Genomic DNA, 115,343 nt, shown 5'->3' on the forward strand with positions numbered 1-115,343 from the left:
CGTAAAAAAAGATAATATTCCAGATAACCCGAACTCACTAATGCTCTATGTCCTCGATCAATCAGATGAAAAAATGGAAATCGCTAAAAAGGTGAAAAACCATCTTGGTCTCGCTGACAACATAGTCATGCCTGAGAAGTTTAACAAAGAAACCAGCTCAAATATCAAAAGATGCATCTACCCCCCTGTATCAGAGTGGATAAAAGGATTTATGGATGCAAAATATGTGGTGACTGATTCTTTCCATGGTACTGTCTTTTCCATCATATTCAATAAACCATTTTTGGCGATAGGCAATAAAGGGAGAGGACTTACCAGATTTACTTCCGTCCTAAAGTTGTTCGGGCTTGAGAATAGGCTGATAAATACAGTTGATGAACTTACTGACAACCTAATTGATGAGAAAATAAACTTCGAAAAAGTTAATACCATCCTGGAAAAAGAAAGAGAAAAGGCTCTAAAATTTCTCAGCAACAACTTATCGTAACGATAAAAAGAATTGAAATGACAACAGTTAGTATAATAGTCCCAATTTACAATTCGTCACAATACGTCCCCAAGTGTATCAAAAGTATCATTAATCAAACCTATACAGACTTTGAATTAATACTAATTAATGATGGAAGCACTGATCAAAGCGGTGAAATTTGCGACGAAATTGCAAAAAGGGATAATCGAATCCGCGTTATCCACACGTTGAATGGAGGTGTATCAACTGCAAGAAACAAAGGAATAGAAAATGCGACAGGCGAATATCTATGCTTTATAGATTCTGATGATTGGATCGAACCCGACTTTTTAGAGTCCTTTTTTTATAAGGGAGACACAGACTACTGCGATATATTTGTGATTCAAGATTTTCTGAAAGAAGTAAATGGGCAAGTCAATCCGAATTGCAATTTCCCCAATAATACTTTCCCAAAATCCTTATATTCATCTCTGTTCACGGGAACAAGATTGTTTCGTTTTGGACATCCTTTTGCTAAACTTTACAATAATAATATTATTCAAGAACACAAACTGAGATTCGACGAGAACATTCATTTCAGTGAAGACCTTGTATTCATGCTAGAGTACATTTTGCACATAAATACAATTCGCACGACCTCAACTGCAAAATACCACTACGTTATTAATAATACAACATCTTTAGCCAACTCATACAATTCATTTGAGTCTGAATTTCAATGCTTTAACAAAACAAAAAACTTACTCTCTAAAATCGAAAATACTGTTACTGTAAACGCTGAGACAAAACAATATTTTGAGTATACACTAGGCCATTTCTTGTTAAGATCTGTACAATCGATTTACCGCAGGAAAACCAAAAAAAAATATGCAGAAAGAATTGAAATATTGAGCACAATTATGACAGAAGACAACGCTAAATTTCTATCAACATATGCGCACAAAAACAGTCAATGGATATACATTATTCCAACCTATTTATTTAAGAAAAAGAAAATTTTATCATTTGATATTTTCTCGAATCTAACCTTTCGTGCGAGATACAGTTTAGCCACCATTTGGAACATGCTCAAGTGAAGATGGATACATAATTATTGAATCAAATAATAAGCAAAACCATCCTTGTGCAATAAAGGAGTATGCTAAACAATCTAAAAGCCTAATTAGCGCTTAAGAGCTTAAAATGCCTTAACAAAAATGTTAGACTTCTATTTGAATCGAGATATAGAGTATCGGTCAGCGGGTGAGACTTTTAGAATTTAGCAAAGTCTGATCCATTCCCTTAATAGCATTGCCACAGAACTGCAAAGTTGCAGAACTAATTATCGTTATACGAAACAGAGATGTGAAGTTTTAGAACTAACGGCATTCCTTGCGGAAGATAAGAATCCAAAATCTAGTTTATTGTGAGACACTATTTACTGAAAATCAACCCTCTAATCTCAGGTATTTTCCTGATGACCTGGTCCATGAATGCTGCATTTATGTTTGGCACATTTGCCAGACACGTATTCTTAGCCTTAGGATTTGTGTTAATTGTAATAGCTGGAATTATTTCTCCAAACAAAGGTAATCTATTACCCTTTTTTCTAAAATCTATAGCAGTATATTCTACCTACATTCTCATAGAACTTTTAGGTGACCATGAGATTTTCGGGCTTGAAAGTATTGTTTTTGGATGGATATGTATCATAACACTAAATGTAGGCTACGTAATAAGTAAGAATTTCTACTTATTCGAAGACACACCAAAACAAATCATAATAGCATTTTGCATATTGACAATATTTGGAGGGATCCTATCCTTGAAATACCAGATTACTCATGGAATTACTGGGAGAAAATTTGATACAGCAGAGGGTATAGAAGTTCATGCAATTGGGATCGCTTACGTTAACTCTATACTATTGCTGTTACAAATCTATTTTTTCACTAAAATAAAAACTGTTAACGTAACAAAGATTGTAACCTTAATTTCAATTGTTGCAACTATTACAGTAATCTTATCAGCCCAATCAAAAGGAGCAATATTATCAATTGGTGCAACTCTTGGCTATATTGTATTTTTGAGGTTTAAAAAAACAAGACACAAATTAGCTCATTTAGCCAACATACTAATTCCGACAATCATACTCCTTATTTTTCTTGGGTATCTGCAATCAAAGATCCCTTTTATTTCAGAGAAAATAGAGGGGTTAGAGTCAAGATTCGAAAACCTATGGAGTTACACGAGCCAAGATCAAGTTGATCCATCGGCAAAGGAAAGAGGTAAAATATATTACCAATTTTACGAAAATTTTGATCAAATTATTCCGATGGGACAACGAGGATACAAACCATATCCGCACAATATCTTTCTCGAAATACTTATGAGATGGGGTGTATGGGGAATCCCTCTGTTATTTTTTTTCGTTTTCAGCTTCTACAAAGCTATAAAACTGAGTACCAAACCTTCTTTTTACATCAGTCCACTAACAAATCTAATGATCACTATTTTTCTATTTTGTTTTATTCAGTCTTGGACTAGTTTATCATTAGAATTTAATCGAATGTTATGGCTTGGATTAGGATATCTATACGGAATTAGCAACTTTGCTATTGTAAAAAACTTTACAAAAAAAATCCTAGTAACTAGAAATCTCGGTTATCTAAATCATCTAATGTAGTCGACAATAAAACTAGTACGATGGAAAAAATTGCATACCTCATACTCGCGCACAATGATGCGCCCCACTTAGCTAGACTGATAAAAAAACTTAATCTTCAAGCAGACTTCTATATACATATTGACAAAAAGACGGATACAAAACCATTTGAACAATTGGTAAAATCCTCTTCAAATATTTACTATGTGTCTGAAACAAAAAGAGTAGATGTACAGTGGGGAGGAATTTCGCAAATTGATGCCACACTATCCTTGATTGAGGAGTTTTTAAACCAACAAAAAAAAGTTGTATACACATACAAAAAAATTGTCTTGCTCTCAGGCGCATGTTACCCTATCAAATCTAATGAATATATCCACTCATTCTTTGAGAATAACAGGAGTACAAACTTCATAAGAGCTACAAACACAACGACAGCAAATAGTAATAAGTATAATAGGGCAGTATGTAAGTATTGGTTTTTTAATATATACATAAACAACAGACAACTAAAAAAGATATCTAGGGCAATTTTAGAATTCCTATACTCGCCCTTTCAAAAGAAAAATTACTTTTATAACAAAGCCAAGAAATTCGACATCTATCATGGTTCACAGTGGTGGGCGCTAAACTACGACGTAATAAAATATTTTTATTCATCTAGTTTTCAGAATAAGATGGCAAGAAAATACTTTAAATATTCGTTGGCGCCAGACGAAAAATACTTTCACACAATCTTCTTTAACTCACCACATAAAACAACGAACCAACAAAAAGGCCCGGAGAAATTTGTTCCTCATACCTCTGCCTACGCAAACATTCACGTGATTGATAAAAGCCTAAGCAAGTATTTTACCGATAAAGACTTCGAAGTCCTCTCAAATTCGGACAAGCTTTTCGTCCGCAAAGTAAACTCGGAGCTATCTTCGAGTCTTTTAGACCAATTAGATTTAATATAAAATTACCCATATGGAAACAGTTGGAATTCTACAGCCTTTTATTCCTCATTATCGAGAAGAGTTCATTAATGGAATAAACAAAACAAAACAAGCAGACACCTACTGTTATTACTTAAACGGCAAGCAAACCTCGACAGTTAAAAATGCAAGCACTAAAAGCCGCTCGATAAAAAACATTGAAGTACACGAAATCCTATTATACAACCCTTTTCCTCTACTGAGAAATGAATACCAAACTTTGATATTGATGTTGCATTTTGGACATTTAACAACTTGGTTGTTACTTCTTACAAAATCTATACACAGAAAGAAGATTATACTCTGGGGACAAGGCATATCTGTAAAAAGATATCTTAAAGAAGAAAAGTCTCCCAGTATTCTTCTAAAGTGGATGATAAGTCTAGCAGATAGTGTCTGGATATACACTGAGAAAGAGAAGAACATGTGGAAACAAATCTACCCTGATAAGCAAATAATATCACTGAACAACACGATTACTGGTGTTGAACGCATTGTTAACTTTTCTAACAATCAGTCAAAGCTCGAGCTCAAAGAAAGATATAAAATTAAACAACCTATTTGCTTTATTTTTTGCGCAAGGTTTAATAACAATTTTCGAAGAGTTGATCTATTAGATCAATTAATAAAAAATCTAGATCCCCAAAAATATGGGTTCTTAATCATTGGAGACGGACCTGTAAAACCAGACTTTTCAAACCATAACAATGTTTACGACTATGGTGCGGTATACGATTCCGACCTAAAAGATGATCTATTTACAATGGCAGACCTATATATCCAACCTGGCTGGGTTGGTCTTTCTGTAGTAGAAGCATTGGCCTATGGAAAACCCGTATTGACCTTCAAACGTTCTGAATTGGTTCTACAATGTGTTGAATATCATTATCTCAAAAATAAATACAATGCATTACTCTTTGAGAATTTTGATGAGGCAATTCACCAAATCAACGTACTAACCAATGAAGAAATTATACAACTCGGAATCAATGCTAGAAAGTACGTGAAGGAAAATCTAATGATGACCAATATGGTTAATCAAGCAATAAAAACCCTTACATAATGAAAATAACCCATTTTGTAATCTCAGTTGATCGCAGTCATGGAGGCACAACTGCATATTTAAAACTCTTAGCTCCGGAACTTAATAAGCAATGTGATATATCCGTTCTCTCAGGGAAATCACTTAATCCAGTCGATCTCTCTGTAGACACAACTTATCTTAACTTGGGATTAAAAAATATTACTAATTGGGGAAGTGATTTTCATCGTTTTCTGAGCAAAACAAAACCGGATTTGGTTCACATTAATGGAATTTGGACGCCGCAAAACTGGATTTTCCAGAAAATTGCTCAAAACTTGAATATAACAGTTGTTTTGTCTCCTCACGGAATGTTAGAACCCTATATATTAGAAAGAAACCCGGTTAAAAAGAAAATAGCATTAGCACTGTACCAAAATCGAGCGATAAAAAAAGCTGATTTTTTACACGTAACGGCTGAGTCAGAACTACAACAAATCCGAATTTTAGGATATGATCAAACTGCAAAAATAATACCTAATGGGATAGACATATCTGAAGTTCATAAAAAGCCATTTGGCATTCGAAAAAAAGAACCGTTTCAAATTCTATTTCTCTCTCGAATACACCCTAAAAAGGGCATTGAGCATCTCATTAAAGCTGCTTCACATCTTAAACAATCGAACATAGAAATAAAAATTGTGGGAGAAGGGGATCTCGGGTATACTACTTCACTAAAAAATTTAGTTACTCAACTAAAATTAGAAAATATAGTTGCATTTCCAGGCGGAGTATATGGCGATAAGAAATGGAAGTTTTACCAAGAAGCTGATTTATTCGTCTTACCAACTTACAGCGAAAATTTTGGTATCGTAATAGCAGAAGCATTAGCAACCGGAATTCCCGTTATAACTACGAAGGGAGCACCTTGGGAAGACTTAGAACGATACAAATGCGGATGGTGGATTGATTTAAGTGAAAACAATTTGGTTAATGCCTTGGAAGACGCGTTGTCAAAAAGCCCAAAAGAAATGAATCAAATGGGTATAAACGGGCAAAAATTAGTTTATGAAAAATATGATATCAAAGCCGTTGGAAAAGCAATGATAAAATATTATGAATCAATTAAAAAAATTACCAATGAAGACTAATCTTCAAGCCTTCGATCCAAGCACATTCAATAAAGAAGCTGGAACTTTAAAAAAAGGATCATGGTTTCTATTCCATGCAATCTTCTTTCAATCGTCATGGATACCGGCGATGGGCATTAAACGGTTTCTTCTTACATTGTTTGGTGCGAAAATTGGGTCCGGGTTTATAATTAAACCCACCGTCAGGATCAAGTTCCCATGGAAGCTTGAAATTGGAGACCACGTCTGGCTCGGTGAAGGTTGTTGGATTGACAATCTGGATCATGTCAAAATTGGGAGCAATGTATGTATTTCACAAGGTGCTCTACTCCTGACAGGTAACCATGATTATACAATCCCTTCATTTGAATACCGGAACGCACCTATTTTATTGGAAGATGGTGTATGGATAGGTGCACGTTCTGTCGTTTGCCCGGGAACTGTTTGTCGAAGTCATTCCATCTTAACCGTTGGCTCTATAGCAACAAAGGAAATGGAAGCTTTTACCATTTACCAGGGGAACCCTGCAGTTGCAGTGAGGAGGCGGACGATTAAAGATATTTTACAATAGGTCAATATTTATGTTATCATATATGACTCATTGTTCACTTTAACTTATTGCAAATACCTTGAGCCAACATTGAGACTCAATTCTCGCATACTCCCGGCAAATACTTTATGCTAAATAGGATTTTAAACATATTACTTTACATCACAATAGTAACAATAAGTCTAGAGTTGCTCTTGCGTTTTAAATACGGATTCTGTGATGCACCGTTAGTGGAGGCTAGCTCAAATTACGAATACATCTTTCAGGCCAATCAAGATCTACTCCGCTTTGGTAATCATATCTACTATAATTCGGATAATATGCGCTCTGATGAAATTGACCCTGCATCCTTAAAGATTTTAGGATTAGGCGATTCTGTTTTGAATGGAGGAGTACAAACCGACCAAGACTCTTTGTCAACCTCCATTTTGAGCAGAATTCTTTCAGAAGAATTTAGTAAAAAGGTTCAGATTCTAAATATTTCTGCCGGCTCTTGGGGACCAGACAACTGCGGAGCGTATTTACAAGAGAGGGGACTATTTGATGCTCAAATTATGCTTCTAATCGTCAGTTCACACGACGCTCATGACAATATGGATTTTTTACCTGTAGTCGGAACAAATCCTTCCTACCCAGATAACCAGTATTTTTCAGCTATCTATGAAGCATGGGACCGATACATTTGGCCTCAATATATCAAACCCAAACTATTTAAAGACAGTCTCCCTAGAAGCCAGGCCGAATTAGAAATCCGAAAATCCGGGAAAACGTTTAATCCTGGATTCAACAAACTCAATCAATTGGCAACACAACACCACATACCTATACTAATCTATCTCCATCCCGAACAGTCTGAAGTTAAACAGGGAGCCTACAACGATCAAGGAAAGGAAATTATCGAATATGCGAGAATTCATGATATTCCATTAATTCAGGAACTACATTGCGGAATTGACAGTAGTTGGTACCGCGATAATATTCATCTCAATAATAAAGGTCAAAGAAAAATGTCCGAGATTCTTCATTCTATTCTGACAAACTACATATCAGACTAACACTACAGGCTCCATCTCCTATCTTAAATATGCAGCACCGCTATTTTTCCAGAAAGGTTCAAAAGAAAGCCTAATCTTACATGAGAACACAATCGATACAAGCTAATTAAAACAGATTGTATCAAATTACCCAGACTTTTTAACAGGCTTACTATCTATTTATAATTCCTGCCGGAATTCGCTCTCATTAGCCAAGTTGCACCTAGCTCTATTTCAGATTTCACAACAGACAGAAGCAGTTGCAACCAACCTTCCTTTCCTTCAAATAAAAAACATAACGAATAACTAAAATGAAAGTAACAATTATTACAGTTGTTTATAACAACCGAGAAAACATTTCAGAATGTATTGAATCAGTATTGAATCAAAGCTACCCCAATATCGAACACATCGTTATCGATGGAAATTCAAAGGACGGTACTCAAGAAGTTATCAGTCGTTATCACCAACACCTTGGAAAATACATCTCCGAAAAAGACAAGGGCTTATATGATGCACTCAACAAGGGACTAAAAATGGCAACTGGTGACATTGTTGGCATTTTGCATTCAGATGACCTATTCTACGAAAAGGAAACAGTTCAAAAGGTTGTAAATGAATTCAAAAAGACGGAAACTGACTTACTTTATGCAAACGGAGTTTACGTTCCGAAAACCAGCCTCACCAGCGTTAAGCGAGTTTACAGATCGTCACCTTTAAGAAAATACTATATTAAATTTGGATGGATTCCTTTGCATACAACAATCTATATCAAACGAGACCTCATTGAAAAATATGGGCTTTATGATGCAAAATACTCCATTGCAAGCGACTACGACATAAGTCTTCGTTGGTTTAAATCCCCAGAGATAAAAAAACACTTTTTCAACGAATGGGTCGTTAAAATGCGTCTTGGAGGTAAGAGTACTTCGGCCAATATGCAAAAAAGAAAATCGCTCGAAGATTTGGAAATCATTAAACGCCATGGACTATTTGGTCTTTTCACATTAGGATGCAAAATCGCTCGAAAAATCCCTCAATATCTAATGCCAAGAATTACAGGCATGCAGCTGTAGAAACGTTAAAGCCCAAATCTCCATGACGTCTTGTACAACTCCCGGCTAACAGGTGCTCTTAGACTTTTAGCACAAATCAGAAAGCCGTAGTTTTAAGAAATCCTGCCTTTCCCAATTGCAGAAAGCAAAAACCACTGCACGTCCAAAAGGAAAAACCTAAGTAGTAAGCGAACTCGCCTGTAGGGCGAAACTAACCAAGACCCTTTTTATTATCAATATTTAACTACAACACCCCGACAAAATGAGCCTGGAATTAACATCCAACACTAGTGACATGGCAAAAAGCAATAAATTGTTCATGAAATATGCTATGAAGGAAACTATGCACCAAGTTCTTGGTGATAAGCTTTTCTATCAACTTTCGTTCCTTATCCACCACCGGAGGATTGCGAATTTAAAACATCCACGATCATTCAGTGATAAAACAGTTTGGCTATCATTGTATGACAGGAACCCGGAATACAACAAATATGTTGACAAATACGATGTTCGCGAACATATCACGGAAACAATTGGTGAAAAATACCTGAATGATTGCTACGGCATATACAATAGCGTAGATGAAATCAACTTTGATGAACTCCCCGACTCATTTGTATTGAAACCAACGCACGCATCCGGATGGGTTATCGCATGTCCAAACAAAGCCAAGCTTGACATTGAAGATGCAAAAATGAAGCTTTCAAGATGGATGAAACTAAATTACTATAACATAACAGGAGAATGGGTTTACAAAAACCTACAGCCACGGATTATTTGTGAACGGTTTTTGAAAAATGAGGAGGAATCGGGACTAACAGATTACAAGTTCTATTGTTTTCACGGAGAGCCTCGTTTCATCCAAGTTGATAGAGACCGGTTTGCGAACCACAACCGAACCTACTTCACCCCCAACTGGGAAAAGATCAATTTTGAACTGGGTGGTTGTCCGACAAGCACAAATGAGATTAATGCACCAGAAAATTTTAAGGACATGATGAAAATAGCCCGTACTTTATCGGAAGGCTTCAAATTCATCCGTGTTGACCTATATGAGGTTGAAAAAAAGATTGTATTTGGAGAGCTAACACTATACAATGGAAATGGATTGTTAAAATTCAACCCGGAAAAATTTGACCTGCTAATTGGAGACTTCATAAAGATCTGAATGCAACAATCTTTAACCAGAGACCTTGCCTTTTTGCAAACTTTATCGTTTTGTACTCTTGATAAATCTTACAACATACTAAAAAATTAAGTTTAATTTAACAGTAAATCGATTCATAAACTAATATAGTCGACGTAAATTGTAAAGAACAATCGATCATAAACATTCTAAAGCAACCTTTAAACATAAATGAAGCTCCAGGATATTTTAAAAAAGGCTAAATGAGAGTACTACATATCATCGCAACATTAGACCAATCAGGAGGTGGTCCTTCACTAAGTGTACCAAGTACATGCATTCAACTAGCAAAATTGGGCGTTAGTGTCGAAATCATCTGCAGACCGAGTAAAAGTCCGGTTACAGTTCCTGAGGTCGAAAATTTAAAGGTGCGTTTTCTAAATATTACAAGACTAATCCATCTAGCCAAGAAGCTCAAAAAAGAGGATGTTGATCTTATTCACCTTCAGCAAATATGGGATCCCTACATCCATATAATGGCCTATGCTGCCAGAATAAAACAAATACCTTATTTGATCACTCCCCGAGGCATGCTAGAGCCATGGATACTTAATCGTCACCCCTTAAAGAAAAAGCTTGCTATGCTGTTGTACCAAGATGAGGATATCAAGCAGTCTATTGCGATCCATACGACTTGCCAAAAAGAAAAAGAAAATATCCAGGCAATCGGTTATCAGAACAGGACGATTGTAATACCGAATGGGCTGGACATGGAAAAAGTAACACAAACAAAAGAATTCTACGGGACCAAAAAGCTTATTTTCTTATCCCGGATACATGAAAAGAAAGGCATCGAAATTCTATTGTCTGCCTGGGATGAATTGGATCATCAAGGCTGGACACTTGAAATTGCAGGTGAGGGGGATCCAAACTATGTTGAATATCTGAAACGAAAAATTGAGCAAAAGCCTACTAAAAATGCATTTTTAGTAGGCCCTAAATACGGAAAAGAGAAGTGGAAATTCTTAACCAGTGGAGACGTCTTTGTACTTCCAACTCACAGCGAAAACTTCGGAAATGTTGTTATTGAATCGCTTTCTGTAGGGGTTCCCGTTATTACAACAACTGGTACTCCTTGGGAGGAATTACGAACTCACGACTGCGGGTGGTGGATCGAACTTGAGACCGCAAAGCTAAAATCAGCTATTGAAGAGGCTATTAATACCGATAATGACAAACTGAAGCAGATGGGACGCAACGGTCTCGAATTAGTCCATCAAAAATACAATATCGAATCTATTGGTAAAAGAATCCAAATCATGTACACCGAATTGCTGTCTCCCAAAAATTAAATTGGTTGAATACGCGCCAAAAATCAGTGGGGATAGCTAAGAACTATACTGCTGTTCTTTGATTATTGCTCAGTTGCTAAAATTCATTGATTGTTTTGTATCCCTGTGCTGAGTGTCTTCTCGTCTTGTTGTACCACATTTCGATCCAACCGAACAAGTTCAATTTTGCGTGTTCTTGGTCGAAGAAACTTTGGAACTGCTACATTTGACTGGACGATAGGTTAAGTATAATTTATTTACCTACATTATGAGTCCTATGAGAAAGAAGTTTGACAAAGAATTTAAGAGAAAGGCAGTCGAATTATCCTATGCAAGAGGGAACGCCAGTGAGATTGCAGATGAACTTGGGATCGACCGAGCATTACTTTATCGATGGCGCAAGGAATTTAGTCAGTATAAAGACAATAGTTTCCCCGGTTACGGGAACCCGAAGATGTCGGATTTGGAGCGGGAAAATGCTCGTTTGCAAAAAGAGCTTCGAGAAGCCAGGATGGAACGGGATATCCTAAAAAAGGCAATCAGCATCTTCTGACGTGAACGATGGGAAATCTACCAATTTATAAGTGATCACCGCAGTCGGTTTTCTATTGAGATGATGTGTAAAGTATTCAAAATAAGCAAAAGCGGTTATTACCGCTGGCTTCAGAACGGAGAGTCAAACCGTTGGAATGAAAACCAAAAGTTATTGGTGGAAATTAAACGGATCTTTCAGGATAGTGGTCAAAGCTATGGAAGCCCTCGGATGGCCGAGGAACTCCGTTCTTTAGGGTACACAGTTTCACGTCCGCGCACGGCTCGAATTATGAACGCAGCAGGGCTGCAAGCCAAGCGGAAACGAAAGTTCAAAGCGACAACCGACTCCAGACACAAATATCCGATTGCGCCCAATCGATTAAACCAGGATTTTTCGGTTTCGGCTCCGGCAAAGGTTTGGGTTTCCGATATCACCTATATCAGAACAAATAAAGGTTGGATGTACTTGACTGTCATTATTTATTTATTTATTTATTTGATCGTAAAGTGATTGGCTGGGCCATGAGCAAGGGCTTGAGCGCAGAAGAAACATGTATTCCAGCATGGAGAATGGCCGTAAAGAATCGTCCGATTACGGATGAACTTATCTTTCACTCAGACCGTGGTGTCCAATATGCCTGCAATGCTTTTACCAATCTACTGGAACGTGAGAAGTTGGTTAGCCGAAGTATGAGCAGAAAAGGCAATTGCTGGGACAATGCTGTGGCCGAAAGCTTCTTTAAAACGATAAAAGTTGAGTTGGTTGGTCTATCAACGGAGCTTCCTCGATCAGGAACAAGCCAAATTAACCTTGTTTCGGTGGATCGAAACCTGGTACAACAAACGAAGAAGGCATTCGGCTTTGGGATACAAAACAATAAACGAATTTGAACAACTAAATAGTAATCAAAGAATAGCAGCGTAGCGCTTAACTAGCCGTACAGTTTTTTGTTGCATATCCACTTTGCTGATAAACCAATTAACTTCTATCGTTTTAAAGAATCTTTTTCAGCTTTAATATGTGCAATATTTAAATCTGGTCTCAAAACCAATTGATAAGATCCCTTTAAAATATATTAGACTCAGCCTTAGTTAGTGTCATTATTTCAAACTGTCAGGTGAAAATCTAAAATTGTTACCTCCATTTTTCCTGTAGTTACTTTACTTTTTAAACAATACCGTTCCTGCGAATGGGTTTAAATTCATACTCGTAATATTAACCCCTTTATAATCCATCCAGCTTCCCGAACTAAGGTCGATGCTAATCATTTCTTGTGTCTCATTGTAAAACAACTGTGGTTCGCCTTCTATTTGCAAGAACACCGAATTCTGATCTTGATTAGTCGTTGATTTCCAAGTTATAAAATCCTTCGATCCTTTGTAATATAGCCCATTCAAATGATAACTGTCAATATAGATACTACTACTGATGTTTGGAGTCTCTGTTCCTGCAACACAAGTAAAAAGATATTGATGAGTTTTAGTTAACCACAATAAGGCTTGATCACTCTTATCATAGGTAACCACCATGTTTTTATAAAAAGTAGACGGTGACTTTTGATGATATAAAATTAAACCTGCAACACAATTTACTACTAGATTATTATTAACAGCAATATTATCAGCAATATGTAAATAGATTCCCATCGTTGCATTATAAATAATGTTATTCTCGATTGTGACATTATTTGTTAGATCATCCATATAAATCGCTGCTGAAGCTTGATTATCAGACCTCCACCCATCAGTACTGCCTCGGATATTTACAATAATATTGCCAGAAATGACAGACCCACTTGACCCTTTCTCGTTAGCTTTTGCTTCACCTTGATAAGTATAAATTCCACCTCCATCATCTAGAATACACATTGCATTATTTATATAATTATTCCTGATTGTAGTATTAGTACAATAAAAAGAAATTCCTAAATAACCAACATCCTCAACTTTATTAAACTCTATAGTTGAACCAGTGCTCGCCGAATTCATTGTGACGATTCCATTACCAAAACTGCCTTCTGTATCCGCACTCCATGATGATGGTAACCCGATTTTAGTAACATCACAAAATCGGACATTACAATCTGTGGAGCTAGATACAATCCCCACTCCCCAACTTCCTGAAACTGAAACCTCCTCTATTAATGAGTTTGGCGAATCCTGCCCCCTATCTTTAATCCCATATCGACCTCCATATTTTATATCACATCTTCGAACAATTGACCCAACTCCCTTATATATATATAAACCAGCATATTTTGCACCTAAAACATCAATATCTTCTACAGTATTATAATCATGTCTAATAACCAATGCACTCTCCCTAGTTACAACCTCGATTACGTGAGTTGAAGGTTTTTCTCCACTATCCATCGACAAATAAACATATCCCCCACTAGCATCATAGCACCATTCATTTGCCTGTGTTATAAAGTCAACTTTATTCATTAACACAAATCCACATCTATCTGAAAGAGTGAGATTTTCATCAATTTTGATCGTTTGTCCTGAACTACTCAATACTTTTGAATTTGCAATGGAATATGTTTTATTCCTGATAAAGGCAATCGCCCCTGAATAATCGATAGTCTGGTCTAGACTATTACTTGTAAATTGCGACACATCTAAAGCTGAGCTAATGGGGAAATATCCCTCCTTCGGCAGTCTTGACACAGAGACTAAAACGCCATCAACTATTAGTTGATTTGGTACATTTGCCACCTTTATCCGATATATATTACTTTTATAATAACTCCATCCTGATAGTACTTCTGTTCCGGTGACTATTGGTCTACGTCCAACACCATATGCTCCGTAAACCACTCTTTTAGTATTGGTACCTGACTTCGCAGTTCTAAGCGTCTCCCTAAAAATATCTCCTGCCTTTAAAGCAACCTTTACACCCGGTATCATTATTAACCTGGATACTGCAGCTAAAGTTTTCTTCGGTGTCTCCGGAGTCAAACCGTTGTTAGCATCGTCTCCTTCAGATGAGCTGACGAAGTAGTCAGCATCAGTTCCGTAGTCAACTCCTTCAGCTGCACTCGCACTCCCCGCAGGTTGATTTATGACTTTCAAATTGTTGCCGGCACGTTGATTCAGCACCGTCAATTCGCTCACCTCACCTGCCGTATCATTCGTTTTCGAATAGGATGCTGATAACATTGTTGTAGTCCCGTCACTCTGAATCGCGTAATTTGTTCCAATCTGGGAGACAGAAAGCGAGTCCCTCGTCTGGCCGGGAATAATTGAGAAACTATAGTCCGTTCTCGAATCTGTCGTCTGTGCTAGCCCCACACTATTCGAATCAAAATCGATCGAAGAAGCTGTAAAAGAGGAGCTCAATTCGGCCGGCAAAAGGACAACACCATCGGCAACAGCACTAACTGTTAAGGCGTCAAAACGCTGACCATTGCCAACCAAAAACTGCATAGCCGAAACATCCGTACCGAATATGATACCCGATTCGGTCGCTAGGTAAGCTTTACCGGCAACAGGGCTGGGCGTTGAATCTCCCGGTTTACAGTAACCACCAAAGACAAGCGTACTCTTGACCGCTGAAAGCGAGGATTGGATAAAGGCATTTTGATCCGCCAAATTACTAAACGACGAAGTCACGACCTTAATTTCGCGGGAAGTCGCCGTGTCGGCTTCTAAAAGCCCCAAGACTGTTCCTTCGGTGAACTCCCTCGTTAGTAAACCACGACTTGCGGCCGAAACACTTCCGGCCAACAAAAAACCTAACACAACATTAGTCAGCACAAAGGCAAATAGTGCCCCGTTCATCCTTGTCAAAAAATTCCTAAGTCCAGACATAGCTCTTCTTTTTTTAATTTATTATCCATCACTTCAACCGAAGGACTCAACTCAATGAATCTCCGACTCCCCCAATCACGAACGAAGAAATACAGCCTTAACTCAAACACTGCCTAAAAAAAATAAAAAATCTGATTTTGCAAATCTCAACCGTATACAAAACTATGAATAAATCTCTTTTATTGCCAACACTGGATTTAATTTCTGAAAATTAATTTCATGTAATTACTTATTTTAAAATTTGTTACCGAGTCAAATGACATATTGTTCAAAATCCGACTTCACTCTGCCAAAATCAATGATAAATTATAACTCTAAATAAAATCCCTTTAATCGCTTCAACGAACTCTGTTAAGCCAAATAAATTGACAGTAAATGATTTGAACTGTTTAAAGTTGCTTTGAACAGATCATAAAACATCCCGATTTATTTAATACTTTTCTCGCTTAAACAATTATGGGATATTTAACGATTATTTCGCCTAGAAACTTCTAGTTCTTCATTACAAAATAATATTCTTCATATAACAAATACTCATATAAAAGATCGTTATGGTAAAGCCTAAATCGTTATTTTTAAACTCTAAAACTGGATGGAATGATTATAGCGGTTGACTTTGACGGCACGATCGTCACACATGAATACCCAAAGATCGGGAAAGATATCCCATTTGCGATTGACAGCTTGCTGATGCTGCAGGAAGAGGGAATCCGTATTATCCTGTGGACCGTGAGACACGGTAAGCTGTTGGATGAAGCGGTGGACTATTGCCGGAAACGCGGTTTGGAATTTTACGCAGTGAACAAGAACTACCCGGAAGAAGATGTCAATGAGGATGCCGGCCGGAAGATTGTTGCCGACTGCTATATTGACGACCGAAACCTGGGAGGACTGCCCTCGTGGGGGGAGATCTACCAAAGCCTGTCGACCGAAAACAAGCCCAAACCGAAAAGCCTGAAATCCATGTTTAGCTGGAGAAGAGACTAGCTTCGCCGGAATCGGCCTACTTGTTCTGCCTGAAATCGGAATTGTTGATTCTATTTCATATATGCACCCCTTTGCCCGTCATCGACCACTCGATGGATGAGCAGAGGGGTTTTTTGTTGGTTACAAGAGTGAGCTTGTTTATCTTCGTTAGATGACTGCAAAGCGATTGGATTATTCTTTTTTTAAAAGTGACAGCCCGTCGGTTGCCTGCGAATTATTGGGGAAAGTGCTGGTTCGTCGCTTTCCCGACGGATCGGAGAAGCGCTACCGGATTACTGAAGCGGAGGCGTATTGGGGCACCGACGATCTGGCTTGCCATGCCAGCAAAGGACGAACCGAACGGACGGAAGTGATCTTTGGGCCGGGTGGCACTGTCTATGTGTACCTGATCTATGGCCAATACTGGTTGTTGAATTTTGTAACCGGTGAGCCAGGCGATGCTTCAGCTGTTTTAATCCGTGGGATTGAAGGTTTCAGCGGTCCCGGGCGTGTCGGTCGGGAACTCCAACTAGACCGTTCGTTTTACGGTGAAAAGCTGAACGTGTCGGAGCGCCTTTGGGTGGAGGATGCCCCTGCGGTGACCCATTATACCGCTGGTCCGCGGATTGGTATTCATTATGCCGGAGAACCCTGGATGAGCAAAGCCTGGCGGTTTTGTTGGGAGTCGGGTGATGACCGGTGAAAGAGGGGTTGAAGGGGTTGCGGGTTACGGGTTGCGGGTTTCACGACTTTATCGCGTTGAGCAGCCTGGGAGGGAATAAGGGGGCTTCTGATCCCCGGGTTCCGCTGCGCTCCACCCGGGGCTACAAAGCTGTCACCCCTCCGGGGTTATAGGGTCCGGTGTTTTCTATGGGCTTAGCGGTTTGAACCGCTTAGCCCGTTGATGCAGCAGATGTATTGGTATCATCGTGCGTTCGTGTCCTTGTGTCCGTGTCTTCTCCGCTTCGAGCGGCTTGGGAGAAAATAAGGGGGCTCCGTTATCCCGGGGTGTCGTTCACCGGCCAGCCGGTTCTCTTTGCCCCGGGCTGGTGCTCTCAGCCCTTCAGGCTGTTTCGTGTCGTCGTCTGGTCGTAACCTCGTGCCCTCGCGAGTCCAATCCTTCAATCCAATAGCTGGGGACTGTGACTGCGACTGCCCCGATAGCTATCGGGGACTGACCACTGACGACTGCTCTTCCCCTAATCCCCGGCTGTTTAAGAATAATTAACGAATTCTAAGACCTGTAAACCTGTATTTCCGTCAAGCTTTATTACATTTGCTTTTCCCGTCAGAAGGATGTTCTCAGAAATCAGAAACTGATTCGTTAAACTTCGTGATCATCTGCTTGTTTTGTTTTCAACAGACATTCTGTCAAGGGCTATTAAGTAAACGTTTGAAAACCGACTTTAGAATTAAATTTTTAAACACGTGAAGCGAGCCAATCAGATTTAATCATTCAACATTCCACACAGGCGGGTTGTTTAAATTATCCGGTAAGTTCCGTGTACCCATTGATCGTAAATTTATAAACGCATGAAAACATTCAATAAAAAGAAAATTGGGATCCTGCTTGGGCTTGTTTTAGCTCTGGCTGTCGTGTTCACGGCATTCACCCGGGATGAGAAATTATTCCAGATCGACAAGAACCTCGATATTTACTATACGCTTGTCCGCGAGCTGAACCTGTTTTATGTCGATGAAATTAATCCCAATGATTTGGTTAAAACCAGTATTGATGATATGCTGGAATCGCTCGATCCTTATACCACTTATATACCGGAGTCGAAAATGGAGGATTTCCGTTTTATGACCACCGGGGAATATGCCGGAATTGGAGCGATGATTGGCAAACAAAAAGACCACGTGATTATTTCGGAGCCTTATGAAGGTTTCCCGGCGCAAAAGGCGGGGCTGAAGGCAGGAGATATTTTACTGGAAGTTGCCGGAAAGTCAACCGAAAATATGACAACAGAGGATGTGAGTAACCTGCTGAAAGGACCAGCCAAACAGGTTGTCAAGGTAAAGATTGAACGCCCGGGAGAGAAAAAGCCACTTGATGTGGAGATTATCCGGGAGCAGATTCAGATTGATGCGGTGCCGTATTACGGGATGCTGGACGAAAAAACCGGCTACATCCGTTTATCGAACTTCACGGCCAATTGTGGCGATGAAGTCAAACGACTTGTCAAAGAGCTGAAAGAAAAGCACCACGCCGAATCGCTGATCTTAGACTTGCGTTCGAACCCGGGAGGTTTGTTGAATGAAGCGGTTAAGATTGTCAATATTTTCGTCCCTAAAGGTGTTGAAGTTGTGAGCACCAGGGGAAAAGTGAAACAATGGGATAAAACGTATAACGCGACAGAGACTCCGATAGATACCATCATGCCGTTGGCTGTTTTGGTTAACCGGGGATCGGCTTCCGCTTCCGAAATTGTTTCAGGTGCCCTTCAGGATCTGGATCGTGCAGTTATTATCGGTACACGGACTTTTGGAAAGGGCTTGGTACAAACCACCCGCGACTTGAGTTACAATACCAAACTAAAGGTAACAACTGCTAAATATTATATCCCCAGCGGCCGTTGCATCCAGGCATTGGATTACTCGCACCGCAATGAAGATGGCAGCGTAGGTGTGGTTCCGGATTCGTTAATCTCGGAGTTCACAACCAGCAAAGGACGGAAGGTTTATGATGGTGGCGGGATTACGCCCGACGTCAAACTGGATTTGGATCAGATCAGCAGTCTGACGATCAACCTGGTTCAGGATTATATGATCTTCGATTTTGCAACGCAATACGCTTACCAGCATGAATCGATTCCCCAGCCGGAAGATTTTAAGGTAACGCCAGAGATCTACAATGAATTTAAAAGCTTCCTGAAAGAACGGGAGTTCAGCTACGAATCTCAAACAGAAACAGCGCTCGACGAGCTGGAAGAAACAGCCAAGAAGGAAAAATACTACGAGTTAGCTAAAAGCCAGTTTGAGGAACTGAGAGCCAAAGTCGGTCACGAACTGGACAAGGACCTGGAGCAATTCCAGACTGAAATAAAAGAGATGATGACTGATGAGATTGTTTCCCGTTACTATTATCAGAAAGGAGCCATCAGGGCGTCTATTCAAACAGATCGGGGCATTGACAAGGCAGAGGAGGTACTGAATTCTCCGGACATGTTCTCGGCAGTGTTTGAGCCCGGCGTTGTTATCTCGAAAACGAATTAATCGGCATTTGGAATTCTAATTGACAAATATAAATCGTTATAACACAAAAAACCCGGCTCGAGAGCCGGGTTTTTCTATATCATTGGAACACGAAAAATAACGATTTAAACACCACCCATTTTCAATCCAAAGTATTGTGGATACATCAGCGCAATGGCGATTAAGACAATAATAAACAAGGCCAGAAATACGAAAAATAAGATGACCCCCATTTTATATCTCTTTTTCGACACTTCGAGCTGGTTATACGACTGAATTTTATGAATTTTATTCACCAACTTCTTTAAAGCCATTTGGTCCTTTACAATGTAATCGTAAGCTCCGTATTTCATCGAGTTGATGGCTACGTCAATGTTATCCTGCCCGGAGAGGAAGATAAATTCGACATTGGGTGCAATCTTTTTGGATCTCTTTAACACTTCAATACCATTCATCCCTTCCAGCAGATAATCCTGAATGACCACAGCAGGTTGCTTTTCCATCGCTTTGATCGCTTCCTCTCCTGTGGAATAGGATTCTACATTTGTCAGCTTATTTGTTTTCAGAAAACTAACAATCAGACGATTATAGACATGATTGTCCTCAACTACAAAAATCAGGGGGTTCTTATTTGTAACCATAAGTCCGAGAATAAAGGTTAAAATCCAGTTATAAATTAGAGTCTCTTAATGTACACTTGAGTAAAAATAAGTAAAAAATAAAACAAAATTATTTTTTGCTCCACTATTTATCCAAATACACTTCACATAAGGTAACGAACAAAATCGCAATAAATTTTATCCTTCCTCATAAATCTGCTAAATTGCTTCGATAAAAACAAACAAATATGCTGTTAGCAATCGACATTGGGAACACAAATATTGTTTTTGGCATTTACGATGCCGGAGAATGGATCAAGATTTGGCGTATCCAAACCGACCCGCTCAAAACGGCTGATGAATATGAAGTGATCTTCCGAACCTTGTTTACCAGCGGTAAGGTTTGCAAAAATCAGATCACCAAGGTTGTATTAAGCAGTGTCGTTCCTTCGCTGAACCGGGAGTTTGACGATATGCTGTTCAACCTGATTAATCAACGACCGCATCTGGTATGTCCCGAGATTTTCGATCGCCTGCCAATAACCGTTCTCAACCCGTATGAAATTGGGAGTGATTTGGTTGCCAATTCGCTGGCGGCCTATACGCGTTATAAGCGCACCTGTATGGTCATCGATTTTGGTACAGCCCTAACCTTTACGACTATTTCCGGCGATGGAGCTATTCTGGGTGTTGCCATTGCCCCCGGCTTGCGTACCGCCATTCATGCGCTTTCGGGCAACACAGCCCAGTTACCGGATGTGCAACCGGTTCTTCCTCCATCGGTACTTGGAACGAACACGGTTCATGCCATACAAGCGGGTGTTGTGATGGGCTACACGGGACTGGTTGACCGGATTATTTCGAAAACGGAGGAGGAATTACAGCAAGCGCTCGTTGTAGTAGCGACCGGTGGGTTAACGAATTTATTCGCCCATGAATTGACCCGCATTCAATCGATCGAAGCCAACCTGACACTGGAAGGACTGCAGTTGATTGGCGAGCTTCTATAAGCCAATTTCGGTCTCATTTCCACGACAAAAACACTTCACCGATAAATTTCGTTTGTTCAGCGATTTGGAACTGAAAAGTCAAAATTGTTTCCGGAATTTTGTAACGTCTGAGACATTTAAACGTCACTTACTTAAATTCCGGTTGTATGAAACGCACTGTTCAACTCACAAGCTTCGTCCTTTTCCTTCTTCTTTTTCAAGCCTGTTTCCTTTTAGGGCCATCGGTCAAAGGCGACGGACATGTTACCCGACAAACCCGGCAACTGTCAGGCTTCGCCGAATTGGATGTCTCCAATGGATTGAAGGTCGTTTTGATCCCCGATTCGAATGAATATGTTGTTGTTGAAGCAGACGAAAACTTACATCATCATATCGAAACTGAAGTTCGCGGTGAAACCCTTAAGGTATATAGTGAAAGCCGCATTATTTGGGCGAAAGAGAAAACGGTTCTGGTACACTTCCGGAAACTGACTGCGATCAATTCATCTTCCGGTTCAAAAATTAGCAGCGAATCGCCTGTTCACACCAAACAAATGAAACTGAGGGCCTCTTCCGGAAGCCAGCAACACCTGCAAGTTGATACCAATCAGCTGGATGGAAAGTGTTCGTCGGGCGCCCACATCTACCTTTCCGGAGCGTCTGACGAAGCAACGATCAAAGCCTCTTCCGGCGCCCATTTTAAAGCCAACGAATTTTCGACCAACAGTTGCGACGCCGATGTTTCGAGCGGTGCGCATATTTGGGTTGATGTCCGTCATAAATTGCACGCTGAAGCATCAAGCGGTGGTCATGTTTACTATTCGGGAGAGCCGTCCGAAACAACAATCAACAGTTCTTCGGGAGGTTCAGTTTCCAGGAACTAAAATCAGTTAAAAGCATAAACATTAAATACCAATCCATGAAAACAATTATTCTCAGAAAACTATCCTTTATCGTCCTACTGGCAGTTGTTAGCCTGAGCGCGTCGGCAGCCACCAAAGACAGTCAAACCAGGTCAGTGGGTGCATTCAGCAAAATCAGTGTGTCAAGCGGTATCGACCTGTACCTGACACAAGGTGAAACTGAAAGTGTTCTTGTGGAGGCCGACGAAGATTTGATTGACAAAATCATCACTAAAGTTGAAGGCGAAACGCTACACATCTACATTAAAAACAAAGGCAACTGGAACTGGGGCTGGAACCAAAGCCGCAAAGTCAATGTAACTTTTGACGAGCTGACCGCTTTGGACGCCTCGGCGGGAACGGATGTCGAAGCGGAAGAAGAGGTTAATGTTGAACAGATCAGCATTTCTGTCAGCAGCGGGTCCGACGTTGATTTTAGTCGACTCAATGCGCAGAGCGTCCGCGTATCGGCAAGCAGCGGCGCCGATGTGGTTTTAGCGGGAAAAACATTCAGCCTTTCAGCCGACTCATCCAGTGGCAGCGACATTGATTGTGAGGATCTCATGTCTGAAGAATGCAAAGCCAGCGCTTCCAGTGGTTCCGACATCGTATTATGGGCAAATAAATCGTTGACAGCCAATGCCAGCAGCGGTGGAGACATTCGCTATAAAGGCGAGCCTGGTCAAAAGAATTTTGATGAATCGAGTGGCGGCGACGTTAGTTCTCTTTAATTCAATAAGAAGAAACCCCGAAATCAAGCACTGAGCTGCTTTTTCGGGCTTTCTTTTTTTACCCACCCGCCTACAAAGATAAAGAGAACAGGCTAATACTTTAATTATCTGTTGATTTGAGACGCCGCTAAAAGAATACCTCCAAATCCGCTATTGCAGACACTCCTTTGGAAAAAATAACAAAAAAACTTCCATCGACCCCAATTTCTTACGTTCAATTAATTGCCTTTCACCCTAAATTCAACTAAATTAGTATAAGAAAGTCTACAATTACAATTAACAATTTGTTTAACCTTAAAAATTTATGCTATGAGTTCAGGAAAAGTTGCACTAGGCCTATTGGCAGGACTTGCTGCCGGAGCGATGCTCGGGATTTTGTTTGCTCCAGATAAAGGAACTGAAACCAGACGGAAAATTGCAGAAAAAGGCGAAGACTATCTGGATGATATGAAAGACAAAATGGATGAATTGATGGATGATTTACACGAACAGGTTGACTCAGCAAAAGCGAAAGTAAAAGACCTGGAAACCAAGCTTCACAAAAAAGCGAAGGAAGAACCATCTGCAAATTAATTCAAACGATCCATTAAATTTCTTGTTATACAAGGAAAAACAACTCTATGGAAGAACAATCAGAATTAGTTGACGAACTTATCGAAAAAGGCCATAAATATGGTCAAACGACGCTACATTTAATAAAACTTAAGACATTGGACAAGACATCAGATGTTTTGTCCAATCTTGTTTCGTGGCTACCCGTGATCATCGCTGCCATAATATTCTTTTTAATCCTGAATATCGGAGTAGCCCTTTGGTTGGGTAATATGATGGGGCAAACCTATTACGGATTTTTTGCTGTTGCCGGATTTTACGCCATCGTTTCACTCATCTGCTGGCTATTTAGAAAGCCCTTCCTGAAACATCCTTTAAATGACTCGATCATCAATCAGATTTTAAAGGAGGACGAGCTATGAAGCATACCCGACAATCACTAAAAGAAACAATCAGGCTTCTTGAGATCCGCCAATCTGAAGAGAAAGAGGAGTTCAACAAACAGTTTAAAAAGACCTTTGACAGTCTGAGACCGATTAACCTGATCAAAAACTCTCTCCGCGATTTTTCACATATTATTGAAATTAAAAGCAATGTATTGGAGGCCTTTCTTCCCCTTATTACCAACTTTATTTCGGGGAAAATAATGAGAGGAAAGCGTAAAAACAGCATCCGACACGTTATTGCAACCATGGTACAGATCGCGATTACCAATTTCACGGCCAAGAACAGCCACGCAATTCTGGAAATATTGACCGAGTTTATCGACCGGATCAAAGAGTTCTTTCATCGACCGGAAGGCGCCGAGGAGGTTCCTGAAGAGGAGACAGAAGAACCAGATGAAGCTGCGGACACACAACAAAAGTCTGAAAAGCAGCAAGCCCCTCTTCCACCCGAGCCGGACAATGAAAAATAACTCTCCAATGAAGCCATCTTAAACGTTGGCTTTTTCTTTTTTGGTAAATCAGAAGCCCCAATTCTCGCAGAACCGGGAGCCCAGCGGGCTGTAATTTCACAGCAATAGTCGACTCACGAACAACATGTTGTACGAACGAAACAATAAGTTCTATCAAAATTTCTATTAAATTAGAATACCAAAAACCTAAAATCAATGCCGTATGACTAAAAAGATTTTACTTTCCGGAATCGCGGGCGGTGTTATTTTCTTCTTGCTCGGCTGGCTGTTTTACGGTATGCTGTTCGCTGATTTTTTTGAGAACAACGCAGGTACCGCAATCGGCGTTTATAAAAACGACACCGAGATAAGCCTACTCTTACTATTCATCGGAAACCTCGCCTGGGGATTCCTGCTCGCGACTATTTTTGGTTGTTGGGGGACAATCAAATCAGCCATGGACGGAACTTCAAAAGGCTTCATCTTGGGTATTCTCATGGGGCTGGGAATTGATTTAAGCATGTACGCGACATCGAACCTGATGAACTTTACCGCAGTGGTTGTTGACATTTGTATTTTTGGTATTGTGACAGCCATTGCCGGTGCAGTTGTCGGTGCCATTTTGAGTTCGGGCAATAAAGCGAACTAATTACACATTCTTATTTTCACAAGAATTCAAAGTACACAATAGAAAAGGGAAATTTCTGAGTATGAAAAAAGGCCTCAACTAAAACAGTTGAGGCCTTTCGTATATCTGGAATTACAGACTATTCAGACAAACGAGATGCCAGGTATTGACGGTTCAAACGGGCGATGTTGGTAATTGAAATGCTCTTCGGACATTCCACTTCACAAGCACCGGTATTTGTACAACCACCGAATCCAAGTTCATCCATTTTAGAAACCATCGCTTTTGCACGACGTTTTGCTTCAACACGACCTTGTGGCAGTAAAGCCAACTGGCTAACTTTTGCAGAAACAAACAACATTGCTGATGAGTTCTTACAAGCTGCCACGCAAGCACCACAACCGATACATGAAGCTGAATCCATTGCTTCATCGGCATCAACCTTTGAAATTGGAATCGCGTTAGCATCGGGTACACCACCGGTTGATACCGAAACATACCCTCCGGCTGCAATAATCTTATCAAAAGCACCACGATCAACGATCAGGTCTTTGATAATCGGGAAAGCAGCAGCGCGCCAAGGTTCAACAGTGACCGTTTCACCATCTTTGAATTTACGCATGTGCAGCTGGCAAGTTGTTACATCGTCATCCGGTCCGTGAGGACGGCCGTTGATATACAATGAACACATACCGCAAATACCTTCACGACAGTCGTGGTCAAAAGCCACGGGTTCTTTATTTTCACCAACCAATTGCTCGTTCAAAATATCCATCATTTCGAGGAATGAGCTGTCGGTAGAGATATTTTCTAATTTATAGGTTTCAAAACGGCCTTTTTCTTTGGGACCGTTCTGACGCCAAACCTTTAAGGTGAGATTTAATGTATTTTCCATGATTGATCTCTTATTAAAAAGCCATTACTTGTAATTACGTTGAACCATTTTCACACTCTCGTAAACCAACTCCTCTTTATTCAAAGCAGGATCTTGATTTTCGCCTTTATACTCCCAGCAGCCAACATAGGCGAATTTATCATCCTGACGCAAAGCTTCACCTTCACCAGTTTGATATTCTTCGCGGAAGTGTCCACCGCAGCTTTCATCACGGTTCAGCGCATCACGAGCCATCAAGTCACCAATTTCAAGGAAATCGGCTAAACGGCTGGCTTTCTCCAGTTCAATGTTCATTCCTTCTTTTGATCCCGGAATGCGTAAGTTTGACCAGAATTCTTTTTTAATTTCAGCAATACGTTCGATCGCGTGTTCCAGACCTTTTTTGTTACGGGCCATTCCCACGAAATCCCACATTACCAATCCAAGTTCTTTATGAAGGCTATCAACAGAACGCTCACCTTTAATGCTCAACAACTTTTCAAAACGAGCTTTAACAGACTTTTCAGCTTCAACAAACTCAGGTTCCTCAGTTGTCATTCGTGGTGTACGAATATCGTCAGCCAGGTAATTTTGAATGGTGTATGGTAATACGAAATACCCATCAGCTAAACCTTGCATCAAGGCTGATGCTCCCAAACGGTTTGCACCGTGATCGGAGAAGTTTGCTTCACCAGCCGCGAACAAACCAGGAATAGTTGTTTGCAGTTCGTAATCAACCCAGATACCACCCATTGTATAGTGGATTGCCGGATAGATCATCATCGGTGTTTCATATGGATTTTCGTCAACGATTTTCTCGTACATCTGGAACAAGTTACCGTAGCGAGCTTCAATCACGTTTTTACCTAAACGGTCGATTGATGATTTGAAGTCGAGGTAAACCGCCAAACCAGTACCAACGCCGAATCCGGCATCGCAACGTTCTTTGGCAGCACGTGAAGCAACGTCACGGGGAACCAGGTTACCGAATGCAGGATAACGACGCTCCAGGTAATAGTCGCGTTCGTCTTCCGACAAGTCAGTTGGTTTCTTTTTACCGGCGCGAATAGCTTCGGCATCTTCTTTTTTCTTCGGTACCCAAATCCGACCATCGTTACGCAATGATTCTGACATCAACGTCAGTTTCGATTGGAATTCACCATGAACAGGAATACATGTTGGGTGAATTTGCGCGTAACATGGGTTAGCGAACATGGCACCTTTATGGAATGCTTTAATTGCAGCAGAACCATTCGATCCCATTGCGTTTGTTGACAGGAAGAACGTGTTTCCGTAACCACCGGTAGCCAATACAACAGCATGACCGAAGTGACGTTCCAGTTTTCCTGTAACCAGGTCGCGGGCAATAATACCACGCGCTTTTCCGTCAACAATAACAATTTCAACCAATTCGGTACGGGTGTGCATCGTTACTGTTCCGGCATTCACCTGGCGCATTAATGCCTGGTAAGCACCTAACAACAATTGCTGTCCTGTTTGACCTTTTGCATAGAAAGTACGGCTAACCTGAGCACCACCAAAAGAACGGTTGTCCAACAAGCCACCATATTCGCGGGCAAAAGGAACACCTTGAGCCACACACTGGTCGATGATACTGTTACTCACTTCAGCCAAACGGTGAACGTTTGCTTCGCGGGCACGGTAGTCACCACCTTTAATTGTATCGTAAAACAAACGGTAAACCGAGTCGCCGTCGTTTGGATAGTTTTTAGCAGCATTGATACCCCCTTGTGCAGCGATAGAGTGCGCACGACGAGGAGAATCCTGGATTGTAAAGTTTTTTACATTGAAACCCATTTCACCAAGAGAGGCAGCAGCAGCACCACCAGCCAGACCGGTTCCAACAACAATCACATCTAGTTTACGTTTGTTGGCAGGGTTCACCAATTTTTGGTGATTTTTATAATTTGTCCACTTCTGGGCTAATGGCCCTTCGGGAATTCTTGCATCTAATTTGCTCATAATTTCAACTTCTTTTCAATTAAAATTTAATCAGGAAATACAATGGAATAATTGAAAAACCAACGGCTACAACGATTGCATAAACTTTGCCAACACATTGTAGACGCTTGAGCCAACTCTTATTACTCAAACCCAGCGTTTGGAATGAAGACCAAAATCCATGTCCCAGGTGAAATCCGAGTAAAATACCGCCAACGATGTAAAGTAAGCAATAGATTACACTAGCCTTAAATAAGCCGGCTACCAACGAATAGGTATCATGCATTTCAGCTCCGCCTACTTCGGCTGTACCCATTGAATGAGTGTCAAACTTAATCACATAATAGAAGTTCATGATGTGAATCACCAAGAAAACTAGTACCAAACCACCAAGGACTAACATATTCCGGGATGCCCAAGCGCTTGAATAACCGGCATTCGATTTGTCATAGCTAACCGGACGTGCCTTATAGTTTTGGAAACTGATAAGAAATGACCAGATGATATGTACAACGAATCCCAGACCAAGAACAGGCTCCATGATTTTAATCAATGGGTTTGTAGCCATAAAGTTTGCACCCAGGTTGAATAGCTCTCCGCTGTCGTCAAAAATCAACAGCAAGTTGATGCCCAAGTGGACGCAAATGAACATCATCAGGAACAAACCTGATATGCTCATAATAAATTTTCTTCCGATAGAGGCAGTCAGAAAATTGCTCATAGGATAACTGATTTATATTTAAACATTAATATTATTTCTGCAAAAGCTCAACAAAAGTAGGCCTCTCAAGTGTTCCCTACAATTAAAATGAACCCTAAAATAGCTAATTTAAACTGTTTCTAAGCACTGAAATGAGCCATACTCGTCAATTCACTATATAACAGCCAATTAATTAAAACCAAGATGTAAATTTTCTGTTAACACCTATGACCGGAATTGTTATCACAAGCCTTAGATCGAAGACACTAGATATCTAGATATTTTACTTGAATTGAGTATTTTAGATTCAAACTCAAGACATTAATACGCAAGTACAATCCGAAAAACCGGGCGGGATATTGAAAAACCAAGCTTTTTCCTATTTTTGCAAAGCATTTTCAGAAAATGATGGTTCCATAGTTCAACGGATAGAACAATAGTTTCCTAAACTGTAGATCCGGGTTCGATTCCCGGTGGGACTACTACTCTCAGAAACACACTCCTGACTTTCAGCAACCTACACAGATATTCATTTTTTAGGGGAAGAATCGGGAGAAGGACAAAGTAAGAAATTAGGTACATCGACACCTCTTCGACGATCAAGCTCATGAACACTTCCGGACAACTTCAATTACCAAAAACACTGTTATCGCTACTATCCTTATAGTCAAAAGATTCGACGACACTATTCTCTTCGAATCTCAAAGTCAATATTTTGCTATTAGAACGATTTGAAGCATCCATTATAAAGATACATGAGGTCGCAGATGATTTTGTTTCAGCGTGCAAAATATGTCCATATCTCCCTGCCTGTTGTCAAAGACTTTGATTGAGGTTGACAAAAAAGGGCTATAAACTCATCTTCAGCTGTAACACCGTCCTCAATTCCGTCAATGTCATCACTATTATGAATTACGCCAATACACATAGCTTGCCGTTGCACAACCACAAATAACGATTCATTACACCTCTTTCTTATACTTCAGCTACAGACTATCTTTCACGAATAGAGCTGCTTATTCTAAAACAACAAAGTCATTAAAGACAAAACCGTTTCCTCTCAAATGCGTATAAATTATCACGTTTAAAAATGAGATAACGTCCATAATTAACCAACCTAAATACGCACATGAAACCGACTCTGTTCAACAACAAACTCTTCCAATTCTTCTGGATCTTCATAATTTTTATTGCAATTAGCAATAGTTGTTATAATGTAAGGCAAATAACAAACAGCGATATCATAAACGAAGCAAATGAACGCACCATAATTATTCACAGTGATCACAGTGAATTGACTCCATTTGAATTAAAGAATCCCTCTATCGCAGATCTTAAACTAACCGGATATTACGAACCTGACTTTTCTACTTCCCCAAAAGCCAACAAGGGGACTTCCAAATCAAATAAACGCAAGGTAATAAATGTCTATGCTGACTTTGTAGAGGGAAGTCCAATCAATAATCAAATCACCATACCGTTGGATAATATTATTAAAGCGGAAGTAAAAGACTTAAAAGTCGGATCAACCTTGTTGCTCACAGGAGCGGCCATTACCGCTACAATATTACTAGTTTCAGCTTTAAAGGATGACGATCCGGCGCCACCGCCACCTCCTTCAAATGAATCCCCTCAATCGTGCCCATTTATATATGTAAACAATGGCACGACATATGATTTTATTGGGGAGATTTATGCTGGCGCAACTGCTCCTGAACTAGAAAGACATGATTATCTGTATTTACCAAGTTTTGCTCCAATAGATGGCAAATACAACATTAAAATGACCAATGAGCTAATGGAGGTCCAATATACAAATTTGGTGGAACTGTATGTTATTGATCATCAAAAGACTGACAACATTATCGTTGACAAATATGGCAAGGCCTATAACTGTAAAAATTTACAAGCCCCGATAAGCGCTACAAGTGAAAATGGAAGATCCATACTCAATGAAATCCTCTACAACGACGACTATAACTATGTCAATGATATCTTTAGTGACACACTTCCCAAAAATGCAATTTATCTGACATTTGACCGTCCGGCAAACTCTAACAATGCCAAACTGGTTGTTATCGGAAAGAACACAATTTGGCTAGATTACATATTTAAAGATTTTATTGCGCATTTCGGGAAAAAGTATGCCAAATGGGAAAAGAAGAGGAGACCAAACTCCACTGCAGCCCTACTTGAATGGATGCATGACCAGGGAGTTCTGCTATCTGCTTCCATTAAAACAAATACCGGATGGCAAGCTATCGACTATTTTAATGTTACAGGTTCGACTGCTGAAAAAAAAGATGTGTTATCGATCGATCTGACAAATATTAATTCAACAAAAATTGAAATTAAACTTGAAACAGGATTCCTGTTTTGGGAACTGAATTACATTAGCATGGATTTCTCAGACGATGTTGAACTACAAAAGATAGTTGTCAAACCAGAGTCTGTAACAGATCTCAACAATTCAGATTTATCAAGTAGTTTATTGTGGGATGATGATAAATACCTAATCCAACCAGAGCTTAATAGTGAAGCTTACATTTCATTTCAAGCACCTGAAATTCAGGAAGGATATGAAAGATCAATCTTTCTTCATGGCAAAGGTCATTATCGGATAATCAGTAATTCTGACGGCAAACCTGACATTTCATTTCTTAAAAGATTTAAAGAACCCGGTGCACTCATGGAACATTCGAGGAACACCTTTAATGAGTTCTACCAACACCTTAATAACTAATAAACAGACTTTTTGAATCTCTGACATCCCCGTTCCTTTAATAATCTCAACTGAGTTTCGAATGGAGTGTTAACGACATTCATCTTTTCACTATTCCTACAAAAAGGACAGGAATGCAAATCCCCTTCCTGGTCGATAAATAAATATCCTTCACCAGCACCAAAACAGCCGATGCGTCTTTGGTAGTATCCCGGATAAGATACGATAGGAAAATCGATGTATTCAGCTGAATAATTCATTTGAAGGTAAAAATCTTCAAGTATCTTAATCTGAAATTTATTTAATTCTACTTTTTTGTTTTCATAGTGCCCGATCGCGACAGGCTCAATAATCCGAATAAATGACGCCTTTAGCTTTTTGGCAAGCAAAGCATAATTCATCAGGTTTTGAGTAGAAATGAATAATTCGGTTGGACAAATTGCCAGACAAATCACTAATCCCTCCCGATGTGCATTGAGCGCAGCTTCTTCCACCCATTTATATGCATCTAAAGATCCTCTGTATTTGTTATGAGAATCGGGATCAAAATGATCCAAACTGATTGATATCCCTGTTAAACCTGCATTTTTTAATAATTTGGCATTTTCAGAGGTAAAATTACACCCTGAGGTCAACAACCAGAAATCGGTACTTGGCCTGGCGGAACTCAATAATTCCATTATATCGCCGATCCTGTTTAATGGCTCCCCCCCACTAAATTGAATTTGTGACACACCTAATTTTTGCACTTCATTAAGGATCTTTTTTAAATCATTTAAAGAAAGAGCATCATTTGAATCTTTTGTATTCCATTCAGAACAATGAATGCAGTTATAATGGCATTTGTTTGTCAAAGCCCAGATTACTGTGCTTAATTTATTTTTATCAATTAAATCAGGTTGTATTCTTGAAATTGATGCTTCCAAATAACTCTTAGTTGCAATCGATGGGTATCCGGGAATATTAATATCCCAATAATAACGGTTATCTACTTTAGCAAGTTTTATTAATTTATAATTGCCTTTATATTTTCTTCGCGCAATCTCCATCTTCGTTAAGATCTGAAATACTTTAAAAGGATCTTTAACAACTCGAATAGTAAGTTTCGCGATGTATAACCATATACATCTTAGCATGATATATCTATGGATACCTTTTATTATTTTCATCTCTTACAATAATCTACAACTTCCAAAGGGAACAATTCCTTTTCCCTCTGTTAAACAACCAGAGGGCCAAAAAGAACTAAGTTTTATCGTCATCAAATTCTACAATCTCCCCAAACCTTTTAATTTCTTCCAAACAGCATGAAGGATAAAGATTCCCCTTATACAACAGGGCATCCGGACATGCATCGCACAAATCCCGCTTTCCTTCGACGTTCCCCGGAGGATTAACAATATTAAGTGTCTGAACATTTAGCCTAGACGTAAACTCCCATGGAGCCGTAAAGAAACCAGTGATATATTTTCTGACAATTTTTCTTGCAGACTTATTGATTACACCCGACAGAATCAAGTATAACAGGGTATTAGTAAGTTGTTTCTTTTTTAAAATGAAAAAATATTTCCCTTTTCGAAAATGATGAAATACGTGTAGTAATTCGACTAGTTTTTTATCAAAAAAATCTATTCTCTTATTGTTATGGCTGATCCAAAATGAGTATAGCCATTTTATATCCTGACCAACTGCCTGACTACCTAAATACCCACTAAACACGATGACCTTATCGGGTTTAGAAATCACATCAATCAACTCTGGTAGATAAACCCAATCATTCGTATCTAATCTTCTACCATTCTCAAAAATTACTTCCCGCTTTAATATCAGTAAAAGGAAGTCCACTTTTTTAGGATTAGCCTGTATCCAATCGATTACATCAGGAATCTGATTCAGGTTCTTTTGGGATATCACACATGAAAAGCCGAGAAAAATATCACCTACCTTATAAACGAGGTCAGCATATTTTTTCCTCAATTTATTTAACATAATCTCTGACTCTTCACTATTTGCTTTTAATGAATCGATCCTGATTAATAATCCGGTTAATCCGGCACTTTTCATCTCCAACAGAATCTCTTCTGTAAGCAAGGTCCCATTTGTAAGCAATAACGTATTTAAACCAAGTTCATCAATAAAGAAAAGTATCTCAATAATACCGGGATGCATCAATGGTTCTCCACCGCTAATGGAAATTGTCTGGCAATTTCGCATTGCAATAAGATCCAGTATCTCCTTTTTAATATCATCAATCGACTTATGCCTTGGAGTATTATCAGTTCTATCACAACCCCTGTAACAACCAGGGCAACTAATATTGCAGTAAGTAGTTATCTCGATCCAACCATTCGGATTATCATTTTTTGACCATGGCAGCCTATATAAATCTCGTATATCAATTTTGTTACTCATCCAATTGTATCCAATACACTTTATTGTAGAAATTAATCTATATTTAGATAGCAACGATATCTATTATTAATAGGTTAGAAATCTCTTACGATAAGTTAGCTCAATAAGCAACAAAAAGCAATTTGAAAACTTAAAAAATTAAGAATGGGGGTCGTTATTCAAAAAATGGGAAGTTATTATGAATATGGTTCAGATATAACCTTCGAGGAATATCCGAATCAAGTTCTAAACACTGCAGAAAAATCATTGAATCAAATACTGGAAACGCCTCTGCCTGATAATATCACTCATCTAATTGTTGCAACAACATGTCCGGATAGTATTGCGCCATCGCTGGGACAATCAATAAATGAAAAGTATCAACCGGTATTTTCAAATTGTCATGTCATTGACCTGGTCCAAGGGTGTGCCGGAGGAGCTTCTGCTATGATTTTAGGTAGCCAACTAGCAGAATTACATCAAAGCTCGGTGGTAGTCGTGCTATCTGACGCTGCAAGAAAGGCAACATCAAAAAAAAATAAACATCATCATATTTTTGGGAATGGATCATTCTCATGTATAATCAGTTATTCAGACTCATCGAAGAAGCTATTACATTATAAATCCGAACAATATAAGGAGTTATTAGAGGTCGTTACAGTTAAACTGGGGCATGATGCCGGGTATGAAATCCAAAACAATAAGAATTTTCTTGATGAACCAATCAGATACTTAGGCCTAAACATGAATAATACACTCGCAATTAAACTACTAAAAAAAGCAGAAGATTTTTATGACAAATTTGTTCAGATTTCAGGCACACCAGATATAATGATTCTTCATCAGGTAAATCCAACAATCATCCGGTTATTAAAGACAGTGTTCTCTAAAAACAAAATCTATTTTGCAGATACTTCTAATATAACCGGGAATTGTGGCACTGCTTCTATCGGGATTGCTCTTGATATTCATAAAACGAAAGTACAAGATAAAAAAGTGCTAATTTGCAGCTTTGGAACAGGTGGTGTTATTACAGCCGGCATGTGGCAAATGTAGTTTATATCTAATTCGCCCTATCTTTTGTTCGAGAGAAATAACATGACCTCAAAATGGCTTTATTTAACAAAGTCTCCCATCAATATGAGTCTGATCAGTCTTCGTCCTGATTGTTGAGATGATGTTCAAAGCGATCCTTTAGAGCGACTTATCGCTAAAGATTTTCTGGTACACCATAACCCCTACTCCTTTCAGTCCCGAATTCTCGCCCATCTCTGAGACTTCGATTCTCACGCTGTCGAGAATGCTCTCCAGGCAGTATTTATGCAAGGCTTGTTGAATAGGGATTAACACATACTGGCTGGCTTTGATTATTGGACCACTCAACACAATTAATTCAGGATTAAACAACTGAATCATGACCGACAAGCCCCAAGCCATCCGGGTACTTATTTTCGCCAATAGAGAAATAGAAAGCTCATCTCCCTTTTTCGCGCAATCAATAATGTCGACGGCCTTCAAGGCGGCCGGATTTTTGGCAAACCTGCTGGCAAGTTGTGAAACTGCTCCTTTATTTAGTTCTTCTTTAGCCATACTGATTAGCTTACGGGTACCGGCCATACTCTCCAAACATCCTTTCTTACCACATTCGCATAAATCGCCGTCCTCTTCTACACGAATATGACTTAATTCACCCGCACTTCCATTGGTACCACTGAATATTTCACCATTTAGAATCATGCCAAGTCCCAGCCCCCAATCCCAGTTGATGACAATTGTATTTCGCGAGTTCTTTGCTTTCCCAAAAATAAACTCACCCAATGCCTGCATCCTGGCGTCATTTTCGATGTAAGTGCGAATGTTGAACCGTGAATTAAACCGACTGACAACATCCCGAGCGGCCTCATTTTTAATTGTTTTATTGATGCCTTCTTCAGCATCTATAAGCCCCGGCATACTCAAGCCGATTGCAACAATCTGTTCGCGTGACAGGTCTGTCTGTTTCAACAATAAATCCAGGATCTCATCGACTTTTGACTCCAAAGACGGATCATCAATATTGGTTTCAAACTCCATGATTGAAGAAACCTCAACATTCTGGCTATTATAAATAACTGCTCTTGCTGAATAATGTCCCAACTCGACGGCGAGAATATAAAAGGCATCAGAGGTCAAGCTGTAGATTGTCGGCTTTCGTCCTCCTTTTGAATCACCTATACCTTCAATTTTAACAATTTTATCCGCGATCAATTCCTCCAGGACAGATCGAATAGTGGGTAAACTCACATTCGCCTTTTTCCCCAAAGCTGACGCTGAACGAGATTTCTTGGTGTACAAAATTCGCAATATATGCATCTTAAGCCGATAGCGCTTCAATTCGCTTATAGGCATCTTGCTGATATCCACTGCATTTAGCAAAACCATGGAAAAGCTGTTTAGTAATTAAGTATACATGAAGCGGATTAAAACCAACCTTCTGATAAGTCCGGAACAAGCCCTTGCTGATTTACAAACCGCACATTAATTGGCCCAAATTTAATTAAACATATTGAACAATTCTCTCACAGACAGCTATTCTTTCGACAAAGACTACACGACGAACTAGTAAAAGTGAAATTGGAGTAAAGGAAGAAATGAGATTTCTTCCTTTACTTCCTAAATTATTTGAAGTTTACTTAGCCCACCACAGTTTGGTTGCCTGAACATCAACCCCCTGCCTTGAGATGGCTTCCTGTAAATTTTCATTATTTGTGCTGTACGGACTTGAACCATAACGCATACGTTGCGGATATTCTCCATTCAGCGTTCCTAAACCATAGATATCGACATCGGAAACACCTTGTGCCAAAGACACTGGATAGCCCGTTTTACGTACAATTGCCCATGCCTCAAAACCTTCAGTGTAGTTGGCCAACCATCGCTGTACAACAACTTTTTCCATATCATTGGTTCCATCCAGGGTTGCCATTGAAGAGGTAGCCAGGAAATCATCAACATCGGCCTGATCAACTCCCCACACCAACATTGCATATTTTAAGCCTTCGCGATACAAGCTGTTAGCATCGCCGCTTCCATAGCCCATTAAAATAGCCTGAGCCTGCATGAAATAAGACTCTCCCGTTGTTTGTACAATCTCCGGTGCAATAGCCTCTCCTTCATTTTTCTTCTGAATAATGTATTGCGCAGGTTTGCTAAACAGTGGATAACGGGCATAATTCATCATGTCTGAATTTAAGCGAACAGGCTGCCCAACATAGTAAGTCGCTGCTGCCATAGAAATCACAGAGGCCCCATCTTCATTGGTCGTTTCGGTATAAACTGCACCGGCATCATCGAGTGCTGCCAAAATGAAGTTTTTCCGTTTTAGATACATCGCATCAGTATCAGAACTCGGCTTCGGAATGACAATGGCATCGCCACCAACAGCGGGCTGCGCATATTTTGACAAACGAGGATCGCCGTTTTTCTGCAAGTAATCAATCACTTCCTGACTAACTGTCCAGTCCGACCCCTCGCCAAAATTATACCACACATCGCCGTAACATGAACTATTCCATTGGTCTATAACATTATCTTTCGGCAACAAACAGTCATCCGAAGCATCCATTAACAAATCAGCAGCCATTGCTTCATTAATGGCCTGATCGGCAAAGGAAGCACCATCGGCCCCTTGGGCACGCAAGCCAATTTTCAACTTTAAGGTGTTCGCCAGCCTTTTCCATTTTTGCAAATCACCCCCGTAAAATAAATCGTTCGTTCCCAGATCTTCGGTCCCAATACCGGTCGCCGATTCTGACCCGATAAGACTCATCGCTTCATCCAAATCGGCAATAATTCCTTCGTAAATATCGAGCTGAGTATCAAATTTCGGCTGAAGAATTTCGAGGTTACCACTTTCAAAATAAGGAACTTCACCAAAAGTATCGGTAAACTTTTGGTAAAACAGACTCTTCATGATCAGTGCTGTGGCATAGGTCAGCGGGTTTTCGAGGTCGCCCCCAGGCTGAGTTAACTGCAGGTATGTATTAATTGTGCTGTTATAGCCTTCAAAATAATCCCAGGCAGCATCGGTATAACCGGCGCTGTATGTATAGCCGAGTTCATCAGACCACCACGAACTGTTAAATCCAAAACAAAACATACCAGCATAACGGTCTACATGAATCAATTGCGCACGCCAATATGGATATCGGTCCGGTGCAAAAAGCTTCACTTGTGTTCCGGTGATAAAATATCGTGCGGATATTTGATCTCCTAAAATTGCATTCGGGTCTTTATTAATATCCACGAAGTCGGATGTGCAACTACCCAACCCTAATGCGACGACAATGGCTATCAGCAATTTATTTAATTTCATAATTTTCAAGAATTAAGGATTAAAAGTTCACATTCAAATTGAAACCAATACTGCGACTTGTAGGCAACGGATAATATACAATTCCCTGAGCGTAAGAAGATACACTGTAACTGGACTCAGGATCGAAGTTGTCTGTATCCTTGTAAATGAAGAACAAATTACGACCAACAATACCAAGTGAAGCATTCTTCACAATGGTGCCATCCAGCCATTTCGATGGAACATTCCAAATCAATGAAACTTCGCGCAAACGTACATTGGTTTGATCGTATATATATTCCGAAGCAATTGAACTTACTGCCCCCCAGTAATCCTGAGCAGAAATAGAAGTCGTATTGGCTGACCCGTCACTCAAAACGCCATCTACCACAACACCACCTTCCCGGTATTGAAGTGTACGTTTGCTCGTGCCATCATCATCCATACCGGAGTCGGTTCCAGAATATACTTCACCACCAAAGCGGGCATCAATCAAGAAACTCAACTTCCAGTCTTTATACTTCATCGTATTACTCAATCCTCCGGTCCAGTCGGGCTGGTAGTTTCCTAAGTGAACTTTCTCACTTCCGGCCTGTGGTCTCCCATCATCCCGAACCAGGATTTTCCCATTATTATCTCTTGCCCAATCGGTTCCGTAGATATCACCAAAACCGCCACCAACGGTTGCTTTAACGATCACATTTCCGCTGTTTATTGTTGAGAACGTGAAATCATCGGTTCCCTCGATCAGCTCGTTCATCTTGTTCTTGTTGGTTGCAAAGTTTAACGAAACATCCCAACTGAAATCAGAAGTCTTAACCGGAAGACCACCGATCATCATTTCAAAACCTTTATTTTCAATTTCACCGACATTTTCCTTCATATAACTATAGCCAGTTGATTTCGAAATCGGAACATCCATGATCAGATCCTTAGACACAATATCATAGTAAGCCAAATCAGTGTACAAACGATCTCCGAAGAAACGGAATTCACCACCGATTTCAAATGAACGAACATCTTCGGGTTTCAGATTCGGATTGTACTTGGTCTCATTTCTGGACATCATTGTTTCGCCGAGATAAGAACTTGAAATTGACGCCAACGAATAGGTGTCGTACAGTTGATAAGGACTGGTGTCGTTACCTACCTGAGCCCAACTGGCACGAACTTTTGAATATGAAAGAACAGAACTATCAAGATCCAGCAGATCGTTAAACAAAATCGATGTACTAACCGATGGATAGAAATATGACCAGTTCGAGTCAGGTAAAGTTGAAGACCAGTCGTTACGGGCTGAAAAATCCAGATAGAACCAACGATCATATGCAAAACTTAAGGTACCATATAACGAATTGGTTTCCTTTTCCTGTAACGGTGTAAACCCGGGCGTGACCACTGAAGCGCTGCTTAACGGAGGACCGTCCGGAATTCGAAACTTCGAACCGCTAACACTGTGCCCCCTGTTTGTCCGGTACATGTGGTTACCTCCCAATGAGGCGTTCAGGTTAACTTTTTCTGTCAGGTCTCTTTTAAACAGGAACAAAAAATCGGCATTTGTTTCCTGAGATTGTAACTCCCGGTAATTGAATGAACCTGTTGAGCTGTACCAATGTCCGTATTGATTGACGGATTCAATATTCACCGTCGACATGTCGGTACCAATGCGAACGTAGGCCGATAACCAATCGGTGAATTCGTATTGAATTTTAGCAAATCCCTGGAAGCGATCTTTCCAGTCTTCATTTTTATCATTGTAAAGTGTCCAATATGGGTTTGCATTCAGCGATGTCGCGGAAACAGAGCTTAAGGTTTCCGGATCCTGGTAGTTTTTGTAGTCATTAATAGCAACATTCCTTGGAATATTATACAAGTTCGACATCAAACCTTCAGTCCCGAGCGTCGGGCGATTTTTCCCGTACTGATTGAAATAAGTCGCTTTTGCATCAACCGACAATTTATCTGTTAGATTCGCAAAACCCCGCAAGTTGAAGTTATGACGTTTGATTTTTGAATTCGGAATAACTGACTTGGATTCCGTGTTGGTATACGAAAAACGAACATTCATTTTATCGTTACCAGCCGTCAATGCCAACGTATTAATCGACGTTGTTCCGGTGTCAAAAAAGTCTTTTACATTGTCGGGCTGAGGACTATACGGTTTATTTTCACCGGTGTAATACAACTGGCTTGAACCATCCATCAGGCCCCCCCACGACCCTCCTGCACCTTTCAAATCCTCAACGTTCGACGGAACATACCCTTCAGTACCCTGACCGTACTTATTTTGATATTCGGGAAGAAGCATTGGTGTTTCGAAAGTTGTATTCGATGTGAACGAAACTCCAACACCTTTACCTGCAGAACCTTTTTTAGTCGTAATCATGATAACACCGTTGGCGGCCCGGGAACCATAAAGTGCCGCAGCATTTGGCCCTTTCAACACCGAAATACTGGCAATATCGTCCGGGTTAATATCAGCAATTCCAGAACCATAGTCGGATTTTGAATATTCACCCGCCTCGTTTTCATTGGCACTACCAAAGCCAGCGTTGCTCATTGGAATACCATCTACAACATAAAGAGGCTCATTATTTCCGGTTAACGAGTTGTTACCACGAATGACAACTCTTGAACTACTCCCCGGACCGAACGATCCCTGGGTAATTGTAACACCGGCAACACGACCGGAAAGTGAATTCATTGGGTTTACATCCTTAACGGTAGAAACCTCTTCACTCCCAACTTCGGCAACCGAATATCCCAGCGATTTTTTCTCACGCGTTATACCCAATGCGGTAACCACAACTTCCTCTAGTCCCTCAGTCTCGGGAACTAAAACAATATCCAGCGTTTGGGAGCTGGTAGCCACCACTTCTTGAACTGTCATTCCGATAAAGGAGAAAACAACAGTTGCCCCTTGGGGGAGACTGATCGAATATTGACCATCAAAGTTAGTCACTGTGCCATGATTCGTTCCTTTTTCCAGCACTGAAACACCTGGTAAAGGACTTCCATCTTCAGAACTGGTAACAGTTCCCGAAAGATTGACTTCCTGAGCAAGTAATGCTCCGATTCCTAAAAAAAATACAGCTAAGATTGCAATACACTTTCTTAACCAATTAAACTTTAGATTCATAAGCAAGGTTTTTGGTTCTAATTGATAGGAAAAAAATTATTAATTCATAAAGTCAGGACATCAAATCACTTTGAGATTCGTTAATCTTTATTTGCACAATTTAACTTTTCTTGTGATTTCGAGAATAACTTTAGAAGATTTTTTCTTAAGCAATTGCTACAAAACATCTTTTTTTCACTTTGGAGATCACAAAACATGATTTTGATCATTATCCATGCTCTCATGGCAAACAACAGACCTATAAACCAACACATTCAGATCACTCGATCACCTCACTTATGATAAAACCAAGACAGAACAATGCCGCACACAACGAACAAAAGGTGATATGTCGTGAATACACAAACAAGTTCAGCTGAAAGACCAAACGTATCCTATTTAATTAAACGCATATGATTCAACGGGGAGAAAATTGAGAATTATTGTTCAAGAAGCTTTTTCAACTCGTCTATGCCATGAATAGCATTTTGGGGCAAAGACTCGCCGTTTCTTCCAAACACGAGCATTTTTTCTAGTGGTTGAACAGTAACCAATTCTTCGGTCACTTTTCCTTCGGCATCAAGGACGCTATTCAAATCCAGTGTAAACACGTCGGCAAAGAATCCATAGACAGCCTTGCGTTTAGATGGTCCGTAGTCATGCTTTTCATCAGGGAAATGGACATTTTGGACAAGCGCCGGCTTACCGTACAAACTATATCTATCTTGAATGAAAGGGAACTCGATTTCCGGTACATGGGCAGTCCAGTCTCCGCCGTCCGAGACAACCAACATTGGCCGGGGAGCTGCCATTGCCGCAATCTCAGCATTATTTGTTCCCCACCGACCGCATGCATGAATAGGCATACCGCTTTCGCAGGGGCAACCGCCAAAAAACCAGGAAGACACCATCACGACCGGTGCACTGGCAGCCACTCGATCGTCCAAAGCAGTCAACAAAAAAGTCTGCGTTCCACCGCCCGAAGCTCCGGTCATACCAACTCTCTGAGAATCGACATCCGGTAATGAGCAAAGAAAATCAAGCACCCGGATGCTATTCCAGGTCTGCATGCTCTGTGCTAATCCGGTCCGGTGAGCGCCATAAGGGAACTGCAAGCCGGATTCCCCTTTCGCAAACATATCGTAGCTAAATACAACAGCCCCCATCCGCGCCAGTGATGCTGCCAGTTTCTGCGAACTCTCATGATAATGTTGCATATCTCCGTGCCCTTGCGCCAATAATATCGCGGGAGACTTCCCTTTCAATTGTGCGGGCTTGTATAGACTTCCTGATATATAGACGCCCGGCAGCGTTTCCAAAGCGACATCTTCAACCGAATATCCATCCATCATCTCAGCCGTTGTGTAAATTGGATTTAATTCGTTTTTTTGAGGTAGTGGATCAAGGCTCAGCGCTTCAAACAGACAGGTTCTCAGGTTTTCCTTTCGGGCATTCCAACTTTCCAAATCCGGAGACAAACCAGCCAGCCTTTCCAGATGCTTTTTCCCTTCTTCCACCGATCGGACATAGTAACGGAAAGGCAAAACCACATAAACCGAATCACTTTTCTTACTGAATACTAAATCAAGGGGGCCAAGAACATTGTACAATGTAGTCTCCAACTCACTTTGAAATCGCCAGCGTGCAAAACGAACCTCCAGCGTGTCAACCCATTCCGAGTCATATTCCAAATGAACCTGAAACCGACGTTCAACCTCTGTTAGAACCTGATCTAATGGCAATTCAAAACTATTATCAATTGATTGTGCCCAAAGTCCTGAGATAATTACCAGAAATAAGCAAAGGATGGTTAATCGTTTCATGTATTGACTTTTTTTGACAAAGGTTAATCTTCTTTTACGACAATTGCGCTATCTCGTTCCGGGTGAGCAGCGCTGCCAGTAATACCCTCTAGATTGAGAGAAGTAACATCGTGCGCTTCGAGTAGATGTGTGAAATATTCAGGCACATTCGTGCCCCAGTCAACAGAGCAATTTTTCAACGTTAGCTGATCGGCAAAACGAATATAATAGCCCGGAGTATTTCGATATTCAATCTCATCATATGCCTTTGTAGGCCGATTATCCATCAGTTTCCCAGGATACCTGGTCCATCGATCCATCTTTAAATGAACCCCCTCGAACCAAATATTTCGAATCCGACTTTCTTTAGTTCCATTAATCCGAACGCTATTTTCTGCCCTTCCGGTAACATTTCTTACAACAACATTACGAATAGTACCGATTCTTCCCCCCGGTAATCGAGGAATAGCGGTGAACGAAATAGCTTCTCCTCTTCCCCACCACGGATCAGAATGGTAACGCGAAACAAAATTGATGTCTTTAAACAAAACATTGAATACATTCCCTTCGTCACGCAACTGAATCGTTAAGCCGCGGCAGCTGGTCTTAATTTCACAACGCTCAAAAGTTATATTGAAAATATCCTGCGTCGTCTCCGTTCCGATTTTGACACCGGAGTCCTGTGTTTCAATGATACAATCGTGAACCCAGATATTCGCAGATGGCCCGTAATCCTGATCCTGACGTGCTGCTTTCACTACTATAGCATCATCGCCACAGCTTATGCGGCAATTTCGAATCTCAACATTCCTACAATGATCCGGATCAATTCCGTCGCAATTCGGCACATCCAAATTATTATCAATCCGAATTCCGTCAACCAGCACGTTTTCACATCCCAATAGATGCAATGTCCAAAGCGGAGCCTTTTCAATCGTAATATCGCAAATATGAAGATCGTTGCACGAGGTAAAGGCAAATAATTTAGGACGCCAATCCTTTGGAATCCACCATTCATTTTCCTCTTCGTAATGCGACATAAAATCCAAGGCCCGACCATTGATTCGGCCTGTTCCACTGACAGAAAGATTGACGGCACCATCAGCTATTAGCGCAGCGTCGCCAGAGAAATCTTCTTTTCTGACGCTAACAACCAATTGAGCTCCATTATCGATATGAAAATCAATATTACTCTTTAGTTCGAGCGTTCCAATTACATATTGATGATCCCCCGGAATTAAAACCTGAGCACCATTGCCAACCACATTTGCTGCATCAATCGCTTTTTGAATCGCTTTTGTATCCAATGTCACTCCATCGCCAACGGCACCATAACTCATCACGTTGAAAACCTCCTGAGGATCTGCCGCTAAGTCAAAATTTGCAATTACAACCATCGTCACAACCCAAAAGAAACGAGCTCTAATTTTCGGTTTCATGCACACTGATTTTATATGATGGCAACACTATTTACTTCAAAGCCTGATGCTATATATGTGTATATCTTCAATTTCCTGTCGGGATTTCACGGTCCGAAAGCCAAAATAACCTTCGGTTAAAGGATCCGGGTCGTCGTAGGTGAAGTATTCTTCGCCATTAACAAATACCTTCGTTGTTCCATTACAAATCACAACTTGCACAAAATAGCTTTGGTTGGGCTGAAGCAAATGCTTCTCGTCGTTTTTCTCCTGAAGCAAGAAACGCTCGCCGGTCCCCATGTATTTGCGGAAGCGCGTTGTCGAATTGTAGTTACCACCGATACCCACATAATATAAACTCAGCGAATCGTATTGTGCAAAAGTACCATCGCGGTTAAACAGACTCTCATTACGCGGATCGGTTGCCATCCAAAAGAAATTGAAATCAGACAGGCGATCATTGGCGCCATCACCCATCACAACTTTGCGGTTAAATTCAATGAGCAGGTTTCCGAAGAGCTTTTGCTTGCACCAAATAGTGGCACCGCTATTCACGTCAATCAACAATTGACCATCCCGGATCTCAACCTTGCTCTCATCCGACAATTTGTTTTCGACCACCCAATCCGAAAGATCTGTGTCAAAATTATCCTGAAAAATCAAGGAGTCCTTCTGATAGTCCCCTTGCCCTGCTAAATCTCCAGATATTACAATCGCCACCACACTCAACAGGATGGTCAACAGCCAAACTCCATTACTCATTCCGTACACTTTCATAATAATTAAATCCATTTTAAATCTTACTCCTCAATCTCCGAATCCGTTTCTTCCGTCTGAGGAATCTCGTCCGGCATCTGTTCACCAGCCAGCTGCAACAACTCTATCGCATTCAAACACCATTGAGCTGTATGATTGGTCGAAACGCCCCGAACCTCCTCAACCGGCGCTAAGCTTTGAATACCATTGAAGGTTTGGGTGTCGAAGCTTGTGCGCCAGCGACCGCGTTGAGATTCGAGGAACATATCCCACGCCCGTTGCGCATACTTGGTGTCGTCCGAGTGACTATACCAATACGCTGACAAGCGACCGTACCACGGACCCGGTTTCCCTAGCTCAGCTTTCACACCCAGTTCTTTTTCTATTTCCTGTTCAGGCGCGGCATAGAGCCGACAAAACTGAAACCACAGCTTGTTCCACTTTTTATCATTGAGCAAATTCGTCAGTTCGTAGGCAACCTCGGGACCGCCCATCAAAACAGACAAATGAGCTGAGCCTACATCTTTGGGATTCAGTTGATATAGCTGGTAAGTTGAAGGATCGTAACCGAAAGCTGCATTCACTCCCGAAAAGAAACCATGAGGCATCTTCGACAAGCTGTTTACTCCTTTCATGATCCGTTCGCGATATTGATTGTCGCCTGTTCGTTCCCAGGCTGTCATCCAGTTGCCAACCAAAGCCAGCCAATCGGGTCCAACACGAACATGTGTCGGATCAGGCCCTTTCTCCAGAATCTGCCGTAACGGATCAAACTCGCCAATGGCCCTGTTCGATGCTTCGACCGATGCCTGCATCAAATCGCCGGTCCGTTCGTCGGTAGTCAGGTAATAATAAAACCGACCCAAAGCCGCCTGCGAAATCCGCACTTCCTTAGCTCCGCATCCCCAGTGACGAACATTATGCCGCGAGCCCAGCCCTTCAAACCGGCCCAAATGGTATACATCTACTTCGCCGGTGTGACGGGTTAACGCCTCTGCCATCCGAAAAATATCTTCCCTACCCGACCGCAGATAACTATACCAAAGCCACATATTGGGCATTAACTCCGTATTGTCCCAGGCAAAGCCACCCACATCGTACATCCACACATGCCGATCCGGATCATAGGCGTGCATGATGTCGCCGTAATCCCAGAAACCATACCAGTGCCGCTGTTCAACTTCCAGCTTGTAGTATGCCAAAGCCTTATCCAGTTGATCTTCCAGCCACGACTTCGCAGCGGTGCTGTGATCCGGTATACTCCAGATACCCAACACCGGAATCTGATGAATATATTCAGGCTGAACGGTCAGCAAAGGCGGATTACTCCCCCGATCGGCAATCTCTTTTAGCAATTCATAAGACGGAACATCCGCTGACGGATGGATAACAAATTCGGTAGTCCTCCCAACACCTGTAGCGAGACTAAACCCGGGCTGAACATCCTCATAGCTGGCAATCAGGTTATGTGGAATTGTATCGTAATGACGCATATCCATGGACTCCGCTTCGGGAGACCACAACCAAAGCCTCATCTCGGCAGTATCGCTTTTAGCATTTCTGATTTCCAATGCAGAGGGGAACGACTGCCAAAAATCGCGCATGCAAACTGCCAGACCTCCGCTCACATCACCAACAAATGCCATTCCCAGGGAACGGTTACCGGCGCCAGCATCAATCCATGCACTTTGGTCGTTCGTGCGCTTTTTTACCCGAAAGCCATCCGCATCCAATTGTGTTAGTTTGAAATCGTTCCACGATGCCAAATGATCAATCAGGAATTGCTGTTTGTCCGAATACTCCTCTTTCGCCAAAAGCCGTTTTCCTTCCAACTGCAGCGCATACCAATCTTTTTCGTCCCCTCTTCCTGAAAACGGATACCTTCCTTTCAGCGGTTGAACAGGCTCGTCCCACAACCGGCCATCATCACCCGCCAAACGAATATGCCGATTATACATCGCCTCGCGTAATGGAACTTCAAAAGTCATCGCTAACCCTCGTATAAAATCAAATTTCTGGTCCCCATCGTAGATGATGGTATGCACAATCCGAACGTCCTGCACTCCTTTATAAAAGTATAGACGCAAGACAAAAGGCAACAAAACCCGGGCTCCTTGCACTGCACAATGCCTCCCTTCAACCTTCAGTACTGCCCGAACCGGCCCGCTCTGCTCTAAAGTAACCTTGTCGATGCGACTTACATATTTTTTACGATCGGGTTGATCGCCAAATTCATTGCCTACGCCATTTTGATTCACACAAAGCAGTTGACCATCGACGGCAACCTTACGTCCATCAACCGTTATCGATTGGATGAACGAACTTCCCGATTTTGGAACCACACACTCTAACTTTCCTGTGTTTATTGAGAAGCCCTGAGCATCCTCAAGCACAAACAACTTGACCGAATCATCCAAATTTTTAGCTATCGGATTCAGTGAGAATATGGAGTCCGAACTGGCAGGAACAACAGCACCAAAGCCCAACCACTTCAAGCTCCCGTCCGGCCAATATGCCAGAGGCCACGACTGCAGTTCGATGGATTGATCATCCCCGGTCATCAAAACGAAGTCATCACCTATATGAACGGTTCCTTCCGGGAAAGGAACTCCCCAACTTACACCAACTAGTGCGGATGGTGGCTTTCTGCCTAACCAACGCAGCTCTACGCCATCTTGTCCCTTTAAACTAATTGGATTGAGGAGATTAATTGACACCGTTGCCAACAGCAACAACAGAACTTTTCGTACAAGCAACCATTCATTCAGTTTGATTAGCATGATTTATTGAATTTCGTAGTAAAATCAAAAATACGGCTTTACATCCGATCAACCCCGTGTCAACTTTATTTCCCCGGGAATAACGGCAATAACAAAACATCGCTGTCTGTGAAACGACTGGAGTTAATTAAAACCCATTTCCCATCGGGACTAACAGACGGGTGCAAATGAGCTTCGCTGGTAAAAGGGCTGACACTTATCCCGCGATGTCCCTGAGTAAGCAACACAACATCATTATTATCTTCTGCATTAATTCGGTACAGTCTTCCATCAAAAGTATCTGACACAATCCATTTCCGATCGGGAGTTGCATTGCAATGCCAGTATCCTCCCTTATTCGTTTGCCCGTGAAAAGTAGGCTCATTAGTGCGAATGTTTAGAGAATACAATCCGGTTTGGTTTGTCTGTAAACGATCCAGATGCCCCATCAAGTGAAAAAGAATATGATCAGGCCCCATAAACACTTCATGCGTTACCCAATCGTTTTCATGTTCATTATAAATCGGCTTATTCGTAACATTCCCGTCTGCATCAACTGTCATGTACCACATCCGTTGTGGTGAATCACCTCCGGTCTCCCAGCAATACATGACTTCGCCGGTTATGAAAGGATTCGACTGCAAATGACCGATCCGAAAAGGAACCTCCAACACCTTGGTGGTTTTACCTGATTCAAAATCGACACAGTAAATTTCAGATTTCTCTTTACCCAAACCCCGCGAAAAGAATACCCGGTTCTCTTTGGCATCAAGCCCCAGGCCGGATGGCCGAATGGAATCGGGAACAACTGCCAGCTCCACTTCGTAATCTTCCGGCTGACCAACCGTCCCTTTATTGCTGTCCGCCAGTAGCTCGTCCAGTTTTAGCTGCACCAAACGATTACCACGGAACAAATAAGCTGAGTTTGTGTGCCACCCCAAGTGCAAATCACTACCTCTATTGCCTGTCGTAATCTGCGTAATTTCAAAACTATCCATCGAGATAGCGTAGGCCTGCCGATCCCGCTTGTCCTTAGTTGACGTCCGGTCGGAGGTAATTACCACATATTTCCCGTCAGCGGTCCATTGCGGATGGGTTTGGTACATTTTTGAGTTATTATGACGAGAAGTTGTCAGTGCGTTAACTTTGGTCCCCGTAACATCGTCGATATAAGTAAAATTCTCGGATGGAAACTGCTGACCAAAAACATCATCCCCAGCCATATCGAAGGTGTGATAAACTCCCGACAAGCTTGAATAATCCTTACCATTAACAACTTGTGCGCGGATATACTGGGAAGAGAACAAGGCTAATACTCCCAATAAAACGGAAACCAAGCCTTGCAAGTTTCTGCTGCCATGATCATCCATATCAGTTTTGTTTAGTGTTTAAGAGTCGTTCATAAAAAAGCCAAGGATCGACTGATTCAATTCCTTACAAAAAAAGAAACAGCCCGAACATAGTTATTCGGGCTGCTATAATTAGTTATTAATATCCAGGATTCTGTTGAAGGTTGGAATTTGCATTGATTGCAGCCTGCGGTATCGGAAATAAGTTCCAATGATCGTCAGATGCTGCATCTTTAAATTCCCAGGCGTCATTGAATTTTCCAAAGCGAATCAAGTCATTCCTGCGTTTCATCTCAAAAACTAACTCCCTGCCTCGTTCTTCGAAAATATCATTCAACGTAACCGAAGCAAGTGTTGAAGCATGACTTCTAGCTCTCACTTGGTTAACCAGCGGCAAAGCCAGATCAAATGATCCTTTACGAGCCAAAGCTTCTGCTTTCATCAGAATTACATCTGCCAAACGGAACCATGCAATATCATTTCCGGCATTACCTCCATTGGTGTTGGGATCAAGCCCCCACTTTATCCATTTAATACCGGCGTTCATCGGTTGGTTGCGTATTCCTGTGGCATTAATAATTACATAAGGAACCGGTCCTTTTGTTGATTCTCCTTCAACATACAGGAAAGAGTTACCATCAGGAACAATTTCTTCCACCATGACCGTCTCTCCGTTACGAGGATCTTTCAATTCACCAGGCATCAGAAATATTCCCATACGATCATCTCCAGCTTCATATAATGCAGGAACGGAAGGACGCGTACCAAAACCATCTTGTGGCGTGTAAGGCAATCCAAACAATCCACCACCAATACCGGGGAGTACTTTTTGCACAATCGGGTGACCGGGACCTCCTGTGACGTCAGGCGTGTAAACACCTGCCCAGATCATTTCGGCATTCTCATCGTTGTTATAAACGAAGTTATCAAAATAGTTATCGAGCAACTGAAATGCTCCCGAGTTGATCACTAAATCAGCATTCGTTATCACATCATCCCATTGTGCGGTTCCTGTATAAACCTCAGCATTTAGATAAATCATTGCTCTCAAACTATAAACAGCTTCTTTTGTCAAACGACCATAATACTCGCTGCCGACATCATTCTGAGAAGGAAGGTCTTCAACAGATTCATCCAATTCGCTAATCACAAAATTGAAAACCTCAGTTCTGGTATTCTGTGTCGGTAAGTTATTCGGATCAACTTTGGGCTCCGTAAAAATGGGTACATTCCCATAGAGATCCATCAGGTAGAAGTAGGCGTAAGCACGCAAAACCCGTAGTTCGGCTTTCGCTCCAACAACATTATCCAAGCCTGATGCATCCAACGAAGAAATCAACGCGTTGGCCTGTCCAACGGTACGGAACAAAGTATTCCAAAAGGTATTAATATACCCATGGCTCGCATCCCATTTATGTTCCGATAACTGTTCTAAATCACTGTTAGCCCACCATCCTTGAATTTTTCCGTGGCAAGCAACCTGATCGGCACAAAGTTCCAGTGCCCGATATTCCTGCCCGAAGGTAGGAATCCCTGCAAAATTCCGATATGCTCCCGACAACGATGAAAGCACCTGAGCATCGTTCGCATAGAAACTATCCGGCGTGTAAATTGAATAGACGTCTTCTTCCAATAAGTCGTCACATGCTGAGAAGACCAGAAGAAAGAACGAGAGTCCGATAATTAATTTCTTATTTATAGATTTTAAAAATTTCATGATCTTAAGTTTTAATAGTTACTCTTCCTTCAATTTAAAATGACAAGCTTGCACCGATCATAAAAATGCGCGGTCTGGGGTAGGACAGATAATCAATACCGAGAGGAGCTGTACCGCCACGATTCGTGTTGGTTCGTACCTCGGGGTCATAACCAGAGTAATCAGTAATTATAAACAGGTTTTGTCCGGTAACATAAACACGTGCTTTAGACATGAATGTTAATCGATCGGTATCAAACGTATAGCCAACGCTCATGTTATCCAATCTTAAGAAACCTGCTTTCTGGATCCAACGAGAAGAGAACTGAGATATTTGATCACGACTGGTTCCTGAATCAAGTGCAGAGCGCAACACATTCACACCGGGAGCAGCATTCACATAGCTAAACTCAGCTTCTGTGTTGTTATAAACATCGTTTCCTACAACACCTCGGAATGAAATTGACATATCAAATTTCTTCCAAAAGAATGAATTGCTGAAACCGTAAGTAAAATCGGGATTTGCCGAGCCGATAACCATTAAGTCGGCAGTACCGTCTCCATCTTCATCCACATAGGTTTCCATTCCATTGGCATCAAGGCCTGTATACTTCCGACCATAGAATGAACCCAATTCGTATCCGGGTTTAATAATCTGGGTAGAACTACCGTTACTCACAACACCCGAAGTTGCGTTCAACAAAATCTGATCTCTTGAGAAGTTCTCATTTGACAAGGTGACCACTTCGTTATTGTTAGTTGAAAAGTTCACACTTGCGTTCCACTGAAAATCAGCCTTTCGAATGATTTTACCCTCCAAGCTCAGCTCAAAACCAGTATTGTCAACTTCGCCAACATTTGCCCACTGGGTGGCAACTACAGAAGGCGACGCTGTGGAGAATTCCAATAACAAATCGGTCGTGTGTTTTTTGTAATAATCGAGTGAACCGGTTACACGCTGATCCCAAAATCCAAAATCAACACCTACGTTTGCCTGACTGGTTGTTTCCCATTTCAAATCAGGATTGGGATAATTACTCGGGAGCACACTAGGAATAGCAGTGCCTCCAAGAACATACACATTAGACCCGGAGATCGATAACTGCTCGCGGAACAAATCATTCGGAATCTCCTGATTACCGGTAACACCATACCCCACACGAACTTTCATGTTACTGATTTTTGAACTATTGAAAAATGGTTCGTCTGATAGTTTCCAGGCAAAGGCACCGGAAGGGAAAATACCGTATTGATTGTTTCCTCCAAAACGGCTGGAACCGTCACGCCTTATGGTCGCAGTAATCAAATAACGATCTGAAAGTTTCAGGTTCACCCTTGCATACTGAGATGCCAACCGGTTAGCTGATTTATATGACGTATTGGAAACCAAACTCCCCGACTGCATCAGATTCCATTGAACTGAAGTCGAAACAAATTGGTTAGCCGATGTAAATGTATTTTCGGTGACAAAACGCTGGAATGAAGAACCTACCAACGCAGTAATACTGCTGTTATCGCCAAATTCTTTATTATAAGTCAGGTTCGCTTCAATTAACGAGCTGTTATTTTGCATCTTACTGATTGAAGCACGGCCTCCTTCAGCTTCTCCGATCGGGTGGTCAGAAGGGACCGAGGTATAACGGTTAACTGCCTCGTCATTGTGCCCGAGGTTCACCGACACTTTTAAGTCCTTGTAAATATTATACGAAATATTCACGTTGCCCAAAAACATGTTGGTTTTACGTTCATCCGTAATGTCAGTAGCCCATGATAGCGGATTGACACGCAATTCACCAATTTGGTAGTAACTGCCATCTTCATTATAAACCGGCAAGGTTGGTGCCCAGCGGATGGCGTCTTTCAGAATGTTCCCGCCTTCATTACCAATATTTGATGAAATAGGTACAATATCATCCAAAATCTTTCCATAGGTCATGTTCAGCGCAATCTTCAACTTCCCGTCTATAGCACTATGGTTAGCATTTAAACGAGCTGTGTACTTCTGAATTTTGGAGGCCTCAATAATACCTTCCTGCGAATTATAGCCAAAAGACGCCCGATAGCTGGTGTTAGTAGTACCTCCGCCAAATGAAACATTGTGATTTTGGCTCAACGCAGCACGGAAAATAACATCCTGCCAATCTGTACTTGCGCCCAAATCGGGGTAAGACAGACTATTGGATTCAGCATAGTTCCGGTATTCATCAGCAGTCAAAACATCTAACTTCTTACGCACGGTAGAAATACCTACATAAGTATCGTAAGTTACCGACTCACCAAATGATTTACTTTTTGTTGTAATAATGATAACCCCATTGGCTCCCCGAGAACCATAAATAGCTGTTGCAGAAGCGTCCTTCAAAATCTCAATGGATTCAATATCGGAAGGGTTAATGGCATTTAACGGGTTCGTACCTTCGGAAGAGAATGGAGAAGTAGAGCTTTCCCCTGATACATTAACATATTTGTTGGCTGAGCTAAACTGAAGCGGTACACCGTCGACAACATAAAGCGGATCGTTACCGGCTGATACAGAACTGGAACCACGAATGCGAACCGTAGAAGCAGCTCCCGGTTGACCACTGTTTTGAATGATGTTAACACCTGCCACTTTACCTTGCATCAATTGTTCCGGAGCCATGGAAATACCGAGGTTAAAATCGTCGGCTCCAATTGATGAAATGGAACCAGTTACATCGGCCCGCCGAACAGTACCGTAACCAATAGCAACAACTTCCTCCAATCCAATCGTTTCTTCTTCTAAAACAACATCTACTGTTTTTCTCCCATTCAGTGGAATTTCCTGCACTTTCATTCCCACAAACGAGAATACTAATATCGACTCTGACGGCACTTCCGCTAAATTATAGTTTCCATCAGCATCAGTAATTGTACCGTTAGAGGTCCCCTTTATAACCACAGTCACTCCGGGAAGCAATTCTCCCTGCGCACTTTTCACCTGTCCCTTTACCGTTAGAGATTGCTGAGCACTCCGCTGCAATTCTCCGTCATTTTCGATAAATAAAGCAACCTGACGGCCCGCGATTCTATAATTAATAGCTGTTCCTTCCAAAACTTGAGCAAGAACCGTTTCAATATCCTCATTCTGACTATTAACTGTCACTTTTTGATGGGTATCCACAGTACCGGAATAGAAAAAGCGATACTGACTTTGATCCTCGATTTTTCGTAACACCTGATCAATCGATTCATTTTGTGCTAAGACAGAGAGCTTAGTGGTTTGAGAATAAGTCTCTGAAGCAACTGCCGTAAAAACAGACAGGCATATCAACAAGACACTTAACTTCATAGTAATTAGAAATTTGATGAAGAAAACACCCAAAGGAGTAACCTTCAATTCGTTTTTTTTCATAAGTTTGAATTGTTAGATTAATAATTTGCCGAAATTATTGACTATTAGGTGGGGAAGTTGGAAGCTTTCCCACTTTTCAGTTTAGTTTAGGTTTGCGTTCTATCTCATAGGCAAAATATATTTTTTTGAATTAGTGCTTTCGTAGGACTAGTTTGCGCGTCTCTTTGTTAAAAGAGTATTCAATCGGCATGGTAACTTGCATGAGATCCAGCACTTCCGTCAGCGACTCGTACTCAATATTCGCAGTCATCCTCCTGCCTAACAACGAACTATCAGCTATTTCAATGTCAACATTATACCACCGCTCCAACTTGACGGCGACCTTGTCTAACTCTTCGTCTTGAAACACTAACTGGTGTTTCCGCCAAAGAGAATATGTTGGTGCATCTACTTTCTTTAGGCTTACAAATTGAGAACTCGTATCAACAACTGCCTGAAAACCCGGAGTCAAAATTTTTTCGTCCTTACCGGTAACTATTGATACTTTCCCACGGTCCAGGGTGACGACTGGAAGCTCATTGTCGTAATTAAAAACATTGAAGGCCGTGCCTAAAACTTTAATATTGCAACTACCTGCATCAACAATAAAAGGTGTTTTACTTTTCGTCACATCAAAATAGGCTTCCCCATGGAGCTCAACCCGCCTTGTATTGCCACTAAATTCATCAGGGTAAGCAAGCGAGGATCCTGAATTTAGCCACACTTGTGTTCCGTCGGGCAATTTAAAAGTGGTTTGAGCTGCCAGCGGTGTTGAAATTGTTTTTGTAGTAATTGAATCAGTCGATAACAGCTGTAGTAAAAAAGCAATCATAAGCGGAACAAACAAAACTGCTGCCCCCCGCGTCAGAATATGAATAATCCTTCTTTTTCCAAATCCCTTCGACTCAATCTTATTTATGTGGTAGTGAATACGGTATAAAGCGGACCTCAAATCGGGACTCTCTTCATTCAGCTCCAAACCAACCCAGTCCTCCAACATATCCTGCTCCAGTTCTTCTTTTTTATCAGGATCCTGAAACTGATCAACCAACTGGTCAAGTTCCTTCTCATCGCAGGTATTATTCAGGTAATTTTTTAAAAATAAATTCATTCGGTGTTCCTTTCACTTCAGGTAAACGCACAACACCCTAACTACCCCTGCTCAATCCTAAAAAAAATAGGAACAAGCTAAAAAATAAGAAACAGCCAGAGATCTTATCTTCAACCAAAACTATTTTATAATTTTAAGGCTCACTACTACTTAATTCTCCATGACTGAAACAAACCTGGCAAACCGTTTAAAGTCCAATGACAAAGAGGCAATTAATTTGCTTTACAATCAGTACAGCAAACGGCTCTATCAGTTTATTTACCGCTACTTAAAAACTGAAGCTGATACGCTGGATCTCATACAGGAGGTTTTCATCAAATTATGGAGTAACCGTAGCCGACTGCAAAATGACTCAAACCTTGAGTCCTATCTATTTACAATCGCCAAAAACTCCATCATCTCAACTTTTCGTAAAAAAATTAGCGAGAAAGACTACTTCGATTACATCAAGCACAAGGCGGTCAACACAAACTCTTTAGCGACTGAAAAGCAAGTAGACTTTGACCTACTGTCGGATGAGATTGATAAACTAATCGATCAGTTGCCCAAACAACGGCAGCTGATTTTCAAACTAAGTAAAGAAAAAGGCTATTCGAATAAAATGATTGCAGAACAACTGAAGATTTCAATCAAAACAGTCGAAGACCACATCACTAAAGCCCGGAAATTTATCCGCGAAAATTTACAGGAATATGGCTTACTAGCCCTACTGTTTTTAGAACTTTTCGCCTACTAAAAACCAACGATTACAATTCCTGATCAAAACCGGTGCTGGCTTTCCGGTGATTGGCAATGTACTCCGATGGTAGCTCGTTATAATACTCTTTAAAATAGCGGGTGAAATACCGCGGACTATTGAAACCAACCTGATAAGCAACTTCTGAAACTGACAGCTGGCTGTTGGCCAATAAATCGGACGCCCGCTTCAACCGAATAATCCGAATGAATTCCACCGGTGATTTTTTGGTTAACGCCAAAAGTTTCTTGTACAAACTGACCCGGCTCATACCAACTTCACGGCTTAAATCCTCAACCGAAAAGTCGGAATTCGAGATATTCTGTTCAACCACTTGCAACGCTTTTTTGATAAACTTCTCATCCAAGGATTTAACTTCAATCTTCTCCGGATTAATGCCAATCATTGTTTGGTAGGTTTGTCGCAATTGTTCCCGGTTATTAATCAGGTTTTCAATCCGTGATTCAAGGATTCTGAAATCGAACGGCTTGGAAATATAATCATCGGCTCCTGATTCCAACCCTTCCAGGGTATCTTCAGTTTCGACCTTAGCAGTGAGCAAGATCATCGGTAAATGGGAAGTCCGACCGTCGCCTTTAATTTTTTTACAAAGCTCGGTTCCGCTTAAAACCGGCATCATCACGTCACTTACAACCAGATCCGGTAAATGCTTCAAACACATTTCCCAGCCCAGCTGCCCGTTTTGAGCCTCAAAAACATTGTAATGTTCGCGCAAATTGTCCTTCAGATAGAAACGGAAATCGTCATTATCCTCTACCAACAAAATGGTTTTTTTCGAAGAATCGTAAACCGGATCTTTGATTTCATTCTGAACAGTCTCCTCAAAGAACTTCATTCCCTCGCGTTCATCCTGTTCTTTATTGATAAGTTCCACTTCTTCATCAGTAAAAAACTGCACCGGAACACGGACGATAAACTGGCTCCCTTTTCCTACAACACTGACAACTTTGATCGTTCCCTCCAAAATACTGACATATTCGCTCACCATCGATAAGCCGATACCACTTCCCTGATTAACGATCGAGTTCGGCATATCATCTTGGTAAAACCGATCGAAAATCTTCGTCTGTTTTTCTTCAGGAATCCCAATTCCGCTGTCTTCAACGGCCAGTTGAAACCATACGTGCGGTTGCGAATTCTTCACAAACTGCTCATCTCCCAAATCCACAACTAAGCGAATGCGACCTCTTTCCGGGGTAAATTTGAACGCATTCGAAATCAGGTTAGATATAATTTTATAGGTTTTATCCTGATCGAAAAAGGTGAAAAATGACTTTCGATTCACCTCCACGTCAAACGCAACCTTCTTATTATCAGCCATATCCTGAAACGAAATTCCCAAATCGGAAACAAACGCGGCCAAATCGCCCCAGGAGTGCTTTGCTTCGAGTTTCTGAAATTCCATTTTCCGGAAATCCAGCAACTGGTTAACCATTGCCAGTAGCCTTCTCGACTGACGATGAATGAAAATCAACTGGTTCCGGTTTTTAGGATCTTCGACTTTAAAGATCAGTCTCTCCAACGGAGACATAATCAAGGTTAACGGAGTACGAAACTCATGGCTAATATTGGTAAAAAATTTTGTTTTCAGATTGTCTAATTGCTGAATGCGTTCAGCTTCCCTGTGTTCCTGCTCTGCTTCAAATTTCAGGCGTTGCCGTTCAAGCATAAACCGCCGGGTGAAAAACAGGATGGTAATGACGATGACCAAGTAGCAGATCATGGCCCAGCTACTTTTCCAAAAAGGCGGCAGAATAGTTATCCGAAGCGGCTGCTGCAATTCGTTCCAATGAGCGCCATCTGTGCTCACGCGAACATGAAAATAATAGTCGTCGGCATTCAGGTTTGTAAAGGTGGCCTCCGCATTTTTCGAATCGGCATTCAGCCAGTTGTTGTTAAATCCTTCCAACCGGTACTGAAACATATTCTTCTCCGGATGAAAGAAATTCAGCGCTGCAAAGCCAACAGAAAAAACATTCTCGTTGTACTTCAGGGTGATTGCTTTCTGGCGATTGAGTGTTTCGTCTAAAATTACACGATTTCGAAGTGGCACACCTACTTTGACTTCCTGGTTAAAAATCTTCAGATTCGTCAGGATGACCTTATTATCGGGATTTACTTTCTGAATTTGTTCGGGAATAAATAAATTGAAGCCGTTACCCCCCCCAAAGATCAGCTCGCCGCGTTTTGTCCGGTAGGTCGCTTTCTCGTTAAATTCCTTGCCTTGCAGTCCATCCATCACATCGTAGTTGACCACCTCGATGCTGATCTCGTCAATGTCATGAGCTTCGCCACTTTCGATCACGGTCACTTTTGAAATGCCGTGCGTAGTCGACACCCAAAGATTCCCTTCCTGATCTTCCTGCAAGGTCTTAATGTTGCTGTCTTCCAGCCCGTCTTTCTCGGTAAATACCCGAAATTCTTCCGTACGCTTGTCAAATACATTGAGCCCTTCGGTTGTAGCAATCCACAAAAATCCCCGGGAATCTTCATGTAAATCAACCGCATTTTTGTCACTCAAACGTCCCGGAACACCGGGCTCCGGCGCAAAATGATAAAATCGCCGGGTATCCAGGCTGAAGCGGTCAATTCCGTCGGATGTACCAATCCACAGGTTATTGTCGGAGTCTTCAATGATCGACATGATAAAATCGGCGCCCACCGAGTTCACATCCCCGTAGCGGTAATGATAAAACATATCCTGATCCCGATCATACAAATTCAGCCCACCGGTCAACGTACCAATCCAAAGGTTACGCCGCGAATCTTCATAAATCTCCCAGATCCGGTTATCCGAAATGGTTTTTGCATCGTTTGGATTGTGTTTATGATGGTGAAAAACTTTTCCGTCGAATCGATCCAGACCGCCAAAATAAGTACCAATCCAAAGCTGATTGTTCCGATCGTAGTGGAGGGTAACAATAACATTCGCACTCAAACTGTTCCGATCATCCGGATCGTTCCGGTAAGTTTTAAATGTCTTTGCTTTCCGGTTGAAATAAATCAAGCCTCCGCCATTCGTTCCAATCCAAAGGTTGCCCTTGTCATCTTCAACAAAACAGTTCACATCGTCGTAGGGCAGGCTATTCGGAACTGAAGGCAAATAATTGTAGTGTTCGAATTGCACCAGGTTGGGATGAAAATAGCTGACCCCTTTCTTATACGTTCCGGCCCAGATAATACCTTCATCATCGCGGTAGATGATGTTCACACTATTTTGACAAAGACTGAAACGATCGTCGCGGTTAGACACCAGCGAGACGATCTCCCCATTCTTTTTATCAAGCACATTGATACCCCCGTGATCCGAGGCAATCCAGATTAAACCATTCTTTTCCTCAACAATCGACGAAACCATATTCATGTTCAGACGCAAGTCCCCTGATGAGTCGGTGTAATGCCTGATGCTTCCATCGGCCGCTTTAATTTGAAAAGCACCAAAAGGTTGCCCGGCCGCCCAGACCCACAGGTCATCATCACTGTCGACATAGATGTTGCAGCCCGAATTTTCGGTCGGCGGCTCTTCGAACAACGAAAATGATGTTAGAACCTGCTTGCTTTCCGGGTCTATTTTGAATACATCAAAATGACGCGAAACGACCAACAGCTGGTTTTTCGAATCGAAAGCGACGGCGTCGAGGAAATCATCATCAGCAATTGCGAACCCACCGGTTCCCAACATAATCGAATCTGCTTTTCCCGTTTGGTGATCGTAAAAATAAAGCCCTTTCGAAGGGTTGACAAACCACGTTCGCTTTTCCCGGTCGGCGGCAATTGTTTGCACGTTGACCAGGGGGATATTGCTATCGCTGTAACGGGCTGGTAAGGGTGAAAAAGAATCTTCACCCGGGTCGAAGATCACAAAATCATTGATCGACTTTAGCCAAATGCGCTGATCATAGTCTTCAAATAAAAAATCGATTGAGTTGAAAGGGATCGTTGCTTTATCGAACGAATCGTGGGTATAGATCTTAAAGTTGGTGCCGTCGAACCGGTTCAGGCCCCGTGCGGTGCCAAACCAAACAAAGCCCTGACTATCCTTCAATATAACCTTTACCTGGTTATTCGAGAGGCCTTCGTTAATCGACAGGTGCATAAACTTGTACCGACTTTGCTCTGCGGCTTCAGTGGCCCATACCTGCAGCACACACTGAAACACCAAAATAAAAAGGCTTAAGGTTTTTAGTCGCTTATTCATCGGATTTGATTGGTCTATTCAAAGATAACAATTAAGCTGAAAACAAGTGTTCCGGTACCCGTCTTTGCGTCACCGGTCACACCAAACCGGCATCCACCAACGGAAGCGCTGACGCCGGGCCTGCGTCCGGCCTTCCCGCAGTGCTGGCTGTCTGATTCGGATATAGGAACTATATCTTCAGATATGCCAGCAATATCCTTAGATATAACAGTTATATCCTTAGGTAGCGCAGCTCTGTCTTCGGATATACGGTCTATATCCCTGGCAAAGCACCGCTTTCTTTGGATACGGGAACCATATCCCTGGATATATCCTCCCTGTCTTTGGATATAAGTTCTATATCCTTAGTCAGAACACCTGTATCCTTGGATATAGAAACCATATCCTTGGATATAGCACCTATATCTAAGGATATGGCAGTGATATCCCCGGACAAAGTATCGCCGTCTTTGGATATCTGAACGATCTCCCCGGACAAAGCAACCCTGCCTTTGGATATGAGTTCTGTCTCGCCGGACAAAGCGACGATGCATTCAGGTAGGCTGTTGATATCCTCAGCGCGTGCGGGTGGAATGGCGATATGCCCGATAGATACCCGGCATAAAAAAAGGGAGACCACGCTCCCTTCTTTTAATTCCAGTCGTTTAAAACGCTACAATTGGACACTAACTTCGTCTCCGCTGTATTGAATTTCGTGGCTCACTGCCGACTCGTCGAGCATGCCCACCGGGCTGTCGGGCGAAACAACAATGACCCGGAAGATCCGGTTTGTAACCATTCCCGGGAATTCGCCCTTGCGCGCTTGAATCGTTATTTTTTTATCTGCCTCGCTGTAGTTGAATTGAATGGTACTGAAAGCACCTTTCTCGTAATTGTAGTTGGTGTTTTCGTCCTCGTACAATTCAAAGCTGGCATCTTTTCCGGCATAAACATACAAATCGATTGGGGCATCCGGTTTCTCGGAGGCATATTCAATCTCGGGGCCAACCGGAACGATTGAACCTTCGCGAACAAACAACGGCATACGCTCGTAAGGTGCATCTACATTTTGTTTTTGTCCGCCGGCAACGTATTTCCCGTTATACAAATTGTACCATCCGCCATTGTTTGGGAAGTACACGTCGCGCTGGCGCTCCTGGTAATTATACACCGGGCACACCATCAACGACGGGCCAAACAGGTATTGATCGTCAATATTCAGCACCCGTTTATCTGATGCAAAATCCATAGCCAGACCACGCATCATGGTGTAATCGTGATGATACACAGCACCCGTCAAACTATAAATGTAGGGCATCAAACGGTAGCGCAGTTTGTCGTAATACAACATCGATTTATAAGCCGGATCGTTTTCGGGCGCCAGGTTATAAATCTCGCGATAAGGATACTGTCCGTGAACACGGAACAAAGGAACGAAAGCACCAAACTGGTACCAGCGGGTATTCAGCTCGCGCCATTCGGCCATTTCCTCCGAACCTTCCTTGGCGTTCTCAAATTTCTTTTGCACACTGAAACCACCAACGTCCATCGTCCAGTAGGGCAAGCCTGACATGGAAAAGTTAATTCCGGCCGGAATCTGTGCTTTCATATCTTCCCAACACGTACCAATGTCACCGCTCCAGGTGGTTGTACCATAGCGCTGCATACCTGCAAAACCGGACCGGGTGAGGATAAACACGCGATCAACCGGATTCCTGGCACGTTGTCCTTCGTAAATCCCTTTCGCGTTCATCAATGCAAAGGCATTAAAATATTGGGTTGAAGACCCGAGAGCCGTTGGGTTCATCAGTTTTTTGCGATACGCTACACTGGCATTCGACTGAATATCCGGTTCTGTTGCATCCAACCACCAGGCATCGATACCTTTTGAGTACAGCTTTTCGTCAATTTGTTTCCAGAACAACTGACGGGCACCCGCCGAATAGGCATCGTAGAATGATCCCAAATGTCCCGGATAAATCCAGTCGAGAAGACTATCCTTGATCGCCTGTTGGTAAATCCAGCCGTTTTTATCAAACTCTTTGTAATGTTCTGTATTCGGGTAAAACTTCGGCCATACCGAAATCATGATATGGGCATTGTTATCGTGTACGGTCTTGATCATCGCTTCCGGATCGGTGAAACGGGCGGGATCGAAGTCGTGGCTGCCCCACTGATCCACTTTCCAGTACGACCAGTCCATGACGATATTATCGATCGGAATGTGACGTTTGCGGAATTCTTTCAAAGCCCCTTCCAGTTCGTCCTGTGTTTTGTAACGCTCGCGACTTTGCCAGAAGCCCATGGCCCATTTCGGCATCACCTGTGCTTTTCCGGTCAACTCGCGGTAACGGCTGATCACATCGTCCATCGAATTTCCCTTCATGAAGTAGTAGTCGATTTGATCGCCCATTTCAGAGAAGAACGAGATATTCTTTTGTTCCTGCGGATCAACCGGCGACAAAGCCTTCAGTCCAATGTACGACACTCCGCCGTCAGGAATCCAGTCTAACTTCACATGGTAACGTTGCCCGGCTTTCATATCAACCTGAAATTTGCCAACCGACGGGTTCCAGGATGTGCGCCATTTGTCAACCACCAGCTGACCATCAACATACATTTTGGTATAACCCGCATAATACAACAGGAAGTTGAACAAGCCGCTTTCTTTCGATTCAATTTCACCCTCCCAGGTAATTTGAGCATGATCGAAACTGAACCCTTCCGGGAAATTATTGATGGTCTCCAAATTTTCGTAATCGATAGTTGGCTCCTGACGTTCTACAAAGACATGTCCTTTCCGCGAATCGTCGATATAAGTCGCCGTTAAACCACCTTCTTTTCCATCGGTTCCGTATTGCGTAAACTGATCCATCTGCCCGTAAGGACGAGGATCGCCAAAACGGGAAAAGGAATAGTTATCCCACAGAATTCCGTAATTTTTGGTCGACATGACAAAAGGAACAGACACTTTGGTATTGTATTGAAACAACTCTTCGTTTTTGCCTTTGTAGTTCATCTCATCGGCTTGGTGCTGGCCCAATCCGTAGAGGGCTTCGTCGTCGGGCGAATTAAAAATTTGCTGCAACGTGAAGGCTTTCACCCCGTCAACTTCCATGGGTTCGATGATTGTTCCGTTTTCCTGCCCGGCCAATATTTCATTGCCATCCTGATCGAAGAAACGGACCAGTCCGGTTTCCTTCGTCACTTCGACTTTTGTTTTCGCCGTTGCTACGACTACCATCTCGTTGGTTTCGCTGACCTCAAATTCAACTTGAGTATCTAACGGTATAGCAATAAGGCTTTCACTTTTATCGAACGTGCCATTGGCTGACGCCGACACCCGAATAATTTCCTCATCAACGGGCGTTATGCGCACCGCAGACGCTCCATTGGCTCCGGGTTGCGCCACAGAAACAACAACACTGTTTCCAATTTGCTCCCAGCTTCGCTTGGTACACGATACGCTTGCCAAAGCAATCAGTACAATTACAAGTATTTTTTTCATTCAATCAATGTTTAAGGGTGAGGAGTATCTTCGACCAACCGGTTGCTTCGTTTTCATTGTCTCTCACGTCGACCGGGCAAATTCGCCAAAACGGTATTTCGATTCTACTCTTCATTATCGTTTACAAATCTCTTTCAATTTTCAGAACGGATAGACACCGGCATCAGCGCCGCGTTTCAAGCCGTCGAGTACTTTCTGATCGCCAACAGTATTGGTACTTCGGTCAAAAATTCCGGAGGCATTTACCGTCGTTGGGCCATTATCCCAATAGAAAGGCACCAAGCCGTTTTCTTTGGCTTTCTTCACCACATACTCGGCAAACCAGGCGCGCGAGTCATCGTGTTTTTCCTGCCAGGTCGTTCCGTAATTGCTCAGGTCGCGGCGGGTAGCTGCAAACTCGCCCAGGATAACCGGAATACCATTATCTACAAATTTGGCTTTCATTTTCGCGAACTGTGCGTTTACCGTTGCTTCTTCGCCCCAGCTCGAATTTCGGTCGCCGCCGTCGGCCACATGGTTGTCGGCGCCCCAGAAATAGAACATCTTACCCCAGCTGGCATCTTCTTCTAGGCCGCAAAAATTCCAGGGGGTATAGTAATGTACCTCTGCCATCAGGCGATTCGCTGTCTCATCCGTAGGCATACTCATAAAATTGTTGGTCTTATCAATGTCCGTTGAAGGACCAGGGATAATCAGGTTGCGATAAGTATTTCGGCCTCCGGTATTCCGAACGGTAGTCACAAAGGTTTGCATATATACTTTCAGTACATCGGCCTGCTCCTGTGTTTCAACATTCGGTTCGTTGGCACCCGCAAACAGCAGGTGTTCGTCGTAGTCGCGGAAATATTTGGCAATTTGCTTCCAGATGGCCGCTTGCTTGGCATTCACTTCAGCCTGTTTATCGGTGGTTACATTATTTTCGAGCCAGCCGCCATCCCAGTGGATGTTCAGAATAGCGTACATATTATTGTCCGCGCAGTAGTCGACAACTTCTTTCACCCTGACCAGCCAAGTATCTTTTATTTTATAAGTTGTCTGATCTTCCAGATACTGGTCCCATGAACAAGGAATACGAATGGCATTGAAGCCGGCATTTTTCACGGCAACAATAAAGTCGTTTGTTGTTTTTGCATTTCCCCAGGCCATTTCGCCACCGCTAGCTTCGAGGCTATTTCCCAGGTTCCAGCCCAGCGTCATTTTAGCTGCCAGCGCAATTGCATCACTGCCCATGCCTGTTTCATCCGGATCAATGCTATCCGGGTTCTCCGGATCAACCGGTTCTTCCTCACCCGCATCTTGCGAACATTGCAGATTAATGGTTGCAGCACCATCAGCGGTCAAAGTCATTGCCAGATTTCGTTCATCTGTTGTTGAATTGGCCTCTGCAGTGAGGGTAACGGTAGCATTCCCCTTGGTTGATTGAATTGAAGGTTTACACCAACCAGTCGATTCAAAGTTGATCCGCCAGGTGGTATTGCTTGTAATATCGAAGCTCGCTGCTCCACCATCGGCAGTGAAAGCGAACGTACTCACCGAAGCTGAGAGTGTCGCATCGGGTTCTTCAATAATTATTTCTTCGTTGGAACTACTGCAACCGACTATTGCGATAATAGCCATCAGTAGATATATCCATTTATTTATGTGTTTCATTTGCGTTGTTGTTCAATGGTTTTTAGGTTCAGGTTAGTTCAGGTATAAAAATTGGTTTCTTTAGCTTTTATGATCCCCGGATACCAATCAGTATCCGGGGAATCCAAAATATTTAATGTATTGCTAGTTACTTAAAACCATGTGAAATGCTGTCACCTCTGTTGGCAACTCGGGATTTGTATCATCAAACCCAGTGTAGAAGCCCAGGTACATACCTTTAGTGTCGATATTGCTCAGACTGGCACCGTCGTGCGAACCAAACAGCCATGGTCCCATTCCTTCACCGTTGTTTGTGAAAATCCACGAATAAGTGAATGGAGCTTCCGAAAACATTAATGTTCCATTATCCGGATCAATTTCCACCGTGATACCCGTTTTAGCAGTACCATTGTCAACTGCATCAGCTTTCAGCACATCTCCATCCATATAGAAACTAATTGACGATGCAACGCAAGCATCATGATTCTCCTGAGTCCAAAACCAAGATTGGCTGGTAAAATCGTCCGGGAATAACGAAGCTGTCCACCCGCCAGTCCAGTCGCCAAGATACCAATCGGCAAAATAGTTAATGTCGGGAACCAACGTTTTTCCTTTCAGTGCATTTTTCCATACAGCCGTAGGATCGACTTCACCGCCTCCAAACTGCGGCACTAAATGGTAAGCCATGTATTCCGGTTTATCCGGATTACGATTACCCAACCACATACCGGCCACTGCACCGGAAGCGTCTTTTTCAATTTTTGTGATGCGTAGCTGATTATCTGCGTCAGCAGAGAAGCCAGCCCAACCTACAATTGTAATAGTTGGAACGGTAATGTCGAAAGAGTAAATTCCTTTTTCATCAATGGAATATGTACCTTCAGTGCTTGTTCCGTCAGGCGTCACAAAAACAACCGAATTACCGGAAGAATTCATCGTCATCGAGAAATTCGCATAAGTTGAAGGATCAAGGGTACCTCCCAACCAATCCGGATAATCTCCGGGCGCCTGCCAACCGTTCATCAACGAACCGTCCAGATTTGCCCAGTCGAAAGGATTTTCTTCGGAAAGCTTCCAGGTAATTGTTGTGCTTACAACCTGGGAAATATCACCTTGCCATCCGTCCGGCAATGCAGGTTCCGGATCCGGAAGATCAGCGGGCACATAACTTTCTGCATATTCTCTTGAAACAAAGTTCCACACATACCAACACGGCCCTTCACCGGACAATCCCTCATCCCTTAGGTTGGCAATCATCAAAACATCATCCGTTAACATCAAAATCTTGAAATCCTTATTCCAACTAAGCGAGTTCAAATGCGCCCACTGCCCATGGGCAAACTGAACATCCTCATCCCCCGAGACTTCTATTGACTTAGAACCTGAATCGAAATTAAAGTTGCCTTTTGCAACGTCTTCAGGTTGATAATTCGTTAAGTTCAAATCGTCAGCCGTATAAGAGCCGAGGGTATAATCAGCAGCTCCACTTGCAAGGCTAAAAGTCATGAACTGAGCCAAATCTGCAGCTGTATTACCAACATCTCCATTACTTGGCTCCCACCAAACATAGCCCTCAGGCTTCCAATTTCCGTTATCATTCACCATATCATCCCATGTTGCAGCGGGATCATAACAGGAATAAAAACCTTGCTTTTTACCGTATTCACCTGTGTCCGAAATCCAGGTCTTCGAGTTTCCGGCACCACCAGTCAACATGACCCAAAACTGATCACTCACATAGCTCAGGTTCGTTGTCGTAATTGACAGCGGAAAGGCATCAGCCTGTACCAAACCACCGGCACTTTCAACACCATAAATAAATTCATAATCACCGGGGAAAGGAAAACGCAGCGTGTCTTTCACCCGGCTCGAGCGTCCCATTGGCGTAACCCACAGTGGTGTCGCTCCCGGTGTCAAACTTTCCAAAATGACCATATTCGGATCATTTGCATCCTGCGTAATACGGTAGGTCAGATCTTCTTTGGAAAGTATCTTTCCCAAGCTAAATTCGTCGGGCTGGCAGGCAAACAGGGCCAAAACCATCCCCAACAAAAGACTGTATATTTTAAGATTTCTTGTGTTCATAAGATTTTAGATTTGATTAGTTCCAGCCATCATTTTGTTTTAATACACCTGCCGACAAGCTTATTTGTGTTTGAGGGATCAACATGAGACCGCGTTTGTCGGTGATATCGGAGCTGCTGATTACCTTTTGGAAATCGACACCGCCATCCTGCACAGTCGTAGAAATCGCGATGGTGCTGGCAGCAGTAGAAACGCCTTGGCGCAACAAGTCCCAGTAGCGCAATCCTTCGAAAGCAAACTCATAGCGGCGTTCAGCCAGAATATTAGCTACATTCGCCGTAAGTGGGTCCAAGCCGGCGCGTCCACGAACCTCATCAAAGTAGCTTTGAGCATTAGCACTTCCCAATTCCGCAGCCATCAGCAGCACGTCGGCATAACGCATGGCTACGTAGTCCTGAACCTGACCAATTTGAAAATTGACAGCTCCATTGTCCTCCGCCACGTCAGTACCATCCGGGAGCGCCAGCGGTGTATATTTTTTGTTGGTATAACCTGTATATTCCCGTTGATCAGAATTATCGAAGTCTAATCCTTCTTCCTCAATCGCGATAATTGACGCTTCTTTCCGGGTATCATCACTCGCAAAAGCAGAGTACAACGAAGGCAATACCGTACAGCCTCCCCATCCTTTACCATAAGGTGAAAACGATTGGGTGCGCAGACCAAGCATGACTAACCAATGGTTTCCGTCCGTATCTCCATCGTAATTAGAGGTAATGTTATACTTGATGGAGAAGATAGTCTCCATATTATCTTTTCCGGCATAAGTTGTCCCCAACTCATTGGTTGCTTCATTTGGTGTTGACGATGCAGCCGGCCAAAGATTTTTAAACTCTTCAACCAAGCCGTAGTTTCCGCTGGCAATCACATCTTCCAGGCCCTGCAAGGCTTCTGCTTTAGTTAGCTTTCCAACCAGGTCGCTTTCACCATAGTATCCGGTATAGAACATGAACACCCGTGCTAACAATGATTTTGCCGCCCATTTATTAACCCGGCCTGCCTCAACGGTTTCTGCTCCGTTTTCTGCAGCGAACATCAAATCTTCGGCAATGACAGCATAAGTTGAGTCAACAGCGGCCTGAGGGATATTATCACTGGAAGGTTCGGTCAGTAATGGAATATTCTCCCATAAACGAACCATATCGAAATACGCATAAGCCCGAAGGAAACGCGCCTGAGATTCAATATTGTTGCGATAATCAGTATCCTCTTGCCAATCGATTTGATCCATCTTTTGCAACAATACATTGCAACGGTAGATTGATTTATAATAGGCAATCCAGTTGTTATTCAACGCATCGACATCACCAGGAGACACCTGCAGGTCAAACTGATCAATCATTCGGTAGTTTAAACCGTCATTATTTCCGGTACCGCCAAAGCAGTTATCTGAAGCAACCTCCGACAATACAGGGAACGCTATACCGTTGTTGTAAATCGCCTGAACGCCATCGTAACAGCCTACAATCGCAAGCTCAGCGTCATCTTTGGTTTTATAAAAGTTCCCGTCGGTAAGCGAAGTTGTCGGCTCACTATCCAGGAAGCTATCTGAACAGGCGCCCAAAAACAAGCTTGTCAGCGCCAGCATATATATTGATAGTTTTTTCATTGTTTCTTCAGTTTTTAAAATTTGATATTTACACCAACCATTACAGTCCTTGGACGAGGATAATAACCTAAATCTACGCCAGACGAACCGTTTTCAACACCATAGCCAATTTCAGGGTCCATACCGTTATACTTGGTAAATGTAAAAGCGTTCTGAACAGAAGCATACAAACGCAATTGACTGATGAAATCCTTTTTCACCAATTTCTTCGCAAAGTCGTAACCCAACGTAATGTTGCTGATGCGAAGGAAGTCGCCATCCTTAACGAAGACATCCGAGAACAGGTAGTTGACGTTGTTTTCGGTCACGCGGGGAATTGTATTCGAAGTTCCTTCACCATGCCAGCGGCTCAAAATCTCAGTTGTGTAGTTTGCACTGGCGCTAACCTGGTTGCGGTAAGATTGTACGATCTGGTTGCCGGCAACACCATTGGCGTCCACTGCAAAATCGAAGCCTTCATAGTCGAAACCGACAGAGAATCCGAAAACATAATCCGGGTTCGGGTCCCCAACATTGGTTTTATCGCTTTCATCAATAACTCCGTCTTTGTTTTGATCTACATAGCGCAAATCACCTGGTTTTGCATTTAGTTGAACCACTTCGCCGTTGTTGGTATAGGCCTGAACTTCCGCTTCATTTTGAAAAATACCATCTGTTTCCCATCCCCAGAAATACCCGATGGGGTAACCGGTTTCGGCACGGTGGTAAAATTCCAGTGAGTTATCGTAAAGCATATTGGTTAACCCGTGTACAATACCATCAGAAGTTGGAACCGATGTTACTTTATTTTTATTCTTCGCCACGTTACCATTGATATGGTAGTTTAATTTGCCAATACTATTGTGGTACGATACTGACAATTCCAAACCGGTGTTATCAACATTTCCTCCGTTAATGTATGGCGCATCAGCACCGGCAGTTGCCAAAATAGGCGCTTCAATTAACCAATCTTTAGTCGACTTTTTATACCAGTCGAAAGTCAGGTTCATGTGTCCATCCAACAATTGCGAATCAAAACCAATATTCAATTGTTCTGACGTTTCCCACTGCAGATTTTCGTTCGACAAGCGACTTGGGTAGGCACCAACGGTGTTTCCGGAAGCATCAAAATCAGCCGATCCGAAGTAGTAGTTTGTATTGGATGTTTTGATTGGCGCCAAATATTGCCAAGCTGAAATATTCTGGTTACCAACCTGTCCCCAACTGGCACGCAATTTCAGGAAATCCAGGAAGCCAAGAGCATCCTCCATGAACGATTCGTTGGAAACAACCCATCCGGCAGATACTGATGGGAAATACCCCCAGCGGTTACTTTTGGCAAATTTCGAAGAACCATCGGCACGGAATGTCGCATTAAACATGAAACGTTCCTGATAGTTATAGCTTACACGTCCAAAGTACGACAGCAACATGGCTTCGTCATTCGGAGCGCCACCATAACTCAACAGGGTGAAATCAGTATTCGTTGTATTGTCGATGTAGGCGTGATCGAGATCGGAAATCACTAAACCTGAATTGCCCACACTAACCCATGAACCTTTATTCTGATAGATTGAATTACCAGCCATCACGGTAAACGCGTGGTCTTTCAATTTGAAATCGTAGGTCAACACGTTGTCCCAAGTCAAAGCTAAGCCTTTACTCATATTTTGGCTGGCACTATCGTTTATACGGAACGAATAAATTGACAACTCATAAGCGGGGCGGAAAGAACGGCCTTCGCTCACATAATAGTCGAAACCCATTGTTGTGCGGAAACGAAGATTCTTTATCGGGTTCAGTTCGAAATAAACATCACCGAAAATCTTTTGATTGTTGTTCTTATTCTGGTTGTTCAACATCATTGAACCGTAAGGGTTACTTTCACCTTCGGTCCATGGTTCCCAAACTTGCAGTTCGCCGCTTTCGTCGTAGTATTCAACGCCACTTGTGTTATTCAGGTAATCGCCGTTTACATCGTACATTGGTAGAAACGGACTTGTATTGAATGCTCCACGCAAACTGTTGCTATATTGATCACCTACACCAATACCATTCTTTTCAATGTATCCCATCGTTAGGTGTTGTCCCACCTTCAGGAAGCCATCGTATAATTTGTGTTCACTGTTAACTCTTAAGTTGTATCGGTCGTAGTTCGATACAGAAGGACCACCAACGATACCTTCCTGACCGGTGTAAGACATTGACATCGAGTAAACGGAATTCTCAGAACCGCCAGTCATCCCTAATGTGTAATTTTGGGTAACGGCGTTATCGTAGATCATTTCATCAATCCAGCTAGTTCCTTCCCCCATGCCCTCAATATCTGCCAATGTGAAGTAGGGAGCTTTACCCGAGTTAATGGCTGCCTCATTCATAATAACAGCGTACTCTTTGCTATTCAGCATATCTGCTTTACGCGACACATTTTGCAGACCATAATAGGAATCGAAACTAATTTTAGATTCTCCTTTTTGTCCTGTTTTAGTCGTGATTAAAATTACACCGTTAGCCGCCTGCGATCCGTAAATTGCGGCTGAGGCAGCATCTTTCAACACATCGATGCTTTCAATATCTGCATTATTCAGGTAAGAAACGTCGCCAGTTTGAACACCGTCGACAATATAAAGAGGTCCGGAATTACCAATCGTTCCCTGGCCACGAACAACAACCTTCAAACCTTCACCAGGCTGACCGGATGTAGAAGAGATTTGAACCCCTGAAGTTTGTCCCTGCAAAGCTTGAAGCGCACTCGTTGTACTTCTTTTCTGTAAGGCGTCGCCGTCAACCTGAACCGTTGCTCCGGTTACCAGCTTTTTCTTTTGGACACCATAACCGACAACCACAACTTCGTCAAATAAGGAAACTTCTTCCTCCAAAGACACATTAATTGTAGATCCTGTTATTGGCAGTTCCTGGGGTGTCATACCCACAAACGAGAAAACCAATGTTTGAGCATCAGCCGGAACTTCCAAAGCGTAATTACCATCCAAGTCGGTAATCGTTCCGATCGTTGTGCCCTTCACAAATACAGACACACCCGGAATGGGCTCATTTGTGCTTTTTTCAGTCACAACACCAGTTATTGATTTTTGGGCTTGAGCATAGCCCGAAAAGAACAGAAGTAAAGCAAAAACCAAACAGAAGCTTCGGAGAAGCACGCCTGTTGATTTCATGAAAGAGTTCTTTGAAAAACTCCCATCACTGCGTTTTTCTTTCATACGTTAAAGTTTAATAGATTAGATTTTATCAATTTACATACAGCAAATACGATCTTGCTTTTATCTGCGCATGCAAGTCAGTTTTAGCTATTGGTTGGCTATACGCAGAATAGAGCACCATAAAACTATCTTTAAAAATGCAGTGCCATGGGGTGAAAATGTTTTCAGAAACCACCTGAATTGATAAAGCAAGCCTACCAGAATGTTTCAAACGGGGTATCCGAATGTTAATTTATCATTAAGAAACAACAAAGACAAAACAACACAATTAACTGATCGCGTGATAATTGCAACGTCATACAAATACAACAATCGCTAATCTCTTCACTGAACTCCGATTCGAATCTGAATTTCGGCATGCAATATGAGTTACTAGCCTAAATTCCCGTAAGAATTTCTATTTTTGTAGCATGTACTATTCATACGTAATTTATAATTTGGAGCACAACAAGTTTCACTACGGCTTTACTGTAGATTTGAAACAAACCGAGAAAGCCCACAACGAAGGATTGATTGACGAAACCAAGCGAATTAAACCGTGGTCTCTTGTTTATCAGGAACCATGTGGAAGTAAAAGTCAAGCAATTCGTCGAATCAGGTTTTACCGAACAACCGCCGGACAACGCTTCCTGAAAAGGATGTTAAACTTTTAGATTTTAACAACACTTAGTTGATAATCATTCGATAAGAAACGAATACCCAGCGCTGCTTTTTCGTAGATTTGTTAATTGGAAACCATAAAATAGACTAGAAATGAGAAGAATTATTATTGGAGCATTTGTTTTCAGCTTGCTATTTACCGGGTGTAAATCGATGCAAAAGATGAAAAACGAAGAAGCTGCTGAACCTGCTAAGCAGGAACAAGCTGAGACCAAAGTGTTTTCGGTAGCAGAGCCCGAGCAACCAAAAACGCCGACAGAGCAAACTGCTCCCACGTCGACTTACCAAGCTCCGATAAAACCGGTTCGTACGCAAACGGAAACCTTTACATTCGATCAGAAAGATGATGCCACCAGATATCAGGGAAGTACATTTTTTGTCATTATCGGTAGTTTCAGCTCTGTAGAGAATGCCAACAAATACAAACAGGAACTGATCCCACAGGGATTCAACCCAATTGTTTTACACAGTGAAACCGGTTACTACCGAGTGTGCGTTAACTCTTATGCCAACGAAACAGCGGCTCGTCAACGCGTTAATCAAATTCGTACCGATTTTCCGAAATATGCCGACACCTGGCTGTTGATTAAGAAATAAGTTCCAAACTCATTATATTGAAAAAAGCTTATCCCTTTGCAGGAATAAGCTTTTTTTATGCCGTTCGTTCAACTGAGCTTTCAGCGAACGTTATAAATCGTCAACAATCATCGAAGGAACACTCATAAGCAGTTCTGCGGCTTTTTCCAACTTACTGTTGTCTTTCGCAAAACAAACCCGGAATAACTTGGATTTGGTCTTCTCGTGGAAAAAAGCTGAAACAGGCAAAACCGCAATGCCAAAATCCCTCGCTAACCGTTCAACAAATACCATGTCCGGCTCTTCTGATAAGCGGGAATAATCAATCAGCTGAAAATAGCTTCCCTGCGAAGGAATAAATTTATACAAGCTGTTCTCCAATAAACGGAGGAAGTAATTTCTTTTTCCCTGGTAAATGGACGAGACCTCATCAAACGAATGATTTTCGGGGACGAAATCCGCTAACGCATATTGCAGCGGCGTATTCACATTGTACAACTGAAATTGCTGCATCTTCCGGTATTCATTCATCAAATGTTCGGGCGCCAAACAATAAGAAATTTGCCAGCCATTGATGTTATACACTGTACCAAACGAAGAAACGATAAAACTACGATCAATCAATTTCTCGTAGCGAGCAATACTTTGATGGGTTTGGTTATCGAAAACAATAGCTTCGAAAGTCTCATCACTCAGGATAATAATATTTGTCCCGTTGGTCAATCGCTGCAACTGCATCATGTCATTCTCCGACAACACACTTCCTGTTGGATTGTGAGGAGAATTCAAAATGATCATCTTCGTTTTGGTGGTGATCATTTTACGGAGCTCTTCCCAGTCAATGGTAAAACCCGGAGCTTTTAACTCCATATATACAGGCTTCCCGCCGTTCAATATGATTGATGGAACGTAAGACTCAAACGCAGGTTCAAAAACAACCACTTCGTCATCATCCCGAACCACCGCGCTGATTGCTGTATGAATCGCCTGAATGGTACCAGCCGATACCGTGACTTCCGTTTTGGGATTGTAATAATGACCGTAATTTTCCTCAATCAGATCCGAAATTACCTTCCTCAACTTCTCAATTCCTTCCAACGGTGCGTAATTGTGATAGCCTGATTTCAGATAATTCACAGCTAAATCAACTAATTCCGGCGAACAGGGAAAATCGGTTTTCCCAATTGCCATGTCCAGTGCTCCGGTTTCATCAATCAGCGCATTCACTGAAGAAAAAACGCTTCTATTCGTATTGGGGAGTTTCGATTGTACCATATTACTAATTAGGGCAGAAAGATACAAAAATACCTCATTTGAGTCGCTACCCTTCCAAAATTACACAATAATTAAATAACATCATTTTAACTCAGCACTTCTTTTAACACCGAAAGTGACTTTAATTCACCACTCAAATCCAGGTGTATTTTGTAGTATTCAATCAAATGATCGAGCAGTATCGTCCTATGCCTGTTCTGAAAACTGAACATTTTCAACTGGCTGAAATCAATCTTGAAAAGCTCGACAAATTTTTGAGTCATTTCCACATCCATAAACTGGTGATGAACCGGCTCATTCTGTCTGAACGAAGCGGAAACCAGATCGAAATAACGAAAAGGCTCAGCCGGCGGAGACTGAGGAGCAACACCAAGATAGCGGGTCAATCGAAACAGGAAACTGATCAAAAAGTTATTACTCCCCTCCTTCGAAAGATCAAGTAAACAAGCTGCATAAAACAGAAAATCAAACAATTCCGGATTCCCCTCCTCTTCTTTCAGGCATTTCAGCAGCAATTCAGATAAAAAAATCGCCTGCGAACTCTTACTTATATCATACGGAATTTGAGTGAACGGAACAGACAAACGCGCATTTTTCAGTCGCTGCACTCCGCGGCCATCCTTGTGATAAACCTCCATGTCGAGCAAAAACAGCGGCTGAAAGACATTAATCCGTGTACCCGACTTTTTAGAGCGCATACCACTTACAATGTACGCTTGCTGTCCGTACTTCTCGGTGTAGATCTTTGCTATGACCGACGAATCAGAATAGTTAATGTAATGTAGAAATATCCCTCTTGTCTTTTGCAGCACAGCTTTTCATATTTAGTGAATGAAAAGAATTTTGGTTACGAAACTCTGCTCACCATATTTATCATTCCCGAACACCAGGTAAACACCGGTACTCACCCGATGACCTCGCAGATTCTTCCCATCCCAGGTTGCCTGCCCACCAAACGAGCTCGTCTTGTAAACCAGGTTACCGCTGATATCAGTAATCTTGATGTCGGTATCTTCAATCAAGCCGGTAATCACCACGTCACCCAAATAATCTTCGCGAACGGGATTCGGATAAGCGTAAACATCGTTGTAATTGTCGCCGCCGACCGTCGCAGATCCCATATAGGAAATCAACCCCTTTGAGGTTCCAATAAACACCTCTCCTGTTTGATCGTTGACAGACAGGCTGGTAATTTCATCAGACAACAGCGGGCTATTATCGGTTGTAAAATGGAGAATTTCTTCTGTTCCATCGTCCGAGATCAGATACACTCCGGAACTTTTAGTACCAAACCATTTCTGATTAGCACCATCCACGGCAATGGCCGTCACAGTTTGCGTACTCAGCAACGGATGATACAGTCCATCGCCTTCATCCAATCCGGGTTGTGAGGCATAAAATGAGTTGTCGTCCCAAATATCCTGCGGATCGTAATATACACCTACTCCAACCGCCGTTCCGAACCAGATGGCACCATCACGATCTAAAGCGATAGAATAAATGTCGCTCATCGGCGTGAAAACTTCATTTGATCCATTGTTGTAATAGGCGATCACCGACAACTTTTTGCTTGCGGAACCATCGTTGCTGCGGACAATCATGGTATTTTGACTCCGGGGAATCGTGATCCACAAATCATCATCATCGGTCACCACCAATGAGCCAACATCAGTGCTCGACTGTATGCCTGGCAAAGTAAACGACTCCCACTCACCGGACGGTTTCAATACAGATAATGGTTCATCCACAATGGAATTGACCACCCACAAATTACCGTCGCTATCGTATTGCATGCCGCTAATGCGCACGTAAGGTTCAGCAGGTTGTGAGGGAATGGCCGTTTGCAAACTTGAATTTTGATTGTTGTAGCGGGCGACAAACTGATTGCCCTGAAATTCGAGTACGCCTCCACCCCACGACCCGGCAAAAACATGATCCGGGTCGTTTGGATCGGCAGTTACGCAAACAATATCGTGAAACTCTGCCAGCTGGCTATAGCTGTCCCCATCGAATGCCGTCCATTCGTTATTTCGATATAACTGGAAACGGGGAGAATAAAAAACATTGTTCCAGGCTGAAGTCCGGCCTCCATCAGCCATCCACAAATCGGTGCCATTACTGACCATTGCAAAAACCCGGTTGGTCACCGGACCTTCAGGTTGGATTTGCTCAGCTCCGGAGCCACTTACTTTTACCAGCGAGCAACTCTCATCGGCGATCCACAAATAACCTTCAGCATCAGTTACAGCACTGTTGGCATAAATTCGGCTTACCGGCGTATCTGCAAATTCATACGAATTGATCCGGGCTGTCAACTGACTTCCGGTATTGTACACCTCAACTTTCGAATCGGCGGAAACAACCAACTGCCCGGCTGAAACCTGCACATCAGTTATCGTATTAAGCGAGCTCAAATAAGATGACCAGTAGGATCCATCCCAGGCATAAAGCGCATCACTACCCGAACGACCACCATTGTAACCGACAATCACCTTCCCATCGAAATAGTCAGCCTGATCAAACTCACCAGTGGCATTGGGGAAACCGGTTTGCTTCTCCCAGTTTCCGTAATACTGCAAATTCGGCGAGTTAACATCGGCCTTGTAAACCCCGCTTTCCGTTGCGGCATAAAGATAAGTGCCGTCGAATGCCATGTCATTCACCCGGATTTGAGCTGCATTATCGCCAATATAGTAGGTATCCTTAATTTCACGCTTCTCCAAATTCACGGCAACAATTCCAAAACCGCAAGACAAGTAGGCGACCTGCCCTACAACCAAAATATTATTGATTGTCTTATCCCCGGAAATCTGTTTCCGTTTGATATCAGACATGTTGTAAACTTCGCCCGAGTAGAGCAAGTCCAGGTTACTGTTATCGTAAGCAACGATAACCACGTCGGCCTCCTCGCCATAAGCGACGGTAGCGACGCCAACATCCGACAGGCCCTGAATGACATTCAACTTCTGCAGACTGTTGTCACCTTTATCGTAACTAAACAATCCTCCATTGGCAACACAGTAGACCTTTTCGCCGGCAACAATCACTTTTTGAGCCGAATTATACGAAAGATAATCCTTCCATTGTCCGACGCTAAATCCGGACAGACTAAAAAGTACCAATTGAATGATCAGGAGTGTTTTTCTCATTTCAGAAAATTATCGGTTCAGAAAAGCCACCAGCTTTTGCACAGCTCTGGCCCGGTGACTGATCTTATTTTTTTCGCTCAGATCCATTTCTGCGAATGACAATTCATAGCCTTCAGGTTGAAATATCGGGTCATAGCCAAAGCCTTCAGCCCCTCTTTTTTCAGCCAGGATTGTGCCTTGCACCTCGCCGTTCATCAGGGTTTTCTTTCCGCCAATCACGATGGCAATGGCCGTCTTAAAACAAGCTTTCCGGTTCTCCTCGTTTTGCAATTTTTCCAGCACTTTAGTCATGTTTGCTTCCGCATCTTTAGCCCCTCCGGCATAGCGCGCCGAATAAACGCCCGGCTCGCCATCCAAAGCTTCAATCTCCAGACCGGTATCATCGGCAAAACAATCGAAGCCAAATTTTTCGTACACGTACATTGCTTTTTGAAGCGCATTGCCCTCCAATGTTGGTGCAGTTTCCGGAATCTCTTCCGTGCAGCCGATATCAGTCAAACCAAGCAGTTCGACCTGATCGCCCAAAATATGCTGGATTTCTTTTAGTTTGTTCGGGTTGTTTGTTGCAAAGACCAATTTCATCTATTCCTATTTTTAACGGCTATTTAATCGCCTTTTTCGATGATGCCAAATTAACAAAAATCGAGGGATCTGTTTGGGTCTACCAATAATTTAGATGCCGGGGGATCTGTATCCTTCCCCCTTTAATCACACTGACCGACTCCTGCCGCCTCTGCGAAATTGGTTTTGCGGAACAAGTTTGCCGTGTTTTCCTGCCGAAACCAAGCGAATCGACATGCGAATTCCGGATCCCTTTTTACTCAGCTATCAAGCCGCCGTGGACCGGAAAAAGCGATTTTGGAACGAATACAAGTTAAAATTATTATTCCGGTCAGATAATATATTAAATAAATACTGTAATAGCTTCTTATTTTCTGTCATTTATCCACAAATACCCGAGGTGCGAACGCTATCTTAATTTTATCTACAATAAAGCATTCGCACCAGACCGGGCTTATTCTCGTGGAGCATAAACGTCATTTTTCAGGAGACTCATCCCAAGTACGGGTTGAAGCTTCTCGTTATAGCTTATCCGGATCGCAAACCGCCCGATTCAAAGCTCACTCGTGCGACTAAATGCACCGTCTATTGTGAACTTTTCTTCAATGTAGCCCTTTCGGCAACACAATAACCCGTCCATCGAAAACAGGATTTCGAGGCCTCCATTTTGCCTAATTTTGTGACTTATTCACCTTGCAAATGAACGAAAAAGGACTCATTAAACTCTCCATGCTAAAAAATATCCCACAAGTTTATTCCAAGCGCCTGACGAGCGGATTTAACAAATACAAAATCCGAAAATACAAACGATTACAATTAGTATCATAATTATATTTTAAGCGTGACTATATCTGCGAAGTGATATACAATTCATGTTTTGAGACTCCATTCGCACAGCGGGTATACTGTAACATTCCTAGTCAATAGGCTGAGATAATGAATTCGAAACGCCAGAAGCATATTAGGCCTCATTCGCAACCACAAACCGACACGGCTTCACCGGTTCCGAAACCATAAAAAAAATAAAAAAGAAGCACGGGAACGTCTGTCCCACCATGCTCCTTTTCCTTATTAAACTTGAACGTATTTAAAAAGCATTACGAATGCTCATTATAAATCTAAAAACCGACAAGGGTTGAAGTCCGCCTACCGAATGTCTTCGTCACTTTCAATACGACCATCCGTCAGTCGGATAATTCGTTCGCCGAAACGGGCAAACTCTTCATTATGGGTTACCTGAACAATCGTAATTCCTTCCTGATTTAGTACTTTGAGTAGCTCCATAATCTTACGTCCCTGATCGGTATGCAGGTTCCCGGTTGGCTCATCGGCCAGCAGCAATTTGGGTTTCCCGGCAATGGCACGGGCGACGCCAACGAGCTGCTGTTGCCCACCGGATAGCTGCGAAGGAAACAAGTCTTTTTTGGCCACCATATTGAAACGATCGAGCAGGTCAGCCACAATCGGTTTGCGCTCTTTGGCTTTGATTCCTTTGTAGATGAGCGGCGTCTCAATATTCTCGTAAACGGTCATCTCCTCAATCAGGTGAAAAGCCTGAAAAATAAGCCCAACAAGGTGACGATGGAACTCTACTTTTTGCTTTTCCTTCAGTTCATGAGCTGCTTCTGTATTGAAGAAATACTCCCCTTCACTGGGCTCGTCCAGCAAACCGATAATATTCAGCAAGGTTGACTTGCCCGCTCCACTGGGCCCCATAATCGACACAAACTCGCCTTCTTCGATATGAAGCGAGACATCCTTCAACACAAAACTGCGTTGAAACTTGTGATCGTAATACTTGAAAATGTTGTTTAGTTGTATCATAATAAAAGACTGAATCTGGATTTAGTGACTAACGGCCTCACCACCACTACTCGTAGCGCAAAGCTTCCACCGGGTTCCTCACCGCGGCCCGCCAACTTTGCCAACTGATGGTGACCAAAGCAATGGCGATGGTCATTAGCCCTCCAACAGTATAGATCCAGAAGCTGATCCCGGTTCGAAAAGCGAAATTCGATAGCCAGTTACTCATCACCCAAATTGAAAGCGGCGTTGCAATCGTCAAGGCAATCAGGATCAGGATTAGAATCTCGCGGGAAAACAGGAAAAAAATATGGTGTTTGTTGGCGCCCAATACTTTCCGAACGCCCACTTCTTTTATCTTTTTTGACGCCGTAAAAGCAGCCAGCGCCCACAATCCCAGCATTGAGATAAAGAATGCCAAACCTGTGAAAACACTTACAATTCGCCCAAAGCGGCGATCGGATTTATATTGACTATCGAAATACTGGTCGAGAAAGAAATAATCGAAACTCGCCTGTGGAAAATACGATTTCCATTGCTGCTCCAACACCTGCAGGGCCGATTCATAATTACCGGCTTCTGCCTTTACAGCTATATACTTTGCCGGAACCCAGGAGATTCGCCCGTTCATAACGAAAATGATTGGCGTAAAATCGTTGTTTAGCCCACGCTGATGCCAGTTTTTAGTCACGCCGATAATCCGGGCAGGTTCGTTCACACTTTCGAGCAGCACATTTTTACCGATCGCATCATCAGCAGATCCAATTCCCAGAGAAGTCAACGCTGCTTCGTTCACCACAACACTGGTAAAATCATTCCCAAATCCCCGTTGAAACGGGCGCCCCGCTGCAAGTTCCAATTTGAAGGTATCGAAAAAATCGTAGTCGACGCTCAACATTTCATACAACCGATACTGATCGGCGGCTGCCCCTTGCAGCCTGTTCGATGCATAATAAGCGACTTCCATACCCGGAACAGCTCCGGTTACGGTGACAGCGGACACCGCCGGCGCTTCTTTCAAATTCTCAGCAAAACGGGCTACGGTTTCACCCAGGTTTTCCCGGCTCACCGGAAATTTCAGGACAATGGTTTGGTTAATATTGACACCGAGATTTTGTTGTTGCATGAACTGCACCTGTTTGTACACGATAAACGTGCCGCAAATAAGAAACAAAGCGGCAGCAAACTGAAAAACAACCAGGGTCCGCCTCATCGTTCCAGCCGATCCGGAATTAAAGTAATTACCTTTCAGGATCACTGCCGGTTTCACCCGGGTCATCACAAAAGCCGGATAAAATCCCGAAAGGAATACGCCCAAAAGCAGCACACCAAAAGTGCTCATCCAGAACAAAGGTTCGCGGAACAGGAAGAATCCGATGTTTTCACCCGTCAGTTCATCAAACAGCGGTTTAAAAAGAAGTACCAGCAAAGCAGCCAAAAGCATCGCAGTCAAATTCACCAGCCACGACTCGGCCAGGTACTGCCGGATAAGCTGAATCTGCATAGCCCCCGACACTTTGCGAACACCAACATCCCTGGCGCGCTCCATGGAACGGGCGGTGGCTAGGTTGATGTAATTAATCCAGGCCGTCAACAGAATCACGATGGCAATCACAATCAGCGTGTACAGCGACCGACGGTTGCCTTTGGTCTCGCGCTCATATTGTTTCTGAGGAGTTAAATGAATGCCGGTCAGCGGAGTTAGCTTTACCGCCCAGGTTTTGTTGCTCAGGACAACATCACCGTTATATTTCTCGGCCAGCTCCGGAAAAGCAGCCTCAATATCGGCCGGATTCTTACCCGGTTCCAGCAATAAATAGGTATATGCTTCGTGTAGAAACCAGAATTCCTTCATCCAGTCGGGCAAGGTCTCATACGAGATCAGGTAGTTGAAATGAATATGTGAGTTTGCCGGAAAGTCAGCCATCACACCAGTCACCTCGCACTCCTGAAAATTCGATCCCGAAGCGAAGGTCAACAGCTTTCCGATCGGATCTTCATCTGGAAAGAAATTGCGTGCCGCCGACTCGGTAAGCACAACTGTATTTGGACGCCTAAACTGATCATCTGGCGAACCAGCTTTCAACTTAAAGTCGAAAACAGACAGGAAGCCTGGCCCGGTATAAGCAATACCGGATTCCCGGATTCGCTTCTCGTGGTAAATTACCGTTTGCTCCGTATTTTGCACGCCAACACGTGCATAATCTTCAATTCCCGTCAGCTCGTTGCTGATTGCGCTGCCGTATCCGAAAGAACTGGTTCCCCAATCATCGGTCAATTGGGAACCCTCGTAAAATTGACTTTCAACCCGGTAGATACGATCGCGCTTGCTGTGCATGCGATCGAAACTGAACTCGAAACTGACATAGTTGATGATGAGAACCGAAACGGCAATTCCAATGGCCAATCCAAAGATATTGACAATTGAAAACAGCTTATTTTTAAGCTGATTACGGAAAGCCATTTTGACAAAATGCAGGTACATGTTACTTGTTTAGCGGTTTATTTTGGCACTGTTCGATTCTTGAATCGTCAAAAAAGATGCCCGCAAACTAATCAACTAGATTCCTGCAAGTTAAAAAAATGAAGCAATAAGCTAGATGTAAAATATTTTGACAAATTGTGTCTAAGAATTTGGCACCAATCGCCAAATCTTATAACATTCTCCTCTCAGCTGTTCGCGGCCAGCAGTACCCGAAACACCTGTTCTGCTGTATCGGCGAGCAATTCAGGAGCATTGGTAATACAGGAATCAAGCGATGCCGGTCCGTTGGGTAACGCGAAAATGGAGGTAAACCCTTCATCGTACAACTCGCGATAGCCATCGCCCAGGAAACCCGCAAATGCAATAAGTGGCTTGCCGTGCTTTTTAGCTAATTGTGCCACTCCCCAAGGCGTTTTTCCCTGCTTCGTCTGCCCGTCCATTTTCCCTTCACCTGTCAATACTATATCTGCGGCCATAACAGCAGTTTCCAACTTGGTCTGTTCTTTCACAATGTCGAAGCCGGCCTGTAACCGACCACCGGCAAAAGCCACCAATCCGGCACCCAGGCCTCCGGCAGCACCACTCCCGGGCAAAGTCAGCACATCGATATTCAGATCCCGTTGAATGACTGCCGCAAAATGCGCCAGATTTTTGTCCAGCTCCTCAACCACTTCAGGCGTAGCACCTTTCTGCGGACCGTAAACGGCTGAAGCGCCGAGCGGTCCTGTCAGCGGATTATTCACATCGCAGGCAACAAGAATCTCCGTTTTTGCCAACAAAGGATTCACATCACTGGAATCGATTTGTGTAATCAAATGTAACGAACCACCTCCCCAGGAAACCTTATCACCGTTTTTATCCGGGAAACGAAAGCCCAAGGCACGGGCCATTCCCATCCCTCCATCGTTAGTCGCACTTCCGCCAATGCCAATAATAATTTTGGAACACCCTTTTTTCATCGCATCAGCCATTAGCTGACCGGTGCCATAAGTCGTTGTCAGCAACGGATTTCGCTCCTCTCTTCTCAGCAACTCAATCCCCGACGCAGCAGCCATTTCAATAACAGCTGTTCCATCCGGTAAAATGCCGTAAAAAGCCAGCACCGGCCTCCGTAGCGGATCGAAAACCTGAAGATCGACTCGTTCGCCACCCAAAGCTGAAAGCATGGTTTGCACAAAGCCTTCACCACCATCAGCAACCGGAATGGAGTTGATTTCAGCATCGGGAAGAACACGATGTATTCCTTCAGCAAGGTGGCGCGACACGCTGGCCGCATCCAAACAATCTTTAAATGAATCAGGGGCGATTAATACTTTCATAGTTCTTCAGTTTAAAGCATAAAACGGGTACGTAACCACAAACTTTGGTAAGGTTTCAATTCAATCGAATCGGGATTTAAAAGCTCCCAGGTCAGCACGTCGCGGCAAAATTCCATCAGTCCGGCAGGCAACATCACAGATTGCTTCTGATTGGTCAGGTTGTACAGGCAAACCACCGAGTCTTCCATATGAACTGTTTTCCGCAAAACACAGAAGAATTCATTGCCCAAATCGATAACCAATTGCTGGGTCTCGGGAGAGAAAGCGATCATGTTGCGACGAATGCCGGTTCGTTTATTCAGTTCAGCCAGAATTGCTGAATGCTGCGGATAATCCTCCAACAGGCTGTTGATCTCTTCCAGGGTAAATTTGCGCCGGTTGATGGAGCGATTAACACCGGTTTCTTTCAATCCTTCATAATCGTTCGGAAGACCAAATAAATTTAAAAAGTAAAAAGCCGGCACTCCCTGCAACGAAAGCATGATGGTTTGGGAGAGCAAGAAACGCTTCACCTGGTATTCATCAATACCTTCTTTTGTCCCCTTCAGCGCATCAAAGTAAGTAACATTTATTTCGTACGGCACATGCTTATCACCCAGTTGGCGGGTGGTGACACGAGCTCCAAATTCTTTCAGCTTCTCAATCATCGGCAATTTTTCGTCATCGGGCATAATGCCTTCAAGCGGACGAACACCAATCCCATCGTGCGATGAGGTGAAATTAAGATAAGTTGTTCCTCTTCGGGGGTCGCTTAACTCTTTTGCCCAATGGGTCAAATACGATCCATTCCCGGTATGCAGTGCGTGCAAAATAAGTGGCGGAAGGGCAAATTGATAAATGAGGTGAGCCTCGTCACCCAAACCGAAATAAGTAATATTCTCGCGATGTGGAACGTTCGTTTCCGTTAGCAGCAAAGCTCCCGGATAACAATAATCCATCACATCGCGAAACAGACTGACGATCTCATGAGTTTCATGCTCGTGCATGCAGGATGTTCCCGATGCTTTCCACAAAAAAGCAATCGCATCGAGCCGTACCACCCGAATCCCTTTTTCCATATAGAAAAGAAACACATTCAGCATTTCTTTCAGCAATTCCGGATTGGCATAATCCAGATCGACCTGATCGGAGCTAAAGGTTGTCCACACCTCCTTAGGACCTTGAGCTGTTTCTACCGGAGTCAGCAAAGGGCTGCTTCGCGGGCGGATCACATTCGAAACATCGAAATCAACCGGTGGAACAAAGAAATAATCTTTGCCCGGAGCCTTTCCTTCTTTGAACTGCCTAAACCACACACCAATACTACTGGCGTGATTGGCTACCAAATCGGCCATCAGAATAAAATCTTCCTCGAGCTTTTCAATATCATCCCATCCGCCCAGCTCCGGATTCACAGCATAAAAGTCCTCGACGGAAAAACCGTCGTCGCTACTGTACGGAAAGAAAGGCAGAATATGAATGGTTGAGATCATCCCTTTCAACCGGTCTAACGCAAAACGGTGCAAGGTTTTCAAAGGAGCTTCGCCCTTCTGCTTTATGACATCGCCGTAGGTAATCAGAAAAACCTGTTTTTCATCCCAGCCCGGACGGTTACGCGGTGTTTTATTCTTACGTTCATCGATAAACTCACACAGCTCGTCTATCCAATCTTCCGTGAGTGTTTTCTTGTAAATCCGGTTCAACCGGTTCCGTATTTTCGATTTGGTGCGAATGTCCATTGTTTCAAATTCAAAGTTTCAAATTACGAATAGAGGGCCCAAGTAGTTCAAAAGACTACCGAATAAATGAGTTCAAGCTACGAGCTTCAAAACTTACTTCTAATGTTTTTGGCTAATATCTAAGTTCTAAACTTCACTATTATCCAACTCCACAATCTCATTAAACTGCTCCAACACATCCGGGATAGCATCAATCACCCGTTTCCACGAAGGGATGAACGGGATCAAATCAGGGTTATCCAGAAAATCGATCCCTGCCCGGTAAATATTTTGTGCAAACATATCAACCGATTGTTCTTCTTTGTGACGATCCATCCCCAGTCCGTTTATCGATGCATCAGCTGCGTATTGCTCCACCATATCGAGTGCGGTACGCAAATAGACCGCTTTAACGGTTCTGATAACTCCTTTGCTGAAGACTGATCCCTGGGTTGCCAGCTTGGCAAAAATACTTCGCGCAATGTCGAAACTCATTTTCGACAAACCACGGGTCGGGTCATTATTCGACTCTTCCTGGTGTTTATGGTCGTAAGCATCGGCAATTTCAACCTGGCAAATCCGGTTGATCGCATTATTCCGTTGTACTTCCGAAAGGATGCCAACCTCCAGTCCCCAGTCGGACGGAATACGAACCGTTTTCATAATATCAGCACGCATCGAAAACTCGCCAGCCAAAATGTATCGGAAATGATCCAGAAAATCGAGGTAATCATTTGCCGGGAAGACCTTTTTCAAGGAGCGGATTAACGGAGTTACCATCAGACGGGTTACCCGTCCATTCAGTTTCACCCCATCCGAACGGTAGTAAAACCCCTTACAAAATTTATAGTTGAAAGTCGGATCGGCTACCGGATACAGCAGGCGGGACAGCAACTCGCGATTGTAGGTAATCACATCAGCATCGTGCAGGGCAATGGCTTCCGAACGCCCCGAGGCAATCATATAACCAAAACAAAGCCAAACATTCCGTCCTTTTCCGGGATCGCCGATGTAGATCATTTTTTCTTCAAACATCTTGCGCAGTTTCATCATCCGGGGACCATCGTTCCAAAGCACCCGGCAACGACATTTCTCCGTACTCAAGTCAGCAAAATACGCTTTGGCATGCTGGTATTGCTTCTTGTTCGCCTGATCCAGACCAATCGTGATTTCAGTTAAATAAGGCACTTCCTTTAAGGTGTCGACAATATGTTGCAGTGCCGGTTTTTCGAGTTCTGTATAAAGTGCAGGGATAATCAACCCCATGTTCCGTTTCTTTGCAAACTTCACCAACTTCTTTTCCAAATATTCAAGACTTGAATAATTCAGATTGTGTAAGGTGGTAATACTTCCGTTTTGATGAAAATCGCCCATATCGGTTTATTCTAAGGTTTAAGTTTATACTATCTCAAGCAGCTGACCAAGCTCTGTAATGATATAGTCAGGTTTGATTTTTGAGGCTTGAGGATGGTCTTTCCTCAAGCGGTAAGCACGCATATCGCCGGCATAAAAACAAGTTTTGAATCCCACTTGCTGAGCCGCGTAAATATCTTTCAGCATATCATTCCCCACATAAAGCACGTCCTGTGGTTGAAGGCCTCTTTTTGCCAATGGCTCAACCAAAGCTTCATAAACTGCTGTGTCAGGTTTCCCCTTCAACATTTTATAGCTAAAGATTGAGAGATCGCGTTCGAAACCATCTAAAAATTCTTCGCCGTGAATTTTCCCGCCAAAGAAATAATTCATCATCACCGGCGTGTAAAACTGGGCGTTGGAAACAATTCCCAAGGGATAGCCTTTTTGCTTCAGGCCATCAATGGTTTCGGTCATATTTGGCATTGGCCACACCTGGTTACTGCTTAGTTCGAAAATGAAGGTAAACAGCCGTAAATCGGCATGATCCATTCCTTTGATCAGACCACGGTCTTCGGCCCGGCCTAAGGTTTTCCGCCAAATTTCAACAATATTAAGTTCCGGGAAAGGTATTCCGGAAGCCTTCGCTTCATCCTTCCCGTTGGTTACTTCTTCTTCAAAGAGTGAATGAATGGTCATCAGTCCGGCATCGGGAACCCGAATTTCGAAGCCGGCAGCATCCAGGGAGCGCTTAAACATAGAAGCATCATAACCGGCTTGCATAATATCGCCGGAAGCTGAAATAATCAGGGTTCCGTAGATATCGAAAATAACGGCTTTGATACTTTCATCCCGAGCATAAGACGGAGTGGCGCCGGTGGGTATTAACTCCATCGGCTGAATTTGCTTCAAAAAAGGCTCAAGATGATTGAGATACGATAGATTCATGACTGTGGTAACAATTTGAGATTCAAAAGTTGAATCGATTTGAAAATAGAAAACGCAAAGCGCTTTTAGAGTTGTCCGTCTTGAAGATATCAAAATCTATCGAATATTGGCAGGGCAAAACACAGGAAGTCCGCTTAATTGGTGAAAAATTAACAGAGTTACCCCTATTAATTAGGGGCTGAAGTGGTAAAAACAGGGTTTCCAAAGCGAGTTGGTAAATCGTTTTATAAGAACGCAATAACCACTCCCGACTGACCGGACAGTTAGTTTCTAAATCTGCCGAAAGCCCTTCTTATTGGTACTGGAGCAGGTCGCACATCCGGTTCTGTTTTCGCGTTTTCATCTCGCGCTTTACTTTTCGTGACAATGTAAACACCACAAAACACGAGCATAATCGCCATCAACTTGCGCCAGCCAAAGGTATCGAGCTGCCAAAAAACAGCGGCAAAAGAAGCCACCACGGGTTGCACATTGTTGTACATGGTAGCCACTGTTGGCCGCAGGAACTTCTGCCCAATGGGAATCATGAGGTAAGCGAAGAAGGTACCTCCAAAAACAACAAAGGCTATATCGTACAGAATATTGGTTGGAACGGCGCTAAAGTCAGTTGCCAGAATCTGGGGCAGGTTGAACGGCAAATAAATAATGGCGGAGAACAAGAACATCCACTTCATCAGCGTAAAGGGATGATAACGGCTGATCAAATTCTTGAACAGGACAAAATAGGTGGCATAAGAAACCTGAGAGAACAAACACAGACCAATACCCATCAGGCTTTGATTGCTGTTACCCTCACCACCGGCCGCAGTACTGCTGAGGATCAACAGTAAGGCACCCGACGCACCGACAACAATGCCGGCAAACTTCACCCAGGTAATTGGTTCTTTCAGGTACATCGCTGCAATAATCATGGTGACGATCGGCAAGGTGGTCGTTACGATGGATGCATTGATCGGCGAGGTGAGCGATACTCCGAGAATAAATACTCCCTGGTTCATGATGATCCCGAGCAAGGCTGCAACAGCCATCAAAATCAGATCAGCCTTCGGCACTCGTTCGCGCTTCAGAAACAAAGAGATGAGCCAAAATGCCAGAGCAGCACCAATCACCCGGAACGAGACCAGCATCCACGAGTTAACCGCCGGGTCACCCATCGCCATTTTCGACAAAGGAGCCATCAGTCCCCAAGCAATATTCGCTGCAATCATCGCAGCATGCCCTTTCAGTTTATTGCGCTCCATCTATTCAAATTTGCGCAAATGTAACTGATCTGTCTTAGCTGAATACTGCCGAAGAGTGAAGCTATTGTTAATTCGTAAACCGGGAATCAACGGCCGTTCTCGCGGACTCCGTGTTCGCTTTGAAAATAATGGATGTCGCTAACGCATCGGAACAGGCTCCCAGCCACCCAGCACAAAGGATGGCTTCATGTACTCCCTGATTAACTCTTCATCGCCGGGCATCGTCAGCTGTTTCGAGAAATCAGCCCGTTGAGAAACATCGGCCGGTTCACCGTCGCTGATAGTGGTGCTGTTGTATTCCCAGTAATGCAGGTCTTTTGTCTCTTCGCCAACCGGCCCCCAGCCTTCCGGCCGAATGCGATCGATCGCGCAATTGATTAAAACAGCCTCACTGTATGGATAAGAATAAATTCCCTGGTTAGTTGGCGCCCGGGCAAAAACACTTCCGCCTTCACGAGTGCCGTGAAACAGGCAATTCACAAATACGTTCCCATGATTGGCATCCGTATTGCGAATCCACATAAACGGACCGGGAGAATAAAAGTCACAGTCTTTAAAGAAAGCCGGACCACGACCCAAAATCATATCACCGCCACCATCAATCTTTATATTTTCGAAGTAAGCCGGACCATTGGTCTGCAAGGCATCGCCCGATCCGACGATGTGCACGTTTCGCAGCTGGATCTTGTCGCCGTTGATCAGCAAACCTTCAGCCTGTCCCTCCAGTAAGGTTTTCACGGTTAGATCCTGAAGCTGAATGTTCGAGCAGTTGTCTATCGCAAAGGCAGCTCTGCGCGAAGGGAAGGTTCCCGGCCACTCGTTTGTCTTCACATTCCACGGATGAGGATTGAACACCTCGCTGTTGGCATATTGTACAGTCACCCTGTCCCGGCTTTCACCCTGGATAATCAAGTTGGTTTTATTCCGGAAATAGATCAACTCTTCATACAAACCATTCCGGATAAAAATGGTGATGGTATCCTCGCTGTTGTCAGGAATAACATCCAATGCTCCCTGCAGTGTATTGAAATCACCATCGCCCTGATCATCCACCACCAATCGTTTTGCAGCAAGGTCAGGTTCGTGCTCCCGTGTGGTGAAACTCCACACCGACTTATCGTAAATCCCTTTGAATTCGTGATCCACCGTCTGAATGACTGTGCTATCCATCAACACGTAATAGCGTCTGTCGTATTCAAGCAAATTGTGATGCAGGTAGATGGTTGCTGTCGAATCGTGTACGATGATGGGGTAAAAATGAAAGCCATCGGTAAAACCACCGATGATCGTCAACTGGTAATCATCCGGCGTTGGCAAAGCTGTTCCCGACGGTGTTCCGGGCTTCGTGTTGGCATTGGTAAACTTACCCGATTTGTAGTCGTAAGGCACCGCTGCATAATCAGCCTCCGGGTTTTTCCACGGTTCGGTCGGGCCCGATGGAATGCTTAAGTCCAGCGAGTCAACCAACTCATCCGTCTCCCAATCATAAACGCGAATCATGCCGCTTTCGCCAGCCTCCGGAATACTGTTGAAGGTAAGCTTCAAATGGGTATCGGGACTGATCCCGGCTCCACCATTAGCCGGGTAGCTTTGGTAAACTTGCCTGGGCTGATTTGAACAGGAACAAAGGATGGCAAAGGCAATCCACAAGGTTGGTATCAGTTTAATTGCTTGAGATCGTTTCATTGTTTCGGTTTTTGTAATGACGGGAAAAGGTAAATGACTATCAAAGTTAGACTTAATCATAAAAATAAAAAGCTTAATCCCGTCTAATTACAAAATCAACCGATACGCGCTAGCCGACAATTAAAAGGATACCAACCACTGCAATTGACCCAAAAACAAGGGCTAGTTGATCACCAACTCGTCGGTAAACAGAAAAGCTTTTTTGCCGTTGCGCGCAAAGACTTTCACATAGCGGGCTTTTTCGCCCTGTAATGATCCCTCGAAATTCTTAAAGACCTGCTCCTTGTTCTCCGCCGAGATATCATTCTCGATGTGCAACACACTTTTGAAGTTCAACCCGTCTTCCGACAGCGCAACTTCCACGTAATCGGGCATAAACACCCCCGGACCGGCTAGTTGCATAAAGGTTGCCGAAAACGCGTTCAGCGTCTCCGTTTTACCGAGATCAACCGTTACATCCAGATCATTGGTGAAGCCCTGCCATAGACCATCGTTGTAACTGTCGCCACCCCGAAGACCATCGGTCAACGCTCCGGCATCGCCGGCCGGGTAGGCCGTATTCCATGGCAGCTGATAGCTCACCGGCTTGCCAAGCGCTTTGTGGTAGTCGACTTGTTTGTGCAGCACCGGCTCGGTTAATTGACCATCTTTAAAGACAGCTGCACAAATGGCTGCACTCCCGGTTACAAAAAACTGCCCGGTGTACAGATGCGATTCCGTTGTGGGCAACGAACCGTCGGTGGTATAATAAATCGTTGGCTGGCTGATTTCACTTTCGAAAGTGATCCCGATTTGGTGTTGAATCGTGTCCACATCCATAAATGTTAACAGCTCAGCTGTCGGCTTGTAGTAATAGTTCACCCCCATGCTGGCCAGCCGCTTCAGCTGCTCACTCACCCGAACTTTGAAGTCATCCCAGTTCAACCGGCTGCTGTCAGTCCAGGCGCGTTCGGCCAAAGCCAATGCGCGGGGAAAAATCAGCTGATCAGCAACCATCTCCGACGGAACCGTCTCCGCCCAAACGCAAGCTTGCAGCCCCTTGATCTGATCAACTTTATCGAGCGGGAACTTCGGGCCGTACAGCTTCATGTTATACACGCTAAACAAACGGGTATCAGGACGCGAGAAATACAAAGGATCACCAGGTGCCAGAATCAGATCATTGCCGTTATTCACCACATTTTCGGGAACATTGGCCACCCAGTTGCGCCAGTACATCACATGCAGGCTTGAATCGATGCCACCTTCCAGCGCATCATCCCAAACCACCACTTCCTTCCCTTTAGCTTGCAGGAATTTCGCCACCCGTCCGACAAAGTAGCCTTGCAGATGGTTGTAGTCCGTAATACCGTGTTCAATCATAAACATGCGGCAAGCCTGCGATTCTTCCCAGCTGATCTTCTCCACCTCGTCGGCACCAATATGAATGTATTTCGACGGGAAAATGTCCACGACCTCATTCAAAACATTTTCAACAAAGGTGTAAGTGTCCTCACTCACCGGGTTCAGCGGCGTTGAAAAGACGTTGCCCCAGGCTGCTTTGCCTGTTGTCGCCAGACTTGGAAAAACGTCGATAGCTGCCATCATGTGGCCGGGCATGTCAATTTCAGGAATAATCTCTACATGCCGCTCCTGCGCATACCTTACCAGTTCGCGCAACTGATCCTGCGTATAAAAACCGCCGTAATACGGAATGCCGTCGCGCATCTCAATATGAGCGGGATCAAGCGCATAAATACTGTCTTCCTTCGACTTTGCAATACAAACAGAATCCTGCCCGTTGAATCTTCGCCAGGCACCTTGCGCTGTCAGCCCGGGATACGTTTTAATCTCCATCCGCCAGCCCTGGTCATCGGTTAAATGCAGGTGCAGCTTATTCAGTTTATACAAAGCCAGCCGGTCGATATAACGCTCGAGGTAATCAATCGAAAAGAAGTGGCGCGACACATCCAGGTGCATCCCCCGCCATTCAAATCGGGGCTTATCGTAAATGCTTAAGGCCGGCAACGCGAATTCGGCAGCGCTCTCGCCCGCCTCAACCGAGGGAGGAAGGAGCTGACGCAGCGTTTCCATGGCATAAAACATTCCGGTTGAATCGCCTGCAGCCAGGAGAATCTTCCCCGAAGTGATTTGGATCGCATACGACTCGGGAACCGAAAAGGTATCCGACTGCAGCACCTCAATCGAGCTTCCGCCTTTGTCTTCAGAAAGTTCCTGCCCCAAAGCCCGCCGCATGAGCGCCTGCAGAAAGTCAACTTCGTTTCCAAACTTGCCGTTGTCGTTGACAACGAACTGTGTGCCGGGATTCAGCTTGAACTGCCCTTTGCCTGTTTTTAACTGTGCCGGATAAGGCACTAAGGTTACGTTGGTTCTTTCGGGCTGACTGCAAGCCGAAGCCACCAGTGCCAGAACCACCAGAAAATATATATACTTCACGGAATAATGATTTAGGTTGCCCCAAAGATAAAAAGAAGGTAGAATTACGAAAATCCCAACGGTCGATCGCTTAGTTAGACAGGGCGGTCAGTCGTCGCCACGATTTAATGAAGACCGGCATTTCGTAAGCCAGCATACAGATCCAGCCAAACAGGCAAGCCAGCGCGATTCCTCTTAAGCCCCAGTACTGCGCCACAATATAAGCCGCGATAACCCGGCCGGTCATTTGCGACAAGGTAGCGTTCAGGGTAATCTTTAACCGCCCTACTCCCCGGAAATACCCCTGAAGAAGGTTGGTTAGCCCCGGCAGTAAATACAGGAAAGCCATGATCTCCAGGTATTCCACGCCCGGTCCGACAAGCTGCGGGTCTTTATCGGTTACGAAAGCACCAACCAGGTTGGGCGCGAATGCAAATACAACAACCATCAACAGCGCGGTGTAAATCAGCACCATCTTCAAGCCCGTGATAAATCCCTTCCGCATCCGGTCGGCCTTACCCGCTCCATGGTTTTGAGCCATAAAGCCGGTGGTGCCATGACCAATATTCTGCTGCACCACCATGATCACATCGTCGATACGGGTGACCGCATTAAAAGCCCCAATGGTATACACGCCCAGCGGGTTAACAGCTCCCTGAATTAAAAACTTCCCAATCTGAAGCGTTATCTGCTGCATGGCCGCCGTTGCACTGTAGCTAACGGTTTGTCGAAACAGTCCCACGTCGAACACAAACTCGCGCCGGCCAAAGCTTAGCATCGGGAACTTTTGATGCACATAAACCATACAGAAAACCGCCGACAGGAATTCGGCAATCACTGTTGCAACGGCCGCCCCTTTAATGCCCAAATGCCAAACAGCAACAAAGAGAATATCCATGACAATATTCAATACCGCCGAGATAATCAGGAAATAGAGCGACACCCGGGAGTTCCCCATGCTCCGCAAGGTGGAAGCGTAAATGTTATAAATGAAGGAAAACACCAAACCCCCAAAGATGATCTGCAGATAGCTTGTTGCATCATCCAAAATCTTCGCGGGGGTACGCATGATCCGAAGAATCGCGTGCGAAAAGAAAAAACCAACCGCCACCACAAGCAGGGTGAAAATCCCTCCGGCAATCAGCGAGGTGGAGATCTCCCGTTTCAGCTTGGGAATATCGCCGGCACCGAAAAAGTGCCCCATCAGGATCGACATGCCCAGGCAGATGCCGACCATCAGGAAAAGCATGATGTTCATCACCGGGCTTGCCGCTCCCAGTGCTGCAAGCGCATCGGCCCCGACATAACGCCCAACAATGATCGAATCGGCCATGTTGTAGGTCAACACACACAAATTGCCGATAATAAGCGGTACGATGTAATTGATTATTTGTGGCGTAATGGGCCCTTGGGTCATATCCACAATCTTTCCTCTGCTCATCTCAAATCTCCGGTGAACCACAAAGATACGAATCATCCTGCGCAAGCTTTGCAATTGCCGCCGAATTGCGTCTATGTTGCGTTATTGTTACCGAAGCGGTCTGTTTATTCCCGGTTCCAGGCAACGAATCGCCGGTTGAAACGCCTTGTTTCTGAAGTCTTGTTTAAATGGCCGGGCTGATTGGCGATTGTGCGCAGCTTTGCACCGCCGGATGATTAACTTTGCCCGACAATTCGGGTTAAACGCAAGAAACAAACACCAATGATACAGGATATCTTTCCCCACCGGTTCGACAACCAATACCTCGCCAACCAAACGGTGAACGAAGGCGATTGGCTATTTCATTTCCAGGGTAATGAATTGTTAGTAAAGGTTGAAGGCGACCAGTTTCTGATTCCTCAGAAGAAGGACTTCCCCACCCTTACCATTCAAACAGCGACTTTCCTGTTTACCATCGACGATGCTTCCTGCTTTTTGATTGCCGAAAAGCCTGCAACAAATTCCGTCGATTTTGACTTCAAAGACATGAACTTCATGCGGGCCATCGATCAGCCCGACGTTGCGTGGGCCGCACTGGCAGCCTTTCAGCTGAAGAGCTGGTACGCCCAAAACAAGTTCTGCGGTAAATGCGGATCGCCGATGCAGCACAAAACAGACGAACGGGCTTTAGCGTGCCCTTCCTGTAAAAACGTGGTTTTCCCGAAGATATCGCCGGCGGTCATCACGGCAATCCTGTGCGACGATAAAATCCTCCTGGCACGTAACGCCAGTTTCACCAACAACCGGTTTGCACTCGTTGCCGGTTATGTTGATGTGGGTGAAACGCTGGAGCAGGCTGTTCGGCGCGAGATTAAAGAGGAAGTTGGTCTGGAGATCACCAAGCTGCGCTATTACAAGAGTCAACCCTGGCCGATGTCCGGTTCGTTGATGGTTGGCTTTGTTGCTGAAGCAGACGACCGGCAGCCGATCGTTATCGATAATAAGGAGATTGTTGAAGCCGGTTGGTTTTCGCGGGGCAAGCTGCCAAACCACCCCAACAACACCAGCATTGCCGGCGAAATGATTGCGAAGTTTGAGAAAGGTGAGCTGCGAGGCTGCGAGTGCATCCCCGACTTTATTCAGCTTCCTTAGCGAAGCATGGGCAAAGTTGTTCTCCAATCCATCAGCTTGCCCGGTCCGACATCCGAGCAAGCGACTATCAAGATGACTGTAAGCATGCCTGTTAACGGATTCCTGCTTTTTGGTGCAGCTTGTTACCAAACGTCGTTTACTTTTTAATCTCTAAAAGCTCAGCAATCAATGCCTTATATTTTTGAATATTCTTTTTCGAATTCTTTTGTACATCAATCCACAATCCAATTCCTACCGCTAATAATATTCCGCCATATACATACATGGCTGAACCGCGACTTATTCCTGCGATTATTGACAATAGACCCAAAACGACAAAAACAGACACATACAATATGGTTAAAAAGTGCTGCGTGAAAGCGATTTCTACGCCGGTTTCATTGTCAGCGTCTGTTTCTGCCAGCTGCCCGCTTACAATAATCTGATTTTCTCTTATAAAATTCAGATAATTCAAACTCCGTTTACGCACTTTAAATGTTACAGAATCGTTTGCTCCGGGATGCATTTTAAAAACAAATCCACCGACAGCTCCCAATGCAGCATCCAGTTTCTTAGCAATCTCCTGAGGATTGCTGTTTACTTTAAAATTCCATGCTTTCATATTCTTGTTTTAAATGTTTTGGTAACGGCAGTCTGACGGTAAATTGTATAAGTAGTGGCAGATTGCGGCGTACTTTTTGCTAAGTTACAAAAAGCAAAGGCGTTACAGAACACCGGAATATGCCATAAAACCTGCCATTACTTATGCAACGTATTTTCCTTTTAGCTATTTCTTAACTTCTCATCTTTTATAAAATCTCTCAAATTCTCTACCTCTCTTAAATATTTTTTCTTTGCATCAGGCATTAGCTCTAATCTATCACAAATATCAGTAGCCTCATTGTAATTCCCCGTCAATATATGCGCTTCGATAATGTTTATTAATAAGGCTTGTTCAACCTCACTGTTTATTCTGGCTTTTTTATCGGATGGATCTGCTTCATTTAATTCCTGATTCCATTCTTCTATCGACTCTCTCAATTGATTAACTGATTCCTGCTTATCTGTCAGTAGCGCTTCATATGCCCGCTGAGCTTTTCTTAAGGTTAAAAGGTGTGAATCATATGAATATTTTTTGCCATCACCTTTATAAATCTCGGTATAGCGCTTTACATTCGAGTAGCCAAACTTATAATTAATAAGGTTGTTTACTTCCGTTGCCAAAGTCTCTAAATAAGCACTTAACTGCGAATTGAAATAAGCAGGCCAGGTATTTTTAACATAGTTATCCCATTCCGAATCTTTAATTCCCTGTGGAGCCAGAATTTCGTGTTCGTAATTCGACTTTTTTATTACTTCAGTAAACAGAACATTTCCATCTGAAGTCATAAGCGATACTTCTACAGGCTGTTGAACCTTAACTTTACGTAATTTATAGTTCTCTCCGTTCTTCTCTTTGGGGGCATCAATAGGTGCACTGCAAGCAATTTCTTTATAGGTTACTTTTACTAAAACCGCATCGTCATTCCCTTTATCATATCCATCTAACGAGATTTTCGACTCTAAAATGCTAAGCTCTGGAATAGCTAATGTTTCAGGCTTTTTAACAGGACGTTTCTCCGGCTTTTTACCTTCTCCAATCAATGCACGTTCAGCCAATACTTTTCCCAGAGACTTATTGTTGTAGGTCTCCATCGCAGCCTGATACTCTTCTTCAGCTTTGGCCAGCTCCATTTCATATTCGTCCAGTTTATCTTGTTCGCGTTGTATCCATAATATATCTACTTCTACGTCATATTTTTTTATTGAAGCATCAAGTTTCTCAATGGGGTTACGCAAATAAGTATAACTAATCTTTTCCTTATCCACGCTTTGAGCTTGTAAAGTTAAAAGTGAAACAAAGGTTAATAATGTAAGTAACAATGGTTTTTTCATGATTTAAAAATTTATTCTCTATAATTAGTTTAATAGTGGTTCATTTTGGTATCGCTGGTACAGATTTATAATCCATACCCCGGCCATAGACCGACAAGTTCATTTCAATTCTATCGAATTGCACACCGATTACAAATCGGCGCGAGCGGAGGGATTTCGGAGAGCGTTTCTGTCCGAAGGACACGGAACTGCGATGCGTGAATCCCTGTCTGACTGCGCAGCCAGGCAGGCGCAGTTGGCGTACCACAGAACCCCGCCCTGCAATATGTACATTGTTGTAAGGTGCTGCCATTTATTATTCAATTATTCCCCCAAGCCAGTTTATTTGAAGAATTCCATTTTCAAGTCTTGCAAAATAGGTGTCAGACCATGTTGGTCCTGATGTCTCAAAAATTGCGGTATTCTCCTTAATATATACTGGGTAATTAATTTCTGTCATTTTTAGGTCAGGGCTATCATAACTTTTAGTACAATCAAGAATCCTTTGTATGGTGTTTTTGTCTAGGAATATTTCTTTGATATTTATTTTATCTGTCACAAACCCCAAAGTTTGTTTTGAAAGTGCAAGTCCTAGTGAAAAATTTCTAAAATCATTGATGTATTGATATCCAGTTTTTTCAATCAATTTAATTTGTGTCGAGTCGAGTAACAGAAGTGCTGTGTAATCATATTTATTTTCTAAGCTTTTAATATTCTTTGTTGATTTTAATTCCTCTATTACATCTTCGTAATTGATAACTTTTTCTTTTATGAAAGGTTGTCCATAAACCGAGAATTGAGAAATAACCAATATTATAAATAGATATTTCGTCATAATCGAATCTTTATTTTTTTACTTATCAATTTGCAATCTCTCATTCCAATGGTTGCACCTAACGTTGAGTGATCGAGTAGGCAAGGGGAGTTTCACCCTAAGCCTCTCACAGAACCGGACTTGACAGTCTCCCGTCATCCGGCTCTTCTAATATCAGTCATTCGATGAAAAAGCCCGACTGCTGAGGTCTAGCCCGATATCTTATTCCAAAGCGAAAAACCCATAATACTTGTTTTGGCTATTAATCCCGGTTCCGTCAGTGGCCGGACAAGGTTCACGTCAACACCGCGTTCAGCCACTGTGCTGCGCACTGGCCGAACGCTTAATTGTTATGCTTAGTTTTTTATAGTTCTTCAATATAAACGTCATATTCATCAGTGATATCCTTTTCAATAATTTCTAAAAGTCTATCAATAACTTTTTGGTCTGTTCTGTTTCTTATATTTAAGACATCTTCTTTTTCTTTTCGAAATTGCATTAACGCCCAATTTTTAAGGAATAAATTATTGAAACGGTAGAGATTCGAATTATCATCATGTATTAATAATTCTCCTCTGTCGGTTCTGCAAAGTTGAGTTAGTTTGGATTCAATTTCTTTGCTGGGAATATCTTTAAATTCAATATGGTATTTAATGTCATCAAACGAAAATTCATCTTTATTAACTTTTAAAGCTGCCTTGATAATAGCTTTCGGAACATTTCTTAATGATTTATTCGGAACTTTTATTGCTTTGTCAAAATCAGCTTTAAAGGAGTCTGATTTTTCGTCAGCGAATTTTTCAATTGCTTTTTCAAAGTCACCCATTTTCAAATATGTTGTCTCTTTTTGCGTTTGGTATATGTTTCTGTTAGTGCACATATTTAAACATAACTGATGACAAATCGAGGGCAAACCACAAGAATAAGTTACAATCTTTTCTGAAATCTTTTCTGGAAATCGTAAGTCTAAAAGTTTTTCTCCACTAATAATAATTGATTCAATTTCATCATCGCTCATATACGGAACAAATACTTCCGATACCCGATTGTTCATTTCATTATCATATTCGACAACTTGCCTTGCAGTCCCTACTGCACCAATTGCAATTAATTTTAAGTCGGAGTATTCAAGTGACATATCCATAAAAACTTTCATTATTTGTGAAGCTCTTGTTTTTTCCTCACCCTTTATTTTATGAAAGTCTTCCAAAACCCAGCAAGATTTAGACTCTCCAAAAAAACGAGCTAATCTTTGTGGCGTAAGTTGAGGCGGTACAAATTCTTTTTGTGTGATTGTCTTAGATTTATTTAACTCGACTAATTTAAGTGAAGCCTTTATATCATTGTAGCTTAAATTAATTTCTGGTGCAATTTTAAATCCATTTGTTTTAGTCTCAACGGAATAAAATCGTCCTAACTGGTCAAATGCATCAAGAATGAGACTTTCAAATGTCATTCCTTTCATGCATCTTGTAATTATAGTATTTTCATAAACTTGGTTTAGTTTATTAATAATGAGAGTTGATTTTCCACAACCTGAATGACCATAAATTACTACTTGTTTCCCTGGTGTTCTCAAAGAATCTACAAGATGATTATTTACTTTAATATCCCTTTCAATAAAAGTATTTATTGCGGGTTGAGTAGGAGTAAATACTTTATATGTATCGTAGATTTCTTTTTTCATCGTTTTTTTTTAATTAAGCATAACGTCTGGCTATATGTACTGGTACATATAGCCCCCTATTCTATTTTTAGTTTTCCGTTGCAATCAATCCGGAACCAACTTCCAAACAGAATTGTCCAAGGTACGAAATACCGACCAACAAATAATTCATTTTGTAAGTCAGAATGAATCTAAAATACTGTTCAGTACCAATTCGGTATTTATCGATTTCTAAAATTATGCTCCAGAACATTAAATTAAGTACGCAACTGTACAGATGCGACTTGACTTTCGTAGTTAACCGCTGTAATTTTATTTCCGAATTGCACAGGACTTTGATTATCAATTTATTTCTACTCGTGAAAAACCAATCGACTGAACATACTAATACCTATTATGCCCGCAATGGAGCGAAACAAACCGGTTGCGCCGCTTCCCTAACAAAGGATGCCACCGGTCCATTCGACACCACTATCCAACCGGTTAATTACACCTTACGCCCCATGAAACGCACAACGGAAATGTACAGTTATGTCACGCAACTGTACAGTTCCGTTCCACAACAAAACAGATGCGTCGTGCAAATGCACAGTTCCGTCACGCATCTGTACAAATGTGTGACGTTGTTAACGCGTTCCGTCATGCAACTGGACTGTTTTGTGCCATTGCAAGCTTGTTCCGTGACGCATCTGTACTGTTTCATGACGTTGCAAGCTTGTTCCGTGACGCATCTGTACTGTTTCGTGACGTTGCAAGCTTGTTCCGTGACGCATCTGTACTGTTGCAACATGCCCAGAACAAGCCAAATAAACCCTATAGCCCTATATAACAATATCTTACACCAAATAGTGAACTGCTTCGGCAAGCAACGGGCTTACCAATGGGCAGCCAAATTGGCAGTGTGCCTTGGGCTGCTTCAAAACGATGCTTATGCTTGCTTCGGCTTAGTTCCGTCAGTACAAAATTTGATAACTCAAAAAAGGGGAATATGCGTTCCGGCTATTGCTATCGTCCGGATCAGCACCAACGATACAGAGCATCGCTGGCCCCTGCATTTATGAGTCCCGCTTTTCGGATTGCTTAATCCTTACAAACCGGGGCGCCACATCGCCCCAACCCGAATTCCGCTTTTCTCTTCTCCCGGCAAATTACTCCGGTTAATCCGGCGTAATTGATACGAAATAAACTTATCTGATTCCAAGAAAATTTGATCATGATAAAATATTCTTTTGCAATCCCCCGGATGCTTGCTGAGCAGTTCAGCTTTCAACGGACACTGGTGCAGTTGCTGGCCGAAAAAGCCCTGGCATGGAGTGTCCCCGAAGTCGTGGTAGCCACAGTGACGGGGCAGAGCAATACCTATGAAAACAGGTATGAGGTATCGGGCAACAGCCAGACACAAAGTCCGGCGTTGACCGTTGCCCGCAACGATGCCTGGGCGACCCTCGAGACAACGATCTATAGCATCTATAATCGTTACCTCCTCTACAATGATGCCATCTCGGCCGAAGACCGGGATACCCTGCATATTAGCGAAGTACACATTGGTGGCCGCACCGGTTATGATGCTCCTACGGTTTCTCCCGCTGTTAACCTGAGTTCGGAGGATGTGTCGACCTTGCATGTGAACTATACGACATCGATTATGAGCAGTTCGCACCGGAAACCCGTGGGTGTCGCTTTTTGTGAACTGGCCTGTAAAATCGGCGGCGAGCCTCCCTTCACCATCGAAGAGTGTCAATCGCACTACTTTGTATCGCGTTCGCATCAGGAACTTGTTTTTAATCCGGAACAACGGGGAAACACCGTTTACGCCTTTGCCCGCTGGGTAAACCGCAACGGCAAAACAGGGCCCTGGGGTAACCGAATTACAGCAATAGTCCCCTAAGCCAGCAAGAGGCTGTCCAAAAAGTTCAGTAAGTTTTTTCGGTACTAACAATTTGTAAGTAGACAGAAACTGGAATCTACTTTTGGGACAGCCTCTTTTTTTAACCCACTCCCCGCCTGCCGGACAGGCTGCACTGTCCGCTTAATTGATTGGGACATTTAAAGAAGCTTGCTTATCGGGCTGCTGCCGAATCGCCCTGACGGGCTGTTTTTTATAAGCCAAAGCAATTGCTCGTTGCGACTGTACGAAAGGATCCGCCCGTTGAAGGGGCTTCAACTGCTCGCGAATTCGATTAACGCCTGGAAGGGAAATGATACCCCAGGTTGATGCCGAAATTGACCCCTCTGGCATCGCCGGAGTAGGCAATGTTGTAGTCGACGAACGGAGACACCACAAAGCGTTTGAAGTAGTTATTGATCTCGAGGCCGACGCTAAAACAAACCGGACTTTGAAAGTCATCGGAGTTGACCGATTCGTCGTATACCGATAACTGCTTAAACCTTAAAAAACTGACATACGGGGAAATAGTCATCCGACTGCTGGCCGGAATATGATAAGCCATATGCTCGGCCGACATGAGCATTAGAGCTCCCATAAGCAAAAACTCGGTTAATGTTTCTTTATCTTCGACCACGAAACTCATACCCAGCAACCAGATGGGTATTCCCAGTGTTCCTATACCAAACTGACCATGATCCTTGCCAAACAAAAAGCCGGAATCGAAGCTGAAACGTTCACCCAGAAACATCCGGATCTTTATGCCACCGGCATAAGTCGACTGATAGGGATCGTTAATGCCCAAATGACCGGCCGATAAAAATAAAGTAAACGCTTTTCTCGGAGGTCCCGACGGCTCATCAAAGAGATTGCTTGTGTCGAACTCTGATTGCCCGCACAGCAGAACCGGCAGGCAAATCGCAACCAAAAGTGCTCTTACTTTCCTTTTCATGAGATCGTTTTTTACTTGTTATAAATTACGAAACAAATTTCAGGGAAACAATACGCTATCCAACAAGGGATTGGGACACCCGCAATCCCCTCTGGCCCTTAGCAAGCTCGTTGACTACCCTCCGGTCTCCTGAAGAGCTTGCTTCTCCGTTCACCCGACAGCTTGCCGTATTCGAAGAGCTTGCTTCTCCGGCTATGGCCGAATCGCAATGACGGGCGTCTTTTTAAATCAGATAGTGTCGGGGCGGCTGCCCCGCCCTGACACTATCGCTTGTTCTCCCGCTGCTTTTATGTTGTATATATGCAGATCTGTAACTCTTAAAAGTGAACTTTTGTTTTATTAACCGACATCCGCCCGGTGGGTTAAGTAAAGTTTAAATAAAGCCTTCCCGAGAATATCAACTTTCTTATTTGCATATCTTTGGACTATCAATATACTTCCAAAGTAGAGATGATCTTAATTCTAATATCATTAAACTAAAATTGTTACTTTATTAAATTTAAAAATTATGAAAGGTGTTGTTAAAAAAACTCGTTTAGATGGTTTTTATGAAGTTCAGACGGACAGTATTGTATCTGTTTTCGAACTCGTTGGTTGTTCAATCGTCAACGTTGGCGACGAGATAGAAGGAGGTTTAGATAGCCTGGGTGGTAAAGAACTTACGAATATCACTCAAAATGACGTGTTTGATGCAGTTATCCAGGAAATAAACTAAGCAATAGCTGTTACAGCAAAGTAAGCAATTGTAAGCCCGATGGCGGACGTACGAATTGCTTACTTCGCAATAAATTAGAACCAGTTCTTAGATTGGCTGCCGCAAGGCGACCGGAAGAGAATACGATTTACTATTCATTATACCTGACGTTCACATTGCCACCTGATGCGTGCATGTAAACCGGGATACCGCCACCGTTCATGCTGCCTTTCACGCGGTTCTTTTCGGAAGTACCGGAGAAATTAGACAGGTCGATATGGACATGATCGGAACGCAGATCGAGATCGAGGCCAAGCTTGTCGCCTCCGTGAATCACCGCATCGACGCCACCGCCACTCGATTCGAGGTACAGTTCCCCGGTCAGCTTACGAATGTCCACTTTCACAGGGCCACCGCTCGATTTGGCTTTCACATAGCCTGCTTCGCCGCTAACGCTTACACCTCCGCCACTGCTCGAAGCATCGGCATCGCCATGAATGTCATTCAGGTGCACGCCACCACCCGAACTGCGGGCGTAAACGCTGCCCTGTGCTCCATCGACCGTAACGCCGCCGCCGCTCGAACTTAAGCGGGCATCACCATGCTGGTTGGTCGCTTTCACGCCGCCACCCGACGACTTCGCTTCGGTTGTACCGCTCACATTAACCAGCTGCACGCCACCGCCACTGCTCGAGAACACGTGTGCACCTTCAACCCCGTCGATTTTTAACCCGCCACCACTTGATGAAACGTTACACGACATTTGTTGCGGAAGCGTAATGGTTAATGAGATGCCGATATTATTCCAGAAGTTCATCCGCATCTTGCGCTTCACATCGGCGGTGATCACCGATCCGCTTTTCGAGAAGTCCAGCTCGAACGCTTCCAGTATTTCCTCCAGCGCATCGTCGGAAGGTGACAACAGGTGCCCGTTTTTACGTACGTAGGCCTGGATCACCACCGTGGGCTGATCGTGCGTTTGAACAACAATCCCGCCACCCGACGAGGAGGCGTTGAGCGTTCCCGGTTGATTCATATCAAAGGTTTTCGTAATAGTCGGCTCATCGGCTTTGGCAAATCCATTCAGAGACAGCAGCGTGATAAACAGCGTTGTCATCGCGTACATTTTAAGTTTCATCGGTGTTTTCATAGTGCGTTTTTTAATGGTTGAATCAGGCTTATCTTACCTATGACGTTTAACTTTTCAATCCGTTACAGCTTTTCACTCATATCTGAATCAGGATTGTGATGATTTAAAGATTAGCAGGATCAGTGTTTTCGAAACAGTCGCTTGACCTCCAAACTTGTCGAGCCAAAGTTGACGAGCAGGCTCCGGTCTATTTGATAGGCCGTTAAATAATTGAGCCCCTGCGCCAGGTGAACATTTTCCAATGCTACCAAAGCCCTTAATTCAACCATCACCCAACGTATTGTGTCCTTTCATCGCACACCCAATGATCGGGTAAGTCAGTTCGTCGTTTATTTTTGTATTCATGATCGGCCCATTACCATCTTGTTAATCATTTCATCCGGTAAATCCTGATTCGGACAATTTATTCATATCGCAAAGCTTCCACCGGGTTCCGCGTAGCGGCCCGCCAGCTTTGCCAGCTCACGGTGAGCAGTGCAATGCTCAAGGCCAGCAATCCGGCCAGGGCGAAGATCCACCAGCTGAGGTTCGTTTTATAGGCGAAGTTCTCGAGCCATTTGCTCATGGCGTAGTACGCCATGGGTGTCGCGATCACAAAGGCAATCAATACCCATTTTACAAAGTCGCGATTGAGCATTGCCATCACCTCCGATACTTTTGCGCCATTCACTTTACGGATGCCGATTTCTTTTGCCCGTTGTCCGGCTATGTGCATCGAAATGGCGAACAAGCCCAACACGGCAATAAAAATAGCAATCCCCGTAAATAACAGGATAAAAGTCTTCAAGCTGGCTTCCCGGTTATATTGTGCTTCGAATTTCTTATCCAGAAATGAATAACTGAATGGTGCATCCGGATAGCTTCCAATCCACTTTTCTTTGATGAAATTTAAAGTTGAAGCAATTTGTCCCGGTTTTACCTGAACGGATACATAATTGTGGAACTGATCAAACAAAATGGCAAATGGCCGGATCGATTTGTAGTAGCTTTCAAAATGAATATCTTTTACCACGCCGATAATATCCAGCCGGGTCAATTGTTCCTGGTTGGCACGAATTTCACTATCGTAAATGAATGTTCCTACGGGATCTTTCAATCCCAGGCTTCGAACAGCAGATTCACTCAACATGATGCTGTGACTGTCATCGTAACTTTTAGCAAAGGTCCTTCCGGCAATTAGTTGCAAGCCGATGGTTGGCAAAAAATCATAACTCCCCCGGTAGGGAATAACCATGTGATTGGAAGGATCTCCGGGCTTTTTCAGGTATAGCGGTGTATTGTAATCACCATCTCCGGGAACAGTACTCGACGTTGTAACTGAAATAATATCGGGAGACTCCAGCAATTCGGATTTGAAGCTCTCAAAGTTCTGCCTCAATCCCCATACCGGAGCGTCGAAAACCAACACATGCTCCTGGTCGTAACCGGGATCTTTCTGAATTAAGAAATGTAACTGTCGGCTTACCAAAATCGAGACGGAGATCAGGATCATGGCAATAACAAACTGCCCGGTGACAACTAGTTGGCGAGCAGTAGCCCTGCTACTGAAAACAGCCTGGTTCTTCATGAGTGAAATGTCGTTTCCAATCGCCAGCTTAATGGCCGAAAATAATCCGCCTCCCAGACCTACTGCAATAACCAGCCCGATTGGGAATAGAAAGGTTAGCGGCCGGAAAAGAGCCAATTCTTTTATTCCCGGAGAAATCGCCTCCAGGTTTTGATAGCCAATTCCTGATACAACTAATGCCAGGATCATTCCCATGAAAGCAATTCCCAACGATTCGAAAAGAAACCCCCAAACAATGTTTTTGCGAGCGGCTCCTGAAATTCTCCGCAATGCAATTTCTTTTGCCCTTCCCAAATTACCTACTGTAAACAGGTTTATGAAGTTTAGCACTGCAACAATCAGGACCAAAAGAGCAATTCCTACAGCGATAAAAATATTGCGCATATTGCTATTGGGTTTCAACTCGCTTTCAAAATTGGAATTCAAATGAATGGAAGTTACTGGTTGTAACAAAAAATGCCAATAATCCTGCCCGGCATTTGCTGTGGTAACAAATTCTTTGTTGTAGCCCCCGTTGATGTATTTCTCCACCAGCCGCCCCATTTTACCTTCAACCAGTTTAGGGTCTGCTCCTGCAGATAGCATGGCGTATGTGTAATAGGTGTTATTCAGCCAGTGGTTGGTGTTGCTGTCCGGATCTCCACTACTTGCAAACAAAATATCGAAACTGAAATGGGTTTGTTCTTTTGGTGACTCACAAATCCCCGTTATTTCATATGGACGGTACCTACCCCATATTTTTAACGCTAGCGATTTACCGACGACCAACCCTTTGCCATAATCCTCCAACCCAAAATATTTAATCGCCGTTTCTCTGGTCAGGACAATCGAACGAGGATTTTTCAGAACAGTTCTCGTATCTCCCTGAATGAGTTTAAATTGAAAAACATCAAAAAAATTAGAGTCGGCCTCAACAACGTGCTTTTCATTGAATGCCAGAATATCGTCAACATCAAGTTCATTTTTTACTGAAATATTGGGCCATTGCCACAAGCGAGTCGCTTTTTCGACTTCAGGGATTTCGCGAACCAGGGTTTTAGCCAGCGGTGGCGGTGCCATCGCCGAACTGAAATCGATACCGTTCATTTCAATTTTAGCTGCAACCCGAAATAAGCGGTCATGTTTGCTATACCAACGATCATAACTGGTCTCGTTGACAACGTAGATGCAAACCAGCAAGCAACATGCAAAAGCGATCGTCAGCCCCAGCAAGTTAATGCCTGAAACAAATTTGTTTTTCAGAAAACCCCGCCGGGCAAATTTCAAGAGTAGTCTAAACATGGTCCGTTTCTTTTTGTAGATTGAATTTAGCGGTTACTCATATCTGAGTGCTTCAACCGGATTTCGCGTAGCTGCCTTCCAGCTTTGCCAGCTTACGGTTAGCAGCGCAATACCCAGCGCCAGCATACCGGCCAGGGCGAAGATCCACCAGCTGAGGTTGGTTTTATAGGCGAAGTTTTCGAGCCATTTGCTCATGGCATAATATGCAACAGGGGTGGCGATCACAAAAGCAATCACAATCCATTTTATAAAGTCTTTATTAAGCATGGTAAGTATCTCCGACACTTTGGCACCATTCACTTTGCGGATGCCGATTTCCTTCACTCGAGCCAAAGAAATCAGCAAGGCAATAGAAAACAGGTTGATAACACTGATAAAAATGGCAACAATAATAAACAAACGGAATATTTTTACAAGTTGAATTTCTTTGTCGAACTGCCTGTTGTAATAGTCCTCAACAATTAAATATTCGAAGGGATAATTGGGGAAAGTTTGGGTGAATTTTTCCTTAATAAAGGGGATGACAGAAGCAAAATCGGAACTGGCAATTTTTATCGAGTAATTTCCCCAGATCATATTTTCAGTCCAGTTGATAAGAACAATGGGTTTGTGATTTTCTTTTGTATCGCTAAAATCCACGTTTTCAACAACTCCAACCACAGACACCTCGAACTTTTGCATGCCACTCTCGTCTTCCATTTTTATCTGCCTGCCAATAGCTTCTTCGGGATTTTGGAAACCAAGATATTGTAACCCGGCGCGATTGATAATACACGAATTATTATGGGCTGAAGTAGTTTTCCCCCGGAAATTTGTTCCGGCCAAAAGAGGAATATTATAATTCCTAATAAAATTGTCGTCGGCAACAATAAGCGCAGCCTTGCCTCCTTTTCCCGACAATGCCTCCGTAAAACTAAAGTTATAGGCTGATAAATCTCCCGGAATCACGTTTGAGCTCGAAAATCCCAGTATCACACTATTACTCAACAGCTCTTCTTCAAAGGCATGCAGGTTATTAATTCGCATTGATGTTTTTCGAATATTCTTAGGCACCTTAATAACCAAGGTGTTTTTCACATCGAAACCTTTGTCTTTATCCATCAAAAAATTAACCTGCTTACTAACCCCTGCAATACCGGCAACAATGGCGATAACAATGGCAAACTGAGCAACAACAACTACCTGTCTAAAAGAAAATCCATTGGCCACTTGCTTATATCTTAATTTAAAAAGTTCGAGACTATTAAAACGGTTAATCATTAATGCGGGAACAATGCCACCGATTAAAATGCTGATTAATACAATTGCAAATAGCATCGACAGAAAAAGCGGACTAACAAACACCGGTCGCAGATAAATTCCAAACTGGTTTTTCATGACAGGTATAAGTAACCACCCAACACCCAGCGAAATGAGGATGGCACAGAAATGAATAATCAACGATTCGGAGAGGGTCCCGCCCAGGATTTCGTGGCGTGTTGCACCGCATACTTTTTTGATTCCTGTTTTTTTTGCCGAGTTAATCAAACTGGAAAAGGTAAACTGGATATAATTAAATCCCGATGCACAAAAAATCAATAATCCGATTATAAAAATGAGTGTTACATATTGGGCGCGCGAACCTGTCTCCAGTTCGTTTTTCATTTCCGAATGAAGATGAATCGCATTCAGTGGCTGTAGATGATACAAATGGCTGACCTTGCTTTTTTCGAATTGTATCTTTTTATTCTCGCTAACGATAGTGTTTATTGCTAACTCAATCTGTTTTACATCTACATTTCCATCCAGTTTCAGGTAGGTGTAAAACCCCGTTTCACCCCACTGTGCTTTAGCAGGTGGTGGAAGATGCATATCGTCGTGAAACGAAAGTAAAACTTCAGCAGAGAAATGGGCCTGTGCCGGAATATCTCTAAAAACGCCTTCAATGGTATATTCAAATGACGGATACTTAAATAAAATTTGCCCGACAGGATTGGTATCTCCAAAATATTTTTGAGCGGTACTTTCCGAAATAATTGCCGTGTACGGCCGGGTTAACACTTCCTGTTTATTTCCTTGCAAGAACGCAATTGAAAACACATCGAGGAATCCCGCTGAGGCATGATAGATATGACTATTAGAAAAAATTTCGTCGCCAATTTTATATTGCGGGTTGTTTGTTTCGGTGAGGAAACCAGCTGACACAACCTGGGGATATTTCTCTTTTAATGTGGTTGCCACACCTCGTTCACATTGAGGGATGGAAATACTCAACTCATTTCCGCTGTAAATATCGGTTCTTACCCTGTAAATTTTTTGGTTGTCGGGAAATACACGGTCGAATCCTCTTTCGTAAAAAACATAGCCCGAAACGAGCATAAACGTAATCAGTCCAATACAAAGGGAAATGAGAAGAAAAGCTGAATTTTTCATCTCCCGGGTGAGGCTTCTGAATGCTATTTTAAGATGATAAAATTGTCTCATCTCTGATTAGGTTTTTATTGGTTTATGCTTCATTCTTATTCGGGAACCCTATGCTTCTATCTATTCATACCGCAGCGCTTCCACCGGATTTCGCGTGGATGGTTTCCAACTTTGCCAGCTCACCGTCAGCAGGGCAATGCCCAAGGCCAGCAAACCGGCCAGGGCGGAGATCCACCAACTCAGGTTGGATTTGTAGGCGAAACTCTCGAGTCCTTTCTTCACGGCGTAGTAAGCGATGGTGTTTCGATCACCATCAGAGTGCGATACACAGCTACTTAAAGCAACACTTCGCCCAGCTGCTTCTTGACTTCTTCGGTTATGATTTGTCCGTCGAACAGGTTGACAACCCGATGTGCAAACTCGGAGTCGTGCAAGGAGTGGGTCACCATCACGATGGTTGTTCCTTCCCGGTTCAGTTCCGTGAGCAGGTTCATCACCTCCAAGCCGTTTTTTGAATCGAGGTTACCGGTTGGCTCATCGGCCAAAATGAGTTTGGGATTGGCCACCACGGCTCGCGCAATGGCCACACGCTGCTGCTGCCCACCGGACAATTGCTGTGGGAAGTGTTTGCGCCGATGACTGATTTTCATGCGCTCAAGCACCTTTTCGACCATGGCTTTTCGCTCACTGGCTTTCAACTTCAGGTAGATGAGTGGCAGCTCCACATTTTCGTACACATTCAGCTCGTCAATCAGGTTGAAGCTTTGAAATACGAAGCCGATGTTGCCTTTGCGCAGCTGGGTCCGGTTCCGTTCTTTCAGGTGACCAACTTCCTGTGCATCGAAGAAATACTCTCCTCCCGAAGGATTATCGAGCAAGCCGATAATGTTCAGCAGCGTTGATTTTCCACAACCCGACGGCCCCATGATGGCTACAAATTCGCCTTTTTGTACATGAAGGTTGACTTGATCCAGTGCACTGGTTTCAATCTCTTCCGTGCGGAATACTTTGGTTAGGTTTGATGTCCGTATCATTTTGCGTTTTGTTTTATTGTCGTTTTTCAAAATTTCAGAATTTACAAATTCCTTGCTACTTACATTCTTTTCAAACGGAGCAATTTGTGAAACTCTTCTTAAACCCGGTGCAACTCAGTGGTTGCATTCTTAAAGTTTAATCACAGCTCTTTACGCCAGGCTCTCTGCTCTTTGCTACTTCAGCACGATTTTATCGTTATCCCCAAACAGTTCGTAGCTGGAGGTAATGACTTGCTCACCCGCTTGCAATCCTTCCAGCACTTCGTAATATTGCGGGTTCTGTTTGCCAATCCGGATGGAGCGTTTCACCGCTTCGGATCCGCTTTCGTTCAGCACAAACACCCACTGTCCGCCGGTGCTCTGGAAAAAGCCGCCACGAGGCAACAGCAGTGCGCTTTCGCTTTGTCCCAGTTCCAACTTAACATGATAGGTTTGCCCGGCCCGGATATTTTCCGGTGTTTCGCCGACAAACAACAAATCGATTTCAAATTGACCGTCACGAACTTCCGGATACACCTTTTTGACAACCATCCTGTAATTTACACCATTCCGTTCAAAAGAAGCAGCCAAATCGCGACGAACCCGATCAATATAGTGCTCATCAATTTGCGCTTTCACTTTAAAGCTGGTCAGCACATGAATCATCCCGATTCGTTGACCCTGTGAAATGGATTGCCCAATTTCGGCATCCAACATGCCTAATTGCCCGTCAACCGGTGCTTTTACATTCAGGTTATCCAACCGCTCTCTCACCAGACCAAGCATTTGCCGCATTTTTAGCAAGTCGGTTTCCAATGTCTTCATCGATGTCAGTTGAATCAGCGAGTCATTTTTTGCTTTCAGCTTATTAATTTCCAACAGCTTCACTTCATAGGTGTAATCTTCTTGCGACTGCAGGTAATCTTCCTTCGAAATCAGATCTTCCCGATACAGTTTCTCATACTGTTCGAAATTCCGTTTTTTCCGGGTCAGGCGATACTCGTTGTCCAGAATATTGCGCCGAGATTGAATCAACTCAGTTTCGAAGTTGATTCGGGTTTGCCGCAGGTAGTTCTCCTTTTCTGCCAAATCGGTTTCACTGTTCAGAATTGTTTGGTATAGTTGCCGATTTTCCAGCCTCAAAATCACATCGCCTTGTTTAACCATTGAGCCTTCCTCAATCAACCGCTCTTCCACCCGACCGCCTTCTTCGGCATCGAGATAAATCGTCGTAATGGGCTCAACCTGACCAATGATAGTGATGTAGTCGTTGAACTGGCTGTTTTCAACCGTGCTGATCGTTAATTTATCCCGTTCGGCCCGGAAAACCGAATCGTGACTGGCAAAAAGGATTTGGTACAGTAACAGCATAAGCACAACGACTCCGGCTCCCCACAACAGGTGCTTGGGTTTCAATCCTTTTTTCTTCTCTATGACGCGATCCATTGACATATGCTAAAGTTTCAAGTTTTTAGTTCAAAGTTTTAAGTTGAGCACTCTTCGTCCCATGCTCTTTGCACTTCGCTATTCCTGTTCCCAGAAGCGAATACCCTTGTAAAAATTAATCACTTTTTCTTTGATGGTGTATTTCAATCGGGCTGATAAGAGGGAAGCTTTCACTTCGGCCAGCCGGTTTTTCACCGTCAGCAAATCGATGACATTCAAAATACCTTCATCGTATTTGCGCTGCGCCGCCCGAAAAGCCAACTCTTCAGCTTCATATTGCTTACCGGTTTGGGTATACTGCTGATAGAGCGCTTGCAGTTCGCGGCTGTTATTCATCAACTCGTAGTACACCGCTTGCCGGTACGTTTCCAATTCCGTTTGGGCCGCTTCTTTTGCCAGCTTAGCCTGCTGAACACTGCTGCGCATCTGATTTTTGCTGAAAATCGGGATCGACAGTGAAGCACCCACATATTGCCCCAGGTTATTGTCGAGCTGCGTGTGGAATGACGTTACATTTCCGTCCACATCCAGATCTGTTTCCGAATAACTGCTCCCAAGCGAGGCATTCAAATACAGCGAAGGCGCATACTGCCCGCGGGCAATCGCCAGCCGTTTTGATGCTGCCTTCAATTGAGCCTCGGCAATTTTCACATAGGGCGATTGCAGCACATAAGCCCGGTAAAGCGAATCGGCTTCAGGCTGTGCTGTTGCCACAATCAACGAATCAGACTCCTTCTGAAGCACGTCAATCGACTGCCCGGTTGGCAAGTTTAAATATTGAACCAGTTTCAAGCGGGCTTCTTCTGCTTTGTTTTCAGCTTGCATCCGATTCAGCTTTTCCTTCTCATAAGTAGCCTGCATCTCGGCCAGGTCTGTTTTCGCTTTGAGGCCTGTTTCGATTAGTTTTGCTGTTTTCCGCACGTTATATTCCGACAATTCCAGCTGTTCCTGTGCAATCAGAACCAGTCCTTCGTAATAAATCAGATCATAGTATGCGATCATCACGTTGAAAGCCAAATCATCGGCATGGTTCACCCGCTGCCATTTTTCAGCTTCCAACTGGTATTTACTGTAACCCATTCTGTTTTGAAGAATGAACCCCTGGAAAACCGCTATGCTTGCTCGTAAATCGAACGAACTATTGAAGAAATCCGTATTAATGACGTCGTACGAACTGGGGTCGACTGCGCGTCCATAACTAACTCCCGCATTGGATGAAGCAGACAGCGACGGCAGTAAATTCAGCTTTGCTTGCCGCACAGAAACAACCGATGACTGTTCACTCAACGCATATTGATAATGCTCCAGGTTGTGCGCGAGCGCTTGCTGAATGCATTCGGTTAAACTCCAGGCCCCGGTGGCAGGCAAAACAACCGGCAGGCAACCGAGACACAGCGCCAATAAGATGGATTTAGTTCTATTCATTACTCAATAATTCTAATTGGAAACATCGAGAACAATGCCAAAACTATAATCGACTGGCTTCCTGTACCCTAAAATTACAAGCCAACAGTTTTCGTCAAATATATTGACAATTAGCTGTCAAATATTTTTACATCTTATTGCGTTCCAAATTCCAGTCGTCTACCTTTGAAATAAAAAATGCCCAAAGGGAATATTCTGATTGTCGACGACAACAAAAGTGTCCTCAGTGCGCTCGACTTTTTGTTAACACCCGAGTTTGATAAGGTTGAATGTCTTTCCTCGCCCAACCAGCTGATCAGCGAGTTGCGGAAAAACACTTATCACCTGGTGATGCTGGATATGAATTTCAAGGCCGGCGTAAATACCGGCAACGAAGGCATTTACTGGCTGAACCAAATCAAGGAAAACTATCCGGAGATTTCGGTGGTATTGATTACGGCCTACGGCGATGTGGAACTGGCGGTAAAAGCGTTGAAAACCGGCGCCACCGATTTCATTTTAAAACCCTGGGACAACACCAAACTGCTGGCCACTGTTCGTTCGGCGATACAGCTGAGCATGTCGCGCGAAGAAGTCAAAAGTCTGAAGCAAAAAGAAAAAGCCCTTAAACGGGAAATCAACCGGGACGAGAACTTCATCATCGGCTCGTCGCCCCAATTGATGCAGGTTCTGAATATTGTCCGTAAAGTAGCCAAAACCGATACCAATGTGCTGATTACCGGCGAAAACGGCACGGGCAAAGAGCTGATTGCACGGGAAATTCACCGTTTGTCGAACCGTAGTGCCGAGATGCTGGTGAGTGTTGATATGGGTGCGCTAAGCGAATCGCTGTTCGAGAGTGAGCTTTTTGGGCACGTGAAAGGCGCCTTTACCGATGCACGTGAAAACCGAACCGGGAAGTTCGAGGTCGCCAATAAGGGCTCGCTGTTCTTAGATGAAATCGGAAACCTTTCCTTTCA

General features: G+C 43.1%; 81 protein-coding genes, 1 tRNA gene and 1 pseudogene (2 of these 83 cut by a window edge). 32 read left to right on the top strand and 51 right to left on the bottom strand.

The annotated features are described in order from the left end of the window. The 12 genes and pseudogenes from GJV22_RS06740 to GJV22_RS06795 all read left to right on the top strand — a co-directional run. On the top strand, window positions 1-487 hold the end of the coding sequence (locus GJV22_RS06740) for a polysaccharide pyruvyl transferase family protein (RefSeq protein WP_163710535.1). Its footprint begins 653 nt before the window's first position; only the last 487 of its 1,140 coding nucleotides appear in the window; its start codon lies beyond the left edge, outside the window; the stop codon is at window positions 485-487. A gap of 17 nt (window positions 488-504) precedes the next feature. After that, the gene (locus GJV22_RS06745; protein ID WP_163710538.1) at window positions 505-1,545 is read left to right on the top strand and encodes a glycosyltransferase family 2 protein; all 1,041 of its coding nucleotides are present in this window, start codon (window positions 505-507) and stop codon (window positions 1,543-1,545) included. Between the two features lie 329 nt (window positions 1,546-1,874). After that, on the top strand, window positions 1,875-3,134 hold the full coding sequence (locus GJV22_RS06750) for an O-antigen ligase family protein (RefSeq protein WP_163710541.1): 1,260 nt from the start codon (window positions 1,875-1,877) through the stop codon (window positions 3,132-3,134). Window positions 3,135-3,154: 20 nt separating this feature from the next. Beyond that, window positions 3,155-4,072: a beta-1,6-N-acetylglucosaminyltransferase gene (locus tag GJV22_RS06755; protein ID WP_163710543.1), complete on the top strand. Its 918-nt coding sequence runs from the start codon at window positions 3,155-3,157 to the stop codon at window positions 4,070-4,072. 10 nt (window positions 4,073-4,082) lie between these two features. Further along, window positions 4,083-5,153: a glycosyltransferase gene (locus GJV22_RS06760; RefSeq protein WP_163710547.1), complete on the top strand. Its 1,071-nt coding sequence runs from the start codon at window positions 4,083-4,085 to the stop codon at window positions 5,151-5,153. Then, window positions 5,153-6,262 carry a glycosyltransferase gene (locus GJV22_RS06765; RefSeq protein WP_163710550.1) on the top strand — a complete coding sequence of 370 codons (1,110 nt, stop codon included), beginning with the start codon at window positions 5,153-5,155 and terminating at the stop codon, window positions 6,260-6,262. The genes GJV22_RS06760 and GJV22_RS06765 overlap by 1 nt, the downstream gene beginning before the upstream one ends. After that, entirely contained in the window at window positions 6,252-6,812 is a 561-nt protein-coding gene (locus GJV22_RS06770) for a WcaF family extracellular polysaccharide biosynthesis acetyltransferase (protein ID WP_163710553.1), read from the top strand. The genes GJV22_RS06765 and GJV22_RS06770 overlap by 11 nt, the downstream gene beginning before the upstream one ends. A 299-nt stretch (window positions 6,813-7,111) precedes the next feature. Beyond that, the gene (locus GJV22_RS06775) at window positions 7,112-7,846 is read left to right on the top strand and encodes a hypothetical protein (RefSeq protein WP_163710555.1); all 735 of its coding nucleotides are present in this window, start codon (window positions 7,112-7,114) and stop codon (window positions 7,844-7,846) included. A gap of 290 nt (window positions 7,847-8,136) precedes the next feature. Further along, complete coding sequence (locus tag GJV22_RS06780; protein ID WP_163710558.1) at window positions 8,137-8,901, top strand: glycosyltransferase family 2 protein; 765 nt, start codon at window positions 8,137-8,139, stop codon at window positions 8,899-8,901. Between the two features lie 274 nt (window positions 8,902-9,175). After that, entirely contained in the window at window positions 9,176-10,048 is an 873-nt protein-coding gene (locus tag GJV22_RS06785; protein WP_163710561.1) for an ATP-grasp fold amidoligase family protein, read from the top strand. 221 nt (window positions 10,049-10,269) lie between these two features. Further along, window positions 10,270-11,358, top strand: a complete 1,089-nt coding sequence (locus GJV22_RS06790; protein ID WP_163710565.1) for a glycosyltransferase — start codon at window positions 10,270-10,272, stop codon at window positions 11,356-11,358. Window positions 11,359-11,605: 247 nt separating this feature from the next. Continuing rightward, a pseudogene (locus GJV22_RS06795) lies at window positions 11,606-12,796 on the top strand (IS3 family transposase). A gap of 236 nt (window positions 12,797-13,032) precedes the next feature. Here the strand turns inward: GJV22_RS06795 and GJV22_RS06800 are convergent. Continuing rightward, window positions 13,033-15,687 carry a right-handed parallel beta-helix repeat-containing protein gene (locus tag GJV22_RS06800; protein ID WP_163710567.1) on the bottom strand — a complete coding sequence of 885 codons (2,655 nt, stop codon included), beginning with the start codon at window positions 15,685-15,687 and terminating at the stop codon, window positions 13,033-13,035. A gap of 597 nt (window positions 15,688-16,284) precedes the next feature. On the opposite strand from GJV22_RS06800, the gene GJV22_RS06805 reads away from it, so the two are divergent. The 3 genes from GJV22_RS06805 to GJV22_RS06815 all read left to right on the top strand — a co-directional run bounded on the left by GJV22_RS06805 (window position 16,285) and on the right by GJV22_RS06815 (window position 19,872). After that, window positions 16,285-16,674 carry a BT0820 family HAD-type phosphatase gene (locus GJV22_RS06805; protein ID WP_163710570.1) on the top strand — a complete coding sequence of 130 codons (390 nt, stop codon included), beginning with the start codon at window positions 16,285-16,287 and terminating at the stop codon, window positions 16,672-16,674. 151 nt (window positions 16,675-16,825) lie between these two features. Beyond that, complete coding sequence (locus GJV22_RS06810; protein ID WP_163710573.1) at window positions 16,826-17,356, top strand: DNA-3-methyladenine glycosylase; 531 nt, start codon at window positions 16,826-16,828, stop codon at window positions 17,354-17,356. 830 nt (window positions 17,357-18,186) lie between these two features. Then, window positions 18,187-19,872 (top strand): S41 family peptidase, encoded by a 1,686-nt coding sequence (locus GJV22_RS06815; RefSeq protein ID WP_163710577.1) that lies wholly within the window; start codon window positions 18,187-18,189, stop codon window positions 19,870-19,872. Window positions 19,873-19,976: 104 nt separating this feature from the next. On the opposite strand, the gene GJV22_RS06820 is transcribed toward GJV22_RS06815, so the two are convergent. Then, window positions 19,977-20,492, bottom strand: a complete 516-nt coding sequence (locus tag GJV22_RS06820; RefSeq protein ID WP_163710581.1) for a response regulator — start codon at window positions 20,490-20,492, stop codon at window positions 19,977-19,979. A 206-nt stretch (window positions 20,493-20,698) separates the two neighbouring features. On the opposite strand from GJV22_RS06820, the gene GJV22_RS06825 reads away from it, so the two are divergent. From GJV22_RS06825 to GJV22_RS06855, 7 genes are all read left to right on the top strand, one after another. Further along, window positions 20,699-21,460 carry a type III pantothenate kinase gene (locus GJV22_RS06825; RefSeq protein WP_163710584.1) on the top strand — a complete coding sequence of 254 codons (762 nt, stop codon included), beginning with the start codon at window positions 20,699-20,701 and terminating at the stop codon, window positions 21,458-21,460. Between the two features lie 146 nt (window positions 21,461-21,606). Beyond that, window positions 21,607-22,323, top strand: coding sequence for a head GIN domain-containing protein (locus GJV22_RS06830; RefSeq protein ID WP_163710585.1), 717 nt, complete (start codon window positions 21,607-21,609; stop codon window positions 22,321-22,323). A 35-nt stretch (window positions 22,324-22,358) separates the two neighbouring features. Further along, complete coding sequence (locus GJV22_RS06835) at window positions 22,359-23,072, top strand: head GIN domain-containing protein (protein WP_163710589.1); 714 nt, start codon at window positions 22,359-22,361, stop codon at window positions 23,070-23,072. Window positions 23,073-23,381: 309 nt separating this feature from the next. Continuing rightward, window positions 23,382-23,645 carry a YtxH domain-containing protein gene (locus GJV22_RS06840; protein WP_163710592.1) on the top strand — a complete coding sequence of 88 codons (264 nt, stop codon included), beginning with the start codon at window positions 23,382-23,384 and terminating at the stop codon, window positions 23,643-23,645. A gap of 47 nt (window positions 23,646-23,692) precedes the next feature. Further along, the gene (locus GJV22_RS06845; protein ID WP_163710595.1) at window positions 23,693-24,046 is read left to right on the top strand and encodes a hypothetical protein; all 354 of its coding nucleotides are present in this window, start codon (window positions 23,693-23,695) and stop codon (window positions 24,044-24,046) included. Continuing rightward, complete coding sequence (locus tag GJV22_RS06850) at window positions 24,043-24,540, top strand: hypothetical protein (protein ID WP_163710598.1); 498 nt, start codon at window positions 24,043-24,045, stop codon at window positions 24,538-24,540. The genes GJV22_RS06845 and GJV22_RS06850 overlap by 4 nt, the downstream gene beginning before the upstream one ends. A 202-nt stretch (window positions 24,541-24,742) precedes the next feature. Beyond that, complete coding sequence (locus GJV22_RS06855; RefSeq protein WP_163710600.1) at window positions 24,743-25,168, top strand: hypothetical protein; 426 nt, start codon at window positions 24,743-24,745, stop codon at window positions 25,166-25,168. 118 nt (window positions 25,169-25,286) lie between these two features. On the opposite strand, the gene GJV22_RS06860 is transcribed toward GJV22_RS06855, so the two are convergent. Genes GJV22_RS06860 through GJV22_RS06870 form a run of 3 tightly spaced genes read right to left on the bottom strand, consistent with a single transcriptional unit; the run spans window position 25,287 to window position 28,704 of the window. Continuing rightward, window positions 25,287-26,042, bottom strand: a complete 756-nt coding sequence (locus GJV22_RS06860) for a succinate dehydrogenase/fumarate reductase iron-sulfur subunit (RefSeq protein ID WP_163710603.1) — start codon at window positions 26,040-26,042, stop codon at window positions 25,287-25,289. 24 nt (window positions 26,043-26,066) lie between these two features. Beyond that, the gene (locus GJV22_RS06865) at window positions 26,067-28,004 is read right to left on the bottom strand and encodes a fumarate reductase/succinate dehydrogenase flavoprotein subunit (protein ID WP_163710606.1); all 1,938 of its coding nucleotides are present in this window, start codon (window positions 28,002-28,004) and stop codon (window positions 26,067-26,069) included. A 19-nt stretch (window positions 28,005-28,023) separates the two neighbouring features. Beyond that, window positions 28,024-28,704: a succinate dehydrogenase cytochrome b subunit gene (locus tag GJV22_RS06870; RefSeq protein ID WP_163710609.1), complete on the bottom strand. Its 681-nt coding sequence runs from the start codon at window positions 28,702-28,704 to the stop codon at window positions 28,024-28,026. A gap of 389 nt (window positions 28,705-29,093) precedes the next feature. Here GJV22_RS06870 and GJV22_RS06875 point away from each other — a divergent pair. Continuing rightward, window positions 29,094-29,165: transfer RNA gene (locus GJV22_RS06875), tRNA-Arg, on the top strand. A gap of 647 nt (window positions 29,166-29,812) precedes the next feature. After that, window positions 29,813-31,426 carry a hypothetical protein gene (locus GJV22_RS06880; protein WP_163710611.1) on the top strand — a complete coding sequence of 538 codons (1,614 nt, stop codon included), beginning with the start codon at window positions 29,813-29,815 and terminating at the stop codon, window positions 31,424-31,426. Here GJV22_RS06880 and GJV22_RS06885 read toward each other — a convergent pair. Then, entirely contained in the window at window positions 31,423-32,454 is a 1,032-nt protein-coding gene (locus GJV22_RS06885) for a radical SAM protein (protein WP_163710614.1), read from the bottom strand. The two genes, GJV22_RS06880 and GJV22_RS06885, sit on opposite strands and share 4 nt — an antisense overlap. A gap of 196 nt (window positions 32,455-32,650) precedes the next feature. Beyond that, window positions 32,651-33,817, bottom strand: coding sequence for a radical SAM protein (locus GJV22_RS06890; RefSeq protein ID WP_163710616.1), 1,167 nt, complete (start codon window positions 33,815-33,817; stop codon window positions 32,651-32,653). A 144-nt stretch (window positions 33,818-33,961) separates the two neighbouring features. Between GJV22_RS06890 and GJV22_RS06895 the strand changes: the two genes are divergently transcribed. Further along, a complete protein-coding gene (locus GJV22_RS06895) occupies window positions 33,962-34,852 on the top strand; it encodes a 3-oxoacyl-[acyl-carrier-protein] synthase III C-terminal domain-containing protein (RefSeq protein ID WP_163710619.1) in 891 nt (296 codons plus the stop codon). 138 nt (window positions 34,853-34,990) lie between these two features. Here the strand turns inward: GJV22_RS06895 and GJV22_RS06900 are convergent, their stop codons facing one another. From GJV22_RS06900 to GJV22_RS06950, 11 genes are all read right to left on the bottom strand, one after another. Next, on the bottom strand, window positions 34,991-36,217 hold the full coding sequence (locus GJV22_RS06900) for an ROK family protein (RefSeq protein WP_163710622.1): 1,227 nt from the start codon (window positions 36,215-36,217) through the stop codon (window positions 34,991-34,993). Window positions 36,218-36,464: 247 nt separating this feature from the next. Then, window positions 36,465-38,150, bottom strand: a complete 1,686-nt coding sequence (locus GJV22_RS06905) for a SusD/RagB family nutrient-binding outer membrane lipoprotein (RefSeq protein ID WP_163710625.1) — start codon at window positions 38,148-38,150, stop codon at window positions 36,465-36,467. Between the two features lie 19 nt (window positions 38,151-38,169). Next, window positions 38,170-41,268 (bottom strand): SusC/RagA family TonB-linked outer membrane protein, encoded by a 3,099-nt coding sequence (locus tag GJV22_RS06910; protein ID WP_163710628.1) that lies wholly within the window; start codon window positions 41,266-41,268, stop codon window positions 38,170-38,172. 419 nt (window positions 41,269-41,687) lie between these two features. Beyond that, window positions 41,688-43,070, bottom strand: coding sequence for an alpha/beta hydrolase family protein (locus GJV22_RS06915; protein ID WP_163710631.1), 1,383 nt, complete (start codon window positions 43,068-43,070; stop codon window positions 41,688-41,690). A 23-nt stretch (window positions 43,071-43,093) separates the two neighbouring features. After that, window positions 43,094-44,488, bottom strand: coding sequence for a glycoside hydrolase family 28 protein (locus GJV22_RS06920; protein ID WP_205461759.1), 1,395 nt, complete (start codon window positions 44,486-44,488; stop codon window positions 43,094-43,096). 36 nt (window positions 44,489-44,524) lie between these two features. Beyond that, window positions 44,525-45,259, bottom strand: a complete 735-nt coding sequence (locus tag GJV22_RS06925; RefSeq protein WP_163710634.1) for a DUF6250 domain-containing protein — start codon at window positions 45,257-45,259, stop codon at window positions 44,525-44,527. A gap of 8 nt (window positions 45,260-45,267) precedes the next feature. Continuing rightward, window positions 45,268-48,003, bottom strand: a complete 2,736-nt coding sequence (locus tag GJV22_RS06930) for an exo-rhamnogalacturonan lyase family protein (RefSeq protein ID WP_163710638.1) — start codon at window positions 48,001-48,003, stop codon at window positions 45,268-45,270. A 65-nt stretch (window positions 48,004-48,068) separates the two neighbouring features. Continuing rightward, complete coding sequence (locus tag GJV22_RS06935; RefSeq protein ID WP_163710639.1) at window positions 48,069-49,352, bottom strand: TolB-like translocation protein; 1,284 nt, start codon at window positions 49,350-49,352, stop codon at window positions 48,069-48,071. 118 nt (window positions 49,353-49,470) lie between these two features. Continuing rightward, a complete protein-coding gene (locus GJV22_RS06940; protein WP_163710644.1) occupies window positions 49,471-51,048 on the bottom strand; it encodes a RagB/SusD family nutrient uptake outer membrane protein in 1,578 nt (525 codons plus the stop codon). Between the two features lie 34 nt (window positions 51,049-51,082). After that, window positions 51,083-54,400 (bottom strand): TonB-dependent receptor, encoded by a 3,318-nt coding sequence (locus GJV22_RS06945; RefSeq protein ID WP_163710646.1) that lies wholly within the window; start codon window positions 54,398-54,400, stop codon window positions 51,083-51,085. 130 nt (window positions 54,401-54,530) lie between these two features. Beyond that, window positions 54,531-55,490 carry a FecR family protein gene (locus GJV22_RS06950; protein ID WP_163710649.1) on the bottom strand — a complete coding sequence of 320 codons (960 nt, stop codon included), beginning with the start codon at window positions 55,488-55,490 and terminating at the stop codon, window positions 54,531-54,533. A gap of 160 nt (window positions 55,491-55,650) precedes the next feature. On the opposite strand from GJV22_RS06950, the gene GJV22_RS06955 reads away from it, so the two are divergent. After that, window positions 55,651-56,226 (top strand): RNA polymerase sigma factor, encoded by a 576-nt coding sequence (locus tag GJV22_RS06955; protein ID WP_163710651.1) that lies wholly within the window; start codon window positions 55,651-55,653, stop codon window positions 56,224-56,226. A gap of 10 nt (window positions 56,227-56,236) precedes the next feature. Here GJV22_RS06955 and GJV22_RS06960 read toward each other — a convergent pair whose 3' ends face one another. From GJV22_RS06960 to GJV22_RS06990, 7 genes are all read right to left on the bottom strand, one after another. Then, on the bottom strand, window positions 56,237-60,445 hold the full coding sequence (locus tag GJV22_RS06960; protein ID WP_163710654.1) for a hybrid sensor histidine kinase/response regulator transcription factor: 4,209 nt from the start codon (window positions 60,443-60,445) through the stop codon (window positions 56,237-56,239). Between the two features lie 253 nt (window positions 60,446-60,698). Beyond that, a complete protein-coding gene (locus GJV22_RS06965) occupies window positions 60,699-61,064 on the bottom strand; it encodes a hypothetical protein (RefSeq protein WP_163710657.1) in 366 nt (121 codons plus the stop codon). A 33-nt stretch (window positions 61,065-61,097) separates the two neighbouring features. Beyond that, entirely contained in the window at window positions 61,098-63,932 is a 2,835-nt protein-coding gene (locus GJV22_RS06970; protein WP_163710660.1) for a TIM-barrel domain-containing protein, read from the bottom strand. Between the two features lie 141 nt (window positions 63,933-64,073). Further along, on the bottom strand, window positions 64,074-65,582 hold the full coding sequence (locus GJV22_RS06975; protein ID WP_205461760.1) for a cellulase family glycosylhydrolase: 1,509 nt from the start codon (window positions 65,580-65,582) through the stop codon (window positions 64,074-64,076). A gap of 123 nt (window positions 65,583-65,705) precedes the next feature. Continuing rightward, window positions 65,706-67,646 carry a hypothetical protein gene (locus GJV22_RS06980; RefSeq protein WP_163710662.1) on the bottom strand — a complete coding sequence of 647 codons (1,941 nt, stop codon included), beginning with the start codon at window positions 67,644-67,646 and terminating at the stop codon, window positions 65,706-65,708. Window positions 67,647-67,662: 16 nt separating this feature from the next. Beyond that, window positions 67,663-69,255: a RagB/SusD family nutrient uptake outer membrane protein gene (locus GJV22_RS06985; protein ID WP_163710665.1), complete on the bottom strand. Its 1,593-nt coding sequence runs from the start codon at window positions 69,253-69,255 to the stop codon at window positions 67,663-67,665. A gap of 14 nt (window positions 69,256-69,269) precedes the next feature. Then, window positions 69,270-72,455 carry a SusC/RagA family TonB-linked outer membrane protein gene (locus tag GJV22_RS06990; protein WP_238480290.1) on the bottom strand — a complete coding sequence of 1,062 codons (3,186 nt, stop codon included), beginning with the start codon at window positions 72,453-72,455 and terminating at the stop codon, window positions 69,270-69,272. Between the two features lie 410 nt (window positions 72,456-72,865). On the opposite strand from GJV22_RS06990, the gene GJV22_RS22375 reads away from it, so the two are divergent. Continuing rightward, a complete protein-coding gene (locus GJV22_RS22375; RefSeq protein WP_163710669.1) occupies window positions 72,866-73,108 on the top strand; it encodes a GIY-YIG nuclease family protein in 243 nt (80 codons plus the stop codon). A 100-nt stretch (window positions 73,109-73,208) separates the two neighbouring features. Then, window positions 73,209-73,712, top strand: coding sequence for an SPOR domain-containing protein (locus GJV22_RS07000; protein ID WP_163710671.1), 504 nt, complete (start codon window positions 73,209-73,211; stop codon window positions 73,710-73,712). Between the two features lie 90 nt (window positions 73,713-73,802). Here the strand turns inward: GJV22_RS07000 and GJV22_RS07005 are convergent, their stop codons facing one another. From GJV22_RS07005 to GJV22_RS07070, 14 genes are all read right to left on the bottom strand, one after another. Then, window positions 73,803-74,966 carry a methionine aminotransferase gene (locus tag GJV22_RS07005; protein ID WP_163710674.1) on the bottom strand — a complete coding sequence of 388 codons (1,164 nt, stop codon included), beginning with the start codon at window positions 74,964-74,966 and terminating at the stop codon, window positions 73,803-73,805. An 86-nt stretch (window positions 74,967-75,052) separates the two neighbouring features. Further along, window positions 75,053-75,778: a DNA repair protein RecO gene (gene recO, locus GJV22_RS07010; protein WP_163710677.1), complete on the bottom strand. Its 726-nt coding sequence runs from the start codon at window positions 75,776-75,778 to the stop codon at window positions 75,053-75,055. A gap of 12 nt (window positions 75,779-75,790) precedes the next feature. Continuing rightward, a complete protein-coding gene (gene porZ / locus GJV22_RS07015; protein ID WP_163710680.1) occupies window positions 75,791-78,115 on the bottom strand; it encodes a type IX secretion system anionic LPS delivery protein PorZ in 2,325 nt (774 codons plus the stop codon). 9 nt (window positions 78,116-78,124) lie between these two features. Next, window positions 78,125-78,697, bottom strand: a complete 573-nt coding sequence (locus GJV22_RS07020; RefSeq protein ID WP_163710684.1) for a non-canonical purine NTP diphosphatase — start codon at window positions 78,695-78,697, stop codon at window positions 78,125-78,127. Between the two features lie 1,125 nt (window positions 78,698-79,822). Continuing rightward, window positions 79,823-80,500, bottom strand: coding sequence for an ABC transporter ATP-binding protein (locus tag GJV22_RS07025; RefSeq protein ID WP_163710687.1), 678 nt, complete (start codon window positions 80,498-80,500; stop codon window positions 79,823-79,825). Window positions 80,501-80,546: 46 nt separating this feature from the next. After that, on the bottom strand, window positions 80,547-82,964 hold the full coding sequence (locus tag GJV22_RS07030; RefSeq protein ID WP_163710690.1) for an ABC transporter permease: 2,418 nt from the start codon (window positions 82,962-82,964) through the stop codon (window positions 80,547-80,549). A gap of 185 nt (window positions 82,965-83,149) precedes the next feature. After that, entirely contained in the window at window positions 83,150-84,283 is a 1,134-nt protein-coding gene (locus GJV22_RS07035) for a glycerate kinase (RefSeq protein WP_163710693.1), read from the bottom strand. An 11-nt stretch (window positions 84,284-84,294) separates the two neighbouring features. Continuing rightward, window positions 84,295-86,001 (bottom strand): sugar phosphorylase, encoded by a 1,707-nt coding sequence (locus GJV22_RS07040; protein WP_163710697.1) that lies wholly within the window; start codon window positions 85,999-86,001, stop codon window positions 84,295-84,297. Window positions 86,002-86,127: 126 nt separating this feature from the next. After that, window positions 86,128-87,354 carry a glycosyltransferase family protein gene (locus GJV22_RS07045; RefSeq protein ID WP_163710700.1) on the bottom strand — a complete coding sequence of 409 codons (1,227 nt, stop codon included), beginning with the start codon at window positions 87,352-87,354 and terminating at the stop codon, window positions 86,128-86,130. A gap of 24 nt (window positions 87,355-87,378) precedes the next feature. Beyond that, entirely contained in the window at window positions 87,379-88,281 is a 903-nt protein-coding gene (locus GJV22_RS07050; RefSeq protein ID WP_163710703.1) for an HAD family hydrolase, read from the bottom strand. 263 nt (window positions 88,282-88,544) lie between these two features. Then, the gene (locus tag GJV22_RS07055) at window positions 88,545-89,522 is read right to left on the bottom strand and encodes a DMT family transporter (RefSeq protein WP_163710707.1); all 978 of its coding nucleotides are present in this window, start codon (window positions 89,520-89,522) and stop codon (window positions 88,545-88,547) included. Between the two features lie 138 nt (window positions 89,523-89,660). Then, window positions 89,661-91,208 carry a pectinesterase family protein gene (locus tag GJV22_RS07060; protein WP_163710710.1) on the bottom strand — a complete coding sequence of 516 codons (1,548 nt, stop codon included), beginning with the start codon at window positions 91,206-91,208 and terminating at the stop codon, window positions 89,661-89,663. A 162-nt stretch (window positions 91,209-91,370) separates the two neighbouring features. Further along, window positions 91,371-93,644, bottom strand: a complete 2,274-nt coding sequence (locus GJV22_RS07065) for a glycoside hydrolase family 20 protein (protein ID WP_163710712.1) — start codon at window positions 93,642-93,644, stop codon at window positions 91,371-91,373. A gap of 70 nt (window positions 93,645-93,714) precedes the next feature. Then, a complete protein-coding gene (locus GJV22_RS07070; protein WP_205461761.1) occupies window positions 93,715-95,100 on the bottom strand; it encodes an MATE family efflux transporter in 1,386 nt (461 codons plus the stop codon). A 225-nt stretch (window positions 95,101-95,325) separates the two neighbouring features. Between GJV22_RS07070 and nudC the strand changes: the two genes are divergently transcribed. Beyond that, entirely contained in the window at window positions 95,326-96,195 is an 870-nt protein-coding gene (gene nudC / locus GJV22_RS07075) for an NAD(+) diphosphatase (protein ID WP_163710715.1), read from the top strand. 136 nt (window positions 96,196-96,331) lie between these two features. Here the strand turns inward: nudC and GJV22_RS07080 are convergent, their stop codons facing one another. From GJV22_RS07080 to GJV22_RS07095, 4 genes are all read right to left on the bottom strand, one after another. Continuing rightward, window positions 96,332-96,796, bottom strand: coding sequence for a DUF423 domain-containing protein (locus GJV22_RS07080; protein ID WP_163710718.1), 465 nt, complete (start codon window positions 96,794-96,796; stop codon window positions 96,332-96,334). A gap of 161 nt (window positions 96,797-96,957) precedes the next feature. After that, a complete protein-coding gene (locus tag GJV22_RS07085; RefSeq protein ID WP_163710721.1) occupies window positions 96,958-98,109 on the bottom strand; it encodes a hypothetical protein in 1,152 nt (383 codons plus the stop codon). 295 nt (window positions 98,110-98,404) lie between these two features. Continuing rightward, on the bottom strand, window positions 98,405-98,923 hold the full coding sequence (locus GJV22_RS07090; RefSeq protein WP_163710724.1) for a hypothetical protein: 519 nt from the start codon (window positions 98,921-98,923) through the stop codon (window positions 98,405-98,407). 343 nt (window positions 98,924-99,266) lie between these two features. Next, entirely contained in the window at window positions 99,267-100,589 is a 1,323-nt protein-coding gene (locus tag GJV22_RS07095) for a P-loop NTPase family protein (protein WP_163710726.1), read from the bottom strand. Window positions 100,590-101,781: 1,192 nt separating this feature from the next. Between GJV22_RS07095 and GJV22_RS07100 the strand changes: the two genes are divergently transcribed. Next, window positions 101,782-102,456, top strand: coding sequence for a hypothetical protein (locus GJV22_RS07100; protein ID WP_163710729.1), 675 nt, complete (start codon window positions 101,782-101,784; stop codon window positions 102,454-102,456). A 292-nt stretch (window positions 102,457-102,748) separates the two neighbouring features. Here GJV22_RS07100 and GJV22_RS07105 read toward each other — a convergent pair whose 3' ends face one another. Continuing rightward, window positions 102,749-103,405 (bottom strand): hypothetical protein, encoded by a 657-nt coding sequence (locus tag GJV22_RS07105; RefSeq protein ID WP_163710731.1) that lies wholly within the window; start codon window positions 103,403-103,405, stop codon window positions 102,749-102,751. A gap of 508 nt (window positions 103,406-103,913) precedes the next feature. Here GJV22_RS07105 and GJV22_RS07110 point away from each other — a divergent pair. Beyond that, window positions 103,914-104,120: a hypothetical protein gene (locus GJV22_RS07110; protein ID WP_163710734.1), complete on the top strand. Its 207-nt coding sequence runs from the start codon at window positions 103,914-103,916 to the stop codon at window positions 104,118-104,120. A 130-nt stretch (window positions 104,121-104,250) separates the two neighbouring features. Here GJV22_RS07110 and GJV22_RS07115 read toward each other — a convergent pair whose 3' ends face one another. From GJV22_RS07115 to GJV22_RS07145, 7 genes are all read right to left on the bottom strand, one after another. Further along, on the bottom strand, window positions 104,251-105,249 hold the full coding sequence (locus GJV22_RS07115; protein WP_163710737.1) for a DUF4097 family beta strand repeat-containing protein: 999 nt from the start codon (window positions 105,247-105,249) through the stop codon (window positions 104,251-104,253). Window positions 105,250-105,368: 119 nt separating this feature from the next. Further along, the gene (locus GJV22_RS07120) at window positions 105,369-105,518 is read right to left on the bottom strand and encodes a GxxExxY protein (RefSeq protein ID WP_238480291.1); all 150 of its coding nucleotides are present in this window, start codon (window positions 105,516-105,518) and stop codon (window positions 105,369-105,371) included. A gap of 134 nt (window positions 105,519-105,652) precedes the next feature. Next, entirely contained in the window at window positions 105,653-108,097 is a 2,445-nt protein-coding gene (locus GJV22_RS07125; protein ID WP_163710740.1) for an ABC transporter permease, read from the bottom strand. 33 nt (window positions 108,098-108,130) lie between these two features. After that, window positions 108,131-110,560, bottom strand: coding sequence for an ABC transporter permease (locus GJV22_RS07130; protein ID WP_163710742.1), 2,430 nt, complete (start codon window positions 110,558-110,560; stop codon window positions 108,131-108,133). A 275-nt stretch (window positions 110,561-110,835) separates the two neighbouring features. After that, on the bottom strand, window positions 110,836-111,534 hold the full coding sequence (locus GJV22_RS07135; RefSeq protein ID WP_163710745.1) for an ABC transporter ATP-binding protein: 699 nt from the start codon (window positions 111,532-111,534) through the stop codon (window positions 110,836-110,838). A 174-nt stretch (window positions 111,535-111,708) separates the two neighbouring features. After that, the gene (locus GJV22_RS07140) at window positions 111,709-112,965 is read right to left on the bottom strand and encodes an efflux RND transporter periplasmic adaptor subunit (protein WP_238480292.1); all 1,257 of its coding nucleotides are present in this window, start codon (window positions 112,963-112,965) and stop codon (window positions 111,709-111,711) included. A gap of 72 nt (window positions 112,966-113,037) precedes the next feature. Next, window positions 113,038-114,384: a TolC family protein gene (locus GJV22_RS07145; protein ID WP_163710748.1), complete on the bottom strand. Its 1,347-nt coding sequence runs from the start codon at window positions 114,382-114,384 to the stop codon at window positions 113,038-113,040. A gap of 177 nt (window positions 114,385-114,561) precedes the next feature. Between GJV22_RS07145 and GJV22_RS07150 the strand changes: the two genes are divergently transcribed. Next, on the top strand, window positions 114,562-115,343 hold the 5' portion of the coding sequence (locus GJV22_RS07150) for a sigma-54-dependent transcriptional regulator (protein ID WP_163710751.1). The gene runs 583 nt beyond the window's last position; the window shows 782 of its 1,365 coding nt (coding positions 1-782); its start codon is at window positions 114,562-114,564; its stop codon lies beyond the right edge, outside the window.

Origin of the sequence: Mangrovibacterium lignilyticum (genome assembly GCF_010882175.1) — a bacterium.
GTDB lineage: Bacteria > Bacteroidota > Bacteroidia > Bacteroidales > Prolixibacteraceae > Mangrovibacterium > Mangrovibacterium lignilyticum.

What these genes read in the sequence shown, in the direction of transcription:
- GJV22_RS06745 (WP_163710538.1), top strand. Translation starts at nt 505, where the DNA reads ATGACAACAGTTAGTATAATAGTCCCAATTTACAATTCGTCACAATAC.
- GJV22_RS06755 (WP_163710543.1), top strand. Translation starts at nt 3,155, where the DNA reads ATGGAAAAAATTGCATACCTCATACTCGCGCACAATGATGCGCCCCAC.
- GJV22_RS06760 (WP_163710547.1), top strand. Translation starts at nt 4,083, where the DNA reads ATGGAAACAGTTGGAATTCTACAGCCTTTTATTCCTCATTATCGAGAA.
- GJV22_RS06765 (WP_163710550.1), top strand. Translation starts at nt 5,153, where the DNA reads ATGAAAATAACCCATTTTGTAATCTCAGTTGATCGCAGTCATGGAGGC.
- GJV22_RS06770 (WP_163710553.1), top strand. Translation starts at nt 6,252, where the DNA reads ATGAAGACTAATCTTCAAGCCTTCGATCCAAGCACATTCAATAAAGAA.
- GJV22_RS06775 (WP_163710555.1), top strand. Translation starts at nt 7,112, where the DNA reads ATGCGCTCTGATGAAATTGACCCTGCATCCTTAAAGATTTTAGGATTA.
- GJV22_RS06780 (WP_163710558.1), top strand. Translation starts at nt 8,137, where the DNA reads ATGAAAGTAACAATTATTACAGTTGTTTATAACAACCGAGAAAACATT.
- GJV22_RS06785 (WP_163710561.1), top strand. Translation starts at nt 9,176, where the DNA reads ATGGCAAAAAGCAATAAATTGTTCATGAAATATGCTATGAAGGAAACT.
- GJV22_RS06790 (WP_163710565.1), top strand. Translation starts at nt 10,270, where the DNA reads ATGAGAGTACTACATATCATCGCAACATTAGACCAATCAGGAGGTGGT.
- GJV22_RS06800 (WP_163710567.1), bottom strand. Translation starts at nt 15,687, where the DNA reads ATGTCTGGACTTAGGAATTTTTTGACAAGGATGAACGGGGCACTATTT.
- GJV22_RS06805 (WP_163710570.1), top strand. Translation starts at nt 16,285, where the DNA reads ATGATTATAGCGGTTGACTTTGACGGCACGATCGTCACACATGAATAC.
- GJV22_RS06810 (WP_163710573.1), top strand. Translation starts at nt 16,826, where the DNA reads ATGACTGCAAAGCGATTGGATTATTCTTTTTTTAAAAGTGACAGCCCG.
- GJV22_RS06815 (WP_163710577.1), top strand. Translation starts at nt 18,187, where the DNA reads ATGAAAACATTCAATAAAAAGAAAATTGGGATCCTGCTTGGGCTTGTT.
- GJV22_RS06820 (WP_163710581.1), bottom strand. Translation starts at nt 20,492, where the DNA reads ATGGTTACAAATAAGAACCCCCTGATTTTTGTAGTTGAGGACAATCAT.
- GJV22_RS06825 (WP_163710584.1), top strand. Translation starts at nt 20,699, where the DNA reads ATGCTGTTAGCAATCGACATTGGGAACACAAATATTGTTTTTGGCATT.
- GJV22_RS06830 (WP_163710585.1), top strand. Translation starts at nt 21,607, where the DNA reads ATGAAACGCACTGTTCAACTCACAAGCTTCGTCCTTTTCCTTCTTCTT.
- GJV22_RS06835 (WP_163710589.1), top strand. Translation starts at nt 22,359, where the DNA reads ATGAAAACAATTATTCTCAGAAAACTATCCTTTATCGTCCTACTGGCA.
- GJV22_RS06840 (WP_163710592.1), top strand. Translation starts at nt 23,382, where the DNA reads ATGAGTTCAGGAAAAGTTGCACTAGGCCTATTGGCAGGACTTGCTGCC.
- GJV22_RS06845 (WP_163710595.1), top strand. Translation starts at nt 23,693, where the DNA reads ATGGAAGAACAATCAGAATTAGTTGACGAACTTATCGAAAAAGGCCAT.
- GJV22_RS06850 (WP_163710598.1), top strand. Translation starts at nt 24,043, where the DNA reads ATGAAGCATACCCGACAATCACTAAAAGAAACAATCAGGCTTCTTGAG.
- GJV22_RS06855 (WP_163710600.1), top strand. Translation starts at nt 24,743, where the DNA reads ATGACTAAAAAGATTTTACTTTCCGGAATCGCGGGCGGTGTTATTTTC.
- GJV22_RS06860 (WP_163710603.1), bottom strand. Translation starts at nt 26,042, where the DNA reads ATGGAAAATACATTAAATCTCACCTTAAAGGTTTGGCGTCAGAACGGT.
- GJV22_RS06865 (WP_163710606.1), bottom strand. Translation starts at nt 28,004, where the DNA reads ATGAGCAAATTAGATGCAAGAATTCCCGAAGGGCCATTAGCCCAGAAG.
- GJV22_RS06870 (WP_163710609.1), bottom strand. Translation starts at nt 28,704, where the DNA reads ATGAGCAATTTTCTGACTGCCTCTATCGGAAGAAAATTTATTATGAGC.
- GJV22_RS06880 (WP_163710611.1), top strand. Translation starts at nt 29,813, where the DNA reads ATGAAACCGACTCTGTTCAACAACAAACTCTTCCAATTCTTCTGGATC.
- GJV22_RS06885 (WP_163710614.1), bottom strand. Translation starts at nt 32,454, where the DNA reads ATGGAGATTGCGCGAAGAAAATATAAAGGCAATTATAAATTAATAAAA.
- GJV22_RS06890 (WP_163710616.1), bottom strand. Translation starts at nt 33,817, where the DNA reads ATGAGTAACAAAATTGATATACGAGATTTATATAGGCTGCCATGGTCA.
- GJV22_RS06895 (WP_163710619.1), top strand. Translation starts at nt 33,962, where the DNA reads ATGGGGGTCGTTATTCAAAAAATGGGAAGTTATTATGAATATGGTTCA.
- GJV22_RS06900 (WP_163710622.1), bottom strand. Translation starts at nt 36,217, where the DNA reads ATGGTTTTGCTAAATGCAGTGGATATCAGCAAGATGCCTATAAGCGAA.
- GJV22_RS06905 (WP_163710625.1), bottom strand. Translation starts at nt 38,150, where the DNA reads ATGAAATTAAATAAATTGCTGATAGCCATTGTCGTCGCATTAGGGTTG.
- GJV22_RS06910 (WP_163710628.1), bottom strand. Translation starts at nt 41,268, where the DNA reads ATGAATCTAAAGTTTAATTGGTTAAGAAAGTGTATTGCAATCTTAGCT.
- GJV22_RS06915 (WP_163710631.1), bottom strand. Translation starts at nt 43,070, where the DNA reads ATGAAACGATTAACCATCCTTTGCTTATTTCTGGTAATTATCTCAGGA.
- GJV22_RS06920 (WP_205461759.1), bottom strand. Translation starts at nt 44,488, where the DNA reads ATGAAACCGAAAATTAGAGCTCGTTTCTTTTGGGTTGTGACGATGGTT.
- GJV22_RS06925 (WP_163710634.1), bottom strand. Translation starts at nt 45,259, where the DNA reads ATGGATTTAATTATTATGAAAGTGTACGGAATGAGTAATGGAGTTTGG.
- GJV22_RS06930 (WP_163710638.1), bottom strand. Translation starts at nt 48,003, where the DNA reads ATGCTAATCAAACTGAATGAATGGTTGCTTGTACGAAAAGTTCTGTTG.
- GJV22_RS06935 (WP_163710639.1), bottom strand. Translation starts at nt 49,352, where the DNA reads ATGGATGATCATGGCAGCAGAAACTTGCAAGGCTTGGTTTCCGTTTTA.
- GJV22_RS06940 (WP_163710644.1), bottom strand. Translation starts at nt 51,048, where the DNA reads ATGAAATTTTTAAAATCTATAAATAAGAAATTAATTATCGGACTCTCG.
- GJV22_RS06945 (WP_163710646.1), bottom strand. Translation starts at nt 54,400, where the DNA reads ATGAAAAAAAACGAATTGAAGGTTACTCCTTTGGGTGTTTTCTTCATC.
- GJV22_RS06950 (WP_163710649.1), bottom strand. Translation starts at nt 55,490, where the DNA reads ATGAATTTATTTTTAAAAAATTACCTGAATAATACCTGCGATGAGAAG.
- GJV22_RS06955 (WP_163710651.1), top strand. Translation starts at nt 55,651, where the DNA reads ATGACTGAAACAAACCTGGCAAACCGTTTAAAGTCCAATGACAAAGAG.
- GJV22_RS06960 (WP_163710654.1), bottom strand. Translation starts at nt 60,445, where the DNA reads ATGAATAAGCGACTAAAAACCTTAAGCCTTTTTATTTTGGTGTTTCAG.
- GJV22_RS06970 (WP_163710660.1), bottom strand. Translation starts at nt 63,932, where the DNA reads ATGAAAAAAATACTTGTAATTGTACTGATTGCTTTGGCAAGCGTATCG.
- GJV22_RS06975 (WP_205461760.1), bottom strand. Translation starts at nt 65,582, where the DNA reads ATGAAACACATAAATAAATGGATATATCTACTGATGGCTATTATCGCA.
- GJV22_RS06980 (WP_163710662.1), bottom strand. Translation starts at nt 67,646, where the DNA reads ATGAACACAAGAAATCTTAAAATATACAGTCTTTTGTTGGGGATGGTT.
- GJV22_RS06985 (WP_163710665.1), bottom strand. Translation starts at nt 69,255, where the DNA reads ATGAAAAAACTATCAATATATATGCTGGCGCTGACAAGCTTGTTTTTG.
- GJV22_RS06990 (WP_238480290.1), bottom strand. Translation starts at nt 72,455, where the DNA reads ATGAAAGAAAAACGCAGTGATGGGAGTTTTTCAAAGAACTCTTTCATG.
- GJV22_RS22375 (WP_163710669.1), top strand. Translation starts at nt 72,866, where the DNA reads ATGTACTATTCATACGTAATTTATAATTTGGAGCACAACAAGTTTCAC.
- GJV22_RS07000 (WP_163710671.1), top strand. Translation starts at nt 73,209, where the DNA reads ATGAGAAGAATTATTATTGGAGCATTTGTTTTCAGCTTGCTATTTACC.
- GJV22_RS07005 (WP_163710674.1), bottom strand. Translation starts at nt 74,966, where the DNA reads ATGGTACAATCGAAACTCCCCAATACGAATAGAAGCGTTTTTTCTTCA.
- porZ (WP_163710680.1), bottom strand. Translation starts at nt 78,115, where the DNA reads ATGAGAAAAACACTCCTGATCATTCAATTGGTACTTTTTAGTCTGTCC.
- GJV22_RS07020 (WP_163710684.1), bottom strand. Translation starts at nt 78,697, where the DNA reads ATGAAATTGGTCTTTGCAACAAACAACCCGAACAAACTAAAAGAAATC.
- GJV22_RS07025 (WP_163710687.1), bottom strand. Translation starts at nt 80,500, where the DNA reads ATGATACAACTAAACAACATTTTCAAGTATTACGATCACAAGTTTCAA.
- GJV22_RS07030 (WP_163710690.1), bottom strand. Translation starts at nt 82,964, where the DNA reads ATGTACCTGCATTTTGTCAAAATGGCTTTCCGTAATCAGCTTAAAAAT.
- GJV22_RS07035 (WP_163710693.1), bottom strand. Translation starts at nt 84,283, where the DNA reads ATGAAAGTATTAATCGCCCCTGATTCATTTAAAGATTGTTTGGATGCG.
- GJV22_RS07040 (WP_163710697.1), bottom strand. Translation starts at nt 86,001, where the DNA reads ATGGACATTCGCACCAAATCGAAAATACGGAACCGGTTGAACCGGATT.
- GJV22_RS07045 (WP_163710700.1), bottom strand. Translation starts at nt 87,354, where the DNA reads ATGGGCGATTTTCATCAAAACGGAAGTATTACCACCTTACACAATCTG.
- GJV22_RS07050 (WP_163710703.1), bottom strand. Translation starts at nt 88,281, where the DNA reads ATGAATCTATCGTATCTCAATCATCTTGAGCCTTTTTTGAAGCAAATT.
- GJV22_RS07055 (WP_163710707.1), bottom strand. Translation starts at nt 89,522, where the DNA reads ATGGAGCGCAATAAACTGAAAGGGCATGCTGCGATGATTGCAGCGAAT.
- GJV22_RS07060 (WP_163710710.1), bottom strand. Translation starts at nt 91,208, where the DNA reads ATGAAACGATCTCAAGCAATTAAACTGATACCAACCTTGTGGATTGCC.
- GJV22_RS07070 (WP_205461761.1), bottom strand. Translation starts at nt 95,100, where the DNA reads ATGATTCGTATCTTTGTGGTTCACCGGAGATTTGAGATGAGCAGAGGA.
- nudC (WP_163710715.1), top strand. Translation starts at nt 95,326, where the DNA reads ATGATACAGGATATCTTTCCCCACCGGTTCGACAACCAATACCTCGCC.
- GJV22_RS07080 (WP_163710718.1), bottom strand. Translation starts at nt 96,796, where the DNA reads ATGAAAGCATGGAATTTTAAAGTAAACAGCAATCCTCAGGAGATTGCT.
- GJV22_RS07085 (WP_163710721.1), bottom strand. Translation starts at nt 98,109, where the DNA reads ATGAAAAAACCATTGTTACTTACATTATTAACCTTTGTTTCACTTTTA.
- GJV22_RS07090 (WP_163710724.1), bottom strand. Translation starts at nt 98,923, where the DNA reads ATGACGAAATATCTATTTATAATATTGGTTATTTCTCAATTCTCGGTT.
- GJV22_RS07095 (WP_163710726.1), bottom strand. Translation starts at nt 100,589, where the DNA reads ATGAAAAAAGAAATCTACGATACATATAAAGTATTTACTCCTACTCAA.
- GJV22_RS07100 (WP_163710729.1), top strand. Translation starts at nt 101,782, where the DNA reads ATGATAAAATATTCTTTTGCAATCCCCCGGATGCTTGCTGAGCAGTTC.
- GJV22_RS07105 (WP_163710731.1), bottom strand. Translation starts at nt 103,405, where the DNA reads ATGAAAAGGAAAGTAAGAGCACTTTTGGTTGCGATTTGCCTGCCGGTT.
- GJV22_RS07110 (WP_163710734.1), top strand. Translation starts at nt 103,914, where the DNA reads ATGAAAGGTGTTGTTAAAAAAACTCGTTTAGATGGTTTTTATGAAGTT.
- GJV22_RS07115 (WP_163710737.1), bottom strand. Translation starts at nt 105,249, where the DNA reads ATGAAAACACCGATGAAACTTAAAATGTACGCGATGACAACGCTGTTT.
- GJV22_RS07120 (WP_238480291.1), bottom strand. Translation starts at nt 105,518, where the DNA reads ATGGTTGAATTAAGGGCTTTGGTAGCATTGGAAAATGTTCACCTGGCG.
- GJV22_RS07125 (WP_163710740.1), bottom strand. Translation starts at nt 108,097, where the DNA reads ATGTTTAGACTACTCTTGAAATTTGCCCGGCGGGGTTTTCTGAAAAAC.
- GJV22_RS07130 (WP_163710742.1), bottom strand. Translation starts at nt 110,560, where the DNA reads ATGAGACAATTTTATCATCTTAAAATAGCATTCAGAAGCCTCACCCGG.
- GJV22_RS07135 (WP_163710745.1), bottom strand. Translation starts at nt 111,534, where the DNA reads ATGATACGGACATCAAACCTAACCAAAGTATTCCGCACGGAAGAGATT.
- GJV22_RS07140 (WP_238480292.1), bottom strand. Translation starts at nt 112,965, where the DNA reads ATGTCAATGGATCGCGTCATAGAGAAGAAAAAAGGATTGAAACCCAAG.
- GJV22_RS07145 (WP_163710748.1), bottom strand. Translation starts at nt 114,384, where the DNA reads ATGAATAGAACTAAATCCATCTTATTGGCGCTGTGTCTCGGTTGCCTG.